100 protein-coding genes and 5 pseudogenes (2 of these 105 only partly in view) are annotated in these 115,343 nt (G+C 59.9%); 48 read left to right on the top strand and 57 right to left on the bottom strand.

From position 1 onward, the window contains the following. On the bottom strand, positions 1-97 hold the start of the coding sequence (locus tag CKW14_RS00550; protein ID WP_095124368.1) for a GPW/gp25 family protein. It extends 248 nt beyond the left edge of the window; the window shows 97 of its 345 coding nt (coding positions 1-97); its start codon is at positions 95-97; the stop codon falls past the left edge of the window. Beyond that, on the bottom strand, positions 94-666 hold the full coding sequence (locus CKW14_RS00555) for a phage baseplate assembly protein V (RefSeq protein ID WP_095124698.1): 573 nt from the start codon (positions 664-666) through the stop codon (positions 94-96). The genes CKW14_RS00550 and CKW14_RS00555 overlap by 4 nt, the downstream gene beginning before the upstream one ends. Positions 667-789: 123 nt before the next feature. Here CKW14_RS00555 and CKW14_RS00560 point away from each other — a divergent pair, with 123 nt between their 5' ends. Continuing rightward, entirely contained in the window at positions 790-2,007 is a 1,218-nt protein-coding gene (locus CKW14_RS00560) for a hypothetical protein (protein ID WP_095124369.1), read from the top strand. On the opposite strand, the gene CKW14_RS00565 is transcribed toward CKW14_RS00560, so the two are convergent. The 12 genes and pseudogenes from CKW14_RS00565 to CKW14_RS00615 form a co-directional block, all read right to left on the bottom strand. After that, a complete protein-coding gene (locus tag CKW14_RS00565) occupies positions 2,004-2,471 on the bottom strand; it encodes a phage virion morphogenesis protein (RefSeq protein ID WP_095124370.1) in 468 nt (155 codons plus the stop codon). The two genes, CKW14_RS00560 and CKW14_RS00565, sit on opposite strands and share 4 nt — an antisense overlap. Then, positions 2,468-2,944 carry a phage tail protein gene (locus tag CKW14_RS00570; protein WP_095124371.1) on the bottom strand — a complete coding sequence of 159 codons (477 nt, stop codon included), beginning with the start codon at positions 2,942-2,944 and terminating at the stop codon, positions 2,468-2,470. The genes CKW14_RS00565 and CKW14_RS00570 overlap by 4 nt, the downstream gene beginning before the upstream one ends. Further along, positions 2,941-3,198: an Rz1-like lysis system protein LysC gene (gene lysC, locus CKW14_RS30085; RefSeq protein WP_218233125.1), complete on the bottom strand. Its 258-nt coding sequence runs from the start codon at positions 3,196-3,198 to the stop codon at positions 2,941-2,943. Before lysC ends, CKW14_RS00570 begins: the two co-directional genes overlap by 4 nt. Beyond that, positions 3,119-3,484, bottom strand: a pseudogene (locus CKW14_RS30125) (LysB family phage lysis regulatory protein); the annotation flags it as partial. The pseudogene CKW14_RS30125 and the gene lysC, both read right to left, overlap by 80 nt. After that, complete coding sequence (locus CKW14_RS00580; protein WP_095124373.1) at positions 3,481-3,687, bottom strand: hypothetical protein; 207 nt, start codon at positions 3,685-3,687, stop codon at positions 3,481-3,483. The gene CKW14_RS00580 and the pseudogene CKW14_RS30125, both read right to left, overlap by 4 nt. Continuing rightward, on the bottom strand, positions 3,684-4,526 hold the full coding sequence (locus CKW14_RS00585) for an N-acetylmuramidase family protein (RefSeq protein WP_095124374.1): 843 nt from the start codon (positions 4,524-4,526) through the stop codon (positions 3,684-3,686). The genes CKW14_RS00580 and CKW14_RS00585 overlap by 4 nt, the downstream gene beginning before the upstream one ends. After that, entirely contained in the window at positions 4,523-4,846 is a 324-nt protein-coding gene (locus CKW14_RS00590; RefSeq protein WP_169843613.1) for a phage holin, lambda family, read from the bottom strand. The genes CKW14_RS00585 and CKW14_RS00590 overlap by 4 nt, the downstream gene beginning before the upstream one ends. 45 nt (positions 4,847-4,891) lie before the next feature. Continuing rightward, on the bottom strand, positions 4,892-5,104 hold the full coding sequence (locus tag CKW14_RS00595) for a tail protein X (RefSeq protein WP_095124375.1): 213 nt from the start codon (positions 5,102-5,104) through the stop codon (positions 4,892-4,894). Next, positions 5,104-5,574 (bottom strand): head completion/stabilization protein, encoded by a 471-nt coding sequence (locus CKW14_RS00600; RefSeq protein WP_095124376.1) that lies wholly within the window; start codon positions 5,572-5,574, stop codon positions 5,104-5,106. Before CKW14_RS00600 ends, CKW14_RS00595 begins: the two co-directional genes overlap by 1 nt. A 104-nt stretch (positions 5,575-5,678) precedes the next feature. Continuing rightward, positions 5,679-6,377, bottom strand: a complete 699-nt coding sequence (locus tag CKW14_RS00605; protein WP_095124377.1) for a terminase endonuclease subunit — start codon at positions 6,375-6,377, stop codon at positions 5,679-5,681. Between the two features lie 11 nt (positions 6,378-6,388). Beyond that, positions 6,389-7,396, bottom strand: coding sequence for a phage major capsid protein, P2 family (locus CKW14_RS00610; RefSeq protein WP_095124378.1), 1,008 nt, complete (start codon positions 7,394-7,396; stop codon positions 6,389-6,391). Between the two features lie 43 nt (positions 7,397-7,439). Beyond that, the gene (locus CKW14_RS00615; protein WP_095124379.1) at positions 7,440-8,270 is read right to left on the bottom strand and encodes a GPO family capsid scaffolding protein; all 831 of its coding nucleotides are present in this window, start codon (positions 8,268-8,270) and stop codon (positions 7,440-7,442) included. A gap of 169 nt (positions 8,271-8,439) precedes the next feature. On the opposite strand from CKW14_RS00615, the gene CKW14_RS00620 reads away from it, so the two are divergent. The 3 genes from CKW14_RS00620 to CKW14_RS00630 all read left to right on the top strand — a co-directional run bounded on the left by CKW14_RS00620 (position 8,440) and on the right by CKW14_RS00630 (position 12,153). Then, positions 8,440-10,197 carry a terminase ATPase subunit family protein gene (locus CKW14_RS00620; RefSeq protein WP_095124700.1) on the top strand — a complete coding sequence of 586 codons (1,758 nt, stop codon included), beginning with the start codon at positions 8,440-8,442 and terminating at the stop codon, positions 10,195-10,197. Positions 10,198-10,208: 11 nt separating this feature from the next. Then, positions 10,209-11,222, top strand: coding sequence for a phage portal protein (locus CKW14_RS00625; RefSeq protein ID WP_176471248.1), 1,014 nt, complete (start codon positions 10,209-10,211; stop codon positions 11,220-11,222). Between the two features lie 88 nt (positions 11,223-11,310). Then, positions 11,311-12,153, top strand: a complete 843-nt coding sequence (locus CKW14_RS00630; RefSeq protein ID WP_095124381.1) for a hypothetical protein — start codon at positions 11,311-11,313, stop codon at positions 12,151-12,153. A gap of 280 nt (positions 12,154-12,433) precedes the next feature. Here the strand turns inward: CKW14_RS00630 and CKW14_RS00635 are convergent, their stop codons facing one another. Continuing rightward, positions 12,434-13,087, bottom strand: coding sequence for a hypothetical protein (locus CKW14_RS00635; RefSeq protein ID WP_371857715.1), 654 nt, complete (start codon positions 13,085-13,087; stop codon positions 12,434-12,436). 1,021 nt (positions 13,088-14,108) lie between these two features. On the opposite strand from CKW14_RS00635, the gene CKW14_RS00640 reads away from it, so the two are divergent. The 4 genes from CKW14_RS00640 to lepB all read left to right on the top strand — a co-directional run bounded on the left by CKW14_RS00640 (position 14,109) and on the right by lepB (position 17,040). Continuing rightward, positions 14,109-14,633, top strand: coding sequence for a hypothetical protein (locus CKW14_RS00640; protein WP_095124383.1), 525 nt, complete (start codon positions 14,109-14,111; stop codon positions 14,631-14,633). A gap of 611 nt (positions 14,634-15,244) precedes the next feature. Then, positions 15,245-15,607 (top strand): DUF6124 family protein, encoded by a 363-nt coding sequence (locus CKW14_RS00645; RefSeq protein ID WP_007915520.1) that lies wholly within the window; start codon positions 15,245-15,247, stop codon positions 15,605-15,607. 147 nt (positions 15,608-15,754) lie between these two features. Then, positions 15,755-16,162, top strand: a complete 408-nt coding sequence (locus tag CKW14_RS00650) for a hypothetical protein (protein WP_095124384.1) — start codon at positions 15,755-15,757, stop codon at positions 16,160-16,162. Between the two features lie 80 nt (positions 16,163-16,242). Then, positions 16,243-17,040, top strand: a complete 798-nt coding sequence (gene lepB / locus CKW14_RS00655; protein WP_095124385.1) for a signal peptidase I — start codon at positions 16,243-16,245, stop codon at positions 17,038-17,040. Positions 17,041-17,084: 44 nt separating this feature from the next. Here the strand turns inward: lepB and CKW14_RS00660 are convergent, their stop codons facing one another. The 3 genes from CKW14_RS00660 to CKW14_RS00670 form a co-directional block, all read right to left on the bottom strand. Next, positions 17,085-18,500: an amino acid permease gene (locus CKW14_RS00660; RefSeq protein ID WP_095124386.1), complete on the bottom strand. Its 1,416-nt coding sequence runs from the start codon at positions 18,498-18,500 to the stop codon at positions 17,085-17,087. A 127-nt stretch (positions 18,501-18,627) separates the two neighbouring features. Then, positions 18,628-19,680, bottom strand: a complete 1,053-nt coding sequence (locus tag CKW14_RS00665; protein ID WP_095124387.1) for an ornithine cyclodeaminase — start codon at positions 19,678-19,680, stop codon at positions 18,628-18,630. A gap of 50 nt (positions 19,681-19,730) precedes the next feature. After that, positions 19,731-20,765, bottom strand: coding sequence for a histone deacetylase family protein (locus tag CKW14_RS00670; protein WP_095124388.1), 1,035 nt, complete (start codon positions 20,763-20,765; stop codon positions 19,731-19,733). A 119-nt stretch (positions 20,766-20,884) separates the two neighbouring features. Here CKW14_RS00670 and CKW14_RS00675 point away from each other — a divergent pair, with 119 nt between their 5' ends. The 5 genes and pseudogenes from CKW14_RS00675 to CKW14_RS00690 all read left to right on the top strand — a co-directional run bounded on the left by CKW14_RS00675 (position 20,885) and on the right by CKW14_RS00690 (position 25,043). After that, positions 20,885-21,385, top strand: a complete 501-nt coding sequence (locus CKW14_RS00675; protein WP_016987646.1) for an Lrp/AsnC family transcriptional regulator — start codon at positions 20,885-20,887, stop codon at positions 21,383-21,385. 413 nt (positions 21,386-21,798) lie between these two features. Next, positions 21,799-22,875: pseudogene (locus CKW14_RS30325) on the top strand (methyl-accepting chemotaxis protein); the annotation flags it as partial. 78 nt (positions 22,876-22,953) lie between these two features. Continuing rightward, positions 22,954-23,733 carry a methyl-accepting chemotaxis protein gene (locus CKW14_RS30330; RefSeq protein WP_371857719.1) on the top strand — a complete coding sequence of 260 codons (780 nt, stop codon included), beginning with the start codon at positions 22,954-22,956 and terminating at the stop codon, positions 23,731-23,733. A 141-nt stretch (positions 23,734-23,874) separates the two neighbouring features. After that, positions 23,875-24,654: an EAL domain-containing protein gene (locus CKW14_RS00685; RefSeq protein ID WP_095124390.1), complete on the top strand. Its 780-nt coding sequence runs from the start codon at positions 23,875-23,877 to the stop codon at positions 24,652-24,654. 176 nt (positions 24,655-24,830) lie between these two features. Further along, positions 24,831-25,043 (top strand): hypothetical protein, encoded by a 213-nt coding sequence (locus tag CKW14_RS00690; RefSeq protein WP_038362448.1) that lies wholly within the window; start codon positions 24,831-24,833, stop codon positions 25,041-25,043. A 3-nt stretch (positions 25,044-25,046) separates the two neighbouring features. Here CKW14_RS00690 and CKW14_RS00695 read toward each other — a convergent pair whose 3' ends face one another. The 7 genes from CKW14_RS00695 to CKW14_RS00725 all read right to left on the bottom strand — a co-directional run bounded on the left by CKW14_RS00695 (position 25,047) and on the right by CKW14_RS00725 (position 31,314). Further along, a complete protein-coding gene (locus CKW14_RS00695) occupies positions 25,047-25,838 on the bottom strand; it encodes a transporter substrate-binding domain-containing protein (protein ID WP_176471233.1) in 792 nt (263 codons plus the stop codon). A gap of 59 nt (positions 25,839-25,897) precedes the next feature. Next, positions 25,898-26,767, bottom strand: a complete 870-nt coding sequence (gene copD / locus CKW14_RS00700; RefSeq protein ID WP_095050548.1) for a copper homeostasis membrane protein CopD — start codon at positions 26,765-26,767, stop codon at positions 25,898-25,900. A gap of 3 nt (positions 26,768-26,770) precedes the next feature. Next, positions 26,771-27,145, bottom strand: a complete 375-nt coding sequence (gene copC / locus CKW14_RS00705) for a copper homeostasis periplasmic binding protein CopC (RefSeq protein WP_095124392.1) — start codon at positions 27,143-27,145, stop codon at positions 26,771-26,773. Between the two features lie 32 nt (positions 27,146-27,177). Beyond that, positions 27,178-28,047, bottom strand: a complete 870-nt coding sequence (locus tag CKW14_RS00710) for a copper resistance protein B (RefSeq protein ID WP_095124701.1) — start codon at positions 28,045-28,047, stop codon at positions 27,178-27,180. A gap of 11 nt (positions 28,048-28,058) precedes the next feature. Then, the gene (locus CKW14_RS00715; protein WP_095124393.1) at positions 28,059-29,756 is read right to left on the bottom strand and encodes a copper resistance system multicopper oxidase; all 1,698 of its coding nucleotides are present in this window, start codon (positions 29,754-29,756) and stop codon (positions 28,059-28,061) included. A 73-nt stretch (positions 29,757-29,829) separates the two neighbouring features. After that, complete coding sequence (locus tag CKW14_RS00720) at positions 29,830-30,795, bottom strand: phospholipase D family protein (RefSeq protein ID WP_095124394.1); 966 nt, start codon at positions 30,793-30,795, stop codon at positions 29,830-29,832. A 48-nt stretch (positions 30,796-30,843) separates the two neighbouring features. Then, on the bottom strand, positions 30,844-31,314 hold the full coding sequence (locus CKW14_RS00725) for a hypothetical protein (RefSeq protein WP_095050551.1): 471 nt from the start codon (positions 31,312-31,314) through the stop codon (positions 30,844-30,846). 165 nt (positions 31,315-31,479) lie between these two features. On the opposite strand from CKW14_RS00725, the gene CKW14_RS00730 reads away from it, so the two are divergent. The 4 genes from CKW14_RS00730 to CKW14_RS00745 all read left to right on the top strand — a co-directional run bounded on the left by CKW14_RS00730 (position 31,480) and on the right by CKW14_RS00745 (position 34,031). Then, on the top strand, positions 31,480-32,145 hold the full coding sequence (locus CKW14_RS00730) for a ribonuclease T2 (RefSeq protein ID WP_095050552.1): 666 nt from the start codon (positions 31,480-31,482) through the stop codon (positions 32,143-32,145). Between the two features lie 135 nt (positions 32,146-32,280). Next, positions 32,281-32,778, top strand: a complete 498-nt coding sequence (locus CKW14_RS00735; RefSeq protein ID WP_095124395.1) for a PAAR domain-containing protein — start codon at positions 32,281-32,283, stop codon at positions 32,776-32,778. Positions 32,779-32,781: 3 nt separating this feature from the next. Next, on the top strand, positions 32,782-33,510 hold the full coding sequence (locus CKW14_RS00740) for an alpha/beta hydrolase (protein WP_095124396.1): 729 nt from the start codon (positions 32,782-32,784) through the stop codon (positions 33,508-33,510). Beyond that, positions 33,510-34,031, top strand: a complete 522-nt coding sequence (locus CKW14_RS00745) for a hypothetical protein (protein WP_095050555.1) — start codon at positions 33,510-33,512, stop codon at positions 34,029-34,031. Before CKW14_RS00740 ends, CKW14_RS00745 begins: the two co-directional genes overlap by 1 nt. Before the next feature lie 16 nt (positions 34,032-34,047). Here the strand turns inward: CKW14_RS00745 and CKW14_RS00750 are convergent, their stop codons facing one another. Then, positions 34,048-34,905 carry a LysR substrate-binding domain-containing protein gene (locus CKW14_RS00750; RefSeq protein WP_095124397.1) on the bottom strand — a complete coding sequence of 286 codons (858 nt, stop codon included), beginning with the start codon at positions 34,903-34,905 and terminating at the stop codon, positions 34,048-34,050. 109 nt (positions 34,906-35,014) lie between these two features. On the opposite strand from CKW14_RS00750, the gene CKW14_RS00755 reads away from it, so the two are divergent. From CKW14_RS00755 to CKW14_RS00765, 3 genes are all read left to right on the top strand, one after another. Further along, positions 35,015-35,719, top strand: coding sequence for a haloacid dehalogenase type II (locus CKW14_RS00755; RefSeq protein ID WP_095124398.1), 705 nt, complete (start codon positions 35,015-35,017; stop codon positions 35,717-35,719). Positions 35,720-35,731: 12 nt separating this feature from the next. Further along, complete coding sequence (locus CKW14_RS00760) at positions 35,732-36,532, top strand: aldolase (RefSeq protein WP_095050558.1); 801 nt, start codon at positions 35,732-35,734, stop codon at positions 36,530-36,532. 149 nt (positions 36,533-36,681) lie between these two features. Further along, positions 36,682-38,253: a diguanylate cyclase gene (locus CKW14_RS00765; protein ID WP_095124399.1), complete on the top strand. Its 1,572-nt coding sequence runs from the start codon at positions 36,682-36,684 to the stop codon at positions 38,251-38,253. A gap of 142 nt (positions 38,254-38,395) precedes the next feature. Here CKW14_RS00765 and CKW14_RS00770 read toward each other — a convergent pair whose 3' ends face one another. Beyond that, positions 38,396-38,695 (bottom strand): hypothetical protein, encoded by a 300-nt coding sequence (locus CKW14_RS00770; RefSeq protein WP_095124400.1) that lies wholly within the window; start codon positions 38,693-38,695, stop codon positions 38,396-38,398. Between the two features lie 186 nt (positions 38,696-38,881). Between CKW14_RS00770 and CKW14_RS00775 the strand changes: the two genes are divergently transcribed. Then, positions 38,882-39,322: a carboxymuconolactone decarboxylase family protein gene (locus CKW14_RS00775; protein ID WP_095124401.1), complete on the top strand. Its 441-nt coding sequence runs from the start codon at positions 38,882-38,884 to the stop codon at positions 39,320-39,322. 129 nt (positions 39,323-39,451) lie between these two features. On the opposite strand, the gene CKW14_RS00780 is transcribed toward CKW14_RS00775, so the two are convergent. From CKW14_RS00780 to CKW14_RS00790, 3 genes are all read right to left on the bottom strand, one after another. Further along, complete coding sequence (locus tag CKW14_RS00780; protein ID WP_095124402.1) at positions 39,452-41,044, bottom strand: DHA2 family efflux MFS transporter permease subunit; 1,593 nt, start codon at positions 41,042-41,044, stop codon at positions 39,452-39,454. After that, positions 41,041-42,150, bottom strand: coding sequence for an HlyD family secretion protein (locus CKW14_RS00785; RefSeq protein ID WP_095124403.1), 1,110 nt, complete (start codon positions 42,148-42,150; stop codon positions 41,041-41,043). Before CKW14_RS00785 ends, CKW14_RS00780 begins: the two co-directional genes overlap by 4 nt. A gap of 96 nt (positions 42,151-42,246) precedes the next feature. Next, the gene (locus CKW14_RS00790) at positions 42,247-43,011 is read right to left on the bottom strand and encodes a helix-turn-helix transcriptional regulator (RefSeq protein ID WP_095050562.1); all 765 of its coding nucleotides are present in this window, start codon (positions 43,009-43,011) and stop codon (positions 42,247-42,249) included. A 98-nt stretch (positions 43,012-43,109) separates the two neighbouring features. On the opposite strand from CKW14_RS00790, the gene CKW14_RS00795 reads away from it, so the two are divergent. From CKW14_RS00795 to CKW14_RS00825, 7 genes are all read left to right on the top strand, one after another. After that, positions 43,110-44,243, top strand: a complete 1,134-nt coding sequence (locus tag CKW14_RS00795; protein WP_095124404.1) for an MFS transporter — start codon at positions 43,110-43,112, stop codon at positions 44,241-44,243. 108 nt (positions 44,244-44,351) lie between these two features. Next, positions 44,352-46,079 (top strand): ShlB/FhaC/HecB family hemolysin secretion/activation protein, encoded by a 1,728-nt coding sequence (locus tag CKW14_RS00800; RefSeq protein ID WP_095124405.1) that lies wholly within the window; start codon positions 44,352-44,354, stop codon positions 46,077-46,079. Positions 46,080-46,176: 97 nt separating this feature from the next. Further along, entirely contained in the window at positions 46,177-50,646 is a 4,470-nt protein-coding gene (locus CKW14_RS00805) for a hemagglutinin repeat-containing protein (protein WP_095124406.1), read from the top strand. Positions 50,647-50,851: 205 nt separating this feature from the next. Beyond that, entirely contained in the window at positions 50,852-51,229 is a 378-nt protein-coding gene (locus CKW14_RS00810; RefSeq protein WP_095124407.1) for a cytochrome c, read from the top strand. 104 nt (positions 51,230-51,333) lie between these two features. After that, positions 51,334-51,825, top strand: coding sequence for a sigma-70 family RNA polymerase sigma factor (locus tag CKW14_RS00815; protein WP_095124408.1), 492 nt, complete (start codon positions 51,334-51,336; stop codon positions 51,823-51,825). 40 nt (positions 51,826-51,865) lie between these two features. Next, positions 51,866-52,849 carry a FecR family protein gene (locus tag CKW14_RS00820; protein WP_095124409.1) on the top strand — a complete coding sequence of 328 codons (984 nt, stop codon included), beginning with the start codon at positions 51,866-51,868 and terminating at the stop codon, positions 52,847-52,849. Between the two features lie 98 nt (positions 52,850-52,947). Next, positions 52,948-55,374 carry a TonB-dependent receptor gene (locus tag CKW14_RS00825; RefSeq protein WP_095124410.1) on the top strand — a complete coding sequence of 809 codons (2,427 nt, stop codon included), beginning with the start codon at positions 52,948-52,950 and terminating at the stop codon, positions 55,372-55,374. An 88-nt stretch (positions 55,375-55,462) separates the two neighbouring features. Here the strand turns inward: CKW14_RS00825 and CKW14_RS00830 are convergent, their stop codons facing one another. Next, positions 55,463-56,614 carry an MFS transporter gene (locus CKW14_RS00830; RefSeq protein ID WP_095124411.1) on the bottom strand — a complete coding sequence of 384 codons (1,152 nt, stop codon included), beginning with the start codon at positions 56,612-56,614 and terminating at the stop codon, positions 55,463-55,465. Between the two features lie 283 nt (positions 56,615-56,897). Between CKW14_RS00830 and CKW14_RS00835 the strand changes: the two genes are divergently transcribed. Beyond that, positions 56,898-57,878 (top strand): hypothetical protein, encoded by a 981-nt coding sequence (locus CKW14_RS00835; RefSeq protein WP_095124412.1) that lies wholly within the window; start codon positions 56,898-56,900, stop codon positions 57,876-57,878. A 264-nt stretch (positions 57,879-58,142) separates the two neighbouring features. Here the strand turns inward: CKW14_RS00835 and codA are convergent, their stop codons facing one another. The 5 genes from codA to CKW14_RS00860 form a co-directional block, all read right to left on the bottom strand. Next, on the bottom strand, positions 58,143-59,390 hold the full coding sequence (gene codA / locus CKW14_RS00840; protein ID WP_095050572.1) for a cytosine deaminase: 1,248 nt from the start codon (positions 59,388-59,390) through the stop codon (positions 58,143-58,145). 14 nt (positions 59,391-59,404) lie between these two features. Next, entirely contained in the window at positions 59,405-60,676 is a 1,272-nt protein-coding gene (gene codB, locus CKW14_RS00845) for a cytosine permease (RefSeq protein WP_095124413.1), read from the bottom strand. A gap of 298 nt (positions 60,677-60,974) precedes the next feature. Then, the gene (locus CKW14_RS00850) at positions 60,975-61,787 is read right to left on the bottom strand and encodes an alpha/beta fold hydrolase (protein ID WP_095050574.1); all 813 of its coding nucleotides are present in this window, start codon (positions 61,785-61,787) and stop codon (positions 60,975-60,977) included. A gap of 200 nt (positions 61,788-61,987) precedes the next feature. After that, complete coding sequence (gene queD / locus CKW14_RS00855) at positions 61,988-62,344, bottom strand: 6-carboxytetrahydropterin synthase QueD (RefSeq protein ID WP_007915588.1); 357 nt, start codon at positions 62,342-62,344, stop codon at positions 61,988-61,990. An 85-nt stretch (positions 62,345-62,429) separates the two neighbouring features. Further along, positions 62,430-63,509: a hypothetical protein gene (locus tag CKW14_RS00860; protein WP_095124414.1), complete on the bottom strand. Its 1,080-nt coding sequence runs from the start codon at positions 63,507-63,509 to the stop codon at positions 62,430-62,432. A gap of 242 nt (positions 63,510-63,751) precedes the next feature. Between CKW14_RS00860 and CKW14_RS00865 the strand changes: the two genes are divergently transcribed. From CKW14_RS00865 to CKW14_RS00880, 4 genes are read left to right on the top strand one after another with little or no spacing between them, the layout of a single operon-like run. Beyond that, positions 63,752-64,060 carry a PepSY domain-containing protein gene (locus CKW14_RS00865; RefSeq protein ID WP_095124415.1) on the top strand — a complete coding sequence of 103 codons (309 nt, stop codon included), beginning with the start codon at positions 63,752-63,754 and terminating at the stop codon, positions 64,058-64,060. Further along, the gene (locus tag CKW14_RS00870) at positions 64,060-64,371 is read left to right on the top strand and encodes a PepSY domain-containing protein (RefSeq protein WP_095050577.1); all 312 of its coding nucleotides are present in this window, start codon (positions 64,060-64,062) and stop codon (positions 64,369-64,371) included. The genes CKW14_RS00865 and CKW14_RS00870 overlap by 1 nt, the downstream gene beginning before the upstream one ends. Positions 64,372-64,374: 3 nt before the next feature. Then, positions 64,375-65,043 carry a response regulator transcription factor gene (locus CKW14_RS00875; RefSeq protein WP_038362523.1) on the top strand — a complete coding sequence of 223 codons (669 nt, stop codon included), beginning with the start codon at positions 64,375-64,377 and terminating at the stop codon, positions 65,041-65,043. Beyond that, positions 65,040-66,353: a sensor histidine kinase gene (locus tag CKW14_RS00880; RefSeq protein WP_095124416.1), complete on the top strand. Its 1,314-nt coding sequence runs from the start codon at positions 65,040-65,042 to the stop codon at positions 66,351-66,353. Before CKW14_RS00875 ends, CKW14_RS00880 begins: the two co-directional genes overlap by 4 nt. 519 nt (positions 66,354-66,872) lie before the next feature. Here CKW14_RS00880 and CKW14_RS30335 read toward each other — a convergent pair. Further along, positions 66,873-67,628 carry a methyl-accepting chemotaxis protein gene (locus CKW14_RS30335; protein ID WP_371857720.1) on the bottom strand — a complete coding sequence of 252 codons (756 nt, stop codon included), beginning with the start codon at positions 67,626-67,628 and terminating at the stop codon, positions 66,873-66,875. A gap of 102 nt (positions 67,629-67,730) precedes the next feature. After that, positions 67,731-69,239: pseudogene (locus tag CKW14_RS30340) on the bottom strand (HAMP domain-containing protein); the annotation flags it as partial. A gap of 166 nt (positions 69,240-69,405) precedes the next feature. Between CKW14_RS30340 and CKW14_RS00895 the strand changes: the two are divergent. The 3 genes and pseudogenes from CKW14_RS00895 to CKW14_RS30350 form a co-directional block, all read left to right on the top strand. Further along, positions 69,406-70,722, top strand: coding sequence for a Na+/H+ antiporter family protein (locus tag CKW14_RS00895; protein ID WP_095050993.1), 1,317 nt, complete (start codon positions 69,406-69,408; stop codon positions 70,720-70,722). A 203-nt stretch (positions 70,723-70,925) separates the two neighbouring features. Beyond that, positions 70,926-71,702: pseudogene (locus tag CKW14_RS30345) on the top strand (cache domain-containing protein); the annotation flags it as partial. Between the two features lie 312 nt (positions 71,703-72,014). After that, positions 72,015-72,608 (top strand): annotated as a pseudogene (locus tag CKW14_RS30350) (methyl-accepting chemotaxis protein); the annotation flags it as partial. Between the two features lie 208 nt (positions 72,609-72,816). On the opposite strand, the gene CKW14_RS00910 reads toward CKW14_RS30350, so the two are convergent. Next, positions 72,817-73,752, bottom strand: coding sequence for a LysR family transcriptional regulator (locus CKW14_RS00910; RefSeq protein ID WP_095124417.1), 936 nt, complete (start codon positions 73,750-73,752; stop codon positions 72,817-72,819). A gap of 113 nt (positions 73,753-73,865) precedes the next feature. On the opposite strand from CKW14_RS00910, the gene CKW14_RS00915 reads away from it, so the two are divergent. The 3 genes from CKW14_RS00915 (at position 73,866) to CKW14_RS00925 (ending at position 76,335) form a co-directional block, all read left to right on the top strand. Continuing rightward, a complete protein-coding gene (locus tag CKW14_RS00915; protein ID WP_095051024.1) occupies positions 73,866-74,351 on the top strand; it encodes a DMT family transporter in 486 nt (161 codons plus the stop codon). A gap of 3 nt (positions 74,352-74,354) precedes the next feature. Further along, positions 74,355-74,807, top strand: a complete 453-nt coding sequence (locus CKW14_RS00920) for a DMT family transporter (RefSeq protein WP_093433867.1) — start codon at positions 74,355-74,357, stop codon at positions 74,805-74,807. 1,363 nt (positions 74,808-76,170) lie between these two features. Beyond that, positions 76,171-76,335 (top strand): metallothionein, encoded by a 165-nt coding sequence (locus CKW14_RS00925; protein ID WP_077573617.1) that lies wholly within the window; start codon positions 76,171-76,173, stop codon positions 76,333-76,335. A 25-nt stretch (positions 76,336-76,360) separates the two neighbouring features. On the opposite strand, the gene CKW14_RS00930 is transcribed toward CKW14_RS00925, so the two are convergent. Continuing rightward, positions 76,361-76,633 carry a hypothetical protein gene (locus CKW14_RS00930; protein WP_095050997.1) on the bottom strand — a complete coding sequence of 91 codons (273 nt, stop codon included), beginning with the start codon at positions 76,631-76,633 and terminating at the stop codon, positions 76,361-76,363. A gap of 39 nt (positions 76,634-76,672) precedes the next feature. Then, positions 76,673-76,900 (bottom strand): DUF6555 family protein, encoded by a 228-nt coding sequence (locus tag CKW14_RS00935; protein ID WP_093433873.1) that lies wholly within the window; start codon positions 76,898-76,900, stop codon positions 76,673-76,675. A 136-nt stretch (positions 76,901-77,036) separates the two neighbouring features. On the opposite strand from CKW14_RS00935, the gene CKW14_RS00940 reads away from it, so the two are divergent. From CKW14_RS00940 to CKW14_RS00950, 3 genes are all read left to right on the top strand, one after another. Beyond that, positions 77,037-77,810, top strand: a complete 774-nt coding sequence (locus CKW14_RS00940) for a helix-turn-helix domain-containing protein (protein WP_095124418.1) — start codon at positions 77,037-77,039, stop codon at positions 77,808-77,810. 236 nt (positions 77,811-78,046) lie between these two features. Further along, positions 78,047-78,220, top strand: coding sequence for a DUF1427 family protein (locus CKW14_RS00945; protein WP_007969534.1), 174 nt, complete (start codon positions 78,047-78,049; stop codon positions 78,218-78,220). A 30-nt stretch (positions 78,221-78,250) separates the two neighbouring features. Next, the gene (locus tag CKW14_RS00950; protein WP_095124419.1) at positions 78,251-79,207 is read left to right on the top strand and encodes a zinc-binding alcohol dehydrogenase family protein; all 957 of its coding nucleotides are present in this window, start codon (positions 78,251-78,253) and stop codon (positions 79,205-79,207) included. 138 nt (positions 79,208-79,345) lie between these two features. Here the strand turns inward: CKW14_RS00950 and CKW14_RS00955 are convergent, their stop codons facing one another. Continuing rightward, positions 79,346-80,368 (bottom strand): purine nucleoside permease, encoded by a 1,023-nt coding sequence (locus tag CKW14_RS00955; protein WP_095124420.1) that lies wholly within the window; start codon positions 80,366-80,368, stop codon positions 79,346-79,348. 15 nt (positions 80,369-80,383) lie between these two features. Next, complete coding sequence (locus CKW14_RS00960; RefSeq protein ID WP_095124421.1) at positions 80,384-81,343, bottom strand: nucleoside-specific channel-forming protein Tsx; 960 nt, start codon at positions 81,341-81,343, stop codon at positions 80,384-80,386. Positions 81,344-81,855: 512 nt separating this feature from the next. Here CKW14_RS00960 and CKW14_RS00965 point away from each other — a divergent pair. The 3 genes from CKW14_RS00965 (at position 81,856) to mnmH (ending at position 94,748) form a co-directional block, all read left to right on the top strand. Further along, positions 81,856-92,379 carry an autotransporter-associated beta strand repeat-containing protein gene (locus CKW14_RS00965; RefSeq protein ID WP_095124422.1) on the top strand — a complete coding sequence of 3,508 codons (10,524 nt, stop codon included), beginning with the start codon at positions 81,856-81,858 and terminating at the stop codon, positions 92,377-92,379. Between the two features lie 231 nt (positions 92,380-92,610). Beyond that, positions 92,611-93,645 (top strand): selenide, water dikinase SelD, encoded by a 1,035-nt coding sequence (gene selD / locus CKW14_RS00970; protein WP_095124423.1) that lies wholly within the window; start codon positions 92,611-92,613, stop codon positions 93,643-93,645. Beyond that, positions 93,645-94,748 (top strand): tRNA 2-selenouridine(34) synthase MnmH, encoded by a 1,104-nt coding sequence (gene mnmH, locus CKW14_RS00975; RefSeq protein ID WP_095124424.1) that lies wholly within the window; start codon positions 93,645-93,647, stop codon positions 94,746-94,748. Before selD ends, mnmH begins: the two co-directional genes overlap by 1 nt. Before the next feature lie 135 nt (positions 94,749-94,883). Here mnmH and CKW14_RS00980 read toward each other — a convergent pair whose 3' ends face one another. Next, the gene (locus CKW14_RS00980) at positions 94,884-95,558 is read right to left on the bottom strand and encodes a hypothetical protein (protein ID WP_007918234.1); all 675 of its coding nucleotides are present in this window, start codon (positions 95,556-95,558) and stop codon (positions 94,884-94,886) included. A 343-nt stretch (positions 95,559-95,901) separates the two neighbouring features. Between CKW14_RS00980 and CKW14_RS00985 the strand changes: the two genes are divergently transcribed. Continuing rightward, a complete protein-coding gene (locus CKW14_RS00985; protein ID WP_095051005.1) occupies positions 95,902-96,600 on the top strand; it encodes a glutathione binding-like protein in 699 nt (232 codons plus the stop codon). Positions 96,601-96,855: 255 nt separating this feature from the next. After that, on the top strand, positions 96,856-97,830 hold the full coding sequence (hemB, locus tag CKW14_RS00990) for a porphobilinogen synthase (protein WP_095051006.1): 975 nt from the start codon (positions 96,856-96,858) through the stop codon (positions 97,828-97,830). Between the two features lie 128 nt (positions 97,831-97,958). On the opposite strand, the gene CKW14_RS00995 is transcribed toward hemB, so the two are convergent. Together CKW14_RS00995 and CKW14_RS01000 are read right to left on the bottom strand one after the other, a co-directional pair. Beyond that, positions 97,959-99,494, bottom strand: coding sequence for an FAD-dependent oxidoreductase (locus CKW14_RS00995; protein ID WP_095124425.1), 1,536 nt, complete (start codon positions 99,492-99,494; stop codon positions 97,959-97,961). A 449-nt stretch (positions 99,495-99,943) separates the two neighbouring features. Further along, entirely contained in the window at positions 99,944-102,148 is a 2,205-nt protein-coding gene (locus tag CKW14_RS01000) for a TonB-dependent siderophore receptor (protein ID WP_095124426.1), read from the bottom strand. Between the two features lie 273 nt (positions 102,149-102,421). Here CKW14_RS01000 and CKW14_RS01005 point away from each other — a divergent pair, with 273 nt between their 5' ends. Further along, entirely contained in the window at positions 102,422-103,513 is a 1,092-nt protein-coding gene (locus CKW14_RS01005) for a DUF1615 domain-containing protein (protein ID WP_095124427.1), read from the top strand. Between the two features lie 70 nt (positions 103,514-103,583). On the opposite strand, the gene CKW14_RS01010 is transcribed toward CKW14_RS01005, so the two are convergent. From CKW14_RS01010 to CKW14_RS01060, 11 genes are all read right to left on the bottom strand, one after another. Continuing rightward, positions 103,584-104,024, bottom strand: a complete 441-nt coding sequence (locus tag CKW14_RS01010) for a phage infection protein (protein ID WP_095124428.1) — start codon at positions 104,022-104,024, stop codon at positions 103,584-103,586. Positions 104,025-104,156: 132 nt separating this feature from the next. Further along, entirely contained in the window at positions 104,157-104,849 is a 693-nt protein-coding gene (locus tag CKW14_RS01015; RefSeq protein ID WP_095051011.1) for an anti-sigma factor domain-containing protein, read from the bottom strand. Next, the gene (locus CKW14_RS01020; RefSeq protein ID WP_095124429.1) at positions 104,846-105,379 is read right to left on the bottom strand and encodes a sigma-70 family RNA polymerase sigma factor; all 534 of its coding nucleotides are present in this window, start codon (positions 105,377-105,379) and stop codon (positions 104,846-104,848) included. Before CKW14_RS01020 ends, CKW14_RS01015 begins: the two co-directional genes overlap by 4 nt. A gap of 163 nt (positions 105,380-105,542) precedes the next feature. After that, positions 105,543-106,064, bottom strand: a complete 522-nt coding sequence (locus CKW14_RS01025) for a DUF3455 domain-containing protein (protein WP_093433916.1) — start codon at positions 106,062-106,064, stop codon at positions 105,543-105,545. A 114-nt stretch (positions 106,065-106,178) separates the two neighbouring features. Further along, a complete protein-coding gene (locus CKW14_RS01030; RefSeq protein ID WP_256579974.1) occupies positions 106,179-107,864 on the bottom strand; it encodes an ABC transporter ATP-binding protein in 1,686 nt (561 codons plus the stop codon). Position 107,865: 1 nt separating this feature from the next. Beyond that, positions 107,866-108,888 (bottom strand): ABC transporter permease, encoded by a 1,023-nt coding sequence (locus CKW14_RS01035; protein ID WP_077573741.1) that lies wholly within the window; start codon positions 108,886-108,888, stop codon positions 107,866-107,868. Beyond that, positions 108,888-109,952: a microcin C ABC transporter permease YejB gene (locus tag CKW14_RS01040; protein ID WP_095124431.1), complete on the bottom strand. Its 1,065-nt coding sequence runs from the start codon at positions 109,950-109,952 to the stop codon at positions 108,888-108,890. Before CKW14_RS01040 ends, CKW14_RS01035 begins: the two co-directional genes overlap by 1 nt. A gap of 1 nt (position 109,953) precedes the next feature. Beyond that, positions 109,954-111,819, bottom strand: coding sequence for an extracellular solute-binding protein (locus CKW14_RS01045; protein WP_095124432.1), 1,866 nt, complete (start codon positions 111,817-111,819; stop codon positions 109,954-109,956). Between the two features lie 149 nt (positions 111,820-111,968). After that, positions 111,969-114,680, bottom strand: coding sequence for a TonB-dependent receptor (locus tag CKW14_RS01050; RefSeq protein WP_176471234.1), 2,712 nt, complete (start codon positions 114,678-114,680; stop codon positions 111,969-111,971). A 208-nt stretch (positions 114,681-114,888) separates the two neighbouring features. After that, complete coding sequence (locus CKW14_RS01055; protein ID WP_093433931.1) at positions 114,889-115,290, bottom strand: biopolymer transporter ExbD; 402 nt, start codon at positions 115,288-115,290, stop codon at positions 114,889-114,891. Then, a protein-coding gene (locus CKW14_RS01060) for a MotA/TolQ/ExbB proton channel family protein (protein WP_371857721.1) crosses the window boundary here: on the bottom strand, positions 115,290-115,343 show its 3' portion. The gene runs 633 nt beyond the window's last position; 54 of the gene's 687 nt are visible here — the last part of the coding sequence; its start codon lies off the right edge, out of view — the gene reads right to left on this strand; it ends in the stop codon at positions 115,290-115,292. The genes CKW14_RS01055 and CKW14_RS01060 overlap by 1 nt, the downstream gene beginning before the upstream one ends.

Here is a 115,343-nt window from a genome sequence, read left to right on the forward strand (position 1 = left end):
GCATGACGCGGGTGCCGATGCGGGTGGTCAGGATGTCGGTGATCGATTGGGCGATGTGTTCGACCAAGCCGAGGGACGCGCCGGTTTCTCGGTTCATTCCGGTTTCCCCGTTTTCGCGCTGCCGGGCATGACATTGCCGTGCAGGTGCTTCACCAGACTGATGCCGGCTGCGATGACATCTTCGGACACGGTGACCATGCCGGTGATGTTCTGGTTACCGGTCTGGGTGTAGTTGCCTTCATGGGTGATCGGGCCGACGATGTGGATGCCGCCCATGCTGATCAGGTTAGTGGTGCCGCCTTCTGCCAGTGTGGCGTTGAGGTGGTGCGCAACACTGTCGTACTCGATGACGGTTCCGTCGCGGTAGGTGCAGCGGTGTAGGCCTTCGCGGTCGCCGTTGGCCGGGACGTTGTCACTGAACAGGCCGGTCAGGACGATACCGTTACCAAGCTGGCCGGATGGGCTGAAGAGGATGACCTGCTCGCCTTCGGTAGGCGGATTCCACTCGCGGTCGGCACCAGCCCGGGGGACGACCCATGGGAGCCAGCCGGTGGTGAGCGTTCCGGTTTTGACCTGCACGCGCGGGGGCTTCATCTGGACGGCAGCGATGGTGCCGAGGCGGATGAGGTTTTCGATCAGGCGGGCGAGGGTGGCTAAGTCGTTCATGGCGCCGATGGTGGCGTCACGCGCGTATGAATTCAGCAATATTGCCGTGTAAGGACTGGGTCTACAGGTTACCGTTTCTAAGCTAAGGTGATGGAACACATCGTTGTATCAAGGAGTGATTTGATGCTTTCCATCCTGCATCCAAGTGTGATGCGTAAAGTTCATGAATTGTCTATCGGCTTGCTCCCAATAACTATCAAGGGAGACTCTATCCCGAAATTGATTGTGAAAACCTCTAAGGAGGCAATCTTAACGGCAAAGGTTAGACAGGGCTTTCTTATATATCTAATACCATACGAGATTCCAGGTGTTCGATCGCTCGCCTTCCTGGCTGCATTTTTTGATGATCAACGTCACCCCTATACGTCAGGCGGCGCGCTCATAAAAGAACTGATGGCTAAGGATTTTTCTTTGTTGTTCCAAGCGCCAATAGTTGATGTTCATTTCTTCGATGAGCTTGGAAGGGAAATGCTGGCATATAGAACCGCATTCCATTCAACTAAGCGACACAAAGATATGTTAAGAGGGGCTGTTGTTCCTTCTATTGAGGGTTTGAATCAAAGCTTGATACTTGATCGTATGACTGAGTGGTTTCGATTAAGCAGCCCAGCAGATGATGCCTCAGCAATCAAGGTGACATTTACAGAGTCCCTTATGCCTGATGACATCATATACTTCGATATGCGCCCTGATGCTCATGACTATCATGGCAGTGCGGGATTTAGTTCGGCTCCTTTAGAGCGTAGTGAACCGGGACCGTTTCAAGAAAAAGAAATTGTCGCTTTGCTTCAGCGTACATTTAAATCTAAAGAAATCTATCTTGCTCCTCTGAGAGTGAATGATAAAGAAGAAGTGGTCGATGTTCTGGTGGTGACTGCTCGTAGCGTGATTCTTATACAGGCTAAAGATAATCAGAATCTTGAAAGTACGTTAAATAAAACCATTGAGAAGAAACGAAATGCAACCAATAAGTCTCTGAAGGGTGGGCTTGGTCAAGTAAGAGGGGCTATTGGTTATTTGAAGAGGACCGTTCCGTTTGTCTTTTTGATAGATGGAAATGAAATTGAGTTGGATTTGACGGGTAAGCGAATATATGCGCTGGTGGTAGTGAGAGAACTTTTTGATGATGATTATGATGAGTATACCCCTCCCATGTTGGAGCTTTACAAGGCGACAGGGGTAGCCTGTATCCCTTTGTCATACACGGAACTGCACCAGTACACTCGCTTTATCGAAGGTGATGAGCATTTTTATGAGGCGTTCAACAAGGTTTTCAGTCATGGGCTGGAAACAGGTATGTTTCCTCGACTTCGGGTGCATCCTCCAGGTACAAAATTCTAACCTTCATGATGAATCAGATGTGCCAACAGTCCGTCGCGGATCAGATCAAGATCCGCTTCGGTAAATCCTAGGAGTTGCCGCTGTTCATATCTTACGTCTGGCGCTCCCCGTTCGGCTCGATCTTTCAATCCATATTGGTGAACCCTAGCGATTCTCGCGATTCTGCCCGTGAATCCTACGCTGATAGTGTTCCCATCGCCTTGGACCTTCAAAAAGCTCGCCGTGCGCAGCTTCTGAAACATCTGCACCTTTCGCTTCACTCGTCCTTGCTTGCCCCGCAGATTACGTTGCTTTCGTGGCGCGTACTTGCTCCCGTCCGGGTTGCGCTGGGCGATGATTCGCAGTTGTTGGCTGCGACGCAGGGCCTGGCCGATGCTGCGGGCCAATTTGTTGCGCGATGCCGGTTCCAGTTGACCCAGTAGGCCGGCGGCCCAATCCTCCAGCGTTTCCAATCGGGTGGTCATTTCGGCAGCACCCACTCACTACCAGTACCCTGCGCGCCAGGTATCCAGTTCGGATCAAGAAAATCCGCAGCCCGTTGCGGCTCGCCGGGATGTCGAATGGTGGTGTTGCCTTGGTCATCCTTGCCCACAACCACACGCTCCGTCAGCGGCAGCGTCAGGCTCATATCCACTTTACTGTTGTCGAGAATGTCGGCCTCGAACTGAATGCCGTCAGCGGCCTTGTTCAGGTTCTCCAGCAGTTCGGACTGATGAACACTCAACCAACCGAGCAGCGGCAGCATGACGCTATCGGGATGGCCGGCGAAGTCGGTAAGGATGACTTGCAGGTCGAAGCTGTATTCGAACGACAACGTCTGCGCGGCGGTGCAGCGGATCTTGCCGTTGTCGATGAAGATCAACAGTCGGTCGGGGTTGTGCTTGAGTTCGGCCACGGTGGCGAGCAGGTGCGCTTTCAGGCTGTCGGGTTTGTTCATGGTCGGGCCTGCTGGTGTTGGTAAACCATGTCCACCTGGCTCGCACAGTCTGCCCACGCGGCCTCGACGCGATCCTGATCGGTGAGCTGATCGCCGTTACTGCGCGGACTGGTCGCCGGCAGCGTACACGGCACCACGGCCGGACAGCCACTGACGATAAGCGTTGGCGCCGGTGAAGGCGGGGCGTTCGCGCAGCCGGCGAGCAGTATCAGGCAAAAGCTGTGCAGCCCAATTGCGTAAGTCGGCGTTTTCACGTTTCAGAGCCTCAATGGTGAGTTTGCGCTTTGCCAGGCCTTGGCGCAGTTGATCCTGTTGCGCGCGCAGGGTGGTCTGGGCGTTGCGTTCCTGTTGCAGGGTGTCGCGCAACGCGTTGGCGTTGGCGAGGTTACGCTCGGCTTGTTCTTGGGCGCGGCTGGCGTCTTGTTCGGCCAGTCGGGTGTCCTTGTTCGCCCCGCTGATGCGCAGCTCCTGGTTCCAGATCAGCAGCCCCAGCGCTGCAAGTAATGCAATGCCGAGCAAGGCCTGCCGCAGGATGCTCACGCCCGGTACCAGCCGAGCTGATTCATGTCGCCGATGTCCATGTGCTGGATCGGGCCACGAATGATGATGACTTTGCGCTGAGGATCTTGGATGCGAAGCGCGTCCCGCAGCTGCACCATGTCTTGCTGATCGCTGTTTTCTGGCACTACCAGCAGATCACCGTCCTGCACATTCAGCCGTTGTACCGCGTCGAAGTCGATCATGCCGCCACCGCCTGCCCGCAACCGCAGTCGTCGTGCCGTTCGTAGGCGCGTTGGAGTTTGATGTCGTACAGGTTTCGCTGGTAGTCCGGTCCGTTGTAGAGCTTGGCGAACTCGGCCCATTTGCGGCCCTTCAGCGCCTTGTGCAGCACCGGATCGGTCTCGATGAAACGGACGAACGCGTCGAATTGCTGCGATTCTCCCGCGCTCATGGCGGCGACAAATTCCTGCACGCTGTTGTAGCCCAGGCGCTGCCAGTGAAAGCCCATGATCTGGAACGCACCCCATGACGCGGATTCCAGTGCGGCGGTGTCGTCGATCAGGCGAGCAGTCGCCAGGCGCTGGTGTTCGGCGCTACCGCCGGCGTAGCCGCCGGATTTCGCATTGACGATGGCCGGGTTGGTTGCGGCCAACTGATCAGCGTGGTGTTTGAGTGCGGCGGGATCATCGCCTTCGTGCCGAACCTTCGCCAGTTGGCGATACATGATGTGCCGTTCGAACAGGATCACCGGTTTGCCGTTATCGAGAAAGCCACTGCCTTTCGATTCAACTTCATTGACCGCGTAGACGCTGGCCAGCGGCACGCCGAGGCGTTCGGCGGCGTTGACCAGGTCGGCGTTCTTCAGCAGTTGCTGGCAGTCGGTGCCGGTGAGCGCGCTCAGTGTTTTGCTCCCGGCAACGCCATCAGCCACCAAACCAACCTTGAGTTGATAGGCGCGCACGGCGTGTTCCGTGGCGTCGCCGTAATCACCATCGACGTTCAGTTTGGCGCCGTGTTGGTTGAGGCTCTTTTGCAGATTGCGCACCGCTTGCGAGCGGTCACCGTGGCGAAGTGTGGTCATAGCTGCTCTACCTTTCGGTTGAAAATCTTCTTGGCGGCAGCGCGAGTGCCCTCGACACCGAGCAGCCCGATGACGCCTCCGAAGAACGGCGCAGTCGAGGCTGGAATCCCCAGCAGTGACAGCCCGTGACTGGCGGACAGAGCGAGGGCGCCGCAAAGGGGAGCTTCGATCACCATCCGGCGCACGGTGCCGCCGCCGTAGATCACTCGAAGGCTCGCAATGACAACGGCCAGCAGGCCGGAGTAGATGGCGGGCCAGTTCTGTTCGAGCCAGGCGGCGAGCCAGGCCCAAGTGTCGGGACGGTCAGGCATGCGTTTCATTCCATGATCCAGAGTGGTTGGGTTCAAGGGCGCGGTGCGGGCAGTTCAGTCCCATAGGTTCACCATCTGCCGTTGCGGGGCGGCGGCTTGGGCTTCTGGCATTTGCACCACGAGGCCTTGCGGCAAGGTCGGGCCGTGGTCGGCAAGCCCGGGGTTGGCTTCGAGAACAGCTTCGGTGACACCGGCGGTGCGGCCGTAGTGACGCCAGCACAGGGCATCGACGGTGTCGTTCTGCTGGGCGCGGATGCTGACGGGCATCAGATCAACTCCACGGTGGTGCGGCCGAGGCCGAGAAAGTCGCGCACGGCCCAGCGCTGGTCACGGCGCAGTTCGTCGATGCTTGGGGTCAGTTCTTCGGCGTTCTGGTTGCCGCTGTTGGTGCTGTCGTAGGAGCGGTAACGCTCGCAAATCTCCGCGCCGGTCGCGGCGTAGATCGCCCGTTGGTAGAGGTGGACGAGTTCAGACTTGTCCTCGATTTGCTCGGCGGGTACGTCTGCGAGAGTGGCGTAGCCTTCGGCCTGTTTGGCGCGGCGCCATGTGGCGAACTCGCGGTTCACGCTGATGGCGGCGGCCATGGTCGCGGTTTCCAGTCGGATCGGCGTGACGCTGGAGTCGATGCGCAAAGTGCCGCGCACGTCGTCAAGGTCGATCGACGGCCAGAAGGGGTCGGTGTTGATATGGCCGCTGGAGGCCGGAGTAGTGCTGCCGCCCGCTACGAATCCGCTCATGAATCTGCGCTCTGTTGTAGGTCGCCGGTGGTCGGGGCTTCACGTTCAGGAGGAGCGGCCTGGCCGATCCGCCCCGAGCCGGCGGGGTGCGTGGGGACGCTCGGTTAGCTGCCAGTGGCAACGAGTTTGTTGAGCAGGCGTTCGGCCCGCTCCAGATCCTTTTTGCCACCGCAGGCGTCGTGCAGGTCGATGGCTTTTTTCAGCAAGTCGATGCCGGCCTGCACCTGACCCGGTTGGCCGGGCTTTTCGTCGGTGATGCCTTCGAGCGTTGCGCGCCCCATGGCGAGGAACAGCTTGGCGCGTGCCTGGTCCGGCATGTCTTCGGCGTCGGTCAATTCGGCGGTGCGGTGCAGGATGGCCAAGTCGAACGGCTCGCCGACCTTCTGCGCCTTGAACGCGGCGGTCGCGACCTCTTCGGCGACGAGGCAGCCAGTGGTGCGTTCGAAGCGATCCGGCATGACCATCTTGTGTTGCAACACGTACTGCGCGACGTCGAGGCCACCGGTGAAGTCGCCGGCGTCGAAGCGCCAGACCATGATGGTGGTCAGCACTTCGTCTTGGGCGCCTTGGCCGGCGTCCAGCACGCCTTGCACGTAGGGGATGTACTCGGGCAGCAGTTGACGTTTGAGTTCGGCCTTGCCCTGGTTCGATTGCACCTGTTTCAGGCGCAGGCGATCTTGCAGCAGCTGGTTGAGCTGATGTTCATAGGCCGTGGCGCCGGCCATGGTTTGGGTCGGTTCAATGGCTGCCGCCTCCTTGGCGGCAGTAACGCGTTGAAAATGACGGCGGCAAGGGTTGGTCATGGTCGTCGCCCTCAGGCCAAGGTGATGTTTTCGGCCATGGCCGCACAGCCAAGGTCTTCGATCACGTAGCTTTCGTTTACCGATTCGAAGTTCTCGATGCGGTCGCGTTTGGCGTTGTCGACGACGGTGCGGCGTCGGGTACCTTCCTGCCAGTAGATCGACAGGTTATCGAGGCGAGTGACCAGTAGGCCGTTAGGCGGGAAGTGCGGTACGCGCACGGCCGGCAGATTGCCCAGGCGTTTCTGGCTGGTCACGATGTCGGCAGCCAGCATTTCAGTCGGTGCCTGCGTTTTGTTGATGATCGGGAAGTACTTGTCTGCCAACAGCTGACGGCCGCAGATGACCACCAGATCGGTGTCTTCCTGATACCACGGGTCAATAAACTCGTTGACCATGCTGACAACCAAGGCGTCGATGTTTTCGAAGTCCTTGCCGGCTCCGATCTCGATCTTGCCACTGCCTGCCACAACTTCGGCCATGACGCGGGCTTCGTTTTCAGTGCGCATCTTTTGCAGCCAACCAATGTTGACGTCCTGCAACAGCGGGTTGGTGGCCGGGTTCGACGTGGCGGCACGGCTGGTGCCGTTCCAGCCGATCATGATCCGGTTGAGTGCCTGGGCTTTAATGATCGCGTCGCGGATACGCGCCTGGAAGTCTTTGAACTTCGCCCACTGATCCAGCTTTTGGTAACGCAGGCCGGTGTCGAAGTTGGTTTGCGTGCAGGTGTACCCGCGATTGTCCAGGCTGCTCGGGTCACGGGGTTCGCGATCCTTCACGGTGGTGTCGGTGGTGCTGGCAATGGTGCCGTCGATACCGATGCCGATTTTCTCGCCGGACTGCTCGGATACACCGTAAATGTTGATCGAGCTGAGGAACGAGCTGGATTCCTGAATGCGGGTTTCCAGCGTTTGGGCAACGCTCGGTGCGGCGGTGAATTTGGTGGTGACGTCGCTCACGCCGTGCAGCTGAGCAAGCTGCTGCAGGTAAGCGTTGAACAGAACTCGTGTGTCGTTACGCATGGTGATCGTCCTTCGTTTTTCGGGGCTTTGGTGGGGCTGACTGTCAGCAGTCGGTCACGACCGAGTTATCGCCGCCGGTAATCGGAGGGCGCGTCTTTTGGTTGTGGTCTTGGGTGGTGGAGAGCTTGGTCTTCAACTCGCTGAAGTCCTTGCTCAATTGATCCAGTCGGGTACTCAGGCCTGCGGAGAATTTCTTCTCTGCGGTCAGTTGGTCCGGCAGGTCCTTGACGTGTTCGGCGACGGCTTCGACGGCATCACTGATCTGGGAAAACTCGCTGTCGTCCTTGGTCTGTTTGCCCTTGAGCAGGTTTTGCACCTTGCTGAAAAGCTGGGCGCCGATGCTGGGCTTTTCCTCGATCTCTTCGAATGTCAGTTCGGTTTCGACCGCCTCGGTGAACATCGAGGTCGCTGAGTAATGGCGATCCTTGAACGGATTGGCTTCGGGTTTTTGAGCGGAGAACGCGAGGACGTCGGTACCCAGGCTGGCAGGCGAGTCGGTCACCGCCAGACCAACGATGTACGCCTCACCCGTATCGGAAAAGCTGTCGTCGATTTCGATGGAGGTGTAAATCTTCTGCTTCGCCTTGTTCATGGCGATCAGTTCAGGCGTCGGCTCGACCTGGGCGAACAGCGCCAGTTTTTTCTGGCCGTTCATGTCCACTTCTTCGGTCTTCACTGCCAGCACGTCGCCGTAGGCCTTGAACGGACTGTCGGGCAGCACGCTGCGGTAATGCTCCAGCCAAATGCGGGCACCATAGGTGGACGGGTTGAAGTTTTTCGCAGCCTGTTCCAGCCAGCTGCGTTTGATGGTGCGCTTGTCTGAGGTAGCGCCCTCGACGGCGACGCGGAACCAGTTGCTGCGAAATTTCTTCATGCCGGGAATCCTCATTGCGTAGGGCGCCTGCTGTTGGCTGAGCAGTGCGTTGCGATGAGGGGCATGGTCGTGACGCGCGCGAGTTGCGGCAATGAGGCGGGACTGTAGGGAAGGGCGGTACAAGAGGCGGCGCTATTGAGTCGCCGGCATGGGCGGCAGCATCGCGGCCATGACTACGACCGCACTGCTGCCCATCGATCCCCGCCGCCAATCCAAGTTCCTCTACTGGATGGGTTGGCGCATCTGCGAGATTGCCGAGGCTACGGGCGAAAAGGAAAAAACGCTACACAGCTGGAAGGCCCGCGACGAGTGGGACCGGGCCGACAACGTCGAGCGTATCGGCGGGGCACTGGAAGCGCGGTTGGTGCAGTTGATCCTCAAGGACAATAAGAGCGGCGGCGACTTCAAAGAGATCGACCTGCTGCACCGGCAGTTGGAGCGCCAAGCGCGGATCCAGCGCTTTCAGGGGGGCGGTACCGAAACCGACCTCAACCCGAACCTTGCCAAGCGCAACGCCGAGCCGAAGAAAAAGGCCGTCAAAAACGAGATTGATGAAGACCAGATCGAGCTGCTGCGCGAGGCCTTCATCGATGGCTGTTTCGATTACCAGAAAGACTGGTACCGGGCTGGCAATCAGCGCACTCGCGTCATCCTCAAAAGCCGCCAAATCGGCGCAACCTACTACTTTGCCCGCGAGGCGTTCATCGATGCGCTGGACACTGGGCGCAACCAAATTTTCCTGTCGGCTTCGAAGAACCAGGCCTACCTGTTCCGGGGCTACATTCAGGCGTTCTGCCGCGAGATTATCGGCGTCGAGCTGACTGGCGATCCCATCGTTTTGCCCAACGGCGCCGAGCTGTTTTTCCTCGGTACGAACGCCCGAACCGCCCAGGGCTACCACGGCAATTTCTACTTCGATGAATTCTTCTGGACGTTCAAGTTCGAGGAGCTGAACAAAGTCGCCTCCGGTATGGCGATGCACAAGAAGTGGCGCAAGACCTACTTTTCCACGCCATCGAGCATGGCTCACGAGGCGTACACCTTCTGGACGGGCGAGCGCTTCAACAAGGGCAAGCCCGCCGCGCAGCATACGAAGGTGGACGTGTCCCACGGCGCGCTCCAGCAGGGCCGGTTCTGTGAGGATCGGTTGTGGCGACAAATCGTCACGATCCTGGACGCGGAGCGGGGCGGTTGCGACCTGTTCGACATTGAGGAGCTGCGCCGCGAGTACAGCCCCGAGGCATTCGCCAACCTGCTGATGTGTGAGTTCGTCGACGACGGAGCGAGCATCTTTCCGCTGACCCTGTTGCAGTCCTGCATGGTGGATAGCTGGGTCGAGTGGGCCGAGGACTACAAGCCCTTCGCCATGCGCCCGTTTGGCGACCGCCAAGTGTGGATTGGCTACGACCCGGCCGAGACGGGCGACTGTTCCGGCATGGTCGTGGTCGCGCCGCCCCTAGTACCGGGTGGCAAGTTTCGCATCCTCGAACGCCACCAATTCCGGGGCATGGACTTCGCCGCGCAGGCCGCGTTTATCAAGAGCGTCTGCGACCGCTACTGGGTGACCTACATCGGCATCGATGTAACCGGTTTAGGCAGCGGCGTGGCCCAGCTGGTGCGCCAGTTCTTCCCGGCGGTGACCACTTTCAGTTACTCGCCCGAAGTCAAAACCCGCCTGGTACTTAAGGCCTACGACGTAATCCACAAGGGCCGGCTCGAATTCGATGCCGGCTGGACCGACATGGCCCAGTCGCTGATGGCGATCCGCAAAACCGTCACCGCTGGCGGACGCCAGTACACCTACACCGCCGGCCGCAATGACAACACCGGCCACGCCGACCTGGCCTGGGCACTCTTTCACGCATTGCACCACGAACCGCTTGAGGGGCAGACCACTGCCAACACCGGGCGCATGGAGATTTACTGATGACCGAACAAATGGCCAACCAGACGCTATTGCCCGCGACCACACCCGCCGCCGGCGCTGGTACTCAGGTATTTTCTTTCGGCGAGCCGACGCCGGTGCTGGGTGGACGAGAGGTTTTCGATTACCTGGAGTGCTGGTTCAACGGGCGGTGGTATGAGCCGCCGCTTTCGTTGGATGGGCTGGCTCGGTCGGTGGGGGCGAGCGTGCATTTGCATTCGGGGTTGATGTTCAAGCGCAACCTGTTGAGCAAGACGTTTATCCCGCATCCGCTGTTGTCGCGGGCTTCGTTTGAGCAGTTTGCGTTGGATTTTTTGTGCCTGGGTAATGGCTATTTTGAGGGGCTGCGTTCGCGGTTGGGTGGGGTGCGCAAGCTTGAAACCCCCTTGGCCAAGTACATGCGTGCTGGGCCGGATGGGCAGTTCTACCAGGTGCGGGGGTGGAAGGATGAACACGCGTTTGAGCCGGACAGCATTTTTCACCTGCGTGAGGCGGATCTGCATCAGGAAATTTATGGGCTGCCGGAGTGGATCAGTGCTTTGCAGTCGGCGTTGCTGAACGAGTCGGCGACGCTCTTTCGGCGCAAGTACTACGAGAACGGCAGTCATGCCGGGTTCATCCTTTACATGACTGATGCGGCGCAGACCGAGGCGGACATCGATGCGTTGCGCAAGGCGTTGAAGGAATCGAAGGGGCCGGGAAATTTTCGGAATTTGTTCGTCTACTCGCCGACCGGCAAGAAGGACGGGATCCAGCTGATCCCCGTCAGCGAGGTGTCAGCGAAGGATGAATTTAACTCGATCAAGAATCAGACGCGGGATGACGTGTTGGCAAGCCTGCGCATTCCACCGCAGCTGATGGGCATCGTTCCGCAGAACGCGGGCGGGTTCGGATCGATTCGGGAGGCAGCCCAGATCTACGCGGCCAATGAGCTGGAGCCGATTCAGACGCGAATGACCCAACTAAATGACTGGATAGGTGAGGATGTTATGAGGTTTAAAACATATGAGATAGGGAAGGACGTGTAACCTCTTTAGCTCCTATGAATGAAAAATCACATTCCTCTCTGACCGTGAGTAATAATACGGTGATAGTTTTCAGACGGGAGTTGTCTTTATGGTTTTTCCTTTGGTGATTGGGTCAATTTTAGGAGGCTTCGCAGTTTTTTTTATATTCCTCTGCGTGTTTGCTTTTTCGCCTGAATTTTCACAATTGATTAGCCCCTTGGTGATTGCAGTGCTCAAGGATGTAGGTGGCCCCGTAGCGGCTGGTTTCGGAGGCGCCATGGCGGGTGCTGGGTGCTCCTATTTTCTACAGCAAAGAACTGAAAAAGCAAATGAAGTGAAATTAGACTTTAGTGTGGTCCACAGATCAGTAATTCACCTCACGGCACAATTAAATGACCTGTTCTCAATAAAAAAATACAACATTTATCCAGTGCGAGATAGCAAGATTAGATTCTTGGAAATATCTAAAATTGCAATTAGTCCAAGTGTCACTGAACGAGTTGATCCTCGTATTATTGATATCGCGTTGTCTGTAGGTGATACAGTTACCATTGACACTATATATCTTGCGGAGGCGAGATACAGAGCTTGCTTTGAGAATTTTTCAAATCGCAATCTTGTCCTAGACGAGTATAGAGCTACTTTGAAGGCCGCAGGGGTTGGTAAGTCAGGACAGCACACACTATGTGAAGCTTTTTCAGTAGTTGGTGAGGGGCAATTAATTGCGCTGCATAACGTGACAGAGCAAATGATTGAGGTTTTAGATGAGACCCTTCAGAGTCTTATTGAGTCGTTGGCTAGGGTGTCGGGTATTCTAGATAAAAAATATAAAGGTACTGGTAACCTATCACTTAAAATGAATACTTCTAGTGGTGCGGAATATCTAGAAAAAATGCCGTCACCTTTTTTTAGTATTGAGAGTCTTAGGGAGTGTTTGAATAGGTGTGAATAGATTTTGGCGGGCAAAACTTTCGCAGGGTTTATTAACTCTTCCACTTAAGTTCTGATTTCTCTCACTTGTGCTAAGCCAACCTGATTATGTCGGCGTGGAGAAAATCGGTCTCCTGGTGGAAGAGTGCGGTTGTGTGATAGGAGTAGCGCTGTAACATCATAGTGTTGCTAGCCGGTTGCGTCGGTCAGGGTAGTCGGTATGCGTAGCGCCGTAATGAAGTGCCAGATACCGCTGTATTGATAGAGCCATCCGTACATCGCCAGATCCTCGCGCTGAGCTATCAGCGCAGGCCCGCCGGCAATGGCTTGACTACAAAGCCTTTTCCGGTACAGGTTTCGCAATCATCGCGTTCGCTGAAGCGATCAAGGCAATCGGGACATGTGGAGAACGTTGCCGACTCGATGAAAGGGCGCAGTCTTTCGAATGCGCGTAAGTTCCGCTCTTCTTGAGCAACCTGTGCCGCATCAACCAAAGCACGATACGCGTCCGGGTCGTCCAAGGGCTTGCAGTCAACGCCGCCAATGATCCGATCAGTTTCAATCAACTGGTACTGTCGTCCATTCATTTCCAAAATCAATCCCGCAATTTTCCCAATCTTCCTGGAAAGCCCTAAGGTTAGCCGCACGCCGTCCGTGTCGGAGTAGACCTTCCCGTCATATGCAAAAGAGGCGCCGCGTGGTTCGTCAGTAGCGAAGTTGAAAATCGAGCGGCTGATTGTGCCCAGCAGTTTGCCGTTGGTGACCTGTACAACCTTGTAGGTCGATGCGCCACGGTAATGGTCTGGTGAGTTCTGCAGCTCCTCGACGGCGTGCCAGTACGCGGCATCAGCAATCTCGTTCATTTCGAACTGTTCAAGCTGATCGATCAGCCCCTCGGCAAGCAACGCTGCTGCCATTTCATGGAGTGTTTCCCGCTGCGCCTCGGGGTTTTGCATTCGGAAGTCCTTATCGTCGAGGGTTAAACGCCATCGCTGCATCCTGAGAGTTTTCGCCTGTCCGAAATTCATTTGAACCAATCACTGTACAGATGCTGTATGTCTGTACAGTAATCTGCTGGATAGATTGGTGCGAGCGTGGGGCGACGAGCTGTCAAAAAAGATCGGGGAGTTGACGTGCTACTCGGTGTCAGTGAAGTGCTACACGCACCTGGCGCGCGCCGTCGTCCCCCCACCTCGCCTGCGGGCTAAATGGGTCTTTTTTTCCGCAGACCTGCATCTGGCCGCGCGCCCCCACGGCCGGGTGCAGTAGTGATGGATTCGAGGGCCAGAAAGCCTGCGGATCCCTGCGAAGGGTGGGCCGTCTGACAGGGCAGATCCGGCGGACTTGGGAGGTCGGTAGAAGAATCCATCCGATGTCTGTTTTTCAGGAACAGCATCGGAAAAAAGTAATGTGGTAATTCGAATATCGGAACACCGGCGAAAGCCCCGGATTCATTGGCTTTGCTGGCTTACCTCAAAAAGTGATTTTGAGTAATGAGAAAGGTAATATGACGGTAAGTGACTGATTTGTAAGGGATACATAAAAATAAATATTACTTCCTTAAAAGGTAATTACCTTACCCCTACATTACTCATAAATTACTTTATGCCGATCCTTTGCAGCCCAGTGAAATCAAGGCTCTCAGCCAGATCGACCATTCGGCTTACCCAAATTACCTTTTTCCGATGCCTTTCCCGAAAAAGGGAATCACCCTATAAGCCGGTACAGCCGATGACCGCGCTACTCACTGACGCAGATGATGAACGGACACTCTTAGGCAGGTCGTTTTTGCCCGTGCGAAAGCGTTTGTAGGAAGTGCTGGGGATTGGAGCGACAGGCTCTCCACATGCAGATGCCTGGCGTTATGTTGGCTATGTGCAGGCTAGAGTTGGTAGTTAGTCGAGGTCAGGCTATACGTTTGGCAGTGTGCCCAGATATCGTGGTACTAACATTATTTCTCTAAAACGGAAAATCGCGATGGCTCTGGCTTCCGTAGCACCGTACGCGTTCAATACCAACGAATTATTGACGCTTGGGCTTGCCGCATATGCGGCCGTGGTTTCCACCTTCGTTCTAGGCTGGGACGCTTACAAGTGGCTAGCTTCTGGAGCGAAGATAGATATGTCCGCTACGACTGGGGTGAGGATCTACGGCGGTCCAGTTGAGGACCCGAATACATACATCTCCATAACAGCGTGGAATGTCGGAGACCAACCCACGACCATCACAAATTTGGGAGGTATGTATTTTGATTCTTGGTGGCGGGCATACGTTACGCGCCGGAGGCCGTCCGAGACCTTCATAATCAACCAACCATCGCAAGCTCAACGTATCCCGTATCGCTTTGAAGTCGGAGATCAATGGATCGGCTTAGCTGATCAGTCCGATTACATCGCGCAGAAGGCGACGGGAGGGTATCTGTTTTTTATCCTCTTCACAGCAAAGGGTGGCCGGGGTCATAGAGTTCGCGTGAAACTTCGGGAGAACAAGTCCGCTGAATGAAGCGTGCCGGTTGGTAACCACCGTGCAACCTAACGATTTGCACATCCCGTTCGCAGGGACTGGTAAGCCCGGTGGTACAAAAGTGGTACAGCATTTTTTAGGTTGCGCTGTAAGCCAAGCGCTGCGGGCGCTGTAGATTCAGTGATTCCAATCCATCATCGCAACGACAGACAGCACTTGAAAAAGAACGCAATGCTTCCTGCAATTGGCGGCTGTTTTTGGTTCGATCACTAAATTCGTCGAACTTGTTCTAAACGCAGAAATCTGGATGTGTTTAAACGTAGTCTGTTTTTGCAGTCCTTAGCCTACACCACCTTGCGCCTCCCCCTACACCTAAGACAGAATCCGCCGGCTTGTGCGTCTAGCTCGCGGGTTCTATCGTTCCTGAGTCACTGAAAACCAGTGATCGGGTTTGGTAGACCCGCAGCATTGATGCATCGCGTCACTTCATGCAGTCGCATTCTTGCGTCTGGATTATGGTGGCCATGCTCAGGGCTTCTTCGGAAGCGCCGGTTCCAGTGCTCCGGTCTACCAACCTGTGTATGGTCACCACCCTTCGTTTGGTAGCGAGAGTGGATGGCTCCCATTTTGTAAGTGCTGGAGTTCCATCTATGTTTAAAGTAACGCCCAACCCACCAGAAACCGACCCCGCATCCCCCTACGATTCCCTCAACCCCAAAAAACTCCACGAAGCCGCCGAGCGCGCGCTCGATCACTACCTCCTTCCCGCCGGCCACATCATGGCCAGCGTCAACGAACCCGAGCGCATGTACCTCGCCAACCCCAAGTACGACTCGGAATCCCTGCTGGCCAATGCCAGTGAAACGCTGAGTTCCGCCTCGGAAATGCTCAACAACTTCGCCGCAGCACTTGACCCCTCGCACCGCAAAACCGCGCTCGGCATCGCGCAGGTGGTGATGTTGGGGGAGTTGGCGGTGAATCAGGCGTTGGATAACGTTGAGGTGAAGGCGTAAATCAGTTCCCTTTGTGGTGAACGGCTCAGCCGTTGCCACGGAGGGGCTGTTCGCACTGGGCAAAGCAGCCGAGATGAGGGCGGGGAAATGGACAGGGTGATGGCCATTTAGTAGCATTCCGCGCCTTTACTCAGGAGTCGCCGCACCATGGAAGCTACATCGTCCCGAGCTTGGTACAACACACGTCCCGCCGTTGTCTTCATGGCCGTTTTTTATTGCTTTGTCGTATTGATTCAGGCCGGTCTGTGGGTGGCTCATGACGGGTTTCAGCAAGCGCGGGAAGGGGATATTTCGTTCCTGATGTTGTTGAACGTCTGCGTGGTGGCATTGTTGATGTTTGTCGGCGGCTTGCTGTTGCTGGCGAGAAAGAAGATCAGTTCGCTGTGCTTTATGCTCGCGTTGATTCTGGGAATTGCCTTTTCTCTGTCGCAGATGAACAGCGGTTCGGTTGTGCATCTGCTGACTCTGCCGATGTTCAAAGAATATGCACTGGTGTTTGGTATCTGGGTGTACAGCCTGCAGTTGCGTACGACGGGTTATTTTTCCGCTAAATAACCCCTCTGCATTGCCCGTAGCGCCCTGTTGGCTGAATAGGCCGGGCGCTTGATTTTCAGCCATTTACGTGAAGAGAATTTATGTCTGCTCCTGATAAGCCAAAGCTGCCGTTGCAAGCATTCGTGATGTCGTGCCTGGTGGCCGGCTGGGGTCTGGTGTATGCCGGTCAGGTGAAGTGGGCGGTGCGTGTTGCCGCTTTACTTTATCTGGGTGTGATTTTACTCGGTGTCTGCGGGGTGCCTGCCACGCCGGTGGGCCTTTATGTCTTCGCTACCTTTATCGTCCTGGTGAAACTCGGCTCAGCCACGGCAGCAGCGATATCGGTGCGCAAAAACGACCGTCCGGTGAACAGCCCCAGCACCCGCTTCCACGTGTTTTACGTGGTGGCGCTGGTCATCCTCACGCTGATTCTTTTGGGGCCATTGCGAGGCCCGACGCTGGGGTTCAAGACTTACTTCATCCCCTCTGGCTCGATGGTTCCGACCCTTTCGATCGGTGACTATATCGTCACCAAAATGCGCATCGACGCGCTGCAAGTGGGCGATATTGTGACTTATCGCTACAACGGCACGGAGGCGGTCAAACGTGTGGCGGCGGTGGGTGGCGATACCTTGTCGATTGTTGACGGTAAGGTCATTCGCAACGGCGAAAACATGGGGCTGTTCTTTGCGCCGCCAGATCGCGTGAAGGATCCTCGTTATCTGCAAACGCCGCAGACGGTGGTCGAGAAAGATCATGTTTATCTGCTCGGTGATAACCGCGACAGCAGTAACGACAGCCGCTTTATGGGCCAGGTCGCACTCGAAGACATTACCGGTAAAGTCACCGGAATCTGGTACTCATCCGATCGATCGAGGATTGGCACAGCCTTTCAGTGAAAACAAAAGCCGTCACCTTAAGGTGACGGCTTTCGCTTGCAGATCTAGCCAAACTGACTCGCCGACTCAACCGCAGATTTAGGCCTCCTCAACCGCGTCAACTGGTAAGCAATCGCCAACCAGACAAACCACCCCGGCATCACCATCAAGGCAATGCGCGTGTCAGGCCGCAACGCCAGCAGACACAGCACAAACCCCAAAAATGCCAACGAGAACCAAGCCATCGGCACGCCGCCGGGCATCTTGTAAGTCGACTTCGCATGCAGATCCGGACGTTTTTTTCGGTAGGCAATGTAAGACGCAAGGATGGTCGACCAGGTGAAGATCACCAGAATCGCCGACACGGTAGAGACGATGGTGAACGCGGTCATGACTTCCGGCACGATGAACAGCACCAGCACGCCGACCAGCATCAATAGCGTGGTAAACGCCAGACTCAGCAGCGGCACGCTGTTGCTCGACAGTCGGCGGAATAGGCCGGGGGCGTTGTCCTGATTGGCCAGTCCGAACAGCATGCGGCTCGATGAAAACACGCCGCTGTTGGCCGAGGAGGCCGCTGAGGTCAGGACCACGAAGTTGACGATACCGGCCGCTGCGGGAAATCCGGCGACGAGGAACAGTTCGACAAAAGGGCTCTTGACCGGGGAAACCTGTTGCCACGAGGTCACGGCAATAATGCAGGTCAGCGCGAGGACGTAGAACAGGATGATCCGCAGCGGAATCGAGTTGATTGCCTTGGGCAGAGTCCTCTCCGGCGAGCGGGTTTCGGCGGCAGCGGTGCCGATCAGCTCGGTGCCGGCGAAGGAGAAGATCGCCATTTGAAATCCGGCGAAGAAGCCGAACAAGCCGTTAGGGAACGCCGCTTGTTTGTCCACCAGGTGACTCAGGGACGCGGTGACGCCGCTGGGCGAGACGAACGAGCTGGCGATCAGCACGGTGCTGACGCCGATCAGGGTCACGACGGCAATGATCTTGATGATCGCGAACCAGAATTCGACTTCACCGAACAGCCTGACCGTCAGCACGTTGAGTGCGAACAGGGTTGCCAGCATGCCGATGGCGGGTATCCACGCCGGGACGTCGGGGAACCAGTACTGGAAGAAGCCGCCGACCACGACGGCGTCGCCGATCACCGCCACGCTCCAGCTCAGCCAGTACGACCAGCCCAGGAAGAACGCCGCGCGCGGGCCGAGGTAGGCGCCGGCGAAGTCGGCGAAGGTTTTGAAGTTGAGGTTGGACAGGAGCATTTCGCCCATGGCGCGCATGACGAAAAACACGAACAGGCCGATGATCATGTAGATGAGGATGATCGACGTCCCGGAGAGGGCGATGATTTTCCCGGAGCCCATGAACAGGCCGGTCCCGATGGCACCGCCCATGGCCATTAACTGGATGTGACGATTGCTGAGCGTGCGCTGCAGCGCGGGCTGTTCAGGCAGCCCGGAAGGGGTCGATTTCATTGCAAAACCTCTTGATTTTATGTTTTTGAGTTTTGGCAGAAAGTGGGTGTTGAGCGTTCTTGTTAGAGGTGCAGCGGCTGATCACAAGGTGAATCGCCCCCTGTGGCTTGGGGGCGGCTGTTAGTGATCAACTGACGGTGCGCAGACGCGAGGTTTTGGCCGGTTGCGGATCGAGCAGTTGGAAGAGGTTTTTGATGTTGGCCGGCGTCGGCACGAGGTGGATGCGCTGGCCGATTTGCTGTGCCTGCGCCAGGTCTTTCAGGTAGCGCAGAGAGGAAAAGTCTTCCAGGGCAAAACCCACCGAGTCGAACACCGTCACCTGAGTAGCGTTTTCGCGTCCGGCGATCTCGCCCTGCACAATCCGGAAAAATTCGATCACCGGGGAGTCGGCTGCCAGTTGCTGAATGTCGCCCTCAATGCGCGTTTGCGGTTCGAACTCGACGATGACCCGGGCGTTGCGCAGGATGTCGGCGTGCAGTTCGGTTTTACCCGGGCAGTCACCGCCGACCGCGTTGATGTGCATGCCGGGTTCGATCATCTCCGGCGTCAGAATGGTTGCGTAGGCTTTGTCGGCGGTGACCGTGGTGACGATGTCCGCGCCCTTGACCGCGTCCTTCACGGAGTTGGCCAGAATCACGTCGATGTCCGGGAATGCGGCGAGGTTGTGCTTCAGTTTGACGGAGGCGTCGTGATCGATATCGAAAATGCGGATTTCGTTGATGCCCAACATTTCATGAAAGGCCAGCGCCTGAAATTCACTTTGCGCACCGTTGCCGATCAGGGCCATCGAGGTCGCACCCGGGCGAGCCAGCGATTTCGCCACCAGCGCGGAAGTTGCTGCGGTGCGCACGGCGGTGGTCAAGGTCAGTTCGCTGAGTAACGTCGGATAGCCACTCTGCACATCAGCCAGAAGCCCGAAGGCCATGACCGTGAGCAAATTCTGCTGACCGTTGTTCGGGTGGCCGTTGACGTATTTGAACGAGTACTGCTGGCCGTCGTCGGTGGGCATCAACTCGATCACGCCGTCTGCCGAGTGATTGGCCGTGCGCGGTGATTTATCAAACTGTGCCCAGCGTGCGTAGTCCGCTTCGATGTAGCCGGCCATTTCGCGAATGGCGCGGCGGATACCGACTTGAGTGAACAGGCGTGCAGCATCATCGACATCTATAAAAAGCGTCATGGTCTTATTCTCCGATCCAGTCATTGAAAGGTTGTAGAGCGCGGGCTGGTTCAGCTGCGTTTGCTCTCGAAACCGTGCAGCACGTTCACTGCATTGATGCCGATCTCATCGACCATGTAGCCGCCCTCCATGACGAACAGGGTCGGGCAGCCGACGCTGGCGATCAGTTCACCGATGCCAATGAAGTCATCACTTTCCAGCAGGAAGTGGCTGATGGGGTCGTCCTTGAACGTGTCGACACCGAGGGAAATCACCAGCACTTCAGGGGCGAACTGCTGAAGCTTTTTGCAGGCGTGGAGCAGGGCGTTGCGATAGCTCTCCCATGTGGTGTTTTTCGGCAGGGGATAGTTGAGGTTGTAACCCTCGCCGACACCCGCGCCGACTTCGTGGCTGTAGCCCGAGAAGTACGGATAGGACACCGCCGGTTCGCCGTGCAACGAGACGAACATGACGTCGCTGCGCTGGTAAAAAATGTTCTGGGTGCCGTTGCCGTGGTGGAAGTCGACGTCGAGCACCGCGACGCGTTTGGCGCCTTGGGTGATGGCTTGTTGCGCGGCAATGGCGGCGTTGTTGAGGTAGCAATAACCGCCCATGTATTCGCGCGCGGCGTGATGGCCGGGCGGACGACACAGGGCGAAGGCACTGTCGTGGCCTTCATCAAGCAGGGCCAGGCCAGTGAGGGCAATATCGGCGCTGGTTTTCACCGCTCGCCAAGTCGTCGCGGTAATCGGTGAGCCGGCATCCATGGCAAAGAAACCCAGCTTGCCATCGATGAACGTCGGCACCTCTTCGCCGGCCAGATCGCGCACCGGCCATACCAGCGGCAAGGCATCGTGAGTGCGACCGGTTGCGCGCCATTCGCTCCAGGCATTTTCCAGAAAACTGACGTAGCGCTCGCTGTGCGCGTTGACGTAGCACGAGCGATCAAACGCGCGCGGTTCGACGATCTGCCCGAGGCCGACCTGTTTGACTCGGTTATGCACGGTGTCGGCGCGACTCGGTTGCTCGAAAGAAGGTTTGAGCACGCCGTCTTTCAATTCGGTGCCGTGGTGCAAACGGTGGGAATCACTGAAAACTGTAAACATTCTGCGCATCCGTTATTGTTAGCCAGTGCAAATATTCTGTTCCGGCTTGGCTGCGCTTTCTTTGCTTTGTGTTCGTTATTAAGTCGATTATTCGGGCGTTTTTACTCAGGAATGGCGTCATGCAGAAAAAAATATCCAAACGTATCAGCCTCGACGAGACCGACCTGGCGATTCTTGAGTTATTGCAGGAGGACGCCAGTATTTCCAACGCTGAACTTAGCGAGCGGCTGTCGCTGAGCCTTACGCCGTGCTGGCGACGGCGCAAGCGCATGGAGGAGGCCGGGGTCATCAAGGGCTATCAGGCCAACCTTGATCGGCGAATGCTCGGGCTGGATATCATGGCGTTCGTGCACATTCGTTTTTCCACCCACGCCGACCACGCGCCGGACGCCTTCGAGGCGGTGATTGCGCAATTGCCGCAGGTGGTGGCCTGCCACAAGATCACCGGCGATGCCGATTATGTGTTGCAGGTGTTGGCGGAGGATCTTGATAGCTACAGCGATTTCATCGAGCAGGTGCTCAGGCGTCAGGTGGGGATTGCCTCGATTCAGTCGAGTCTGGCGTTGCGCGAGGTCAAGACTGGGAGCCGGATTGCGATTCCCAAGCCAGCAAGGGACTGAGTCGGCAGGCGCCTGAATCAGCATTTTCAGCCTGGTTTTGCGCCAGTAGCGATGTGCCATAAATCATGATGGCAATGCGTCATCACGCGGCTCAAAAAGTTCAACGATTGTACAAAAATATAAAGTTGTACAAGTTTTCGCAAAATTACTAGCATCCCTCCAGACACCTTTGCTGAAACGATAAATCCAGCGTGCAGACCCTCTGTTTGCGACGTGACGGGTTTGTCTGCCGATGCTCGCGTCGGGTTTCTTCTCGACGCCTCAACAGCATCCGCATTTTGCATTTCCGGGACAGCTGGAGCGTCCCGTATTACGCCTTGGATGACGACCCCCGAATGTCTGGACGGTGACAGTGGTTACCGGAGATCAATTTTTTGTGCCTGGCGTTTCGCGTCAGGGCGTTGAGGCTGAATATGGCAGTAGCATCGAATTTCCTGGGTGACATCAAAGTTTCCCGCAAGTTGGGAACCGGCTTCGGCATTCTTCTGCTGGCCGTTTTGGCGGTTGCCTTCATTGGCTATAACAGCAACAGCGTGCTGGTTGATCGCTTGAGTACGACGCGTCTGATCGGCACGTTGAATGACGCGACGCAAGATATGCGTCTGTCTGAGAAACAGTACGAAGCCGCGGCTGACGCAGTGTTCGCCGAGTCCTATAACGCGCAGTTGAATGTCTTGCAGGGCCTGGTGAGCAAGGCGCTGGACACCTTGACCCGCGCTGAGAACCAGCAAGCCCTGAAGGCTTTGCAAGCCACGATTGTTGCCTACGACCAGAAGGTCAAACGGCTGATCGCTGCTGATCAGTCGACCACTGATGCTCTGAAACCGCTGACTGCGCTGTCGGACAAGTACGCGCAAACTTTTGCCGGCATGCTTGAAACCACCACGACCAATGCGCTGGCGTCTGCCGATGGCGAACGCGTTCGGGATCTGCGCACGCTGGCCGACTTGCGCAATGGCATGACCACGTTTCGCCTGATGTTGCGTCGTTACATTGCGGTGCCTAACGACGCGAACAAAAAACTGATGATGGAAACCATCGATACCTTCTTGAGTGATATCACCAAGGCGCGTAGCAACTTGCCGGCGACCCTGTCGAGTCAACTGGAAGATGCGCATGCCGGGATGCGTCGTTATCGCGAAGTATTGGTGGAAGTGGCCGGGCTGTTCGAGCAGAAACAGAACATGCGCGACCAGGTCGACCAGGAAAGCAAGGCGATGGACAAGATCATGAATGGCCTGATGGACACCCAGCAGCGCCTGGCGCGTGAAGATCAGCACTCAGCCTTTGTTCAGATCGCCGTATTGACCGTGTTGGCGCTGGTGATCGGGCTGTTTGCTTCGGTGGTCATCTCGCGCCAGATCACTGCACCGCTGGCGCTGACGGTTGAACTGGCTCGACGGATTGCCAAGGGCGATCTGACGGTACAGGCCAAATCAAACCGCAAAGACGAGTTGGGCGATCTGCAAAATGCGATGCAGGACATGGCGCAAAACCTGAACACACTGGTGCAAGGTATCGGCAATGGCGTGACGCATATTTCCACTTCTGCGGAAAAGCTCTCGGCCATGAGCGAGCAGACCAGCGCTGGCGTGCGTCAGCAAAAAAGCGAAGTGGATCAAGTCGCCACGGCGATGCACGAAATGGCCTCGACCGTGCAGGAAGTTGCGCGTAACACCACCGATGCCTCCGCTGCCGCGACCCTGGCCGATCAACAGGCGCGCCACGGCAGTACGGTGGTGAAGCAGGCGACGTTGCAGATCAGTGAACTCGCGGTGGCCATTGAAGAGTTGGGCGGCGCGATGAACGTGCTGTCTCAGGACAGTGAGCAGATCGGCAAAGTGATCGATGTCATCAAAGCCGTCGCCGAGCAGACCAATCTGCTCGCGTTGAACGCCGCAATCGAAGCCGCGCGGGCGGGAGAACAGGGGCGTGGGTTCGCCGTGGTGGCAGACGAAGTGCGCTCGCTGGCTCAACGCACGCAGGACTCGACCAAGGAAATCGAAGCGCTGATCGTCACCCTGCAACAAGGCGCGCAAGCGGCCTCGACACTGATGGCCTCCAGCCGCGAGCGCACCCTCGATACGGTGGTGTTGGCGCAGAAGGCCGAGCTGGCAATCACCGAGATCAACCAGTCCATCGGTACGATCCAGGAGATGAGCCTGCAAATCTCGGCCGCTGCCGAGCAGCAAAGTGCCGTGGCCGACGAAATCAATCGCAGCATCGTCAGCGTACGGGATGTGGCTGACCAGTCGGCGGTTGCCAGTGAGGAGAGTGCGGCTGCGACGGTCGAGTTGGCGTCACTGGGGCAGGACCTGCAGCGAATGACCGCGCATTTCCGCACCTGATCATTTGTATGTAGAGCACGCGGCGCCTTCAAATATTCAGGCGCCGTCGGGCTGCAGTTGTCGCCTGGTTTGCAGATGAGTCAGTCCTGCGGCTGTTTATTAACCGCCATGGAAGGTTACAACCCGTTATCAGAGGGTGTCATGACCGACTTTCCAAAATCATTCGCGTCTGCCGGAGGCTGCCAGGGCTGTAAGAGCAACGGCATGCCGGACATGGATTTTGCCTTCGCCTTTCAGCCCATTGTGGATCTGCGCGATCAAACGACGTTTGCCCACGAAGCGTTGGTTCGAGGCGTGAAGGGTGAAGGTGCCTTGTCTGTCCTGGAGCAGGTGGACGATCAAAACCGTTATCGATTCGATCAACTGTGTCGTGTGCGGGCGATTTCCACGGCGGCTGAGTTAGGGATGACGCAGTACCTGTCGATCAATTTTTTGCCGAATGCCGTTTACCGTCCAGAGATGTGTATTCGCAGCACGCTGGAAGCGGCGCGCACTTACGGCTTTCCGCTGGAGCGGCTGATCTTCGAAGCCGTGGAAGGCGAGCACGTTGAAAGCAACAAGCATTTGATGACTATCTTGCGTGAGTATCGCGAGTTTGGTTTCAAGACGGCGATCGACGACTTTGGCGCAGGCTATTCCGGCCTTAACTTGTTGGCGGATTTTCAACCGGACTTGATCAAGCTGGATATGGCGCTGATCCGCAATATTCACCGTGACCGAGTGCGCCAGATCATCGTGCGTAACGTGGTGAACATGTGCAGAGAGTTGGGCGTGGAGGTGATCGCCGAAGGCATAGAAGATGCCGAGGAACGAGATTTTCTCGCCGATTGCGGTATTTACTTGATGCAGGGTTACTGGTTCGCCAGGCCTGCCTTCAAATCATTGGCGCAGATCCCGACGAGTGCGTGGCTGAAGAGCTGATCGCTTTCAGCTCGCACTGATCCGCTCGATAACTTGGCTCAGCGCCGGACGTTTGTTGAGCCATTCAGCGTTGGTAATCTCCCTGGCGATGAGCAAAGTTTCATCTTGCCGGGTTCGGCGCAGGCCTAGGATGTTCAGACAAGATCGTCGCTGTTCATCCCGAGGGGAATCGTGCCATGCGCCTGAATGTCGTCAAAGTGCTGTTGATTGCTGCTGCAGTATCGGTGTTGAGTGCCTGTTCCGGCGCGGGTGGTTTGACCACCACCCGTTGTTTCTCCAGCGACTGTCAGTCGCCGGAGGGGCGCAACGCCAATACGTTGAAGTTCGGTGGCAACAGTATCGGCAGCAGTCTCAATCAGTACAGCTCCGGCATGCTGCATGACGATTAAGGATTACTGCGCGGCGGGTACGGCAATCCATTCGCTTAGCGTTTGCTGATATTTGCCGGTGACTTTGCTCAAGTGCAGCCACTGATCGACATACAGTTTCCAGCTGATGTCATCGCGCGGCAGCAGATAGGCCTTCTCGCCATATTGCATGTACTGATGCGGATTCACCGCGCACAACCCCGGTTTGAGTTTCTGCTGATACAGCGCTTCCGAGGCGTCGGTGATCATTACGTCGGCCTGGTTGTCGAGCAGTTGCTGGAAGATCGTCACATTGTCGTGCAGGGCCAGTTGCGCTTTGGGCAGGAAGGCGTGGACGAAGGCTTCGTTGGTGCCACCGGCAGGTTCGACCAGACGCACGTTGGGCTGGTTGATCTGCTCGATCGTCTGGTACTTGCTGACATCGGCGCAGCGCACCAGCGGGATCTTGCCGTCGGTGTCGAGGGTGTTGCTGAAGTAGGCTTTTTTCTGCCGTTCGAGCGTCACCGAGATGCCGCCCATGCCGATGTCGCATTTACCGGCCTGCATGTCCGGCATCAGGGTTTTCCAGCTGGTTTGCACCCATTGGACTTTGACCCCGAGGCTGTCGGCCAGCGAGCGGGCCATGGCGATGTCGATGCCTTCGAAATCGCCGTCGGGGCGTTTGAAAGTGTAGGGCTTGTAGTCGCCGGTGGTGCAGACGCGCAACTGGCCTTGTTGCTGGATGCTGTCGAGGTGCGAAGCGCTTGGTTCGGCGTGGGCGCCGGCGGCCACGGTCAGCAGGCCGCAGAGGATCATAGTGCTTTTTAGGGTTGTCATTGCGATCGGGGCTTCTGAGAAGGACGGTGGCCCAGTGTAGTGAAAGGCTTTCCCGGGTGTCACCCTGCTTCCGGGCTTAACGTGCCTAGCCACGCCACCAGCGCCACGATCAGCAATGCGATTGCCAGTTCAACGACAACGCTGCGTTTTAGCGCATTTGCCGCGATGACATATTGTCCATTGCGCAACGCTTGCGCCAACGCCGGACCAAGATGAAAGCGGTTCAACGCCGCCAACACCAACATCCCGGCAAACAGTAAAACCTTGATCGCGAGCAGCATCCCGTAAGTGCCGAGCAAGATTTCGTCCAGTCTCGCACCGACGATGAACAGGTAATTCACCACGCCGGTAATCGACAGCGTCAGCACAATCACTGCACCGATCCACTCAAAACGCCGAACCGCAAACGCCAGCGAACGAATGCGAGCTTCATCGACCGACCCCCGCGCCATCAACACCAGCGCCAGCATCGCACCCAGCCACGCGCCCGCCGCGAGCAGGTGCAGAATGTCGCTGAGAAAATGCCAGAACCGCAGTATTCCTTCGTCCATCGCCCCGTGTCCGCTCCAGGCCAAAGAGGCGAGGGCGATGGCGCCAGCCATCGATGCGAGCCACGCGCCCGGCCTGATCAACACCACGATCAGCGCGATAATCCGCACTGCCCACGCCAGCCCGACATCGGTTTCCAGCAGCATCATTTGCAGATGTGGCCACAGCGCCGCGAGCGCTGTTTCGCCACTCATGGCGCGGGTCATCAGCATCAATCCTGCCACTGACAACAACGCCCCGATCAATGCCATCCCGCGCAGCATCGGCCGAAACCGCAGCAGCGTCCCAGCACTGTACAGCGCAAACAACGCCAGCCCGAACAACAGCAGCAAATCCACATACAACGCAAACCGCAGCACGATGTTGATCAGTTCAGCCATTGCTCACTTCACTTTGAACGTGACGTTGCCGGTGATCGGGTGCGTATCGGAAGACACTGCGCGCCATTGGACTTGGTAGGTGCCGGCGGGCAGCGGCGCGAGCGGGGTGATCAGCATGCTTTTCGGATCGCTGCCGGCGCTGACTTTGGCTTTCATTGGCATCGGCGAATGGGCCATGCCGGGCATTTCGGTCATGACCAGTTTGGCGCCGGAGAATTTTGTCAGCAGGTTCTCGGAAAAATGCAGTTCGATCTTGCCGGGCGCGGCGCCGTCGGCACCTTCGGCGGGAGTCGACGAGAGCAGTTTCGGGTGGGCTTGAGCGAGGCTGCTGAGGAGCAAGCCGCTGGCGAGTACAAGGGTGATTTTCAAGGTGCGCATGCAAGACCTCTGGAGTGTTTTTTAATGGAAATTCAGAACCACATCCGCACGCCAAGCACGAGGCGCGCTTCGCTGCGCTTCTCGCCTTCTTCGCGGGCGTAATCGGCGGTGTTGCCGTAGGTGCGGTTCCACGTCACGCCGATGTACGGCGCAAATTCGCGGCGGATTTCATAACGCAAACGCAGGCCGGCTTCAGTGTTGGCAAGCCCGGAACCGATACCCCATTGCGCATCGTTTTTGCCGTAGATGTTGAGTTCAGCGGTGGGCTGCAGGATCAGGCGGTTGGTCAGCAGAATGTCGTAGTCACCCTCGAACCGCAGCGCGCTCTTGCCACCTTCACCGATAAACGCAGTGGCCTCGGCTTCGAAGTTGTACAGCGCCATGCCCTGCACACCGAATGCAGCCCAAGTCTGCGGCGCGCCGGGTTTGAAGTCCTGACGCACGCCGCTGACCACGTCCCACCACGGCGAAATCGCATGGCCCCAGAGTGCTTGAATCTCTGCGTCTTCGGTCTTGCCGTTGCTGCGCTCGCCTTCGGAGCGCAGCCACAGACGATCGATGTCGCCACCGATCCAGCCGGACAGATCCCAGGCCAACGCGCTGCCGTCATCGGCGTCCTGCCATTCGAGTTTGTCGGCGAGGAAGTACGTGTTGATCGCGCTGTCGTGGACTTTATGGCCGCCGGGGCTGGTAAATACGGCGGCGCGGTCGGCGTCGGTCAACTGCGGGATCGGCGTGCGACTTTCCGTCGGGGCGGCGGGCTGCATCCTGCCGTCGTCCATGCTTTGCATCGCGGAATGATCCATGCCGGACATCTGGCTGTGATCCATGCCCGGCATGTCGCCGGCGGCCATCGCCGAGCTGCCGACCAGCAGCAAAGAAAACGCGGTGAGTCGAGTCATCAGCGGCCCCTTCATGCTTCCACCCGCACTTCGCGGAACATGCCCGTTTCCATGTGGTACAGGAGATGGCAGTGATAGGCCCAGCGACCGAGTGCGTCGGCGGTGACGCGGTAGGTGCGGCGCGTGCCGGGCGGCATGTCGATGGTGTGTTTGCGCACCTGGAAGTCGCCGTTTTCGTCTTCCAGATCGCTCCACATGCCGTGCAGGTGAATCGGGTGGGTCATCATCGTGTCGTTGACCAGCAACAGGCGGATGCGCTCGCCGTACTTCAGCCGCAAGGGCTTGGCGTCGGAGAACTTGATGCCGTTGTACGACCAGGCGAATTTCTCCATGTGCCCGGTCAGGTGCAGTTCGATTGTGCGGCTCGGGTCGCGGCCATCCGGGTCTTCGAAGGTGCTGCGCAGGTCGGCGTAGGTCAGCACGCGACGGCCGTTGTTGCGCAGGCCGAGGCCGGGGTCGTTGAGTTTGGGCGCGGTGGTCATGGCTTGCATGTCGACCAGAGGATTGTTTTTTTCGCTGTCAGGATGGGATTGCATCGGGCCCATCGCCGAGTGATCCATGGTGCTCATGTCCATCGAGCCGTGATCCATGCCGCCCATGCCCATGTCGTCGATGGTCACCAGTGGGCGCGGGTCCAGACCCGGTACGGGCGCAGATAACCCGGCGCGAGTGGCGAGCGTGCCACGGGCATAACCGCTGCGATCCATGGCCTGGGCAAACAGGGTGTATGCCTCGGCGTCCGGCTCGACGATGACGTCGTAAGTCTCGGCCACGGCGATGCGCAGTTCATCGACGCTGATCGGTCTGACGTGCAAGCCGTCCGCCGCGACCAGGGTCATTTTCAGTCCGGGAACGCGCACGTCGAAGTAGGTCATGGCCGAGCCGTTGATCAGGCGCAGACGCAGTTTTTCCCCGGGGCGGAACAGGCCGGTCCAGTTCGAATCGGGCGCGTGGCCATTCATCAGGAAGGTGTAGGTGGTGCCACTGACGTCGGCAATGTCGGTGGGATTCATGTTCATTTCCGCCCACATCTTGCGATCGGCCACGGTGGCGCCCCAGCCTTTTTCGCTGACGTCCTCGATGAAATCGCCGACGGTGCGCTTGTGGAAGTTGTAGTAATCGGATTGTTTTTTCAGGGTTTTCAGCAGACTGGCCGGATCTTCGTCGGTCCAGTCGCTAAGCATCACCACGAACTCGCGGTCGTACTGGAACGGCTCAGGGTCTTTGGCGTCGATCACCAGCGGGCCGTAAACGCCGGCCTGTTCCTGCAACCCGGAATGGCTGTGATACCAGTAGGTGCCGTTCTGCCGCACCTTGAATTGATAGACGTACACGCCACCTGGTTCGATGCCGTGAAAGCTCAGGCCCGGCACGCCGTCCATGTTCGCCGGCAGCAGAATGCCGTGCCAGTGAATCGAGGTGCTGGCGCTGAGCCGGTTGCGCACCCGCAGCGTCACGGTGTCGCCTTCGCGCCAGCGCAGCAAAGGGCCGGGCAGGCTGCCGTTGATGGTCATCGCCGTGCGTGGGCTGCCAGTGAAGTTGACCGGGGTTTCGCCGATGAACAGCTCGAAGTTGCTGCCGCTCAGTTCATGCAGTTGACCGGGCGCATTGAGCGCCCAGACCGGCGTGCGCCACAGGCCCAGGCCACCGAGCAGACTGCTGGCGGCGAGGCCTTTGACGAAGGTGCGTCGTGATGGGTTGGAAGGCATGTGCTGGAAATCCCCGTTTAACTCATGACGGGGAGGCTAACCAGCGCCAGCTTTCAGTTGGCTGAGGCGGGGATTACAGTTTTGACAGGTTTAACGCGGCAAACGTCCCGAGATCCATGCACATTCCACCCTCGGACTTCCAGTTGGCAGTGCTCGCTTTGGCTTTGTGTAACAGCGGTAGCCATTCGTGCAGCGCTCCCAGGTTGTTTTTGTAGCCCGGGATATGACTGGCGCTCACATACTGCATGAACTCGGCTTGCCCGGTAGCCGAGTAGAAGACTGGCTCATTGGCGCCGTCCTCTTCTGCAAAGCAGAACTGCTCGCCATCGTGATAGAAGCTGATGAAGTGTGCATGCTGCGGGATATCGCTCCAGCTCTCCCAGCCAAATGCCGGTTGCCCTTGTTCCGTCGACTTCTGCGCCAGAGCCTTTTTGCCTTTGGTGGACATATCGTGAATGTCGATAGTGACAAACCAGCGTTCCGAGCCGAAAGCTTCAGGGTTTTTCAGGGCCGCCGCGATCAGCGAGTCTGGCTGTGTGTCTTGCGCCTGCCGGAATTTTTGCCGGGCTGTCCAGGCCGCTTCGATTTGTTTGAAGTAGGCACTGTCGACATCGATGGCATCCGACTCAGACCAGCGTTCAGCGAACCAGCGTTTTGCGTCCTGTATCGCTACGGTATCGTCCGTCAGGATGCCGAGTTCAATCCAGTGATTGGCTGCTTGACCTTCAATGCCCAAGCCATTGGCTGACGCGTTGGCGCTTCCCACGATCATTTCGTTTTCGCCAATGTAAGCCTTGGCATGGAGTCGAGGGAGGCTGCGAATGTTCGCTGGATGCAGTTGGAGCAGTTGCCTGACCACTGCGGGGTTGGTCGCCCCTGCAGACAAGTCGAGGAGAATGCGGACGTCTCCACGGCGTTGATCCAGACCCAGTTCCGTTATGGCGCGCTCGCCCCAAAAGGCGACGGCAATGTCCAATGAACCTTTGACTTCGCGCGCCCATTGAGCGAGTTGTTGCTGGTTTTGAATCAGTCGTGTCATCAGTACAACTCTAAGAGGTTAATAGAAGGTCTGCCGGGGCTGTCGATCCTAGAGGCCAAGCCCTTCCTGCACGACCTGCAGCAAGTTGTTTTCGGTCAGGGCGATGGCATCCAATTCCTGCCCGGTTTCGACGGTTTGCAACCACCAGTGGCTTTCGTGGTGTTCATCGACGGTTCGCAACAGATAAGTGTTTCTTTCCGGCAGGGTAATCTGCACCCGCCCGGCGCCATCCTCGGTAAACCGCGCAATGGGATCGAATGTCAGGCTTCGATCATTGGCCTCGATCACCAGTTGATCAATTGCGTAGTCATGCGCCTCACCATCCGGTGAAGTTTCGCAAACATGCGTAGGATTTCGCCGAATCTTCAGTCCTACTTCGGTGACGGGCTGCAACCACGCCTCAATGCGGTGGTACAAGTCATACACCTGAGCAGGCCAGCAATCGATTTCCAGTGCCGCATCCGCGTGGGTATGCCGGGTTTGCTTGAGTTTGGCGGCGAGTTCGTCTGCTTTACTCATTTTGGTTCCCTAGGTTTGGTGGCTGCCTGTTAATCGTAGACCTTTCAAAGGCGTACGGCTTTGCCTTGCGTCATGCGCTTGCAACACAAGCGTGGCGAAATCAGCGCTGGCCAAGTCGGTCAGGATCGAAAACCATGGACGCAGGCGTCCCAAAGGAGTGGGTATATGAAAAAGCTGTTTACAATTTTGGCGGTGATTGCGCTGACGGCCGGTAGCATCGGTTTGAGTTCGGCGCGCCAATCACAGTCCAGCAAGGCCCAGGCAGAATCGGTGGCGGGGGTGTTTGATTACTACCTGCTGGCGCTGTCCTGGTCGCCAACCTTCTGTTTGACGCACAAAGACGACTCACAGTGCACGGGCAAGGGCTATGGGTTCGTGCTGCACGGTTTGTGGCCGCAATACGCCAAGGGTGGCTGGCCGCAATCCTGTCCGCCGTTGACCACCTTGAATGCGGCGGAAACCAGCAAAGGCCTGACACTTTTCCCGACCAAAAAACTGCTCGACCACGAATGGTCCAAACACGGCACTTGCAGCGGCCTCGGCGCAATGGGTTATCTCGATGAATCGGACAAAGCCGTTGGCGCGGTGAAAATCCCGCAGGAACTGCAACCGTTCAGCTCCTCGTATTACTTCGAGGCGCAGGAAATCGCTGACCTGTTCCGTAAGGCCAACCCGGGGATTCCGGCGGATGGCATCGCGGTCATTTGCAGCGGCCCGGAACTGTCGGAAGTGCGCGTGTGCATGGGCAAGGATCTGCAGTTCGGTGCGTGTGGCAAGGGTGTGAAAACCCAGTGCCGCGCGGGGGATATTCGGGTGCCGCCGGCGCGCTAAGCTGAGCGGTTTCCACGTATCAAAAAGGCGCCCGATCGGGCGCCTTTTTTGGTCTGAAGGTTTGAAGCCCCCGGCGAAGTCCCGCATGCTTGCGCCCCCGAAAGGATGACCTCGTTACATTGCAAGGAGCTGTTCATGAGCGGAAAACCCGCCGCCCGCGTCACCGATCCAACCGCCTGCCCATTGCCGGGACATGGCACCCATCCCATTGTCAGTGGCTCCCCGAATGTGAATTTCGACGGCTTGGCGGCTGCGCGGATGACTGACAAATCCGCCTGCGGCAGCCCGATTACCGGTGCTGTTGCGTCGACGGTGTTCATCAATGGTTTGAACGCCGCGACACTGGACAGCACCGGTGGTCACGGCAATGTCGTCATCGGCGGCTCCGGCACGGTCATCATCGGTGACACGGTGACTGCGGCGCCCTTCAGTGGCTTGTTGCCGATGCCGGTGCATTTCACTGACAGGTTGAAACTGGTCAATGACGTAACCGGTGAGCCCATGCCTGATCATCCTTACGTTATTCAGCGCGCTGACGGACGTCTGGAACATGGGGTGTCTGACGCCAACGGATTTACTCACCAAGTCAGCTCGCACCTGCCTGAAACCATCAAGTTGTTTTTGGAGGAGTGAGGCATGGCTGCTGAAACGATAACGTGCGCGAAGGGCAACAATTACAAGCTTCACAAGGAACATGCGCTGACGGACAAGAAGGATGTCAGTGACAAGCCTGTGCCGGTGGAGAGTACCAAGGCGATTGTGGTTTTTATCGGAGGTGCGGGAGATAAGGAGAGTTATTATTTTTCTGGGCCTTATGAAAACATCCAGGATGCACGACGTGCATTTGATAGGCGCACTGAGACATTAAAGGGAGAAGGAAAATATAAATCGGAATGGTTGGGTTACAACGAAGTCAGAGGAAAGCAGGACATTCAACGGCACGTGCTAAGCCTTATTCCGTATAAAAGCTGTCCCGTCTATATCGTGGGCCATAGCCTCGGCGGCTGGAATGGTGCGCACCTGTCCAGAATAATGTCGGATTGGGGTTACAGGGTTCAGATGCTGATCACCCTGGATCCTGTGGGTGAAGGGGCTCTGGTTTGGCTGGGCTCAGACATTTATCGCGAACGTCCCGCGCCAGTTTCGGTTGATTGGATCAATATCAAGGCAACACCTTCCAAGAGAGACCCATCAGACGGAGTCGCGGACTTCGGGGAAAAATGGATTATCTCCTGCGGACCGTCACTTAACGTAAATGTCGACACGAATCATGCTAACGCTCTGGGATTGCTAAACGCCCCAATCGCTGATGGTAAGTCTGCAAGTGACTTGCTGTTTGACTCAATCATGAAGGAGTTTTCGTGATGTTCAGGTTTTTCCTTTGCGTGGTTCTCGCTGTCTGTTCGGGATGTGCAAAGGACCATTTACAGCCTCCGGCAAATTTGAGTTATGTGTCCGTAGATAGGTCGAGTCCCCTTTTATATGTCATCAAATATCAATCCGATGTGGATGTTTTGAACCTGTTTGGCCGAGGCGAAAGGCAAGGGATGGCTTCGGGGACATTGAGATGCGCGTTAGCGGATGACCACGATTTTTCGGTTGGCAAAGCTATTCAGTTTTCTGCAGTGGGGCTGGTAGATTCTGATGTGCGCGAAAACGGCAACTCCAAATTCTCCTTTTCGACCAGTACATTTATCACTGAAACCTCCAGCAACCGAAGTACGGAGAGGGATCTGTCAGCGGCAGAACTGAACCAACTCCTCTCCAACAAACAACAAATCCCCTGCAAAGTCGTCGTCACCGCCTACGGCTACAAACCCTACTACTCAAACACCATGAACATTCCCGTCGCGGACCTCCTACGGGAAATCAACAAACCCCAATGATAAAAACGGGGGGATTTCAGGCAAATCCCCCCGCATCCACCCCCAACTCCCCACGCAAAAACTCCACCAGACCGCGCTGCAACCCGCTCAACACACCGTCCCGACTAACCAACGCCAACTCCGTCGACGCCAGTTCCGGCAGATCCGTACACACCTGATGCTCAGGCAACACCGCCGACACTGGCAGCACTGACACCCCCAACCCTGAGGCCACTGCCGCTTGAATCCCGGTCAGGCTGTGGCTGCCGAACGCCACACGCCACGGTCGCTGGGCAACATCGAGCAAACGAATGGCGCGCTGCCGATACAGGCAGCCCTGCGGAAACAACGCCAACGGCAACACGCCAGTGGACGAATCAAACTCCGCACCTTTGACCCACACCAGCCGCTCCGGCCAGGTCGCCCACGCCGGGCCGCTGTCGGGTTCGCGTTTGATCAGGGCGATGTCGATGTCGCCGGCATCGAGGCGCTGGCGCAGATCGAGGCTCATGCCGCTGAGGGTTTCCAGCCGTGCTTGCGGATGGCTGCGGGTGAAGCCGGCAAGGATCAGCGCCATGCGCCGCGCGTCGAAGTCTTCCGGCATGCCGATACGCAGGATTTCCAGGTCGAGGTCGCTGGCCAGCGCCTCGCTGGCTTCAGCGGACAGCGCCAGCAAACGCCGCGCATAGTGGATCAGCAGTTCGCCGTGTTCGGTGACGGCGACATTCAGCCCGGTACGGTCGCGCAGCAGCAAAGCGTGGCCGACCAGCTCTTCGAGTTTGCGCACCTGCTGGCTGACCGTCGATTGGGTGCGGTGCACGCGATCGGCGGCGCGGGTGAAGCTGCCTTCGTCGACCACGCAGACAAAGGTTTTCAGCAGTTCCAGATCCAGCATGGCAGTGCTCTCGATAGTGGTTATTCAACTGACGATTGGCTATTTATTTAATTTCACACTATCACCGGGCGCTCTTAAGCTGAAGTCCTCACTCCGGAGGATTCGACCAATGACACTCATCCACACACCGCGCCCGCAGTGGCTGACCTTCGATTGCTACGGCACGTTGATTCAATGGGACGAAGGCCTCAAAGCCGTCGTCGGGGAAATTCTCAGCGAGAAGGGCGAGCATCAGATCGATGTCGGGCAGCTGATCGACGTCTATGACCGCCACGAACATCGCCTCGAACAGACCCCGCCGCACCGTTCGTTCCGCGAGCTAAGCACCCTCGGCCTGCAATTGGCCCTGGAAGAATTGGGCCTGCCCAGCCTGCCCGAAGACAGCCAGCGTCTGGCCGCCGCGATCCCGAAAATGCCGCCGTTTGCCGAGGTGATCGAGACCCTGCGTGAATTGAAAACCATGGGTTTCAAACTGTGCATCGTCTCCAACACCGACGACGACATCATTGCCGGCAACGTCGCGCAACTCGACGGCTACATCGACCGGGTGATCACCGCGCAACAGGCCGGTGCCTACAAGCCGGCGCCACGGCTCTTCGACTACGCTCATGAGCAATTGGGCGTCAGCCGCGCAGCGGTGGTGCACATCTGCGCGAGCCCCATGCTCGACCACACGGCGGCGCGGGACATGGGTTTTCGTTGTGTATGGATCGATCGCGGTACCGGTCGCCAGTTGCTGCCGGACTATCGCCCCGACGCCATCCTCAACCGCCTCGATCAAGTGTTGCCGCTGTTCAAATCCCTCGGTTGGTAACGGAGAAACGTCATGGCTCACACCCTGGCCGCCAGTGCGCAGGCTGCACGTTTGACAGCGCTGAACCTCGACACAGAAGCGATCATCACCGCACGCACCGAGCTGGCGGCATGCTTTCAATTGGCCGCGTTGCATGGCCTGGAGGAGGGCATCTGCAATCATTTTTCGGCGATGGTGCCGGGGCATGACGATCTGTTTCTGGTCAATCCCTATGGCTATGCCTTCGCCGAAGTCACCGCGCAGAATCTGCTGGTTTGCGACTTCGACGGCAATGTGGTTGAAGGCGAAGGCCATCCGGAAGCCACGGCGTTCTATATCCACGCGCGCCTGCACAAACAACTGCCGCGAGTGAAAGTCGCGTTCCACACCCACATGCCTCACGCCACGGCGTTGTGCCTGCTGCAAGGGCCGCCGCTTTTGTGGCTGGGGCAGACCGCGCTGAAGTTCTATGGGCGCACGGCGGTAGACGAGGATTACAACGGTCTGGCGCTGGACGCGTCAGAAGGCGACCGCATCGCCAGTGTCATGGGCGATGCTGACATTCTGTTCCTGAAAAACCACGGTGTGATCGTTGCCGCGCCGACCATCGCCGAAGCCTGGGACGACCTCTATTACCTGGAGCGCGCCGCGCAGGTGCAGCTGCTGGCGATGGCCACGCAACGGGAGCTGAAACCGGTGCCCCACGCCATTGCACAGCGGGCTTATGAGCAGATGCGTGAGGGCGATGCGCAAAGTGCGCGGGCGCATCTGCACAGTGCGATGCGGCGCCTGGCCCTTCATAACAGACTAACCCTAAAGAGGCATCGAAAATAAATCTGCGAACAGCGATCATCCAAATTCGCTGCGCGCCGATATACCTGGGCGGGAGCGGGGCGTTTGCCCCGTAGATTCCGGTGGGCTACGCTCACAAACATAAGGGTTTCCCTGCTGGCGCCCTTGTCGTACCTGCCCAGGACTTGCTTTTGCCTATCCCCATTCACGATCCACATCAGGCCCCCGGAGGCACCCTTAAACGCCTGCCGCTACGCAAAGCGGCTGTGCTGTTTATCGTTGCGGTGGGGTTGTGCTTGTCCGGTTTGCTGTACCTGCAACTGGAGCAGTCGCGACGCCAGGATCTGGCGGTGGCAAAAGTCGCGTCGAGCAACCTGACCCGGGCGATGGCCCAGCAGGCCGAGGACACCTTCCTGGCTGCCGATCTGGTGATGACGAGCCTGGTCGACTGGATTCAGGAGGACGGTTACGGCGCCGCGCAGAAGCCGCGTCTGCAGAGAACCTTCGCCCGGCGCGTGCAGCAACTCGATCAGCTGCACGGCATGTTCCTGTTCGATCGTGATGGGCAGTGGGTGATTACCTCGTTTACTGATCTGCCCCGTGGCAATGGCGTGGCGGACCGCGAGTATTTCAAATTCCACCAACAGAACGCTTCGACGCTGGCGCACATCGGCCCGGCGATTCGCAGCCGCGAGAACGGCGAGTGGATCATCCCGATTTCCAAACGCGTCAATGATCACGCCGGCAATTTTCAGGGTGTGTTGCTGGCCGGGATCAAGATGTCGTACTTCGACCGCTTCTTCGAAAGCTTCAGCCTCGATGACCAAGGCATCATGTTTCTTGGCTTGAGCGACGGCACTTTGCTTGCCCGCCGTCCGTTTGATGAGAGCCTGATTGGCACGTCGCTGGCGCAAGGACGGATTTATCGCACGTTGCTGCCCGAGGCGGCGGCCGGCACGGCGATGATCAATTCGGTGGTCGATGGTGTTGTGCGTTTGTACGGTTATCGACGCTTGTCGGCGTATCCGTTGGTGGTGTCGTCTGCGACCTCGCGCGACACGATTCTCAAGGGCTGGTACGAGCGTGCGTTCCAGTCGAGTGTGATTGTCGCGCTGGTGATTCTCGGCGTCGGCCTGTTTGGCTGGGTGTTCATTCACCAAGTGCGCGACGGCGAACGGATCGAAAAAAACCTGCGCAAGGCCCAGCGCGCACTGGAGCAGATTGCGACCCACGACAGCCTGACCGGATTGGCCAATCGACGTTTGTTCGAGCGTTCGCTGGAGATCGAATTTGCCCGGGGCGCGCGGCAGGTCAGTCCGGTCAGCCTGATCATGCTCGATATCGATTTCTTCAAACGCTACAACGACGCCTATGGCCACGTCGCCGGGGATCACTGTCTGACCCAGGTTGCTCAGGTGCTGCGGGCGTGCTGTCAGCGCAAATCCGATCTGGCAGTACGTTACGGTGGCGAGGAGTTTGCGGTGCTGTTGCCGGACACCGACATCAACGGCGCGCTAGCAATTGCCGGGCAGGTTCGGCGCAGCGTGATCGACAAGCACATCACCCATAGCGGCTCGCCGACCGGTTATCTGACGGTGAGTCTGGGCTGCTATTCATTTATCCCGAGCGGCAATGACAGCCTGGAAGTGTTTATCCAACGCGCCGATGCGGCGCTGTATCAGGCGAAAAATGCCGGGCGCAATCGCGCAGCGGTGTTATCGCTGGATAGCGGCCTGGCCGAATTGATGCGCTCCGATCGCTGAACTACACGTTTTACCCTGTAGGAGTGAGCCTGCTCGCGATGCCGGTGTGTCAGCAAACAGTTGCATAACTGACAAATCGCCATCGCGAGCAGGCTCACTCCTACATTGGATAGCGTACTTATTTGGGATGGCTCTTGTTCGTTCAGCCGCCAGTGCCACCGCCCGCACCGCCAGTGCCGCCGCCGGCCGAACCTGTGCCGCCGCCAGCCCCCGAGCCCGAACCGCTCGCGCCACCATTGGTGCCAGTCCCGGATCCCACACCCGAAGAACCGCTACCACCGGAAGGCGCTCCCGGCGTGTTGTCTGGCGGCGTGGTGGTGCTGGTCGGTCCGCCGGATTTGGTGCCGGTAGCGTCAGCGCCGTCGTTGACGGCGAAGCTCGCGGTCGATGCCGTGGCCAGCAACCCGGCGAGTAATAACGAAGTGAGTTTGCGCGTGATCATGATCCGTCTCCATAAAGGGTCTGTACCTGATATTGGTCTGACGCGCAGAACCCTTGGTGCCGGGTGGCTGACGAGTGGTCAACAGCGAAACCTAGTGGCCTCCTGATCTTCGGCAATATTGGCTATTTGTCGAACCGGGTGTGAGGGCTAACGTAGCCACACATTCACTTGCTACCCGGAGCTACCATGCAACCTCGTGCCGATTTCTACACCGCGTCCCCAGACGCCTTGAAAGCGATGATGGCTTTGGAAACGGCGGTGTCCAAACTGCCGCTGGAAAAGACCCTGATCGAGTTGGTCAAGCTGCGCGCTTCGCAAATCAACGGCTGCGCGTTCTGCATCGATATGCATACCACCGATGCGATCAAGGGCGGCGAAACCCCGCGCCGTTTGTTCGCGGTCACCGCTTGGCGTGAAGCGCCGTTCTTCAGCGACCGCGAACGTGCCGCGCTGCTGTGGACCGAATCGCTGACCCAACTGAGCCTGACCCACGCACCGGACGAAGATTACGACGTGGTTGCAGCGCAATTCACGCCGAAAGAAATGGTCGACCTGACCGTGGCAATCAGCACCATCAACAGTTGGAATCGTCTGGCGGTGGGCTTCCGCAAAATCCCACAGGCTTAAGCTGCCCACAATCCTCTGTAGGAGCTGCCGAAGGCTGCGATCTTTCGACTTTGCTTTTAAAAGACAAGATCAAAAGATCGCAGCCTTCGGCAGCTCCTACAGGGGCCGGGGAAACTTCAGAAAGCTGGATCAATGCCCATCCGCACTCGGCGCCGCCGGTGGCTTCACCTTGCGCATCAAGGGCACCATCGCCGTGGCGATAACGAAGCACACGCCGATCATCAGAAAGGTGTCGCCGTAGGTTTGCGTCTGCGCCTCGCGGTAGGTCAGCAGCCACAACTGGCGCAGGCTGGCGGTGACACCGACGTCGCCGCTCTGGCCCAGACTCGCGAGGTTGCCGCCGACCTGCGTCAGCCACTGATTCATCGCTTCATTGCTGCTGTTCAAGTGTTCGGCCAACCGCGTGAAGTGCAGGTTGGTGCGGTCATTGAGAATCGTCGCGCACGCCGCAATACCAATCGCCCCGCCCAGATTGCGCATCAGGTTGAACAAACCCGAAGCATGCTTCAAACGGGAGGGCGCCAACCCACCCAAAGTCAACGTCACCGCCGGCGGCACCGCCAGTTGCTGGGCGATCCCGCGCAACGCTTGCGGCAGCATCAATTGCCCCGCACCCCAGTCGTGGGTGATCGGGCTGAATTCCCACATCGACACCGCGAACAACCCCAGACCGATCATCATGACCCAGCGCAGGTCCATGCGATTGGCCAGAAAGGCATACAGCGGAATCGCCATGATCTGGAACACGCCGGTGGAGAAAACCGCTAGACCAATGTCCAGCGCGCTGTAGCCGCGTACCCGGCCGAGGAACAGCGGCGTCAGGTAAATCGTCGCGAACAGGCCGATGCCGGTGACAAACGAAAAGAAGCAGCCGAGGGCGAAATTGCGATCCTTCAAGGCGCGCAGATCAACGATCGGATTGGCCACGTGCAAGGTCCGGCCGATGAAGGCCAATCCCGCGAGGCCGCTGATCCACGCCGTGGTCAGAATGGTCTGGTCGCTGAACCAGTTCCAGCGCGGGCCTTCTTCGAGGGTGTATTCCAGGCAGCCGAGAAACAGCGCGAGGAACACCATGCTCAGGTAGTCCGCGCCTTTGAGCAGGGACAATTCCGGCTGGTCGATTTTCACCAGCATCGGTACCGCTACAGCGACGAAAATCCCCGGCACCAGGTTGATGTAGAACAACCAGTGCCACGAAGAAATATCAGTGATCCAGCCACCGATTACCGGTCCCAAGGTCGGTGCCAATGACGCAACGGCGCCGATGGTTGCTGCAGCGATCACCCGCTGTTTGCCGGTGAAGAAAAAGAACGCCGTGGTGAACACCAGCGGAATCATCGAGCCGCCGAGAAAACCTTGCAGCGCCCGAAAGGCAATCATGCTCTGGATGTTCCAGGCGACGCCGCAGAGCAGGCTGGCGAGGGTGAAGCCGACCGCCGAAGCGCAGAACAACCAGCGCGTGGAGAACACGCGCGACAGCCAGCCCGACAGCGGAATCACGATGATTTCGGCGATCAGGTAACTGGTCTGCACCCACGCGGTTTCATCGGTACCGGCGGACAGCCCACCGCCGATATCGCGCAGCGACGCCGAGACGATCTGGATATCCAGCAGCGCAATGAACATGCCGATGCACATGGTCGCGAAGGCGAATACCTTGGTCGCGGTCGCCATGTCCGCCGCGTTGAATGGCTGCGCCGGGGCGGTGAGGGTGGTGCTCATGGCGCGACGGCCACGGCGCTGGTTTCCGGTTGCGCACGGGTGTCGACTTCTGCCGTTACCGAGAGGCCCGGACGCAAGTGACCGAGCACGCCGTCAGCCGGGTCGAGGAGGATCCGCACCGGCACCCGCTGGACGATTTTGGTGAAGTTGCCGGTGGCGTTTTCCGGCGGCAGCACGCTGAACTGCGAGCCGGTCGCGGGGGCGAGGCTGTCGAGGCGACCGTTGAATTCCTGGCCGGAGAGCACGTCGGCACGGATGCTTACGCGCTGCCCGGGTTTCATCCGCGCCAATTGGTCTTCCTTGAAGTTGGCATCGACCCACAAGCCGCTGGCCGGCACCACTGACAACTGCTGTGAACCGGCCTGCGCATAGGCGCCAACCCGTGCGCGGCGATTGCCGATCACCCCATCGAACGGTGCGCGCAGTTCGGTGTAGCCGAGGTTCAGTTGCGCCAGATCACGTTCGGCCCGGGCTTGTTGAAGGGCGGCGCGGGCCTGTTGTTTCTGGGTGTCGATCACCGCCAGTTGGCGTTGCGCGGCGAGCAGTTCGGCCTGGGCGCGGGCACTGAGGGCTTGCGCTGTTTTGAAGGTCGCGTCGGCGCGTTGTGCGCTTTCCACCGACACCGCATTGGTCGTCACCAGGCGTTTGTAGCGCGCGTTGTCATCCCGCGAGCGTGCGGTTTCTGCGCCAGCGGCGTCGATGCCGGCGCGGGCCTGACCGATCACCGCTTGTTGCAGTTGTTCGGTGGCGTCGAGGTTGGCCAGCAGTGCTTCTTCGGCGGCAACGGCGCCTTCGGCCTTGGCGAGGTTGGCGCGATAGTCGCGGGCGTCGAGGCGGATCAGCACATCGCCGGCCTTGACGTGCTGATTGTCGCTGACCAGCACTTCGTCGATGTAACCGGCGACTTTCGGGCCGATCACCGTGACGTCGCCACCAATATAGGCATCGTCGGTTTCTTCAAGAAAACGCCCCGCGCCCCACCAGTGCATGGCGTAAATACCGGCGAAAATCAGCGCGAGCAATCCTGCGCCCGGAAGCAAAACGCGTTTAAGCAGGGGCGGCTTGGTCTTTACCACAACAGGTTCGAGGGTGGGCATGCTGGTCATGGCGGATTACCTGCGTAAGCGGATCGTTATTACGGCTGTAATATGACGTAGGTAATATTTAGTGGCAAATTATTTCTGGTGCCAATCGTCAGTTGTTCACTTGAGCCAGTGGCCCGGTGTGCTGCCGGTCATGGTTTTGAAGAAGGCGATGAAAGCGCTGTCGCTGGCAAAACCCGATTCGAACGCGCAGTAACTCAGGCTGCGCCCGGTGGCGAGCAATTCCATCGCGCGCATCAAGCGCCACTGCTGGCGCCATTGCTGATAACTCATGCCGGTTTCGCGCTGGAAGATTCGCCCGATGGTGCGGCTGCTGGCGCCGACCTGCTGCTCCAGTACTTGCAACTCTGGAGGCAGACGTTCAGGCGTTTTCAACAGTGGTGCCAGGCGCTTGTCCTGAGGTAACGGCAGCAGCATCGGTTGCTGCGCCGCTTCAGCGATTTCGCTCAGACACAGGCCGAGCAGGTGGGAGAGTTTGCCCTGCTGCCAATCGCTGGCGAAATCCGCCAGCGCCATCGGTTCCAGCACCGCACGCAACAACGGGCTGACTTCAATCACGCAGACTTGCTGCGGCAATGCGCTGCACAGCTCGGGGATCAAGTAGATGGAGCGGTAGTCGACGCTCTGTTGCATCACCGCGCGATGGCTAACACCCGGTGGAATCCACGCCGCCCGCGACGGCGGCAGCAGGCACAGTTGCTGCGCCAGGGTAATTCGCGTGCAGCCTTGGCGCGTGTACAGCAGTTGCCCGCGTTGATGGCGGTGCAAGCCGGAGTCGTGATCGCTCAAAGTCGAGGCTATGCCAATCACCGGTGCCTGAAAGCGATCTGCGTCAAACGTTGCGTGGGCATCAAGCCAGGCCATGGGTTGTCCGATTTTAGCGATTAGTTGGCAGGGTTCGGATAATACGTCACTCACCGATTCTTAAACTCCTCGGCGGTTTATGCGAGGAGTGATGAAGAATGAACAACAGACATTTTCTGTGGCTGGCGATTGCGTTGCTGATGTTTCCGCAGATCGCGCAAACCCTGTACAGCCCGGCGCTCGGTGATATCGGGCGGGTGTTTAACGTTGGCCCGCAAGCCGCCGCGCAGACGTTGTCGGTGTATTTCCTCGCGTTTGCCGTCGGGGTGGTGGTGTGGGGGCGTTTATGTGATCGCATCGGTCGGCGCCCGGCGATGCTCGCAGGCCTGGCAATCTATGCGATTGCCACGCTTTTAGGCCTGCGGGTCGGCAGTTTCAACGGCTTGTTACTGGCGCAGATGTTGGCGGCCTTCGGTGCGGCGGTGGGTTCGGTGGTCACGCAGACCGTGTTGCGCGACCGCTTTAAAGGCGCCGAACTGGCGCAGGTGTTTTCCTTGGTGGGCATCGCGCTGGCGGCCAGCCCGGCGCTCGGCTTGTTCAGCGGCGCCAGTCTGGTTCAGGTTTTCGGTTATCGCGGTGTGCTTGGCGCGTTGCTGTTGCTGGCAACGCTGTTGTGGCTGTGGAGCTGGTACACCCTGGCGGAAACCCGGACAGCGCCAACCGGCCATGTCGGTTTGTTCGAAACCCTCGGGCGCATGTTGCATGACCCAGGAATCTGGCGCTCGGCGCTGTGGATCGCCTCGTTCAACGTGGCGTTGTTCAGTTATTACAGCCTCGCTCCGTTCATGTTTCAGCGGTTGGGCGTCAGTGCCAGCGCTTTCGGTTACAGCGGCGTGATCCTCGCGCTGGGCTCAGGTTTTGGCGCATGGCTGAACCGGCGCTTATTGACGGTCGGGTTCAAGGCATTGCAGTTGATTCGCCTCGCGGCTGGCATCGCCTTGCTTGGTGGTGTGGGCGTGTGGTCGCTGCAGGGCAGTGTCGCGTTCGTGCTGCCGATGCTGCTGGTGGTGTTGGCGTTTGGCCTGGCGATCCCGAACATTCTCGGTTCGGCCCTGGCCGATTACGCTGATCGATTGGGCACTGCCGGGGCGTTGTTGGGCTTGATGTATTACCTGCTGATCGGCGCCGGGCTGATGCTCGCCGGCTGGTTTCAGGCCCTCGGGGAAACCCTGATAACGTGCAGCGCCGTGGCCTTGCTGCTGACAATAAAGCCAGGCAAAGCAATTGTTTAAGAAATGTAAGCGCTGTAGGAAGCGTCTTGCTTTTGTGTGGGATGGCTCCGACTATCACGATCATTGATGACATGGCATTACGCCATTTGATGATCGCAAGGAAGTTGCGTGCCGTTTCCGTTTCGCGCTGTTTTTCGCCGTGGTTCCCCGCTTTGCCCGCTGCTGTCGGCCTTTGTGTTGAGTGTCTGTGCCTCCTCGATTGAAGCCGCCGAACCTGTAGCGCCGGGCCAGGAAGTGCTGCGCCAGCAGCAACAGCAACAGCGCGATCTGCAACAACTGCAACTTGAGCAAAGAAAGCGGCAACTGGAACGCGGCGCGTTCGGCCCGGCGCCGGTCACCCCGGCGATCCCGCCAACCGTCACCGCCGATGAACGTTGCTGGCCGTTGAGCGGTGCGCGCATCGGCGGCGTCACGCTGATCGACAGCGACAAACTCAACGCGCAGATCAAACCGCTGCTGGCGCCGTGCATGGGCGTCGGCCAGATCAATCATCTGCTGGCGACCATCACCGCGATCTACGTCGACAAGGGCTATATCGCCAGCCGCCCGTATTTGGTCAGTGCACCGGCAGCGGGGCAGTCGCTGGATATCCGAATTGACGAAGGTTACATCGAGTCCATCGAACTGGCCGATCAGAGCCTGCCGGTGTCGCTCGGGGGCGCGTTTCCAAACATGCTCGGCGAGCCGCTGAATCTGCGCGATCTGGAGCAGGGCCTCGATCAACTCAATCGCCTGCGCTCGATCGATCTCACCGCCGACATCGCCCCCGGCAGCCAGCCCGGCGCCTCGCGGATCATCCTGCGGTCGCGCACCGCCGCGCATTCGCGCTGGGCCTTGAACGCGGGGTTCGACAACCTCGGCAGCGCCAGCACTGGACGTGATCGCGACACCGTCAGCCTGAGCCTCGACAGCCCACTGCAACTCAACGACTTGTTAAGTCTCAGCGCCAGCGACACCCTCAATCAGGGTGACCGCTACAGCCGCAATGCCAGCCTGTATTACGCGATCCCCTACGGCTACTGGACCTACAGCGTGTTCGCGAGCCACGCCGAATATCGTGCGCCGTTCAAACTGCCGAGCGTGACCTTTCACAGCACTGGCATCACCGATCAGGTCAGCCTGCGCGCCGACCGTGTGTTGTGGCGCGACCAGAGTCGTCAGCTCAGCGCCAACCTGCAACTGGCGCACAAGGATGTCGACAGCTACTTGCAAGACGTTCGCCTCGGTATTCAAAGCCCGACCCTGACCGTCGCCGAAGCCGGGCTCAATCTGTTCTGGCTCGACCGCGCGGTGTGGAACCTTGACGTCAATTACGCCCAAGGCCTGCACTGGTTTGGCGCCGACGATGACTCACAACATCAGATCAACAACCTGCCCAAGGCGCAGTTTCGCAAATACCGCGCCGGCCTCAGTCAGTGGCGCAATGGTCAGCTTGGCGCGCAGGCCTGGCAGTGGCAGAGCCAGTTCAACGTGCAATACAGCCCGGACCCGTTGCCAGCCATCGAACAATTGCTCGGCACCGACGACTCGGCGGTGCGCGGCTATCGGGTCAGCAGTGCCTCCGGCGCCAGCGGCGCGATCTGGCGCAACACCTTGCGCCTGCCACTGCGCAGTGAATGGTCGCTGCAGATCACCCCGCGTGTGGGCCTCGACCACGGCTGGATCAAGGCCGATCACGGCGCGCAGGGCCAACGCCTGAGTGGTGCCAGTGTCGGCCTGAATCTGGGCTGGAAGAACCTGCAAGTGGACGTCGATTACCAGCGCGCCCTCAACACCCCGAACGGTCTGCAGCACGAGCCTGAAACCTGGCTGATGCGGGTGGGCCTGCAAATCTGAACAACGCAGTGAATAAACAGCCGTCGGATCTGAGCGCGTCAGCCACGGCCAAGACTAAACGCGCGACGTGATGCCGTACTCACATGGAGACGTTTTTATGCCAGCACACACCTTTGCATTTCATCTTTCCCCTCGGGGCAAATTGCGCTGGGCGATTGCCAGCCTGTTCTTCGCCGTGCACCTGCCCAGCGCGATGGCCGGCGGCGTCGTGGTCGCACCGGGGCCCGGCGGCACCGCGCAATTGCAGACCCAGGGCGGTGTGCCCATCGTCAACATCGTCGCGCCCAACGGTTCGGGCCTGTCGCATAACCAGTTCCTCGACTACAACGTCGACCGCCAAGGCCTGGTGCTGAACAACGCCTTGCAGGCCGGGCAATCGCAACTGGCCGGGCAACTGGCGGCCAACCCGCAACTGCAAGGGCAGGCGGCGAGCGTGATCCTCAACGAAGTGATCAGCCGCAATCCTTCCGCCATCAATGGCGCGCAGGAAATCTTCGGCCGGCCCGCCGATTATGTGCTGGCCAACCCTAACGGCATCTCGGTCAATGGCGGTAGTTTCATCAATACGCCGAATGCCAATCTGGTGGTCGGTCGCCCGGAATTGAACGACGGCAAACTGCAAAGTCTGAACAGCCGCGATGCCAGCGGTCAGTTGCAGATTCAGGGCGGTGGCCTGCGCAACGGCGAGGGCTCGATCAACCTGATCGCGCCGCGTATCGACAGTCAGGGCGCGATCACTGCGCGTGATCAATTGAACCTCACGGTGGGACGCAATCAGGTGGATTACGCCAGCGGTCAGGTGAAAGCCGTGGATCCGGCGGGCAACACGTCTGATCAACGCATCGACGCCAGCCTGTTCGGCGCGATGCAGGCCGGTCGCATCAATATTGTCAGCACCGCCGAAGGCGCGGGCGTGCGGGTGGGCGCGGTACAAGTCGCCGGGCGTGACGGCGTGCAGATTCGTTCGGCCGGTGACTTGAGTGTCAGCGGTGAAGCCGTGGCCAACAGCCTCGACGTGACCCGCGCCGGTATCCGCAGTAGTCAGGGCGACGTCGGCTTGCACAGCAGCAAGGATCTGACGTTGGCCGCTGCTGATGTCAGCGCTCGCGACGTCACCGTCGAGGCGAAACGCAACCTGACTTTGTCCACGGTCGAAAGCCGCAAGCTTCAGGAAAAGCGTGAAAACTGGAACAACAGCACCATCGGCATCACCTGGGAAACCTACGACCGTACCCAGACCGATAGCGAATCCCGTCAGCACGGCAGCCAGATCATTGCCAGCCGCGACGCCAAACTTGCCTCCGGCAAAGACACCGAACTGAAAGCCGCCAAAGTCGAAGCGGCGAACAATCTCGATGTACGAAGCGGCGGCGACTTGCGCCTGACCGCCGCCACTGAAAGCCACACGCAAACCGATAAAGGCAACCACCGCAAACACCTGTGGAAAGCCGACTGGAACAGCAGCAGCGAAGAACAGCGCAGCGTCACCAGCCAGTTGAAGGCTGGCAATATCGCCCTGCAAACCGCCGCGCTGTTGCGCTCCGAAGGCGCTGAGTTGAGCAGCGCCGGCGACCTGCAACTGGCCGGCAAACAAGTGGAAATCGCCACCGCCACACGGACTAATCGCAGCAGCGACAATCGCTATTCGGGTGATTTGGTCGGCGGTGGTTTCTTCGGCAAGACCGGCGATGCCGACAAGGGCAAGACCCAGCATCAGGGCAGCAAAATCAACGCCACCGGCAAACTGATCGTCAAGGCTGACGACGTGCGCATCAGCGGCAGCCAGGTGCGTGGCGGCACCGACGCCAGCGTGATTAGCGACAAGGGTTCGCTGGTGATCGATGGTGTGCAGGACACCTCGCACAGCAACAACCACGACAAGGACAGCAAGTTCTTCGGCATCACCAAGGACGAGTCGCGGCAGAACAGCCAGGACAGCAGCACCGTGCGCAGTGAACTGGTGTCCGACAGCAACCTCGAGCTCAAGAGCGCCAAGGACATCGAGGTGGCTGGCTCGACGGTCAAGGCTGACGGTGCGCTGACAGCCGACGCGGCAGGCGACGTCAATGTGCATTCCGCGCAGAACACTCACGACAGCAGCGACACCACGCAAACCCGTGGCTTCGATGCGTACGCCAAAGAGCAAACGCCAGAGCAGTATCGCGCCGGGATTCATTACGAGGACAAACAGCAAACGGTTACTCGCAACGACGTCACCCAGCAGGGCTCCAGCCTCAGCGGCGGCAGTGTGCAGGTGAAGGCGGGCGGTGACGTGACGCTCAAAGGCGCGCAAGTGAAATCCACTGCTGGCGATACCACGCTGAGCGGCAAAAACGTCTCGTTGCTCGCGGAAGCAGACAGCCATAAAACTTCGACCGATACCTCCAGCACCGGCGGTGGTTTCTACTACACCGGCGGCCTCGACCGTGCCGGCAGTGGCGTCGATTTCGCCCACAGCACTGCGCAGGATTCGACCAGCAAAACCACCGCACAGACCACGAGTGTGCAGAGCAGCGGTGGCCTGACCATCAATGCCGACAAACTCGCCACTGAAGGTTCGCAACTCAAGGCTGGCAACGGTCTGAATGTTGCCGCCAACGAGATCGACAATCGCGCGGCCAGCAACAGCGAAAGCAGCACGCACAATGACAGCAATTGGTCGGCGGACATCGGCGCCAACGTCGAGTACAAGGACATCGCCCGGCCGATCGCAGGCGCGGTCAAGGACGTGCTCAACGGCAAGGTGCCGGACAAGGACGCACTGGTCAAACTCGGTCAGCCGAATGTCGGTATCGACGTTGCGGTCGGTCACGGCAACGCCAGCAAAACCGAGCAGAGCAGCAACGCCGTGGTCAGCCGTTTTGACGGCGGCACTGTCGATGTGAAAACCACTGGCAGGCTGCATGACCAGGGCACGCAATACAACGCCAGCGCCGGCCAAGTGAACATCAGCGCTGACAAACTGCTTGCCGACGTTGCGAGCAACACGCACAACAGCAGCGCTAACGCGGTGGATGCCAAGGTCGACGTGCGCGTCTACACCAAGACCGGTGAAGACGTGAACGTCGCTGGCAGCGGCGCGGGTGGCAGCAGTGCGTCGAGCAAGGACAGTTCCACCGCCGTCGTCGGCGCTTATGCCGGCAGCCAGGGTGTGAACATCAAGATCGGCGGTGATGCGCAGTTCGAAGGCAGCCGTTTCGACGGCGGGCAGGGCGGTGTGAGCATCAACACCGGCGGTGATCTGGCGCTGAATCAGGCCAACGACCGCCAGAGCAACAATGACAGCAGCCTGCGCGGCAATGGCTCGCTGACGGTCGGCACCTTGCCGGGCACCGATGGCACCAACGTCGACCTCGGCGCCGGTTTCCAGCTCGATCACACCGGCAAGCAAAGCACTGATACCCAGGCTCACGTTGCGAGCATCAGCGGCAACGGTCCGGTGCAGTTGAGCAGCGGCGGCAATCAGCTGCAGCAAGGCACGAAAATCGACAGCGCTGGCGCCATCGATCTGCACGCCGACGGCAAACTTGATCTGCAAGCAGCCACCGACACCCACACCGCCAGCGGCAGTAATCTCGGCGGTGGTTTGAAGGGCGGCGGCAGCAAAACCAGCAGCGAGAAGAGTCGTGATCAGGGCGGCAATCTGAGCGGCAATTTCAATATCGGTCGGGTCCACGAGCAGTCGCAGACCCTCACCGGTGGCCAACTCAACAGCCAGAACGGCATCGTCTTGAGCGGTGATTCGATTCACCTGCAAGGCACGCAAGTCAGCGCACCGACCGTCAGCATCGACGCGCAGAAGGGCGGCTATGTGCAGGAATCGGCGCAGTCCACCGACCACCGCAATAACTGGAATGTCGCGCTCAACGCCGGCGGCAACCTGAGCAGCAAAACCCCGACCGCCGCAGATGAGAAGGCCAGCAGCGATCACGGTTTCAATGCTGGGGCGAAAGTCGGTGTGGATTACTTGCAAGGCAGCACCCAGCAGAACAGCCAGATCAAGGCTGACAGCGTGGTGTTGAACAGCGCCGCTGATGCACAGCTGGCGGGTGCGCGGATCGACGCGAAAACTGTCAGCGGCAAGGTCGCGGGTGATTTGACCGTCGAGAGCCGTCAAGACTCGAGCAACCACGCCAAGGTCGATGTCGATCTGGGCCTGACCGCGAAGAAAAATCCACCGAGCGAAAAAGAGAAGCTCGCCGGCACCGACTACAAGCCGACGCTGAACGCGCAGGGGGAATATGCGCACAAGAACAGCGTGGCGCAGGCGTCCGGGATCAGTGCCAGCCAAGGCGTGAACCTCGCAGTTGGCGGCGCGACACAACTGACCGGCGCGCGGATTTCGGCGACGCAAGGGAAGGTCGATCTGGGTGGTTCGAAGGTCAGCAGTGCTGATCTGAGCAACCGCGATTATGACGTGAAGGCAGGCCTGGATCTGCCGCATAAAGCTGAGGAAAACGCACCGAAGGTTTCCCTGGAAAACGGCAACCTGAAAGTCGGGCCGGTTACCCTTAGCGGGCATCTGGACACCCAGACCCTGCAAGCCGGGATCGACGAAAAAGGCTGACTCACTGGCCAGTGATGGATGCACTTGAACCCGCATCCACCACCAAACCCTGTGGGAGCGAGCCTGCTCGCGAAAGCGTCCATCCAGTCAATGCAATGAGTGACTTATGTACCGCCTTCGCGAGCAGACTCGCTCCCACTTTGGTTTTGCGCCGGGCGTTAAAACTCGACTATCTTGCGCCTCTTAAATGCCATGGAGGCAAACAATGAAAATAGCATCCGCCGTTTTACTCGGGACTTTGCTGATCACTCAAACATCCGTGTCCTTCGCGGATAACAGCAACGGCAAAAATCTCTATTCGCAGCGCTGCGCTGTGTGCCACGGCGCCGATATAAAGGGCACCGGGCCATTGGCGCATAAAAGCAATCCGCCCACACCTGACCTGACAACCTCCGCGTTCAAAAAACGCCTGAATGAATACCCGGGCGTGATTGTGTCGTCGATCATCCTTCGCCCGAACGGCAACCTGATACCGAAAACGTTGCAGGAGAACGGCGTAAAGATACCGCCGCATGCCTGGAGCGTTAAGGATCTGCGCGATCTGCATGAGTACATGAGTGGGGTGATTTCGATAAAACGCTGAGCTGCACAGGTGACCCGGACGGTCGGTCGAGGAATCCATTGCTTCGCCTTAATAGGAAGCATTACTATTCATGCCCCTTTCCTCAGCACGCCGCCAAAACCCCCATGCGTCCCCGCAGACCCGGCTTTTTCGAGCACTACGAAGAGTTGATCGGCACCTGGACTCGTCGCCTGCGCAATCGCGCGCAGGCCGAGGATCTGGCGCACGACACCTTTGTGCGGGTGCTTGAGTCGGATTCGGCGGCGGTGCAGCAGCCACGGGCGTATTTGCACCAGACCGCGCGCAATATCGCGGTCGACGGTTATCGGCGTGAGGATCGGCGCGGCGCTATGGAGTCGCAGGACATCGATCACAGTGAGTCGTCAATCGGCGACCCTGAGCATTACATGCATGCGATCCAGCTGGCCGATTCCATCGAACGGGCGCTCAGCGAGTTGCCGGTCAATTGCCGGAAGATTTTTGTCTGGCAGAAGATCGAAGGCCTGACCCAGGCCGAAATCGCCGAACGCCTGGGGCTGTCCAAGAACATGGTCGAAAAGTATATGATCCGCACCCTTCGGCATCTGCGTGATCGCCTCGACGGATTGCAGTCATGAACCGCCGCAGTTTTTCATCCCCAGCCCAACAGGACATTCCATGATGGATATTCGTGATTGCGCGTGCGGGCAAACAACGGTGCGCGATGACGCGGCTCGCTGGTTTGTGCGTTTGCAGGAGCCGGCCGTCAGTGCCGACGAGCAGCAGCGCTTTGACGCCTGGCTGAATGAACATCCGCAGCACCGTGACGAATTTCAGTTGCTGCAGGGCTTGTGGTCGGCGGCCGATCTGCTCCCGGCGCCACGCCTCAAAGCCCTCGCTGAAACCCCGCCGAACCGTCGCCAACGCCGTCCGTTGTTGCGTTATGCCGTGGCTGCGAGTGTGCTGGCGGTGGCGCTCGGGCTGGGCTTGTTCAGTGGCTTGAATCATCCGGGCGGCTACCGCGCCGAGTTCGCCACGGCGTTGGGCGAGCGCAAACATGTGGCACTGCCGGACGGTTCGGTGATCGATTTGAACAGCCGCAGCCGCTTGCAGGTGCGCTTTGAACAGGATCGGCGGCTGATCGAGTTAAGTGAAGGTGAGGCGATGTTCAGCGTCGCGCACGACACTTCGCGACCGTTCGTGGTCGAGGCCGGCAGCGGCAAGGTCACGGTCACCGGCACGCGTTTTGATGTGCGCCGCGACGTCACGCAAACCCGCGTGGCGGTTGAGCAGGGCACAGTGAAAGTGCAGGGGCGTGATGCGCCGCACAATCAATTCATCAACCTGACCGCCGGCCTCGGCACCTCTGTCGATGCACACGGTAAAGTCGCCGCCGCCTACTCGGTCAATCCAGCAGAACTGACGGCATGGCGCAGCGGCAAACTGGTGTTCAACAACGCCAGCCTCAGCGAAGTCGCGGCCGAAGTGTCGCGCTATCGTGAGAAGCCGTTGACCGTGACCAACCCGGCCGTGGCCAGTCTGCGGCTGACCAGCGTGTTCAAATCCGACAACACCGATGCCTTGCTCAAAGCCTTGCCGAGCATCCTGCCGGTGGCCGTTCGCACCCTTGCCGATGGCAGTCAGGAAATAATCTCAAAATAAAATTCAGGTTTTTTTCGAGTTCAGCGTCTTCCTGTACAACTGCAACTGGTTTGCATTAACAGCCGCACACTCTTGCGATTCACAGGACTACGTACGACGTGAAGAACACCCCTGCCAACAACAAAAAATCCCCTTGGCTGCCGCTGGCTCTTGCGCTGGCGGTCAGCGCTGGCATGCCGCTGGCGTTCGCCGGTGAAGCCATTCATATCCGTGCGCAGCCACTGGGCCAGGCCCTGAGCGAACTGGGCCAGCAGACATCGCTGCAAGTGTTTTTCAGCCCGGATCTGGTCGCCGGCAAACAGGCCCCGGCGGTCGATGGTGATATCTCCCCGGAGCAGGCGCTGCGCCAATTGCTGCAGGGCAGTGGTCTGGATTATCAGATCAACGAAGGTTCGGTGACGCTGTCGCCTGCCGCAACCTCCACCGCCAGCAACGGCCCGTTGGAACTGGGCGTGACCGACATCAAAGTGGTCGGTGACTGGCTAGGCGATGCCAACGCCGCCGTGGTGCAGAACCACCCCGGCGCGCGCACGGTGATCCGCCGCGAAGCGATGGTTGAACAGGGCGCAATGAACGTCAGTGACGTGCTCAAGCGTGTGCCGGGCGTGCAGGTGCAGGACTCCAACGGCACCGGCGGCAGTGACATTTCCCTCAATGTCGGCGTGCGCGGTCTGACTTCGCGTCTGTCGCCGCGCTCCACCGTGCTGATCGATGGCGTGCCGGCGGCGTTTGCCCCATACGGCCAGCCGCAACTGTCTATGGCGCCGATTTCCTCGGGCAATCTTGACAGCATCGACGTGGTACGCGGCGCCGGTTCGGTGCGTTATGGGCCGCAAAACGTCGGCGGCGTGATCAACTTCGTCACCCGGGCGATCCCGGAAAAAGCCACCGGTGAAATCGGCACCACCCTGGAAACCACCCAGTACGGTGGCTGGAAACACATCGACACCGCGTTCCTCGGCGGCACCGCCGACAATGGCATGGGCGTGGCGTTGCTGTATTCCGGCGTCAACGGTAACGGTTACCGCGAGCGCAACAACGGCAACGACATCGACGACGTGCTGCTCAAGACTCATTGGGCGCCGACCGATCAGGACGACTTCAGCCTCAACTTTCACTACTACGACGCTACGGCCGACATGCCCGGCGGTCTGACGCAGAAGCAGTACGACGCCAAACCGTACGACTCGGTGCGTGATTACGACCAGTTCACCGGTCGGCGCAAAGACGTGTCGTTCAAGTGGATCCGCCAGATCGACGAACGCACCCAAGCGGAAATCCTCACCTATTACACCGACAGTTTCCGTGGCAGCACCATCGCCGCCCGCGACCAGAAAACCCTCAGCTCCTATCCGCGCTCCTACTACACCCTGGGTATCGAGCCACGGGTGTCGCGGGTCTTCGATGTCGGCCCGACCACGCAGGAAGTCAGCGTCGGTTATCGCTACCTGAAAGAGGCGATGCACGAATCGTCGAGCCGTGTGGCGCTGGTCAACAACCAGCCGGTGCTCACGCCGACCTCCGACGGCCATGTGTTCCAGGACCGCACGGGCGGCACCGAGGTCAATTCGGTCTACCTCGACAACAAGATCGACGTCGGCAACTGGACCATCACCCCGGGCATTCGCTTCGAACACATCAGCACCGACTGGCATGACCGCGCCGTGCTCGACACGGCCGGTAAACCGGTGCAGGCGAAAAACCGCAGCATCGAGAGCAACGAACCGTTGCCGGCGCTGAGCGTGATGTATCACCTGTCGGACGCCTGGAAACTGTTCGCCAACTACGAAACTTCGTTCGGCAGCCTGCAGTATTTCCAGCTCGGCCAGGGTGGTTCGGGGGATCAGACCGCCAACGGTCTGGAGCCGGAAAAGGCCAAGACCTACGAAATCGGCACGCGCTACAACGACGATGTGTGGGGCGGGGAAGTGACGCTGTTCTACATCGACTTCGATGACGAGCTGCAATACATCAGCAACGATGTCGGCTGGACGAATCTCGGCGCGACCAAGCACCAGGGCCTTGAAGCGTCGGTGCATTACGACATGGCGGCGCTCGATCCACGTCTAGACGGTTTGACCGCCAACGCTGGTTTCACCTACACCCGTGCGACCTACGAAGGTGAGATTCCGGGCTTCAAGGGCCGTGATCTGCCGTTCTATTCGCGGCAGGTGGCGACCGTCGGGTTGCGTTACGACATCAACCGCTGGACCTACAACATCGACGGTTTCGCTCAGTCGAAACAGCGCTCGCCGGGCACCGGTGTCAACGCCGACGGCAGTTTCAACGGCAACTACATCACCGATGGCACGGCAGATGGGCAATATGGCGACATCCCGGGTTACGTGACCTGGAACGTGCGTGGGGGTTATGACTTCGGGCCGCAGGTGTCGAATTTGAAACTGGGCGCCGGGGTGAAGAACGTCTTCGACAAGCAGTACTTCACCCGTTCCAGCGACAACAACTCGGGGATGTATGTCGGCGCGCCGCGCACGTTCTTTGTGCAGGCCAGTGTCGGCTTCTAAAGCATAAGATCAAAAGATCGCAGCCTGCGGCAGCTCCTACATTGGAATGCGTTCCTGTAGGAGCTGCCGCAGGCTGCGATCTTTTGCTTCAGACTTTCAGGACTTTGCCGCCGATGGCCACTGCCACCAACAACACCGCCATCAAGCCAAAGGCAAGGCTCAAACTGCTGGCATGGGCGACAAAGCCGATCACCGCCGGCCCCGCCAGAATCCCTGCATAACCCAGCGTGGTAATGGCCGGCACCGCGATGCTTTCCGGCATCACCGTCTGCTTGCCCACTGCCGTGTACAGCACTGGCACGATGTTCGAGCAACCAGCGCCGACCAACGCGTAACCGACCAGCGCCGCTTCCCAGCTTGGCGCGAATGTCGCCAGAAACAGGCCTGCCGCTGCCAACAGACCACCAAACAAAATGATCCGCGTTGCACCGACAATCCGCACAATCCGGTCACCCATCAAACGTCCGGCGGTCATGGTCAATGCAAACGCCGCATAACCCAGCCCTGCGTACGCCGTGTCGATCCCGCGTTCCTGCGCCAGAAACACCGCACTCCAGTCCAGCGCCGCGCCTTCAGTCAGGAACACGATGAAGCACATCCCGCCGATAAACAGCACGATGCCATGAGGGATGGCGAATGCCGGTCCGGAACTTTCACTGCCGTAGGGCAGCATGTGCGGCACGCATTTGAACAATGCCGCGATCAGCACGACAACCACCACCAGCATCGCGGCCAGTGGCGTTAAACCCAGGCCGAGCAAGGCACTGACACCCGCTGCGCCGACAATCCCGCCCAGACTGAACAAACCGTGGAAGCCCGACATCATGTTCTTGCCGCTGGCGCGCTCGACGATCACCGCTTGCAGGTTCACCGTCGAATCCACCGTGCCGAGGCCGGCGCCGAACATGAACAGCGTGGCGATCAACGCCGGTATCGACGACACCGTAGCCAGCAACGGCAGCGCCGCGCAGATCAACAAGGTGCCGCCGGTAGCGACGCGCCGACAGCCGAAGCGCGTGGCCAGAATCCCCGCCAGCGGCATCGCCAGAATCGAACCGACGCCAAGGCACAACAGCAACAACCCCAACGTGCCTTCATCCAGTCCGGCGCGGGCCTTGGCGTACGGCACCAAGGGCGCCCACGCGGCGATGCCGAGCCCGGCGATGAAAAAGGCGATGCGCGTGGACATCTGTTGCAGGCGTCCGGGGACGAAAGTGTCTTGGGGGTTGAGGCTGGTCATATCGATCCTTGGCAAAAAACTTCGCGTCCCCGAAGGACAGTGATTCAGCGACGAGGTTCGATCGCCGGCCATTCGGGGAAGTACAGACAACATCCTACCCTGTGGGAACAGAGACTCACCAATAAGCGGTCATGGACATCCCCCTGTGGGAGCGAGCCTGCTCGCGAAGGCGCAGTGTCAGCTGAAAAATATATCGACTGACACACTGCATTCGCGAGCAGGCTCGCTCCCACAAGGGATTGCGTTTTACAGTGGCCTTCTTCGGCGACAGGGGCAAACACTGATGACGCAATTCTACGATGCACGCGGCAATATCTATGGCGTGATCTCGCCCACCGAATTACGCGAGGCGGGCATCGATTTGCCATCCGGCGCCACCGAATGCGCCTCGTCGCGTCAGTCCTGGAGCGCGGCTGCAATCAAACTCTGCTGTGACTGGCCCGAAGGCCAGCGCCCGGCGAACAGCAAATCCCACCGCAGCGACGGCCTGCTGATCGGACCGTTCCAGACGTCGCCGCCATTCGACGTGCTGATCGTCAACACCGACGGCACCCTCGCCGAGCGCAGTGGCAACGGCCTGACGATTTTCTCGCAGGCGCTGACCGAGCAAGGCTTGATGCCGGAGGAGGGTGCGTTGGTGCGCGTGCATCACGACAAGGGTGGCGCGGTGGAGACTTCGGTGAAACCGGCTGAAGTCGAAGGCGTTCGAGGTTTCTGGCTTGATCTCGGCCAACCGCGATTCGGGCCGGATGCCGTGGGCGCGCAGGTGGTTGAGAGCCTTCAGTTCAACGGTCGGGACGTGAGCCACGTCGCGCCCTTGGCACAACTTGATTGCGAGTGGGCGCACAGCCAGTTCGTGCGCATCGGCAACCCGCATTGCGTAACCCTGCTCGCCGACGAAGCGGCGTTGCCGAGCAACGAGCCGATGCGTGAATCCCCCCTGAGCGAAGGGTTGACTGCAATCGCCTACGCCATGCCCACCGGTGGCGGTGATCCGTGCCCGGCGGGCGTCAATCTGCAATGGGCGGTGCTGGAGTCGCCGCAGCGAATCCTCGCCCGGGTGTTCGAGCGTGGCGAAGGGCCGACGGCTTCATCCGGGACCAGCGCCAGTGCGGTGGCTTGCGCGGCGTGGCGAGTGGGTTGGGTCGCGGCGGGAGAAGTGCAAGTGGTCATGCCCGGTGGCACGGCGCCGATTTTGCTGGAAGAGGCGGACGGAGAATTAGTGCGGGTCAGATTGTTTGGTACGGCGCGGCTGATGGGCTGAATTCAAAACCGCCATCGCTGGCAAGCCAGACTCCCACAGGGTTTTGTGGTGAACACAAATAGTATGTTCAAACACATAACCCTGTAGGAGTGAGCCTGCTCGCGATAGCGGAAATACATTCAACATAATATCGCCTGATACACCGCTATCGCGAGCAGGCTCACTCCTACAGTGGATAGTGGCTGTACTCAGTTTTGTGTTCAGCATCAAACCCTGTGGGAGTCTGGCTTGCCAGCGATGGGGCCATCGGCCTCAACACAAGTCTCAGCTCAGCGCGGTACTGAATTCCACCACCGGCATCTGCCGCTTCATCAACACCTTGCCGCCACGAATCGAATACAACGGCAGCCCCTGACTACGAATTACCTCGTAATCGCTGTCCGCCGACAGAATCAGCAGATTCGCCGGACGCCCCTGTTCCAGGCCGTAACGCTCACCCAAGTGCATGGCTTTGGCGCTGTTGTCGGTGACCAGATCCAGCGCACTTTGCAGGTTGCGGTAACCGAGCATGTGGCAAATATGCAGCCCCGCCTCAAGCACTCGCAGAATGTTGCCGTTGCCCAGCGGATACCACGGGTCGACGATGGAATCCTGACCGAAACACACGTTCATGCCGGCTTCGAGCAGCTCATTCACGCGGGTCACGCCACGGCGTTTGGGAAAGTTGTCGAAGCGCCCTTGCAGGTGAATGCTCTCGGTCGGGCAGGAGACAAAACTGATCCCGGAGTGGCCGAGTAAACGGAACAGTTTGGCGCAGTAGGCGTTGTCGTAGGAACCCATCGCCGTGGTGTGGCTAGCGGTGACCAGCGCGCCCATGTCGCGGCTGCGCGCTTCTTCGGCGAGCACTTCGAGGAAGCGCGAATGCGGGTCGTCGGTCTCGTCGCAATGCACGTCGACCAGGCAACCGGTGCGCTCGGCCAGGTCCATCAGGAACTTCACCGAACTCACGCCCTGATCGCGGGTGTATTCGAAATGCGGAATCCCGCCGACCACGTCGGCGCCCATGCGAATCGCCTCTTCCATCAGCTCGCGGCCATTGCGGAACGACTCGATGCCTTCCTGCGGGAACGCGACGATTTGCAGGTCGATAAGGTGACGGCTCTCCTCGCGCACTTCGAGCATGGCTTTGAGCGCGGTGAGTTGCGGGTCGGTGACGTCGACGTGGGTGCGCACGTGCTGGATGCCGTGGGCGGCCAGGGCCTGAATGGTTTTCTTCGCGCGGGTCTTGGTGTCTTCTTCGGTGATGGTGACCTTGCGCTCGCCCCAGCACTCGATGCCTTCGAACAATGTGCCGCTCATGTTCCAGCGCGGCTCGCCAGCGGTCAGCGTGGCGTCGAGGTGAATGTGCGGTTCGACGAAGGGCGGCACCACCAGATTGCCGCCGGCATCGAGGTCATCCGGGCCAAGGGTCGGCGCTTCGGTCTGCCGGGCGATGCTGCGGATCAGACCGTCTTCAAGGTGCAATTCGTGCAAACCTTCCTGGTTGCGCAAACGGGCGTTGATGATGTGCATCAGGCGAGTCCTTTTTATAAGTCTTGTAGTGGCGCGGTCGCGCTGCGAGCGCCGAGTACGCCGGTGACGATGACATACGTTAGCGCGGCAGCAGCGATCCCTACCAGCGGCGCGACCCACGGCGAGCTGAACGCGGCGACGGTGCCGACCGCATAGGCCCCGAGTCCCGGCCAGTTGAACGCCGGTAACCGTGCGTCGGCCAGGCGCGGATAACGCCCGCGCCAACGGAAGAAGAAGTCCGCCATGATCACCCCGCCAATCGGTGGAATCACCGTGCCGAGCAGAATCAGGTAAGGCACCAGCATGTCGTACATGCCCAGCAGTGCGAGCAGAGTGCCGATCACCGCACCGGCGAGGGTCACGGTTTTACGTCGGCCGGTGCGCAGCAGATTGCAACCAGCGACGGCGAAGTTGTAGATGGTATTGTCCTGGGTGCTCCAGATGTTCAGCAACAACATGGCCATCGCGGCCATGGCGAAACCTTGTAACAGCAGCACTTCAACCACGTCGGGTTGTTGGTAGACGATGGCGCCATACGCACCGATCAGCACCATTAGGCCATTGCCGATGAAGAATCCGATCAGGCTGGCCAGCACCGCCACCCGCGCCGAGCGCGAGAAGCGTGTCCAGTTGGTCGCCTGCGTGGCGCCGCTGACGAAGGTGCCGAACACCAGAGTAATCGCCGTCGACCAGTCCAGCGAACCTGTCGGGACGACGCTGAGCAAACCTTCGAAACCGCCGACTTTCACCGTCGCCACCCACATCGACAGCATCAGTAGCAACATCATCGCCGGCACCGCGATGTAAGACAGAATCTCCAGTCCGCGATAACCGACGTAGGCCGTGGCGCAGAACAGCAGACCGAACAGGACCATCAGGCCGAGCACCGTACTTTCGTCGAGATTGAAATATTTACCGATCACCACGGCAGCCGTCGCCGTGCCCCAGGCGTACCAGCCGATCTGGGTGAAACCGAGGATCAGGTCGCTGAGCTTGCTGCCAACTTCGCCGAAGCAGAAGCGCCCCATCAGCACTGAGTTGAGGCCGCTTTTGAAGGCGATGTAACCCAGGCCCGCCGCATACAAACCGAGTAACAAATTGCCGACGACGATCACCGCCATCATCTCGGCGAAACTGAACGCCACGCCGAGCTTGCCGCCGGCAAACATGGTCGCGGTGAAAAATGTGAAACCGAGCAGCACCATCGCCGTCGAGGCCAGGCCTTTGCGTGCATGCATGGGGACTTCGCTGAGGGGGTAATCGTTGCCGGGATCGTTCTGCGTCATGGGGCGGTCCTTGCTGGAGTGGAGGAGACGCGGGGGAGGGTTGCAGTGGTCGTGCCAAATGCCGGATGGCGCGGGTTATGTATAGACGAGTCGCGTCGGCAAGCGCGAAAACAGTGCACCTGAATACACCGGAGCCCCAATGTAGGAGCTGCCGAAGGCTGCGATCTTTTGATCTTGTTTTTGATCGTTCCCAAGCTCTGCGTGGGAATGCTGCCCGGGACGCTCCGCGCCCCACTTCAAAGCCGAACGCGGAGCGTCCGTTGAGGCATTCCCACGCAGAGCGTGGGAACGATCAAGGTCAGAGGAAGCGCAGCAGGGCGGCGACGATGGCTTCGGGGGCGTCTTCCTGGACGAGGTGTCCGGCGTTGGCAATCGGGTGGAATCGTGACCCCGGGATCATTTGATGTAACGCGCGGCCACGCTCGATGGGAATCCACTGATCCTGCTCGCCCCAGAGAATCTGTACCGGGCAGCGGATCGTTGGATACAGGCTTTCTGCTTCTCGGGTATAGCGCTCATCCATCTGCGCAATCTGCCGATAGAACGCCGCTTGCCCCGGATCGCCAAGCCACGGCTGCACATAGGGTGCGAGTTCGTCGTCGGGGATATCCCGGTGAATCGCCCCGCGAATATAGGTCGGCACGATGGCGCGCTGAATGTAGTCGGGGATGCCACTAAACGCCGCTTCATGCTGACGCACATGCTGCACGAATGGCGAACCCCATGGTGTCAGCGCGACCGGATCAATCAGGGTCAGGCTGCGGTAATCCCTGCCGTTTAGCAGATGTGCGCGCAGCACGGTGGCGCCGCCGAAGTCGTGGGCGACGACGTCAGGGCGTTGCAGATTCCAGTGATCGAGCAGTTGCGTCAGCAGGTGATTTTGCACACCGAGGGAGACATCGGCGTCCGGTTGCTCGGAGCGCCCGTAGCCCAGCAGATCGAAGTAATGCACCCGATGCGTGGCGAAAAAGTGCGGTGCGATCCGATGCCACACGTATGACGAAAACGGCGTGCCATGCACGAACACCAGCGGCGGGCCATCGCCGCGCACGGCATAGCGGACCTGTCGGCCGTTGAAGTCAAAGACCTGATCCAGCAGCCAGTCTGTCATGGGCCTGTCCTCTTGGCGGGTGGGAGCCAAAAAGCATAGGCGTAAAAAAACAGCCGTGAAGGCTGTTCTCTGGCAAATCACTGTTTCCTTGTGGGAGCGAGCCTGCTCGCGAAAGCGGTGTGTCAGTCGATATCAATGTCGGCTGACACACCGCTTTCGCAAGCAGGCTCGCTCCCACAGGAGTATCTGGGTTTCAGAAGTTACTCACCGCGATAGATGCAACCGCTGGTGCAGGTCTCGTGAATACGGATCGCGCTCAGTTCCGGCAGCAACGGCTTCATTTCATTCCAGATGAATTTGGCCAGTACTTCGCTGGTCGGGTTTTCCAGACCGGGAATGTCGTTCAGGTAGTTGTGATCGAGACGCTCGTACAGCGGCTTGAAGATCGCCTTGATTTCAGAGAAGTCGCGGATCCAGCCGGTGTGCGGATCGAGGTCGCCGCTGAGGTGAAGCGCCACTTTGAACGAGTGACCGTGCAGACGCCCGCACTTGTGGCCGTCCGGGACGTGCGGCAGGCGGTGGGCGGATTCGAAAGTAAATTCCTTGAAGATTTCCACAGTATTTTCGGCTCTGTTCAGATGGCGTTCGCCGCAGCGATTCGGGCAGGCGGCGAGTTTATCAGCTTGTGTTTGACCGTGCTGACTAAAGGGTCAGCAAGCGCTCGGCGAGGCGACCATTGGCAGTCAGTTCAAGAAATTCATCGCCCAAGCGGCGGCTCTCGTCCATCGCTGCGTGCCAGTATTTCTGCCGGCTCGCTGCATCGCCCATAAAGCGCTTGAAGTCGTTGCGGTCAGGCAATTTGCCGTAGGGCAGGCGCGCCAGATATTCCTTCGACGGCGCGAGCAGCAGCACGTCCTGCAAGCGCTCCACCGAGGCCTTGCGCCACGGCAGGGTCTTGTCGAACCAGCCCGGAATGACCCGGTCGGTGAAGTGCGGATAGAGCACGATGCCGTCACCGCTGTAGGGCAGGTCGAGGTGATAATCGAGCAGACCACCATCGCGGAAAGTGCCAGCACCGGCGCCCGGCAAATCCCGTACACCTTCCATGACCATCGGGATCGAACCCGAGGCGAGCAAGGCCTGACGCAGGTTGCTGGCATTCAGGGCGACGAAGCGCGACGGGAAGTCGTTCAGCGCATTCACCGGCGGGGCCAGGCGTGGGTCGTGGATGATCAAGCGTTCGAAGTGTCGCGACAGGCGCGCGCGGCCGCGCAAGTTGTCGGCGATCACCGAACCCAGCGCCAGACCCAGGCGACCGCGATGGTCATCAGCCAGGCGCCCCTGACTTTTCACCACCATGATGTTCAGGCGGTAATGCGCGTTGTCGAGGATGCTCGCGTCGCGGCCGTCGAGCAGGTCATGGAGCATGCGCTGCGAGCTCTGACTGATCTCGGCCATGGTCACGCCTTTGTTGAAGTTCTGCTCGGCGTACAGATGGCCGAGACGCCGGAGGCCCTCGGCGGCGTCCGGCAGGCAGGCACTGGCGAAGCGCCAGGAACCGACCGAGGCGCCGATCAGCGAACGCTCGCGCGGCGCGCTGGGCAGCCATTCACCGAACAGCGCCAGATCCAGCCCCTGAATCCCCAACGCCTTCGGCCCACCGGCAGCGCCGGGCAGGGTGCCGACGTCGGCGGCATTCAAGCCTTGGGCACGAATGCGCGCCATGGCGCGTGGGCCGGCTTTGAGGGTGAGGGCGGGGAATTTGATGTGGATGGCGGTCATACCGGTCTCGATCGTTAGCAAGCGAACAATTATAAGCACATGTTACAAAATCCTGTAGGAGCTGCCGAAGGCTGCGATCTTTTGATTTTGTTTTGAAAAGACAAGATCAAAAGATCGCAGCCTTCGGCAGCTCCTACGCGGGGATATGTATTGAGCTGGAGCAATGATGGCAATTCAGTTTCAGTTAAGTTCATCCCGCTAAGGTGCCCACCGTATGCAACACATAAAAATATGGAGACACCATGAAAACCCTGACTGCCCTGTCCATTGCCTCGATTATCGGTTTCACTGCCAGCCTTGCCCATGCCCGCGATCTCGGCCCTGACGAAGCCCTGCGTCTGCGCGACGCTGGTACTATCGTCTCCTTCGAGAAGCTCAACGCCACCGCGTTGGACAAACACCCGGGTTCGACGATCACTGAAACCGAGCTGGAAGAAGAGTACGGCAAGTACAGCTACCAGATCGAAATGCGCGATCCGCAGGGCGTCGATTGGGATCTGGAATTAGACGCGGTGACTGGGCAGGTTCTCAAGGATCATCAGGATAAGTAATGAAGGTTAATGTTCGCGCCACCAGCCGTACGGCATTGGCGCTGGTGATTTTCTGCTCGGCCGCGATGGCGCGTGACCTCGATCAGGACGAAGCCCTGAGTCTGCGTGAGAAGGGCGTGATCCTGCCGCTGGAGCAAGTGCTGCAGCAGGCGCTGGATCGCTATCCCGGCGCAAAACTGCTGGAAGTCGAGCTGGAAGAAAAACACGACGTCTATATTTATGAAGTCGAGTTGCTGACCGTCGAAGGTGTCGCCCGTGAGCTGCACTTGAAGGCCGATACCGGCGAACTTGTGAAAGACAAGGAAGATTGATCGATGCGTTTGCTTTTGGTGGAAGACCACGTACCGCTGGCCGACGAATTGCTCGCCAGCCTGCAACGACAAGGTTACGCGGTCGATTGGCTGGCGGACGGTCGTGATGCGTTGTATCAGGGCAGTAGCGAGCCCTATGACCTGATCATTCTCGACCTCGGCCTGCCGGGTGTGCCGGGGCTTGAGGTGTTGGCGCAGTGGCGCGCCGGCGGTCTGGCGATTCCGGTATTGATTCTCACCGCGCGTGATTCCTGGGCCGAGCGCATCGAAGGTCTGAAGGCCGGCGCCGATGATTACCTGACCAAACCGTTCCACCCCGAAGAGCTGCAGTTGCGCATTCAATCGCTGCTGCGCCGCTCCAAAGGCCAGGCCAATCAGCCGACATTGCAGGCGGCCGGTCTGCATCTGGACGAGGGTCGGCAATGCGTGGTGCGCGACGGCGCCGATATTCAACTGACCGCCGCCGAGTTCCGTCTGCTGCGTTATTTCATGCTGCACCCGGAGCAGATTCTCTCCAAAAGCCATCTCGCCGAACACCTCTACGACGGTGAAACCGAGCGTGATTCCAACGTCCTCGAAGTGCACGTCAACCACCTGCGGCGCAAGCTCGGCAAAAGCGTGATCGAAACCCGTCGCGGCCAGGGTTACCTGTTCGGCGGGCAGGCTTCGTGAGGTCGATCCAGCGCCGCTTGAGCCTGGGTTTGATCAGCGTGATGGTGGTCGTCGGTGTGGTGGTGGCGCAAACCAGTCTGTGGTTGTTCGAAGTGGGTTTGCAGCGCTACCTCGAAGCCGGCCTGCGCAACGACAGCGAGAGCCTATTGGTGGCGCTGGTCCGTGGCCCACAAGGGCTGCAACTGGATGAAAGACATCTGTCCCCGGCCTACCAGCGGCCGTTTTCCGGGCACTACTTCCGTATCGATTTTGCCGACAGCCACTGGCGTTCACGCTCGTTGTGGGATCAGGACCTGCCGCTGCTCGACCATCCCGGGTTGCACAGCAATCTGCAACTGGGGCCGGACGGTCAGCAGTTGCTGGTGCTGCGCTCGGATTATCGGCGCCTGGGCCAGTCGATTTCGATCAGCGTCGCGCAGGATTACACCCCCGTGCGCGAGAGCTTTCAGCGCATGCGCCAGATCGGCCTCGGCCTTGGTCTGGCGGCATTGTTACTGATTCTGTTCTTGCAGCGATTGACCGTGCGCCGCGCGCTGAAACCGCTGGAAAGGGCTCGTGAGCAGATCGCGCAATTGCAGCAGGGCCAGCGTTCGCAACTCGATGATCAGGTGCCGGTGGAACTGGAACCGCTGGTGGCGCAGATCAACCATTTGCTCGCGCACACTGAAGACAGCCTCAAGCGTTCACGCAATGCCTTGGGCAATCTCGGGCATGCATTGAAAACGCCTTTGGCGGTGTTGTTGAGCCTGGTCGCCAGTGAAAAACTCGATGCGCATCCCGAGTTGCGCAAGGTGCTCAAGGAACAGCTGGAGCAGGTGCAGCAACGGCTCAATCGCGAGTTGAACCGTGCGCGGCTGTCCGGTGATGCACTGCCGGGGGCGCTGTTTGATTGCGATGCGGAGCTGCCGGGGTTGTTGGCGACGTTGAATATGATTCATGGCGAGCATTTGGCGCTGAGTTATGTCGCGCCAGCGGGGTTGCAACTGCCGTGGGATCGCGAGGATTTGCTCGAACTGTTGGGGAATCTTCTGGATAACGCCTGCAAGTGGGCGGACGCCGAGGTGCGTCTGAGTGTGATTGAACGTACGGATGGATTCGCCCTGAGCGTGGAAGATGACGGCCCGGGGATTCCCGAGGAACAGCGCGCTCAGGTATTCAGTCGCGGTACGCGGCTGGATGAGCAGACCCACGGGCATGGGTTGGGGCTGGGGATTGTGCGCGACATCGTCGATACGTGGGGCGGGTTGCTGGTGTTGGGCGAGAGTGAGTGGGGCGGGTTGAAAGTGGTGATCGAGTTGCCTCGGCGGTGAGCCTCTAAAAGCCCCTCACCCTAACCCTCTCCCAGAGGGAGAGGGGACTGACCGAGGTGTTTGTTCGAGGTACACCGACGTGAGATACCGAGCCGAACTCAGGTTCCGAAAGCCTTCCCTGGACCGGAGATATCGAGTCGAACTCAGGTTTTGAAAGCCTTCCCGGGACCGGAGATATCGGGTCGAACTCAGGTTTTGAAAGCCTTCCCGGGACCGGAGATATCGAGTCGAACTCAGGTTTTGAAAGCCTTCCCTGGACCGGAGATATCGGGTCGAACTCAGGTTTTGAAAGCCTTCCCTGGACCGGAGATATCGGGTCGAACTCAGGTTTTGAAAGCCTTCCTGGGACCGGAGATATCGAGTCGAACTCAGGTTTTGAAAGCCTTCCGTGATCTGAAATACCGAGCCGAACTCAGGTTTTGAATGACATGAAGATCGGCTCCCTTTCCCCCTCGCCCCCCTTGGGGGGAGAGGGCTGGGGTGAGGGGGGAATCCCACTGACACCCCACAACCTGCGAATCAAACGCGAAACTGATCCATCAAACTCTGCTGCTGATTCGCCAGGCTATTGAGCGACTGGCTCACCCGCGCCGACTCATTCGCCTGCCCGGACAACGACTCTGTCACATCGCGGATCGTCGCCACGTTGTTATTGATCTCTTCCGCCACCGCACTTTGCTCTTCAGCGGCGCTGGCGATCTGCAGGTTCATGTCGCTGATCACCGTCACCGCATCGCCGATCTGACGCAGCGCAGTCACCGCCTGGCCGACTTGTTCGACACTGCCCTGAGCCTGACGGTGGCTGTTGCCCATCGAACCGACTACATCCTGCGTGCCGGTTTGCAGTTGCTCGATCACCTGACGGGTTTCTTCCACCGACTCTTGCGTGCGGCGGGCGAGGTTGCGGACTTCATCGGCGACCACGGCAAAACCACGTCCGGCTTCACCAGCACGCGCCGCTTCGATCGCGGCGTTGAGCGCGAGCAGGTTGGTCTGCTCGGCGATGGCGCGAATGGTTTCCAGCACCGCGCCGATCTTCTCGCTATTGGCCGCCAGCCCTTCGACTTGCACCATCGCCGCACTCATGTCGGCAGCGAGGGTGTCGATGCTCGCCGTGGTGCGATCGATCACGGTCAGGCCCTGACGGGTAGCGCGATCAGCATCCTTGGCCGCCTCGGCAGCTTGTGCCGCGCTACGGGCGACGTCTTGTGCAGTGGCGCTCATCTCGTGGGACGCGGTGGCGACCTGATCGACCTGACGGTATTGCTGTTCCATGCCAGCACTAGTCTGAGTGGCGATGGCCGAGGACTGGTCGGCGGTGTTGCGCGCATCCTGCACCGAGCGTTTCACCTCGGCGATGATCGGCTGCAACTTGTCGAGGAACTTGTTGAACCAACCGGCCAACTGACCGAGTTCGTCCTTTTTGTCGTAGGCCAGACGGCGGGTCAGATCGCCTTCGCCGCTGGCGATGTCTTCCAGCATGTGCGCCACGCCGAGGATCGGCTTGGTCACGCTGCGCGCCATCAGCCACACCAGCAGCAGGCCGATCAACGCCGCCAGCACGCCAAGGCTCAGTTCGATCAACGTGCCGGAATTATTGCTCGCGTCCAGCTGTTGCTTGAGCGCTTCGGCGCGGCTGACCAGAACTTTTTCCGGTACATCCAGCAGCACGCCCCACGAAGGGCCGCCGGGAATCGGCTGGAACGGCGACAGCACTTTCAACTGGCCGTTGCTGTGCAGGCTGCTGACGCTGGTGCTGGAAGCCAGTTTGCTCAGCAGTTCGGCGCCGCTGATCTTGTCGACGGCATCCAGACGCTGGCTGAGTTTGCCGGCATCCCGGCTGTAACCGGCGAGGAGGCCGGCGGGGCTGATAATGCTCACGGCGGTCTGGCCGTCATAGAGCTTTTTGCTCGCGGCCTGACTGATCGCTTGCAGGCTGTTGAGGTTGATGTCGACCGACAGCGAGGCGATGACTTTGCCGTTGACCATCAGCGGGAAGACGATGCTGGTCATCAGCACGTTTTGCCCGTCGATCACGTAGAAGTACGGTTCGATTACACACGGCTTGAGTGTGGCGCGCGGGCAGGTGAACCAGGCGTTGGCCGCTTGACCGCTGGGGCCGGTGCTGGTGTCGGCCATGTCGCTTTCCGGCAGGGCCATGGAGGTGACTTTGCCCGGGGTCGGTTGCGACCAGTACAGGGCGAAACGGCCCTTGTCGTTGCTGCCGAGTTCAGCCTGACCGGCAAACAGTTCGTCCTTACCGTCCAGCGCGTTGGCTTCGAATACCAGCGACAGGCCGAGCAGGTCCGGGTTGGCTTGCAGCGCGGATTTGACCTGACGGGTCATGTCTTCACGCAGGTCGAAGGCATCGAGGAAACGCTTCTCGGCCTGCTCGCGCAGAAACAGTACCTGCCGCGAGAAGCCGTGACCGTACTGATAGGCGTCCATGAACTGCTGGCGAATGCCGGCCGCCTGCACTTCCCCTTGCGATTCGATGCGCGCTTGCGCCGACTCGGTGAGCATTTCCATGCTCGAAGCTTTCACCAGTTCAGAACTGTGCTCCATGCGATACAGCGAAAGACCTACCAACAGGGTCACGATACCGGCCAGGCAGAGGCCGGCGAGCAGGGTGATTTTCCATTGGATGGAAAGTTGTCTGAGCGACATGGAGACGTCCTTATTCGATAAATATCTGAGACTTTGCACTGTAACGGCCGCGTTTCGGCTTTCTTTATCCTTGAAACACAATATGACCAATTGCCGCATGCGGAGGCTGGAAACCCTGTTCTTGATCGTTCCCACGCGCAGCAAAGGAATGCAGCCCGGGACGCGCCGCGTCCCAAAGCGGACGCAGAGCGTCCAGTGAGGCGTTCCCACGCAGAGCATGGGAACGATCACTGGAGGCGGTGTTGGCTTTGACAAGGGAAGTTCGCTGCGGCACAGTGCGCGCCCTTCTAATAAGACCCTCTTTGCAAATCCGCCGGTATTCCGTTGGCGGACTCATCCTGTCTGGCGATGTGTTTTCCATCGCAGTGTTTTTCGAGGAAGTGAAATGAACGCAGTCATAGCGGCAGTCGGCATCATGCTGATCCTCAGCCTGTCCCGCGTGCACGTAGTGATCGCCTTGATCGTCGGCGCGCTGGTCGGCGGCCTGACCGGTGGTCTGGGCATCGACGCCACGCTCAAGGCGTTCAACAGCGGCCTGGGCGGCGGCGCGACCGTGGCGTTGTCCTACGCCTTGCTCGGCGCTTTCGCCGTGGCGATTGCCAAGTCCGGCCTGGCTCATGCGCTGGCCGATAAGGCGCTGGCAATGGTCGATCGCCAGCACTCGACCGGCGGTGGCAGCGTCAAATGGCTGCTGATTGGCCTGTTGTGGGTAGTGGCGATTGCCTCGCAGAACATTCTGCCGATCCACATTGCGTTCATTCCGCTCTTGGTGCCGCCGCTGCTCTATGTGCTGACCAAGCTGCAACTCGACCGCCGCTTGATCGCCTGTGTCATGACATTCGGTTTGATCACGCCGTACATGTTCCTGCCAGTGGGCTTCGGCAACATCTTCCTCAATGAAATCCTGCTGGCCAACGTTGCCCGTAGCGGTGTCGACATCAGCGGTATCAATGTCACCCACGCCATGGGCATTCCGGCGCTGGGCATGGTCTTCGGCCTGGCGATGGCGTTCATCACCTATCGCAAGCGGCGCGTATACGACCTGGCGAAGATCGAGCAGGTCGAGCAAGTGGCGGTGCAGTACAACCCGCTGAGCCTGATGATTGCCGGTGTGGCGATTGCTGCTGCGTTCATCGTGCAACTGCTGCTGGACTCGATGATTATCGGGGCGCTGGTCGGTTTCCTGATCTTCTCGGTGTCGGGCATTGTGAAATGGCGCGAGACCGATGACCTCTTCACCGAGGGCATGAAGATGATGGCGATGATCGGCTTCATCATGATCGCCGCCTCCGGGTTTGCCGAGGTGATGAAGGCCACTGGCGAAGTGCAGACGCTGGTTGAATCCTCGGCATCGTGGATCAATCACAGCAAGGGCATCGGTGCACTATTGATGCTGCTGGTCGGGTTGCTGGTGACCATGGGCATCGGTTCGTCGTTTTCCACAGTGCCGATTCTGGCGGCGATTTTCGTACCGCTGTGCGTGCAACTGGGCTTCAGCCCGATCGCCATTGTCTGCATCGTCGGCACCGCCGGTGCTTTGGGCGACGCCGGTTCGCCAGCGTCGGATTCGACCCTCGGCCCGACCTCCGGCCTGAACATCGACGGCCAGCATCACCACATCTGGGACACCGTCGTGCCAACGTTCCTGCACTACAACCTGCCGTTGCTGGCGTTCGGCTGGGTGGCCGCGATGGTCCTCTGAACCCTCTCCGGTGATCGTTCCCACGCTCTGCGTGGGAATGCCTCTTGTGACGCTCTGCGTCACGTTGTTGGACGCGGAGCGTCCGGGGCTGCATTCCCACGCAGAGCGTGGGAACGATCCTCATACCGAAGCTCAACTTTTGCTTGCGCGTGCCGTTAAAGCCTTTAACCACGCCAATAAAACCAAAAGAGTGAGCCCCCACAATGCGCCTGAGCCTCAAGGCTAAAGTCCTCTCCCTCGCCGTTCTCCCGGTGTTGCTCTTTGCCCTGGTCATCAGCCTGACCACGCTGTTCATCCTCCAGGAACAGGCGCACAAAGAGGTCGAACAGACCCGCGAGCGCCTGCTCGGCGATGCCAAAGCCACTCTGCAAAGCTACGTCGCCGTGGCCATGACCACGATCAAACCGCTGTACGACGCGGCCGCGCCGGGTGACGTTGAGGCGCGGGCGCAGGCGATCAAACTGCTCTCGGGCATTCGCTACGGCAAGGACGGCTACTTCTTCGGCTACGACTCCGAGACCGTGCGCCTGTTCAAAGCCAACGACCCCGAAGGCGTGGGCAAAAGCTTCAAGGACAACCGCGACCCGAATGGCGTTTACGTCAATCTCGGGTTGGTGAAAGTGGCGAAGGACGGCACCCACTATCTGCAATACAGCTCGCCACTGCCGGGCAACGCCAACGTGCTGGTGCCAAAGCTCGGTTACACCGAATACCTGGCGAAGTGGGACATGGCCGTCGGTACGTCGGTCAACCTCGACGGCATCGAAGCGCAAGTGGCACTGGTCGAAGCGCAGGTGCAGGAACGTATGCAAGGCGTGGTGCTGAGCATCGTCGGCGTCGCGGTGGTGGTGCTGTTGGTGATCGCGGCGGCAGGGATGCTGCTGGCCAATACCATTTTGCGTCCGTTGACCCTGATGAAAGCCAACCTCGACGACATTGCAGCGGGTGAGGGCGACCTTACGCGTCGCTTGAACATCACCAGCCAGGATGAACTTGGCGAACTGGCGGGCTCGTTCAACCGTTTCGTCGACAAGATTCATGGTCTGGTGCGGCAGATCACCGAGATGACCACGCAACTGACCGGTCTGGTGACGCAAGTGTCCGATCAGGCCCAGCGTTCGGATCAGGCGATGGAGCGTCAGCGCCACGAGACCGATCAGGTTGCCACGGCGATCAACGAGATGTCTGCCGCCGCGCAGGAAGTGGCCAAAAGCGCACAGAACGCCGCCGTCGCCGCTCAGCAGACCGACGAAGAAGGCCAGAGCGCCAAACGCGTGGTGGCTGGCAGCATCAAGCAGATCCATGCGCTGGTCGATGACATCCGCAGCAGCGGCGTGTCGCTCGACAGCCTGCAGCAAGACGTGACGTCGATTGTCGGCGTGCTCGGGGTGATTCGTTCGATCGCCGAGCAGACCAACCTGCTGGCGCTCAACGCCGCGATTGAAGCGGCGCGGGCCGGTGAGGCTGGGCGTGGTTTTGCCGTGGTGGCGGATGAGGTGCGGGCATTGGCCAGTCGCACGCAGATCAGCACGCAGGAAATTCAGGGGATGATCGATCGTTTGCAGGCGGGTACGCAGCAAGCGGTTGAAGCCATGCGTCGTTCCAGTGAGGCGGGTGACGGCACCTCACAGCAGGCCAATCAGGCCGGTGCTTCGCTCGACGCGATGGCATCGTTGATTGCGACGATCAACTCGATGAACGCGCAGATTGCCAGTGCGGCGGAAGAGCAGACGGCGGTGGCGGAGGAGATCAACCGCAGCGTGCATCAGATTGCGGTGGCGGTGGACAGCGTGGCCGATGAGACGCAGTTGGGTGCGCAGACTTCGCGTAGTTTGGCGGAGCTGGGGCAGCGCCTGGGCAAACTGGTCGGGCAGTTCCGGATCTGACAGCCTGAAAAGCCCCTCACCCTAACCCTCTCCCGGAGGGAGAGGGGACTGATTGGGGGATGCTATGGAACTACGCCGACCTGAAACAGCTTTACTGAATCCATAATCGACTGAATCTTTCCGGTCGATGGATGACGCGAGACACCTCGGTCAGTCCCCTCTCCCTCCGGGAGAGGGCTAGGGTGAGGGGCTTTTGATCTTCAAAGACTCAAGGTCGATCCCAATAGGGCACTTCACCAAAACATTCGACAAAGAAATCAATCACCGTCCGCACCTTCACCGACAACCTGCGGCTCCCCGGCCACAACACCGCAATCTGCTGCGGCTCCAGGCTGTTCGACACCTGATAGTCCCGCAGCACCGGCACCAGCGTGCCGTCGCGCACTGCTTCGCCAATCAGCCATGACGGAAACATCACCAGCCCCAGGCCTTGTTCGGCGGCTTGGGTGAGGGTGTCGGCGTGGTTGCCGGTGATCGGGCCTTTCACCGAGTACGGCGTCCAGTCTTCGCCATCGCGGCGGAAAAACCAGCGCTGCTGGCCGGCCGCGCCTTTGTAGGCGAGGCAATGGTGTTGCGCCAGATCTTCAGGTTTCTGCGGCGTGCCGTGGCGCTTGAGATACGCCGGGCTGGCCGCGACCTGAAAGCGATGCGGCGCGAGAATCCGTGCCTGCATGCTTGAGTCGTGCAGCGGGCCGATGCGAAACAGCAGGTCAGCGCCTTCCTGCAACGGGTCGACGTAATGGTCGGTCTGCTGGATATCCAGTTGCAGCTTCGGATAACGCGCGCACAACTTCCCCAACCACGGCGTCAGATGCCGCTGACCGAATACTACCGGGGCGTTGATGCGCACCAGGCCGGTGGGTTCGCTTTGCTGTTCCTGCAGCGCCTGTTCGGCTTCCTCCAGTTGCACCAGCATCAGCCGCGCATGGTGACCGAGCATGCGCCCGGCTTCGGTTGGCGTCACCGCTCGGGTGTGGCGATAGAGCAATTGCTGATTGAGCGCCTGCTCCATCAACTGGATCTGCCGGGAGATCGAGGAGGGTGCCACGCCTTCCCGACGGGCGACTTCGGAAAAGCTGCCGTGATCGAGCACCGCCACAAACAGCCTTAGCGCTTTGAATCCGAGTTCGTTTAGCCCGTGCATCATTTGTCCTGCTATGCGAGTTACGCAAAAGTGTTGTCCGGATGCTCCCATTTATCGCACAGCTTCGCCAGCCGATAATCCGCGCCATCGTTTACTTGAGTGGAATGTTGTTTATGCAGACGTTGGATGAGGTGAGCGTCAGCGCACCGGCGACGAAATCAGGGTTGCGCTTGTTGCTGCTGCCGCTGGTGATTCTCGCGGGCATGGGCTTGTCGGTGGAGGCGGGGTTGCTCGGTCCTTTGGGCGTGCAGGTCGGGCATCTGTGGGCGACCTTGAGCATCTTTGGTGTCGGCTCGGCGATTCTGTTTTTACTGCTGTTGTTCGCCGGTCCGCAAAAAGGCCCGGCACTAACGGATCTGCCGCGTTGGCAGTTGATTGGTGGTTTTCTGGGGCCGATGTATGTGGTGGTGCTGACGTTGGCCACGCCGCATATCGGTATCGCCATGACCATGATCGCGATTCTGTCCGGGCAGGTCGGCAAGAGTGTGTTGATCGACCATTTCGGCTGGTTCGGCGCGACGCGCAAGAAGGTCAATGCTGAGCGCTGGCTGGCGTTGGGGTTGATTGTGGCGGCACTTGTTTTGATTGCGCGGGGGTGAGTGATGAGTCTGGTTATTTTGTTGGCGGTGGTGGTGTTGGCCGGTGCGGTGTTGAGTGTGCAGGCGGCGATCAATGGGCGTTTGGGTGAGAGCGTCGGGGTGTTGCGCAGTAGTTTGCTGACGTTCGTTGTGGGTGCGGTGTCGACCGGGTTGTTGATTTTGTTTTTTGAGCCGGCGCATGCGGTGAGTCTTTTGGATGTGCCGAAGTGGCAGTTGACCGGGGCGCTGTTTGGTGTGGTCTACATGATGGTGATGGTCGGGGCGGTGCCGGTGGTGGGGACGGCTGTGGCGACGGTGGCTGTGATTGTCGGGCAGTTGGGCATGGGGATGTTGATTGATAATTTTGGCTGGCTGGGGAATCCGGCGATTGAGCTTTCTTCCAGTCGGATTTTGGCGATGGGGTGTTTGGGGTTGGCTTTGGTGTTTATGTATCGGAGTTCGCGTCAGGCTGGGTGACCTGGGTTGGGTACATATCCGTTGCTGCGGTAACGGCTGCTTAGGGTTTCGCCCTTACGGCGACTCACTTTTTTTACAAACGCCTAAAAAAAGTAAGCAAAAAAACGCTTGCTCCTACGTGCGGCCCACTCGCTGGGGCTCGGGGTTCCTTCGCTGCGGGATCGATCCGGGCGCAGCGTCTCCGGTTTGCTTCGCTGCACCTACTCCCGCTGTGTTTGGCTGCGCCAAACGGTCGCTGCGCTCCCACGCCCGGATCAATCCCTCCACTCAGCCTTCCGACGTCGCTTTACAGATCAAAAGCTGCAGCCGAGCTAACGCTCATCCTGTTGAGTGGTGAGGAGCAACAGCGTGTTCGGCTTTGATTCTGTGGTGGGGCTGCCCCTCACCCCAGCCCTCTCCCGAGGGAGAGGGAGCCGATTTGTGGGCTTTTCAAAATCTGAGTTCAACGCGGTATCGCAAGTCGGCGTAGCTCGCTCAATCATCTCGATCAGTCCTCTCTCCTTCAGGGAGAGGGAGCCGATTTGTGGGCTTTTCAAAATCTGAGTTCAACGCGGTATCGCAAGTCGGCGTAGCTCGCTCAATCATCTCGATCAGTCCTCTCTCCTTCAGGGAGAGGGAGCCGATTTGTGGGCTTTTCAAAATCTGAGTTCAACGCGGTATCGCAAGTCGGCGTAGCTCGCTCAATCATCTCGATCAGTCCTCTCTCCTTCAGGGATAGGGGGCTGATTTGTGAGCCTTTCAGAATCTGAGTTCAACGCGGTATCGCAAGTCGGCGTAGCTCTCTCAAATACCTCAGTTAGTCCCTCTTTTTCTTTGAGGGTGATGGGCCGATTTGTTTGCTTTTCAGAGCCTGAGTTCAGCGGGGTATCGCACGTCGGCGTAGCTCTCCCAAACACCTCAATCAGTCCCCTCTCCCTCTGGGAGAGGGCTAGGGTGAGGGGCTCTTGATCTAGCTTTTGATCTTGTTTCGGCTTTTGATCTTTTGCCCCATCGGCAGGCCGAGCGGAGGTGTTCATCCGGGGGTAGGCGCGCAGCGCCGTGCGGCGAAGCCGCACACATCGAAAGGAGGTGCAGCGAAGCAAACCGTAGGCGATGCCCCCGGATGGACACCGTAGCGAGGGAACACTGAGCCTCAGCGAAGTGCCGTACGCCAGGGGCAAAGCCTTTTGCTTACTTTTCGGCGTCTGGAAAAGTGAGTCGCTGTAAGAGCGAAACCGCCAGCGGCAACACCCGCAGCAACGGATATGCCCCCAATCCCAATCCCAAACAAAATCAAAAGATCGCAGCCTGCCGCAGATCCTACACTGGGTGTTAGGGCTTGCCCTTCAAGCCCCAGACAACCCCCACCCAAGGAGTCTGTCCCATGCCCGATAGAAAATGCGACTGCCCCAACTGCAAATGCACGATCAAGGAAGGCGATCATGCCTACGCCGTCCACGGCAAACACTATTGCTGTGAAGCCTGCGCTCACCACCACAAGAGTGGCGAAGAGTGTTCAACCAAGGGCTGTAAATGCGCCCACGGATGACGAACGACGCATAAAAAAGTGGAGCCTAATCAGGCTCCACTTCCAGTTTCAGACTTTCATCGTCCATCCGTTCGGTATGCCGCACCGTGCCCTGCAGCCTTCGCCCCTCAACCCTGACCACGACGGTTTTCGCTTGATCAAGGTCTTCCGGCAGCGGTGCCGGCACTCGCAACGCGAAGCGAAACGGATCATCTACGACCGCCTCCAGCCCAACGCGGCAGTCCACACTTTTGGTGATACGCCCGAACAACGTATCAAGGCCATAGTCCAGATGTGCCGGGCTGTTGATGTTGGTCATGGTGCATTCCCCCGAATGATGCCGATCACCAGGCTGAGCTTAGCTGGTCGGTCGCCACACGACGTTTTCCACGCCGAATTTTTCTGCCATCGGCTTGCTGGTCTTCTGCACCTTCTCACGGCCAAAGCGCGGGATGCGACCGACGCCGGCGTCGCAGCTCGCCCAGTGCCACGCCTCGACATTGTCCATCTTGTCCGAGCGGATAATGAAGGACTTGGGCGTGCCGTGGAGGGTGTATTCGATGACATAGAGTTTTGCGTTGTTCATAAAGCCCGTATTCCTCCCTGTAGTATTAGAGGGATCGCGGCGCACCGGGAAAATTCATTCGGATTGTCCGACGGTCTCTATCGTTGGCGACGCCGTGGCGCACTGGTTACCATGGTTTCCCCGCCAACCCCAATGAATGCTCGCCATGGCCCTTGCCGCACCGCCCGATCTCAGCGATACCGATGTGCCCGTGCAACCGCTCGCACGCACGTATCCGCGCGGCTTGTTTATCGAGCCGCATGAGCATGTCTGGGGTCAGTTGCTGTATGCGATGAGCGGGGTGATGTGGGTCGAGACCCCGCACGAAGCGCTGGTGGTGCCGCCGCAGCGCGCGGTGTGGTTGCCGCCGGGGGTGCCGCACGGGATTCGGGTGGTGTCGGATTTGCAGATGCGCAATATCTACCTGCGTCCGGCGCTGGCGGCGACGCTGGACACGACGGTGCAGGTGATCGAGGTCGGTGGTTTGTTGCGCGAGTTGATTGTCGGGCTGGTGGAGCAGGGCGACAGCGGTGAACCGGCCTACTACGAGGCGTTGGTCGGGCTGGCCTTGCTGGAACTGAAACGCGCTAGGCGTTCACAGTTGAAGATCCCGATGCCGGATGATTCCGATCGGCGTTTGATGAACCTGTGCCAAGCGGTAATGGCAGCGCCGTCGCTGGAGATTCCGTTCGAGCAGCACGCGGCAAATGCCGGGGCCAGCGTGCGCACGCTGGCGCGGTTGTTCAAGGACAGCCTCGGCATGGGCTTCGCCGAGTGGCGGCGGCAGGTACAACTGGCGACGGCGGTGGCGGAGTTGATTCAGGGCGTGGCGGTGAGTGTGATTGCCCGGGAGCTCGGCTATTCACCCAGTAGCTTCAGCGACATGTTTCGTCGCGAACTGGGCGTCGCCCCTTCGCAATTCACTCTGTAACGACGCTATATCCTGAACCTACACAGAACCTTGTGGGAGCTGGCTTGCCAGCGATAGCGGTGTGTCAGCCGATGAGGATGTCGGATGTACAGGCCTCATCGCTGGCAAGCCAGCTCCCACAGGGTTTTGTGGTGACTGTGGTTGGTTTGTCCGAAATTCAGAAGTCCTTGGCCGATGCCAACCTCGCCGACTCCCTAAACTTTGCCCATTCCTTTCCACGGGCGGAGTTCCTCCCCATGAATTACCTGATTTCGCTAGCCATCGGTCTGGGCGTCGGTCTGTTGTACGGCGCGCTGGATTTCCGTTCTCCGGCGCCACCGGCTATCGCGCTGGTCGGTTTACTCGGCATGTTGGCCGGTGAGCAGTTGTGGCCGATGGGCCGGCAACTGGTCGCGGGCTGGCTGTCCTGAAATCCCTCTTTTCCTTCGGTGGATGTCCCCATGAAAGCACTGCAATTCGATAAAACCGGCGATCTGTCTGCCCTGCGTTACGTCGAGGTGCCGACCCCGGTACCCGGCGCTGACGAAGTGCTGGTGCAGATCAAGGCTGCCGGGCTGAATCCCAGCGATGTGAAAAACGTCCTGGGTCGTTTCCCCTATACCACGCTGCCACGGATTCCCGGTCGGGATTTTGCCGGTGTCGTTGTCGAAGGCCCGCAGGCCTTGATCGGTCAGGAAGTCTGGGGCACTGGTCGTGAGCTGGGCTTTTTTGCCGACGGCTCCCATGCGCAGTTCGTCAAACTGCCGGCCAATGGTGTGGCGCACAAACCTTCGCATCTGAGTTTCACCCAAGCCGCCAGCCTCGGCGTGCCGTACACGACGGCGTGGGATGCTTTGGAACGCAGTCTGGTAACGGCTGAAACACGTTTGCTGGTGATCGGTGGCGGTGCGGTGGCCACCGCTGCTTTGGCGCTGGCGAAAGTGCGCGGCGCGCAGTTGCTCGCGGCGGCGCGGCGCCCGGAGCAGGTGGCGGAGTTGCAGGCGCAGGGTTATCAGACGATTCAGCTGGATAAACCCGAAGACCTCGGTGCGCAAGTCAATGCGGTGTATCGCGGCGGCGCCGATGTGATCTTCGACACCACCGGTTTCTGGTTGCCAGCGTCGGTGGCGGCATTGGCCACCTTCGGCCGGATCGCGATCATCGCCGCGCCGGTGGACGGGCATGTGCAACTGCCGGCACTGGCGCTGTATCGCAAGGGCGGTTCGGTGGTCGGGATCAATTCGTTGTTGTATGGCGTTGAAGCGTGTGCGGCGATGCTCGAGCAGTTCGGGCGGTTCTTTGATGAAGGGTTGTTGCCGTTGCCGCAAGGGTTGGTCGAGGCGCCGTTGGCCGAAGGCCTGGCGCGCTACGCCGACGTCAATCAGGGCAGCGGTGACAAGATCATCCTTATCCCCTGATACACCTTAGATCTCCTTGACACCTAGCAAACTGTGGGAGCTGGCTTGCCAGCGATAGCGTCAGTTCAGGCAACTTCTTCTTTGCCTGTTCCGCCGCCATCGCTGGCAAGCCAGCTCCCACAGGGATTTTCGGTGTTCTTAAGAGGCGGGGACGCCGTTTTCCCACGCCGACCAGTTTTTCAGTATGTCCTGCACCAGCGGATTCCCCGCGCGATAGAGGTTTTCCAGCGCCGGTACGAAGCCGCCCTGATCGGCGTACTTGAGCAGGTTGTCCACTTCACTGCCGCCCGGCTCAGGACGGTCAAAGTCGGAGCCGGCACGCACCACAGCCAGACGTTGCACGTCGACCAGACCTTCACGGCTTGCACGCAGCAAGGCCTCATAGGTCGAGTTGTCTTCCTGCTGCGTCGTGCAGTATTCGCCCTTGTTATCGGTCAACAACTTGGTCCAGACCTCGGCCCGTTCGCTCAGGCGCGTGCCGGAGAACCAGGTGTTGCCGGCCAGTGTGTCGCAACGGGTCACCACCGGTGGTTGATTGGCCGGGGCCGACGGGTATTTCAGGCGCCACGCGGCGGATTCCTTGCTTTCGCTCAGCTCAACCTTGTGGCTCAGGGCGAACGCCTTGGCCTGCAGTTTCGGGTTGAGTTCAAAGACTTCGGTCTTGTAGTCCAACGGTGGTTTTTCGTTCGGGCCTTTGGTGTTGATGCCCAGGTAGCCGGTCGGCCAACTCGACGGCGCATCGCGCGAATCGATCTCCCATTGCGTGCCGAACTCCACCAGATAATGCGCCCACGCGGCGGTGCCGATAGTCCCGTGTTTCGGGCTGACGCCGGCGATACCGGCGATCAGGAAGTAACTTTTGCGCAGGTCGAATTTCGGCGACAGCGCCAACGCCAATGTCGAGGCGGCGGCGTTGGTCTGGCCCATGCCGGTGGTCAGCAGGCACACCTGCTGGGTGTTGCAGCGGATGCTCGGGTACTCGGCGGACAGGCCCGGCACGCGGATTTCCTGCTTCAGCTCCAGGCGATCGATCCAATGCTGCGCCTCGGGGGCGAACATGGTGATCAGCACGACTTTCGGTTGCATCGGTGCTTCGGCGGCCCACGCGGTGGAGGAGAGCACGGCCGCACCGGCCAGGGTCAAACGCATCATTGCTTGCATGGAAAACTCCTTGATTCAGAACTGATAACCGACGCCGGCGTAGTAACCCCAGCCGTTGGAACGCGCGCGGAAATTACCGTCGCCAAAATTCAGCTCGCTACCGTCTTCCCAGTTGCCGCCGTTGTGGAAGTAACGGCCGACCAGGGTGAAGCGCAAGTGCGTGAACGAGTAGAGCAGGACGTTGGTCGCCACCGTCGCATTGGCGGTGCGCGCGGGGTTGTCCTTATGGATGTCCGAGCCGAAATCGAAGTTGGTGAAGCCGATGTAGGTCAATGAGGCGCCGTTGCTGAATTTATCGATCGGCACGATGTACTTGAGCTGTGCACGGTAGCCGTCCCAGGAATATTCGTTGCTCGCGCCGTAGTTTTCCCACTGATAGCGACCGTAGAGGTTGGCCGACAGATTGACCCGCGAATGGGTGTCGATGTCGGTGCCGAAACCGCTGTAGAGGGTGTTGGCGCGGTTCTCTTTGCGGCTGCCGTGGTCATAGATCCAGTCGAACGCCACATACCATTCCTTGAACGGGCCGATGGCCAGGCTGCGGCCGGCGAGGTAGTCGATGGAAATGCGCGGTTCGTGCTCCATAAACACTGGTGAGCCGTGATCCCACACGCCTTTGTCGTGGCTGTTGCCGATGTTGAAGATCTTCGGAATGTCGATGTAGCCGTACAACTCGAACGGGCCTTTGCGGCCGAAGTACTCGTATTCCAGATAGATATCGTCGGCCGGTTGCGGGCCGAAGCTGATGTCTTTGCTGCCGATCAGCATCAGGTCCTGGTTGTACCAGTCCGACAGATAGGCGCCTTTTTTTGGCGGGCTGGCTTCGGGGCTGAGGGCTTCGCCCTGGGCGGATTCTTCGACTGGCGCCGGTTGCGCCAGAACGCTGTGGCTGAGAAGTCCGGTAACGCCGGTCAGTAGCAGGGAAACAGCGAGCGTGCGCGCAAACGGTGCGCGAAAAGGGCATGCGATGGGCATTCAAAGTCCTTTTTTTGCGGATCGAGGCCCGTGTTCCGTGGGCTTGTACGGTTTTGTTACGAAAACGTTGGTATTGACGTTACGCAAACGTTTGCACAAGGCGTACCAGTTTTCTCAATGCTCTGAAATATCGATGAATTCGCAAATTTAACTGACGGACTGATCAGGTATGCCTGCTCACCGCAAAACCCCTGTAGGAGTGAGCCTGCTCGCGATAGCGGTTTATCAATAAAACGTGGGCTGACTGACACACCGCCATCGCGAGCAGGCTCACTCCTACAGGTTCTGCGACAGGCTGAAGGCCCATGGATACGGGCTGAAACGCTGATTCCAGACCCCTCTAGTATTAAAGTATTAACACCATTTAATCCGTGCCCCATTGCCGGGCGTCTACTAGCGTTGTCCCCAGTAACGCGGTTTTGTGATGACCGTCGCAGTCTTGATTCGCGTGTGGAATAAGCACGGTTCTGCGCGCCCTCAAGGAAGAAATTGGCCACGACAAGGAGTAGCCCGTGGAAGCAAGGTTTGGTGTCGCCCTCGTTTCGCGTTTTTCCCCTCTTTCCCTTGCTGTGCATTTGAGCGTCGCCGGGCTGCTGTTCGGCGGCGTCAGCGCACCTGCGCTGGCCACGTGTTCCACGGCAGGTTCCACTGTGACCTGCACCGGCGTGCCGAGTCTGCCGCTGTTCCTCAACAACTTCTCCAGTGCCACCAGCGGTTTGACGGTCAACGTCAACAGCGGCGCGCAGATGAACGCGACCCTCGGCGGCCATGTGATGGACCTGACCGGGGTAAACATCTCCCTGAACAACTCCGGCACCCTCGACCCGGCGCTACTGGGCCTGGTCTCGGTGTTGAGTGGCGGCGCATTCATTGGCACCGGTGCGACCAGTACGGTCAGTGTGCTCAACAATGCCAGCGGGATCATTCGCGGCACGGGCATGTTGCTCGGGCTCAACCTGACCAGCATCGACGGCCTCGGGATTGCGGTGAACAACGCCGCTGCCGGCACCACTAGCATCACCAACAACGGCACCATCACGTCGACCGGTTTGTCGGTCGGCGGCATCACCCTCGCCGACACCCCGGTGGTCGGCGTCTACGGCGGTTCGCAGGTCAACATGACCAACAGCAGCACCGGTGTGATCAACGGCCGGATCGCGTTCGAAACGTCGGCGGCGGGCAATACCTTCACCAACGCCGGTGCGATTACCGGCGGTGTGTCGATGGGCGCGGCGAGCACCAACACCTTCACTGCGGTGACCGGCTCCAGCGTCAACGTCGGTGACGGTGTACAGATCAGCGTCGGCCTCGGCGGTTTGATCGGCATCAACCTGACCTTCGCCCCGACCGGTACGGTGGATGGCGGTGCGGGCGGCACCAACAGCCTGATCCTGCAAAACCCGGCTGGCGTCGGCGGCGGTATCACCGGGACTGGAACGGCATCGAGCGCCACCTACATCAACTTCAACAACCTGACCCTCAACAGCGGTACCTGGACCTTGCAGGGGCCATTGGTCAGTGGCGCGACCACGCTCAACGGCGGTATCGCGAATTTCAACAACAACGCCACCTTCGGCAGCGGTGTGCTCACCTCCAACGGCGGGGTTCTGCAGGCCAGCAACGCCGGGTTGAACATCAGCAATCTGATCTCCCTCGGCGCTGGCGGCGTGACGGTGCAAGGCGGCAACGCCACCACCCTGAGCGGGGTGATTTCCGGCAGCGGCGGTTTCACCAAGGCCGGTACCGGACAACTTAACCTCAGCGCCGCCAACACCTATCTGGGCAACACCACGCTCAATGGCGGCACGGTGCAACTGGGCAACAATCAGGCGTTCAGCACCGGCACGCTCAATGTGACCGGCGCGACAACGCTGAGCGCACCGGGCACCATCAGCCTGGCCAATGCCATCAGCCTCGGTGGAACCTTGACGGCCGGCGGCACCGGCGCACTGACCCTCGGCGGCTTGATCAGCGGCAGCAGTGGCTTGACCAAAACCGGCAGCGGCAGCCTGACTGTCAGCGGCGTCAACACCGGGTTCACCGGTACCACCACCCTCAGCGCCGGCAGCCTGCTGGTGACCAACAACAACTCGCTGGGCAGCGGTGCGCTGAACACTGCCGCCGGCACCAGTCTGGACAGCACCACCAACGTTACGCTGGCCAATAACATCGGCATGACCGGTGCGCTCAACGTGCTCGGCAGCAATGCCCTGACCCTTGGCGGCGTATTGTCCGGCACCGGCGGCATCACCAAATCCGGCAGTGCCAGCCTGACGTTGACCGGCAACAACAGCAACAGCGGCAACACGCTGCTCAATGCCGGTAGCCTGTTGGTGGGCAGCAACACCGCGCTGGGCACGGGCGCACTGAATACCGCCGCCGGGACCACGCTGGATGCGACGGCGGCGGTGACGTTGGCCAACGCCGTCGCAGTGACCGGGGCGCTGACCCTTGGCGGCACGCAGGCATTGGGCCTGAGTGGCGTCGTCAGCGGTGCGGGTAACCTGATCAAGAACGGCACCGCCAACCTGAGCCTCAGCGGCAACAACACGTTCTCCGGCGGCACCGCGCTCAACGCCGGCACGCTGATTGTCGGCTCCAACACCGCGCTGGGCACCGGGGCTTTGACCACGGCAGCCGGTACCACGCTGGACGCCAGCACCGCCGTTGCGTTGACTAACGCCGTTTCGCTCGGCGGCAACCTGAACGTCGGCGGCAGCGCCAACCTGACCCTCGGCGGCATCGTCAGCGGCAGCGGCGGGCTGACCAAAAACGGCGCGGCCAACCTGATTCTCAATGGCGCCAACACCTTCCTCGGGGCGGTCGCGTTGAACGCGGGCACGATCACCGCGGGCGCCAACGCGGCGCTCGGCAGCGGCAACATCACCGTCGGCGGCGTGGCCACCCTTGACAGCAATTCCGCTGTGACACTCAACAACGCGGTCATTCTCAACAACAGCCTGGGCATTGGCGGCAGCAACGCGCTGACCCTCGGCGGGGTGATCAGCGGCGCCAGCCAACTGGTGAAAAACGGCGCGGCCAATCTCACGCTCAGCGGCGTCAACACCTACAGCGGCGGCACCACGCTGAATGCCGGCAGCCTGACGGTCGGTAACGGCGCCGCACTGGGCACCGGCGGCTTGTCGGTGGAAGGTGCGGGCACGCTCAACAGCAGTTCGGCCGTGACCCTGAACAACAACGTGATTCTCAACGCCAACCTCACCGCCGGCGGCGCCAACGCGCTGACCCTCGGCGGGGTGATCAGTGGCGGCAATGGTTTGATCAAGACCGGCGCATCCAGCCTGACCCTCAACGGCATCAACACTTACACCGGCACCACGGCGCTGAATGCCGGTTCACTGATTGTCGGTTCCAGCACCGCCCTCGGGACCGGCACACTGAACGCCTCAAACGGCACCTCGCTGGATGCCAGCACCGCCGCGACCCTGGCCAACAACGTCAACCTCGCCGGCACTCTGACCCTGGGTGGCTCCAATGCGCTGACCCTCGGCGGCGTGGTCGCCGGTATCGGAGGACTGACCAAGAACGGCGCTGCCGACCTGACCCTCAACGGCGCCAACACTTATTTTGGCAACACCGCGTTGAACACCGGCAAACTGACCGTCGGCAGCAACACCGCGCTGGGTTCCGGTACGTTGAACGCGGCGGCCAACACCACGCTGGACGCCAACACGGCCGTCAGCCTGAACAATGCCGTGGCACTCGCTGGTGCCTTGAACATCGGCGGCACGGCGAATATGACCCTGACCGGTCTGGTCAGCGGCGTTGGCAGTCTGGTGAAAGACGGCGCGGCCAATCTGATTCTCAACGCCGCCAACAACTACGCCGGCGGCACCACGCTGAACGCCGGCACCTTGACCGTCGGCAACAGCTCGGCACTGGGTTCCGGTGCGCTGACCGTCGCGGGCGCCGCGACGCTGGACAGCAACTCGCCGCTGGTCAGCCTCAACAACGCGGTCGCGCTGAATGCGGCGCTGACCGTGGGCGGTACGCAGAACCTGACCCTCGGCGGCGTGACCAGCGGCACCGGCCAGTTGATCAAGGACGGCGCGGCCAACCTGACCCTCAATGGCAATAACACGTTCAGCGGCGGCACCACGCTCAATGCCGGTACGCTGACCCTGGGCAATGCCAACGGTCTGGGCAGCGGCGCATTAATCGTCGGTGGCGCGGCAACGCTGGATAACAGCGCTTCGTTTGGCATTGGTAACGCGGTTACTTTGAACGCTGGGCTGACCGTGGCCGGCAATAACGATTTGAGCTTGAACGGCATCATCGACGGCGCCGGCAGCCTGACCAAAAATGGTTTGTCTGACCTGACTCTGGCCGGCAACAACACCTTCACCGGTGCGCTGAATATCGTGTCCGGTAGCGTCACCACGCTCAACACCAATGCGCTGGGCAGCACTTCCGGGGTCAACATCAGCGCCGGCGCCGGGTTGAATCTGGGCAGTGACGCCAGCCTCGGCGCACTGACCGGCAGCGGCAGTGTGCAACTGACCGGCAGCAACACCCTGACCGTCGGCGGCGGCAACGTCACCAGCACCTTTGACGGCGATCTCAGCGGCAGCGGCGGCTTGGTCAAAGTCGGCACTGGCACGCTGAACCTCACCGGGATCAACGGCATCACCGGCAACACCGCGATCAATGGCGGCACCGTTGATCTCAGCGGCTCGCTGGGTAGTGCTCAACTCAACGTCAATACCGGCGGCACCCTGACCGGTACCGGCTCGGCGCTCGGTGCGGTAAACATCAACAACGGTGGGCATCTCGCGTTGTCGTCGGGCAACACCTTGTCGGCGAGTGCTCTGACTCTCGGCGCCGGCAGCAACGTTGATGTGGCACTGGGCACACCGTCGACCGCGTCGCTGATGAACGTCGGCGGCAACCTCACCCTCGACGGCAATCTCAATGTCACCGACGCCGGCGGCTTTGGCGTTGGTGTGTATCGCCTGTTCAACTACACCGGCAGCCTGACCAACCTCGGTCTGGACGTGGCCAGCGTGCCGGTCGGCTACGGCCTCGGCGATCTGCTGGTGCAAACCGGCGTGGCCAATCAGATCAACATTCAAGTCTCCGCGCCGAACAGCAACATCCGTTACTGGGACGGCAGCCAGACCATTGCCAACGGTGTGGTCGATGGCGGCAGCGGCACGTGGAATGCGGTCGGGACCAACTGGACCGATGCCAACGGCCTGGTCAACCAGCCGTGGGCCGGCGACTTCGCGGTGTTCCAGGGCAGCGCCGGCACTGTGACGGTGAACGGCACGCAAGCGTTCACCGGCATGCAATTCCTCACCGATGGCTACAACGTGGTTAACGGTGCGGCGGGGCAACTCACGGCGGTCAACGGCACCGGCGGCACCACTTCGTTGCGCGTCGATCCGGGCGTGACGGCGACCATCAATGCCAATATCGATGGCAGCGGCATCCTCAATAAACTCGATGCAGGCACCTTGGTGCTCAACGGCGCCAACACTTACAGCGGCGGCACGCAACTGGATGGCGGCAAGATTATCGTCGGCAGCAACACCGCACTCGGCACCGGAACGTTGACGGCGAATGCCGGTACGCAACTGGACAGCAACGCGGCGGTGACACTGGCTAACGCGGCGACGCTCAACGGCAACCTCACCGTGGTCGGCAGCAATGCGTTGACCCTCAACGGCGTGATTGGCGGCACCGGTGGCTTGATCAAAACCGGCACGGCCAATCTGACCCTCGGCGGCAATAACGCTTTCCTCGGCCCGGTGGCGCTGAATGCCGGCGGACTGATTCTGGCGTCGAACTCAGCGCTCGGCTCCGGCACGTTGAACGCGGCGGGCGGTACGACGCTGGATGCCAGCACGGCGGTTTCGGTAAACAACGCGGTCAACCTGGCCGGCAATCTCGGCATCGGCGGCACGGCGGATCTGACCTTGGCCGGTACGGTCAACGGCGCCGGCAGCCTGAGCAAAAACGGCGCGGCCAACCTGACCCTCAGCGGCAACAACAACTTCCTCGGCGGCACCACCCTGAACGCCGGCACCCTGACCGCCGGCAGCAACTCGGCACTGGGCCTGGGCAACCTGACCGTGGCGGGCGCCTCGGCGCTGGACAGCAACAGCGCGCTGAGCCTGGGCAACAACGTTGTGCTCAATGCCAATCTGAGCAACACCGGCAGCAACAATCTGACCCTCGCGGGTGTGGTCAGCGGCGCGGGTGGCTTGATCAAGGACGGCGCGTCGAACCTGACACTCAACGGCATCAACACCTTCACCGGCGGTACCACGCTGAATGCCGGCACGCTGACCCTTGGTACAGGCGCGTCGCTGGGCAGTGGCGCGCTGACCGTGGCCGGCGCTTCCACCCTCGACAACTCCGCGCCACTGGTGCTGGCCAACAACCTCAACGTCAACGCGAATCTGGCCCTGGCCGGCAACAACAACCTGACCCTTGGCGGTGTGATTGCCGGCGCCGGCACGTTGAGCAAAAACGGTCTGGCCGACGTCACGCTGAGTGGCAACAACACCTTCAGCGGCACGTTCGATGTGGCGTCCGGCAGCCTGACCACACTGAGTGGCGCAGCGCTGGGCAACAACGCTACGGTCAATCTCGCGGGTGGCGCGGCGCTGAATCTCGGTGCTTCGGGCAGCCTCGCCAGCCTTACCGGCAGCGGCACTGCGCTGATCGGTACGGGCAATACGTTGAGCCTTGGCGGCAACAACGTCAGCAGCACTTTCGCCGGCATCCTCAGCGGTGACGGCAGCCTGAGCAAACTCGGCAGCGGCACCCTGACCCTCAGCGGCATCAGCGATCTGACCGGCGACACCAGCGTCAACGCCGGCACCTTGCAGGTCAACGGCTCGCTGGCCAGCGGCAACGTGTTGGTCAACAACGGTGGCACCCTCGGCGGCAGCGGCACCTTGACCGGTGCCGTGACGGTGGCCGATGGCGGTCATCTGGCGGGCGTCACCGGCAGTACGCTGAACGTGAGTTCGCTGGTGTTCAACGGCAACTCAAACTTCGACGTCGGACTTGGCACACCGGTGTCCGGTGGCGGCAATGCGCTGGTCAGCGTTGGCGGCAACCTGACCCTCGACGGCACCCTCAATGTCAGCGACATCGGCGGTTTCGGCAGCGGTGTGTATCGCCTGATCGACTACACCGGCGGCCTGACCGACAACGGCATGCTCTTCGGCACGTTGCCGGGTAGCGTCAGCCCGGGCGATCTGCAACTGCAAACCGCGCTGGCCAATCAGATCAACCTGCTGGTCACCGCACCGGGCGTCACCGTGCAGTTCTGGGACGGCAATCAACTGGTGGCCAACGGTTCGGTCGAAGGCGGCAGCGGCACCTGGGGCACCGGCACCACCAACTGGACCGACGTCAACGGCACTACCAACCAGGCCTGGACCAACAGCTTCGCGGTGTTCCAGGGTGCGGCCGGCACGGTGACCGTCAACGGCGCGCAAACCATTACCGGCCTGCAGTTCGTCACCGATGGCTACAGCTTGGTGAATGGCACGGCGGGCTCGCTGAATCTGGTCAACGGTTCACTGGGCAATGCCACGGTGCGGGTTGACCCGAACGCCACGGCAACCATCGGTGTCGCGCTCAACGGCAGCGGCACGCTGGGCAAATACGACAGCGGTACGCTGGTGCTCAACGCGGCCAACGGCTACACCGGCGGCACGGCGCTCAATGGCGGCAAAATCGTGGTTGGCAACAACGCGGCGCTCGGCACTGGTGTGTTGACCGCTGCTGACGGCACGGCGCTGGACAGCAACGCGGCCGTCAGTCTGGGCAACGACGTGGTCGTCAATGGTGGTTTGACCGTTGCCGGCTCCAACGCCTTGACCCTCGACGGCGTGGTCAGCGGCAGCGGCAGCCTGATCAAGGCCGGCGCATCGAGCCTGACCCTCAACGGCAGCAACACTTTCAGTGGCGGCACTCAACTCGCCGGCGGCACGCTGGTTCTTGGCAACAACAGTGCGATCAGCAGCGCTGCGCTCAATGTGATCGGCAATGGCACCCTCGATAGCACTTCAGCGCTGCAACTGGCCAATGCCATCAACCTTGGCGCTCAACTGACCCTGGCCGGTAATCAGAACACCACATTGATCGGTGCGGTGACCGGCACCGGCAGTCTGCTGAAAAACGGTAGCGGCGATCTCGTTCTCAGTGGAGCTAACACTTACAGCGGTGGCACCACGCTGAACGGCGGCACGACGCGCGGTGACACCAGCAGCCTGCAAGGTGCGATCGTCAACAACGCGACCCTGACCTTCGAGCAAAACGCCGATGGCAGCTACACCGGCAATCTCACCGGCGCCGGTACGCTGAACAAAACCGGGGCTGGAGAGTTGCTGCTGACTGGCAACAACACCTTCACCGGCAACACCTCGGTGCAGGCTGGCAACCTGATCGTCAACGGCGTGCTCAACAGCGCCAATGTCGACGTTGCCAGCGGTGCGGGCATCGGCGGCGGTGGCCAGTTTGGGGGTGCCGTGCAACTGGCCAGCGGTGCGACGCTGCTGGGTGGCGGTACGGCAACGCCGTTGTCAGTCGGTTCGCTGGCCCTGTCGTCGGGGACCAATCTGGACTTCAGCCTCGGCTCGGCGGCCAGTTCGACCACGGTGGTCAATGTCGCCGGCAACCTGACCCTCGACGGTACGTTGAACATCAGCAACGCCGGCGGTTTCGGCACTGGGGTTTATCAACTGTTCAGCTATGGCGGCAGCCTGATCGACAACGGTCTGGTCTACGGTAGCCTGCCGGTGTCGGCGGCCAACCTGACCCTGCAAACCGCCATCGCCAATCAGATCAACCTGCTGGTGCAAGGCACCCCGGGTGAGGTGCAGTTCTGGAACGGTGGCACCACCAATCCGGACGGCAGCATCGGTGGCGGCAGCGGTGTGTGGGGGCCGGACACCAACTGGACCGATCCGAGTGGTACTCAGGCGCTGGCTTCAAATGGTCAGTTCGCGGTGTTCGGCGGTCAGGCAGGTACGGTTACGGTGCAGGGCAATCAGAACTTCACCGGCCTGCAATTCCTCTCCGGCGGCTACAGCCTGGTTCCAGGGGCTGGAGGTACGCTGACTCCGGTCAACGGCACGGACGGCAGCCTTGCACCGGTGCGGGTCAATGCCGGAGGGAGCGCAGAAATCTCCGCGCCGCTGGTGGGCACTGGCGGCATCGAGAAGCTTGATTCCGGCACGCTGGTATTGAGCGGCGCCAACACCTACAGCGGTGGCACCACGGTCAGCGGCGGTACGCTGGTCGGTAACACCACCAGCCTGCAGGGCAATATCCTCAACAACGCATCGCTGCTCTTCTTGCAGAACTTCAATGGTCAGTTCAATGGATCGCTGCGCGGACTTGGCGCGATGCTCAAACGCGGTACCGGCACCTTGCTGTTGACCGGTGATAATCCGTTCAGCGGCACAGTCGCGGTCGATCAAGGCGTGCTGCAAGTCGGCAGCCGTGCGGCGCGCGCTTCGTTGGGTGGGCAAGTCACCGTGGCCAACGGCGCCGGCCTGAGCGGTAATGGCAGCGTCGGCTCGGTGGTCAACCATGGCGTTGTCGCCTCGGGCTCCGAAGCAGGAACCCTGAGCGTGGCCGGTAACCTGACCAATGCGAGCGACGGGGTGCTGGCGCTGACCGTCAGTTCGCCAACCGCGACACCGCTGGCCGTCGGTGGCACCGCAACCTTGGGCGGCGCTTTGCAAGTGAATTCGCTGGCACCGTTCACCGGCAACACCACTTATTCGCTGATCACGGCGGGCGGTGGCGTGAATGGCACCTTCAGCGCTGCGGACCTGCCGCAATACGCGTTCCTCAACACAGCACTGGTGTATGACGCCAACGCGGTGAACCTGATGGTCAGCCGCAATGGCAATTCGTTCGCCGATGTCGCCGCCACTGGTAACCAGTTCCGCACCGCCACCGCGTTGTCGAACAACGGCCCGGCCGGTGCGGCGTTGCAGAACGAGATCGTCAACCTCAGTGTTGCCGGTGCGCGCAATGCCTTCGACAGTCTGTCCGGTGAGATCCACGCCAGCACCGCCAGTGCCATCCTTGAGGATTCGCGTTATGTGCGTGACGCAGTCAACGATCGCATGCGCCAACCGTCATGCAGCGCGGCGGATGATCCACGCCGTGCTCTGGCGCCAAGTGACAACCAATTGAGTAGCAACGGTTGCCACGGCGAAATGGTTGGCTGGGCGCGGGCTCTTGGTGCGTGGGGTGAGTCGGATGGCGACAGCAACGCGGCGAAACTCGACCGTAACCTCAGCGGCTTCATGCTCGGCACCGACAAGCAACTCGATGACCAGTGGCGCGTGGGCATGGCCGCCGGTTACACCCGCAGCGATCTCGATGCGCATGATCGTCGCTCGGATGCCACCGTTGAAAGCTACCATCTGGCGGCGTACCTCAATTCGCAGTTCGATGCACTCGCAGTGCGCCTCGGCGCGGCGTACAGCTGGCACGACATCGAGACCAAACGCAACGTCAGCGTCGGCAGCTACAACGACCGTCTGAAAGCCAACTACGACGCGCGCAGTGCGCAGGTGTTCGGTGAAGTCGGTTACACGATTGACGCCGGCGGCATTGCCCTTGAGCCGTTCGCCGGGCTGGCCTACGTCAACTACGACACCGACAAGGCCAAGGAGAAAGGCGGAGCAGGGCGCCTGGAGGCCGATGCCGATCAGGACATCACCTTCTCGACCCTCGGCGTGCGCGCCGGCAAAGTCATCACCCTGGCCAACGGCGGGCAATTCACCCCGCGTGCGGCGCTCGGCTGGCGACATGCCTTCGGCGACATCAAACCTGACGCCGACCTGACCTTCATCGACGGCGGCGCCTCGTTCAGCACCCAGGGCGTGCCGATCGCCAAGGACAGCGCCATCGTCGAAGCGGGTGTCGACTTCCAGATCAGCCCGACCGGCAAACTCGGCGTCGGCTACTCGGGTCAACTGTCGAACGACAGCAACGACCATGCGATGACCATCAGCTTCAGCCTGGGCTTCTGATTTAGGGGCGAAGCACTTTTAGCCGCCCGTAAGGGCGGTTTTTTTTGCCTTGTCTCAAGCTGCTCGTTCCCACGCTCTGCGTGGTAACGCCTCTAGGGACGCTCCGCGTTCCGGCTCCGTGAAGGGACGCGGAGCGTCCCGGGCTGCATTCCCACGCGGAGCGTTGGAACGATCGGATAGACCCGGCGTGCTCTGCTAGAATCGGCCCCATCAACAGCCTGAGACTCCCCCATGAGCGAGCCGATTCGTCTGACCCAATACAGCCACGGCGCCGGTTGCGGCTGCAAGATTTCCCCGCAGGTGCTGGAAGTGATTCTGGCCGGCAGCGGTGCGCAGAACCTTGATCCGAAACTGTGGGTCGGCAACGCCTCGCGCGATGACGCGGCGGTCTACGAGATCGATGCCGAGCGCGGTGTGGTCTCGACCACGGACTTTTTCATGCCGATCGTCGATGACCCGTTCGACTTCGGCCGCATCGCCGCGACCAATGCGATCAGCGACATCTACGCGATGGGCGGTGATCCGCTGATGGCCATCGCGATTCTCGGCTGGCCGGTCAATGTGCTGGCGCCGGAAGTGGCGCGTGAAGTGATTCGCGGCGGCCGTGCCGTGTGCGACGCGGCGGGCATTCCACTGGCAGGCGGGCATTCGATCGATGCGCCAGAGCCGATCTTCGGCCTCGCCGTCACCGGTCTGGTCGAGAAGCGCCATATGAAGCGCAACGACACCGCCACCGCCGGTTGCCTGTTGTACCTGACCAAACCGCTAGGCATCGGCATCCTCACCACCGCCGAGAAGAAGGGCAAGTTGCGCCCGGCCGACGTCGGCGTGGCCCGCGACTGGATGTGCACCCTGAACAAACCCGGCAGTCGCTTCGGCAAACTCGCCGGCGTTACAGCGATGACCGACGTTACCGGTTTCGGCCTGCTCGGGCATCTGGTGGAAATGGCCGATGGCAGCCAGCTCACCGCGCGCATCGCCTATGACCGTGTGCCGCGTCTGGACAGCGTCGAGTATTACCTCGATCAAGGTTGTGTCCCCGGCGGTACGCTGCGCAACTTCGACAGCTATGCGAGTAAGGTGGGCCGCGTGCAGGAACTGCACAAACGCGTGCTCTGCGACCCGCAAACCAGTGGCGGTCTGCTGATCGCGGTGACGCCGCAAGGCAATGAAGAATTCCTCGCTGTTGCCGCCGAACTGGGTCTGAACCTTGCGCCAATCGGCGAACTGGTTGAGCGACAGACGAACGCAGTCGAGGTGATTTGATGCTCCGCGACTGCACTGACTACCGAGACATTTTTCTCAACGACCGGCCGTTGATGGACGCCCGCGCACCGGTCGAATTTCACAAGGGCGCGTTCCCCGGCGTGATCAATCTGCCGCTGATGAACGACGTTGAACGGCAGAAGATCGGTACCTGCTACAAGCAACACGGCCAGCAGGCCGCCATCGAGCTGGGCCATCAACTGGTGTCGGGCGCGGTGAAGGCCGAGCGCATCCAGGCCTGGGCCGATTTTGCCCGCGCCCATCCTGACGGTTATCTGTATTGTTTTCGTGGCGGCCTGCGCTCGCAGATCACCCAGCAATGGCTGCGTGACGAGGCCGGCATCGACTATCCGCGCATCGGCGGTGGTTACAAAGCGATGCGCAACTTCCTTATCGACACCCTTGAGCAGGCCATCACACAGTGTGATTTCGTCCTGCTCGGCGGCATGACCGGCACTGGCAAGACCGAAGTGCTGGTGCAGTTGCGCAATGGCCTGGACCTGGAAGGGCACGCCAATCATCGTGGCTCAAGCTTCGGCAAACGCGCCACCGGACAGCCGTCGAACATCGATTTTGAAAACCGCCTGGCCATCGACATTCTCAAGAAACGCGACGCGGGGTTTGCGCAGTTCGTGCTGGAGGACGAGAGCCGGGTGGTCGGCAGTTGCGCCTTGCCGCTGCCGCTGTATCAGGGCATGCAGCAGTACCCGATGGTCTGGCTGGAAGACAGTTTTGACGATCGCGTGGAGCGGATTCTGCGTGATTACGTGGTGGATCTGTCTGCGGAATTTACGGCTGTGCACGGTGAAGAGGGCTTCACGTTGTTTTCTGAACGCTTGCTGGAAAGCCTCAACAATGTGCAAAAACGCCTCGGCGGCGAGCGTCATCGGCGAATGCTGTTGTTGATGGAAGAGGCGTTGATCGAGCAGGGGCGGAGTGGGGCGGTGGACTTGCATCGCGGCTGGATCGAAGGGTTGCTGCGTGAGTATTACGACCCGATGTATGTGTTTCAGCGCGAGAAGAAGGGCGGGCGGATCGAGTTTGCCGGGGAGCGTGGGGCGGTGCTTGAGTATCTGCGTGAGCGGGTGAATCAGAAGGATTGATAGTGCTTTTGCTGGCCTCATCGCTGGCAAGCCAGCTCCCACAGTTATTGCGGATGTACATGGATTTTGTGTACACCCTAGAACCCTGTGGGAGCTGGCTTGCCAGCGATGGGGCCGGTTCAGACAGAAGATGACTCAGGTCGGGCAGGTTTCCTTGCCATGATCCAGCCCCTGCTTGTAGCTGTGGCTCTGCAGACTGGCCTTGCCGTTGTGCCAGGTCAGGGTCAGTACATACAGCGAGTCAAAATCGTTGCCCGCCCAGTCCTCGGTGATGTTCTGTTTTTCGCCGACCGCTTTGCCCGCCACCTTGTTGATCAGCTCTGGCAGATAGCCGTGGGACCAGGCGGTGTAGATCGTCGAGTTGTGATACTTGTCTTCCAGCAGTTCGCGGGCCAGATCGCTGGTGTCGTTGGCCGAGAACTCGATGTTCACCGGCAGGCCGAGCTTGATCGCGGCGGGGCTGATGGTCATCAGCGGGCGAATGTAGCTGTAGGAATTATCCAGCTCACCTTCTTCGACATTGCGCGTTGGGTTGGCGGCAAACACGTAATCGGCCTTGCCGAATTTCTCCGGCAGCAGCGTCGACAGGTCGATGGCGCGGTTCAGGCCCTGACAGTTGAGCTGGCCGAGGCCACCTTCGGGTTTCTCCGCATGGCGCAGGAACACCAGCGTCTGGGTACCGTCCACCGGTTGCGCGCGGCTTTCGCTGGACTCCAGCGACAGGAACAGCGCACTGACGGCCAGCAGGGAAGGCAGGGCCACATATGCGCGGTGTTTGAAACGTTTGGCGAATCGCATAAGGATCGTCATGAAATAAAAGGTTCTTCAACAAATTCGGTTAAGGCTGACAAACCTTTACACCGCGGGCTCCCAGCACCGGGTGTTTTCCCTGTCTTGAACGGCTTCCTCTGCAACAAAGGCATAGCTCAGAGTCCCCTGAGGGCCGATTGGTTCGATCGTCCGAGTGCGCAGCACTCTAACGGCTACGTTCAGCGGCCTGGTGGCAGGTTAGCGACAGGATGTTACGGGTTCATGTAGGCGCTGGCGCAGGCTGTGATCTTTTTGCAGGCTGCAAAGGCTCAAGATCAAAAGATCGCTGCCTGCGCAGCGCCTACATTATGATCAGGCTTTAATTTGTGACTGGATGCTTCCCATGACCGATCTGTCCGCGTTCCCGATCACCCAGAAATGGCCGGCGCAGTACCCTGACTGGATTCAGCTCTATTCCTTGCCGACGCCCAATGGTGTCAAAGTCTCGATCATGCTCGAAGAGATCGGCCTGCCGTACGAACCGCACAAGGTCGCTTTCGACAGCAATGATCAATTGTCTGCCGAGTTCCTTTCGCTGAACCCGAACAACAAGATCCCGGCGATCCTGGATCCGCATGGCCCCGAAGATCAGCCACTGGCGCTGTTCGAATCCGGTGCGATCCTGATTTATCTGGCCGACAAAAGCGGCCAGTTGCTCGCGCAGGAAGGTGCGCAGCGCTACGAAACCATCCAGTGGCTGATGTTCCAGATGGGCGGCATCGGTCCAATGTTCGGCCAGCTCGGTTTCTTCAACAAATTCGCTGGCAAGGATTACGAGGACAAGCGCCCGCGTGATCGTTACGTCGATGAAAGCAAGCGTCTGCTCAAGGTGCTCGACGGCCGGCTCGAGGGTCGTGACTGGATCATGGGCGAGCGTTACACCATTGCCGATATCGCCACGTTTCCGTGGGTGCGTAACCTGATTGGGTTTTATGAGGCCGGTGATCTGGTCGGCATCAGCAACTTCCCGAATGTCACCCGCGTACTGGGGCGATTCCTCGCCCGCCCAGCGGTCATTCGCGGCCTGACCATCCCCTCATGATTTTCGGGCTATACACATAACCTTGTGGGAGCTGGCTTGCCAGCGATGACGCCGGTACAGTCGACATCTATGTTGACTGAACCACCGCCATCGCTGGCAAGCCAGCTCCCACAGGGATTTACAGTGTTCTGAAAGATTGTTACCCGCCCGGTAATGCACTCTTGATTGATCCAGGTTTGTACCGCGCGCCCCGCAAGGCATAAGCTTCGCCCCCTACGACTTTCGTCTCATCTGCCGTTTTCAGGAAAGGCCCCCATGTCCAGTCAGTTCCCCGAAGCACGTCCCCGCCGTCTGCGCCGCAATGCGAGCCTGCGCAGCCTGTTCCAGGAAACCGAATTCAGCCTGAACGATCTGGTCCTGCCGATTTTCGTTGAAGAAGAAATCGATGACTTCGTGCCGATCAAGAGCATGCCCGGGGTGATGCGCATTCCCGAGCGCAAACTGGCCAGCGAAATCGAGCGTTATGCCCGTGCTGGCGTCAAGTCGGTGATGACCTTCGGCGTGTCGCATCATCTGGACAGCAACGGCAGCGATACCTGGCGCGAGAATGGTCTGGTCTCGCGCATGTCGCGCATCGCCAAGGACGCTGTGCCGGAGATGATCGTGATGTCCGACACCTGCTTCTGCGAATACACCGATCACGGCCACTGCGGCGTGATGCACAACCATGAAGTCGACAACGACCAGACCCTGATCAACCTCGGCAAACAAGCTGTGGCGGCGGCCCGCGCTGGTGCCGACGTGATCGCGCCGTCAGCAGCGATGGATGGACAAGTGCGGGCGATTCGTCAGGCGCTGGATGCCGCCGGTTTCACCCAGATTCCGATCATGGCCTATTCGACCAAGTTCGCCTCGGCACTCTACGGCCCGTTCCGCGAGGCCGGTGGCAGTGCGCTGAAAGGCGACCGCAAAAGCTATCAGATGAACCCGATGAACCGCCGCGAAGCCCTGCGCGAATCGCTGCTCGACGAGCAGGAAGGCGCCGATGCGCTGATGGTCAAACCGGCCGGCGCTTACCTCGACATCATCCGCGACATTCGTGAAGCCTCGAACCTGCCGCTGGCGGCGTATCAGGTCAGTGGCGAGTACGCGATGATCAAGTTCGGCGCGCAGGCCGGGGCAATTGATGAGGATCGCGTGGTGCGAGAGAGTCTGGGCGCGATCAAGCGTGCGGGTGCTGATTTGATCTTTACTTACTTTGCGATGGATCTGGCCCTGGCCGGGATCTAAAGACCAACGCACAACCCTGTGGGAGCTGGCTTGCCAGCGATAGCGTCAGCACAGTCAAAATCAATCTTGACTGATCCACCGCTATCGCTGGCAAGCCAGCTCCCACAGGTTCTTGTGGTTTCCTTGGGTCAGAGGCAGGCAAAGAACGGGCGGATGCCGTGATCGCGGAAGTAGCGTTCAATCACTTTCGGATCCGCGCTGCTTTCGGCAATCGCCACATAAGTATCCGGGCGCAGCAGATAAAAACCGTTGCGCCCTAATCCTGCCGCGTCAAACGCCGGGCGCCAGTCGAACACATGCAGCGGTAAATGGTGTTCATTGCACCAGGCGATCATTTCGTCGCTGGTGTCGCCGTACACGTGCACCTGCCAGCATGGTTGCCTTAGCGGTTCGTAATTATCCCCCTCACCATCATGCGCCCACGGCAAGCGATCGCCGCCATGCACGTGGCCGGCGGCGCCCTGGCTCAGCGGCATGCCGCGATAGTTGAGGGTGACTTGTGACACGGTGCGAAAAAGGAACTCGCGACTGGCCTCGAACGAAGCCATTTTCGGGATCAGAAACGGTGCCACACGCATGCGTAGCAGATCGGCCATGCGTCCTTCGGCAGTGACAAAACTGAAGACTTTGTCGGTGGTCGACACCAGTCGGCGGGCGAAGGCAATGCGTTCGGTTTCGTAGCTGTCGAGCAGGCTTGGTTCGGCGCCACCGCTGAGCACAGCGGCGAGTTTCCACGCCAGATTGATCGCGTCGCCAATGCCGGTGTTCATGCCCTGACCGCCCGCCGGGCTGTGCACATGCGCGGCATCGCCGAGCAGAAACGCACGACCGCTGCGAAAATGCTCGGCCACGCGGTGATGCACGCGGTAGGTCGAGAACCAGTGCACGTCTTCGATATGCACTTTCAGATGTTCGATGGCACGGCTGCTGACGTCGGAGAATTCCAGGCTTTCGGCGCGATCCGCGCGCTCATCACGCACCGTGCCGATCAGACGGGCACGGCCTTCGCCGGCCAGGGGAAACACGGCGAGGAAGTCCGCCTCATCCAGATCCAGGTGCAACTCGCCGTTCATAGCCGGGCCGCTGGCCTTGACGTCGGCGACGTAGAAAATCTGCTGATAGGTGCCGCCGGGAAAACCGGTGTCGAGGGTTTTGCGCACCACTGAGCGGGCGCCATCACATCCCGCCAGATAACAGGCCTGGCAGATTTCCTGCTCGCCATCGGGCAGGCGCAAGTGCGCGGTGAGGCCGTCGCCGGTTTCCTCGAAGCTTTCCAGGGTGGTATCGCGTTCGACCGTGACCCCATAGTCTTCAAGACGCTCGATCAGCAGCCGTTCGTGTTGATCCTGCGGGAAGATTTCGACGAATGCGTAGGGTGTCAGGCCTTCGCCGATGCGGTTCAGTGGCAACTGCGCGACCGGTTTACCGTTGACCCAGAAATTCGCCGCCGCCACCCGATGGCCGTTGCGCACCACGGTGTCGGCGAGGTCCAGTTGCCGGTACAACTCGAGGGTGCGCGCCTGCACCGCCAGCGCTCGCGACGTGGTACCGGGCGCGGAGGCCTTGTCGATGATCCGCACGCGCACGCCCAGTTTGCTCAGCCACAGGGCCAGCACCAGCCCGGTGGGGCCGGCGCCGATGATCAGAACGTCGCTGCGGTTCATGGGCCTGTCCTCCGTTTGCTGTGCAGCAAGTATGGATCAGCAGGAGCGGGTGGCCAGTTGATCGGCCAGACGGAAGACGGCCCCGCAGCGGTGAGGCTGTGGGGCCTTTTTTGGGTGTTCGGCGGGAAGGTATTCGCGGTAGTGAAATTTACCCCCTCACCCCAGCCCTCTCCCCCAGGGGGGCGAGGGGGAAAGGGAGCCGATTTGTATGCTTTTCAAAACCTGAGTTCGACTCGATGGCACACGTCGACGTAACTCGAAAGAACACCACATCAGTCCCCTCTCCTTTGAAAGGCGAGGGGGAAAGGGAGCCGATTTGTGTGTTTTTTAAGACTTGAGTTCGACTCGATATTTCAGGTCGGTGTAACTTGCAAGAACACCACGGTCAGTCCCCTCTCCCTCTGGGAGAGGGTTAGGCGGGCGGCGTTCCGATGAGGGGCTTTTCAGCCTTAGAAATCAATAGTCCCGGACAACTTCGCCACCCGCGGCTCACCCTGAGTCAGATACCCCCCCTGAGCCGATTCCCAATACTTCTTGTTCGCCAGATTTTCCACGCCCAGACGCACGGTCACGTCCTTCTCCGACACCTTGAACGCATAACGCGCCCCCGCATCGAAGCGGTTCCAGGTCGGCAGGCTGAGGTTGTTCGCCGCATCTGCATACTGGCCGCCAGTGCGCAGCATCCGCGCATTCAGCGCCACGCCTTGCAGACCCGGCACGTCCCAATCCGCACCGGCGTTGAACTGGAAGGTCGGCACACCGATCGCACGGTTGCCGTCGTTGGCGCCATTGAGGGTGTTCTTCAGTTCGGTGTCCATCAGGGTCAGACCGCTGATCAGGCGCAGACCATTGATCGGTTCGCCGAACACGTTCATTTCCACGCCTTTGTTGATCTGCTCGCCTTCACGCACGTAGGTGCAGGTAGTCGCACTGTCGATTTCGCAGTAACCATCGCTCGGCTGCTCGATGCGATAAACACCGAGGCTGGCGCCGTAAGTGCCCATGTCGACTTTCACCCCGACTTCGGTCTGCTTGGAACGCGCGGGTGCATAGACTTCGTTGCCGTTGGTCACACGGAATCCGCCAGAACTGGTCGGCGAAGTCGGGCCCTGGGCCAGGCCTTCGATGTGGTTGGCGTAGAACGACACATGGTCCCACGGCTTGAACACCACGCCGTAGACGGGTGTGGTGATCGATTCGTCGTAGCTCGACTTGCGACCGCCGCTGCCCCAACTGGCGTAGTTGTAGCCTTGCACCACCAGTTGCTGGCGACGCAGGCCGGCGGTGACCAGCAGGCGATCATCGAAGAAACCGAGGGTGTCAGAGAGTGCGATGCTGCGGTTGAAGGTCTTGCCGACGATGCCGGGATCATTCAAGTCGCCGCCGGCAAAGTTGCCCACCGGCGACGGCGTTTGCACCGGGTGGTAGATGTTGTTGGCGTATTGGGTCAGGTCAAAATCATAGGCGCTGCGCTGCTCGGCCCAGATGCCGGTCAGGCCGAAGTTGAGCTTGTGGCTGACCGACCCGGTGTTGAATTTACCGTTGAGGCCGGCCATCACGCTGGTGTTGTCTTCGTCGTGCGGAATGAACGAGCCGGTGGTGAACGACGCGCCGTTGTTACCGACCAGCGTGGTCGAGTTGTAGCGCCCGACTTCGCGGGTGTGCTTGGCGCCGCCAGCGGCGTAGGCAGTCCAGTTGTCGTTCAGGTCGTACTCGGCGCGAAGCATGCCGAAGGTGTCTTCGATGTCGGTGTAGCCCCACTTCGGCGCGTAGTTGGTGTCGGCCGAGGGCGCGTCTGGAATGTGCGTGGCAGTGCCGAGGTTGACCGAGTTACGACCACCGTTGACGCGTTCTTTCTGGTAGGCGAAGTCGCCGGAGAGGCGCAGGGCGTCGCCGCGATAATCGAGGCCGATGGCAAACAGTTTCGAGCGCTGGTTCTCGTGGTCGATACCGGTGTCGCCTTCGCGCTGGGACAGGTTGATCCGGGCGCCGAAGCGGTTGTCTTCACCGAAACGCTGGCCGATGTCGAAGTGATGACCGATACGGCCTTCGCTGTTGATGTCGGTGGTGTAACGACGCAGCGGCACATCGCCGGCGCGCTTCGGTTGCAAGTTGACGCCGCCGCCGATGCCGGAGCCGGTCGGGGTCACGCCGTTGATAAAGGCGTTCGGGCCTTTGAAAACTTCCACGCGCTCCAGGGCATCGGTGGAAATGATCTGCCGGGGCAGCACGCCGTACAGGCCGTTATAGGAAATGTCGTCGCCGTTCAGTGGCAAGCCACGGATCATGAAGACCTGCGCCTGGTTGCCGTAACCGGACGCCTGACGTACCGAGGAATCGTTGAGCAGCACGTCGGCGACGTCTTCGGCCTGCTGATCCTGAATCAATTGTTCGGTGTAGGACGCGGCGCTGAACGGCACGTCCATCATGTCCTGATTGCCGAGCACGCCGAGTTGACCACCACGGGCGACCTGACCACCCGCGTAAACCGGGGGCAGGGCGTTGGGCGTCGGGGCTTGGGCGTTGACGTTGACGTCGTCCAGCACCAGCGCTTTGGTATCGCCTTCTGCGGCTTGGGCGGTGATGGTCAGGGAACACAGCAGGGCGAGAAGCGTCGGGCGAAACGGGACGGCGAGTCGAGCTGGAACGGGCATGTAGATACCTGGAGGCGCACGGCCGGTGAGAAAAATAAGGGCGGCGCGGGAACTCCTTGCGCAAATGCGACTCCAGGCGCAAATGATAGGTTTTCTCAGTAACGTTTTGCAATCAGTTTGTCATCACCCTCTCAAAACACACATCACCTGTAGGAGCTGCCGCAGGCTGCGATCTTTTGATCTTGTTTTTTAAAATCAAAAGATCGCAGCCTGCGGCAGCTCCTACACGGATTGTGTATGGTGGTTTGGGCTTAACGGACTGGATAAAGCTTCATGCACAACTTTCAATTACCGATCACCCTCGCCGTACTGCTGGTGCTCGCCGGTTGCGCGGGGCAACGCAGTACCGAGCCGGTGCCCCGTGCGCCTGCTGAAGTGAAGGCCGAGATCGTGCGGCTGATGCCGGCCAAGACTGCCGATCGCCAAGGCTGGGCCACCGATATCTACGCCGCGTTTGCCGCGCAGAACATCAGCCCGACCACGCAAAATCTGTGTTCGGTGCTGGCCGTCGCCGAGCAGGAATCGACCTTCCAGGCCGACCCCACGGTGCCAGGCCTGGGCAAAATCGCTCGCGACGAAATCGACCGTCGCGCTGCCAAAGTGCACATCCCCAGCTTGTTGGTCAGCGGCGCGCTGCAAGTGCGCTCAACCAACGGCAGGACCTACAGCGAACGCTTGAATACGGCGCGCAGTGAGAAAGAACTCAGTGGTATTTTCGACGACTTCATCGGCCGGGTGCCGATGGGCCGTACGCTGTTCGGCGGTTTTAACCCGGTGCACACCGGCGGGCCGATGCAGGTCAGCATCGAATTTGCCGAACAGCACGCCAAGGATTATCCGTATCCGGTTGACGGCACGATCCGCCGTGAAGTGTTCAGCCGCCGTGGTGGCATGTATTTCGGCATCGCACATTTGCTCGGTTATCCGGTGAGTTATCGCGAGCCGCTGTATCGGTTTGCCGATTTCAACGCCGGTTGGTACGCCAGTCGCAATGCCGCGTTTCAGAATGCGGTGAGCCGCGCTTCGGGCATCCCGCTGGCGCTCGATGGCGACCTGATCCGCTACGACTCGATCATGCCCGGCGGCACGGAACTGGCGGTGCGCACCCTCGGCAAGTCGCTGGGCATGCGCAACCCGACGATTCGCGACCAATTGGAGAAGGGCAAAACCCTGGAGTTCGAAGAGACCAAGCTCTATCAGCGAGTGTTCGAACTGGCGGAGCAAGCGGAGGGGAAAAAGCTGCCGCGCGCGGTGTTGCCGGGGATCGTGCTGCAGAGCCCGAAGATCACCCGCAAACTCACCACAGCTTGGTTCGCCAAGCGCGTGGACGAGCGCTACAAGCGCTGCATGGCCAAGGCCGGATAAATCAGGCAGACATAAAAAACCCGGCCAAGGGAGCCGGGTTTCTCTGGGTTGTTGCGCTTACAGCCAATCATCAGGCAACGCGGCGTTCGATCAGACGATCCGAACCACCTTCAGCGACGCGACGTTCGATCAGACGATCCGAACCACCTTCGGCAACGCGACGTTCGATCAGACGATCCGAACCACCTTCAGCGACGCGACGTTCGATGAGACGATCCGAGCCACCTTCAGCAACGCGACGTTCGATCAGACGATCCGAACCACCTTCGGCAACGCGACGTTCGATCAGACGATCCGAACCACCTTCAGCGACGCGACGTTCCAGCAGACGATCAGCGCCACCTTCAGCAACGCGACGTTCGATCAGACGATCCGAACCACCTTCAGCCACACGGCTTTCGATCAGTTTGTCCGAGCCGCCTTCGGCGATCATGGTGTGGGCCGGGGTAGCGGCGAAAGCGTTGATAGCGAAGACCGAGAAAGCGATGCCGAGAAGAGTTTGGCGTTTCATGATGGTGTGCTCCGGGGTGTTGTTGGTTGGTATGGAGCAGATGTTACGCCCGGGATTTTTTATGAGAACTTCATTGCCGTGATGGTGAACATCGATGCCGATGATGGTTGCCGGAACCCGCAGATCAGAGCCTCACAGCACCTTCACCGCACGCCCGATCGCCTGAATCGGCCCGGTCGGTTTGCCGATCGGCGAGCCATTGGCGCCCTCAAGTGTCAGCTCGAATAGCTGATTGGGTTGCAGCGGCGGTAACTTGTCCAGCGGCACCGACAAGGCCTGCCCGGGTTTGACCAGCCCCAGCGAAACCGGCCCCTGCCAGCCGTCAGCCTTGGTCCAGAATTCCAGAGCCTTGTCGGCTGGTACCTCAACCACGCCGAGCGGAATCAGTTGAATTTCATGCGAATTGCTCGCCTGAATCACCCAGCCCGGCGCCTTGTCCTGCGGCGCGACCAGCACCACCAGATAACTCGGTTTTGGCGTGGTCTGAGTCAGCAGGATCGAACCCAGTAGCAACGTCGCGGCCAGTCCGGCTGCACTCAAACCGCGCCAGAGAGGCAGTAGATTCCACCATGAGGTCGATGACGCTTTTGGCGCGAGTCGTTCAAGGCTGCGTTCGATCCGTGACCACAACTGCGCCGAAGGTTGTTGTGAGGGTGCAAGGTCAGTCAACTCCAGCAGACGCCGCTCCCAGGCGTCCACCGCTGCACGCAGTTCGGGATCCTTCGGCAAACGCCGTTGCACCTCGCTGCGCTGTTCGAACGATAGCGTGCCGAGCACATATTCGCCGGCCAGTTCATCCCGTTCTTGCGCTGATTCGCTGGTCATCCCATGCACTCCCGCAAGGCATTGAGGCTGCGCTTGATCCACGCTTTGACGGTGCCCAGCGGCGTGTCGAGGCGCGCGGCAATTTGCGCGTGGCTGTAGCCGTCGACGTAAGCATGCAGGACGCAACTGCGCCGTTGTGGCTCCAGCTGTTCAAGGCAATGGTAGATGCGCGCCGAATGCGCGTGGGCGTCGAAGCTGGCATCGTCCGCAGCGGTTTCGTGGGCCTCGCTGAACGGCGTTTCCCGGCCGTGATCACGCAGCAGATTCAGCGCCAGATGCCGGGTCACGCTGAACATCCAGCCACGCGCCGAACCGCGCGCCGGGTCAAACCCCGCCGCGCCGTTCCAGATCTTGATGAAGGCCTCATGAACAATGTCCTCCGCCAGCGCCGTATCGCGCACCAGGCGCTTGGCCACGCCGAGCAGACGCGGGCCTTCCTGCACATACAAATCGCGCAGGGCCGCACGCTCGCCACGGGCACAGGCAGCGAGATGGGCTTCGTAATCGAAAACGGATTCGGCTAAAGGCATGTCGTGCAATCTAGCTCACATTCCGTAAACATCCAGAACACATAATTCCCCTTGTAGGAGTGAGCCTGCTCGCGATAGCGGTGTATCAGCAGCATATTCTTCACTGATACACCGCTATCGCGAGCAGGCTCACTCCTACAGGGGATTTGTGGTGTTCCGGAGATCAGTTCGCCGCCCAGAAAATGTAATCAGCCTGGTACTTCACCACTTCCTGCTTGCCCTTGTTCGCCGTCGTGCATTCACTGCCCGGTGCCACGCCGCCCTTGAGCGCGACACGCTGGATGTAACTCACGCCGCTCATCGCGCCTTTACCCTCGGCGGGGTTGGCCTTGACCAGTTGATAGGGCAGGTTGCCCGGAGTCGACGGCGCCACGGCCAGTTGCGTGCCGGTGACTTTCGAACCGTCCTTGGCCTGCCAGGTCGCTGGCGGGCCGAAGTAGGTGCCGACCTGCTTGCCGCTGCGATCATTGAGCACCGCTTTCGGACCGACAAACGTCCACTCGGTCTGCCCGGCCGCGTTGGGCTTGTCGCGGCACTCGTAGGTGATCTCGCCGACGCCGGTGGTTTCCATCGCAATCTTGTGGCCGTCCGGCACTTTGATCGCGTCGGGGTAACTGCTTTGGGCGAAGGTTGTCGAGGACAGGGCGAGCAAACCGGTGAGGCCAATCAGCTGGGTGATGTTCATCAGTGTTATCTCCGAAAAGGGTAGACCGCTGACAGCCGAAGAGGGCTGTTACAGGGACTACCCGTGACGGAGGCGTTTGGATGCAGTGCCTGAAAAATATTTTTTGGATCACTTCTATACCTGTGGGAGCTGGCTTGCCAGCGATAGCGGTGGGTCAGCGAAGGGGATGTCGACTGACCCGGCGCCATCGCTGGCAAGCCAGCTCCCACAGGGTTTTGTGTCGGGCTTGAGGCCGGAGGCGTTCAAGAGCTCTTGGGTGTAGGGGTGTTTGGGTGCGGCGAAAATCTCGCGTGAAGAACCCTGCTCAACCACCTTGCCATCCTTGATCACCATCAAGTCATGCGCCAGCGCATGTACCACCGCCAGATCATGGCTGATGAACAAATAGGTCAGCCCATGCCTGATCTGCAATTGCCGCAACAACTCCACCACCTGTTTCTGCACCGTGCGATCCAGCGCCGAGGTCGGCTCATCGAGCAGAATAAGCGCCGGCTCCAGCACCAGTGCGCGGGCGATGGAGATGCGCTGGCGCTGGCCACCGGAAAACTCGTGGGGATAACGATGGCGGCTCTGCGGATCGAGACCGACTTCCTCCAGCACCCGGATCACCGCCGCTTCCCGCTCAGCCTCAGTGCCGATACCGTGAGTCAGCAAGCCTTCGGCAATAATCTGCTGCACTGACATCCGTGGGCTGAGGCTGCCGAACGGGTCCTGGAACACCACTTGAATCTGCCGCCGCAACGGCCGCATCAAACGTTGATTGAGCAAGCTCAGTTGCTTGTTACCAAAACGGATATTGCCCTCGGACTCGACCAACCGCAGGATCGCCTGACCCAGCGTCGATTTACCCGAACCCGACTCACCGACAATCCCCAAAGTCTTGCCGCGTTGCAGGGTGAAACTCACGCCGTCCACGGCTTTGATGTAATCCTGCTGGCGACTGAACAACGCCTTGGGCAATGGAAACCACACCTTCAAATCATCGACTTCGAGCAGGTTGTGGTCGTACTCACTGGGCACCGGCGCACCGCTCGGTTCGGCCTCGATCAACAACCGACTGTAAGGATGCTGCGGCGCGCGAAACAGCGCCTCGCAATCCGCCTGCTCGACGATTTCACCATGGCGCATCACGCATACCCGTTGCGCGATGCGCCGTACCAGATTGAGGTCGTGACTGATCAGCAACAGCGACATGCCGAGGCGTTGCTGCAACTCGATCAACAACTCAAGAATCTTCTGCTGCACCGTGACGTCGAGCGCCGTGGTCGGCTCGTCAGCGATCAACAATTCCGGCTCATTCGCCAGCGCCATCGCAATCATCACCCGTTGCCGTTGACCACCGGAAAGTTGATGCGGATAGGCTTTCAAGCGCTGCAACGGCTGGCGAATGCCGACCAGTTCCAACAGCTCCAACGTCCGTTCACGGGCAGCGCGGCCCTTGAGGCCTTTGTGAATCTCCAGTACTTCGCTGATTTGCTTTTCCACCGTGTGCAGCGGGTTCAGCGAGGTCATCGGCTCCTGGAAAATCATCGCAATGCGGTTGCCGCGCAAGCCGCGCATCTGCTGCTCGCTGGCGTGCAATAAGTCCACGCCGTTGTAGCGGATCGCGCCGCTGCTGCTGACGTTCTTGCCCGGCAACAAACGCAGGATCGAATGCGCGGTCACCGACTTGCCTGAGCCGGACTCTCCGACCAGTGCCAGGCACTCGCCGCGGCGGATATCCAGGTTCAAACCGTGCACCACTTCTTGTCCGGCGAATGCGACGCGCAGATCGCGAATTTCAATCAGGTTGTCGTTCATCTCAGCTCCGGGGATCGAATGCATCACGGCAAGCCTCACCAATAAAAACCAACAAAGACAAAATCAGCGCCAAGGCAAAAAACGCCGTCAACCCCAGCCACGGCGCTTGCAGATTGCGCTTGGCCTGACCGATCAACTCGCCCAGCGACGCAGTGCCGGCCGGCATGCCAAAGCCGAGAAAATCCAACGCGGTCAGCGTGGCGATGGCGCCGGTCAGGATAAACGGCAGGTAGGTGAGGGTGGAGGTCATCGCGTTGGGCAGGATGTGCCGGCACATCAGCTCGTTGTCGGTCAGGCCCAGCGCTCGCGCGGCTTTGACGTATTCCAGATTGCGTCCACGCAGAAACTCGGCGCGCACCACGTCGACCAGTGCCAGCCAGGAAAACAGCGCCATGATCCCCAGCAACCACCAGAAACTCGGCGAGACGAACCCGGACAAAATGATCAGCAGGTACAGCACCGGCAACCCCGACCAGATCTCCAGCACCCGTTGCCCGAGCAAGTCGACCCAGCCACCGTAATAACCCTGCAACGCCCCGGCAACGATGCCGATCAACGCACTGATGCCGGTGAGAATCAGTGCAAACAGAATCGATATTCGCGTGCCGAAAATCACCCGCGCCAACACATCCCGCGCCTGATCATCGGTGCCCAGCCAGTTGCTCGATGACGGCGGACTCGGCGCCGGTTCGCTGAGGTCGTAATTGACCGTGTCGTAACTGAACGGGATCGGCGGAAACAGCATCCAGCCGCCCTGATCCTCAATCAGCTTGTGTACGTAACTGCTGGCGTAATCCGGCTGAAACGGCAGCTCGCCGCCGAAATCGGTTTCCAAGTAATCGCTGAGGATCGGGAAGTAAAAAGCGTCGTGATAACGGATCACCAACGGCTTGTCGTTGGCGATCAACTCACCGCCCAGACAAATCAGGCACAAACCGATAAACAGCCACAGCGACCAGCGTCCACGGCGGTTGGCCTTAAACTGAGCCACGCGACGCTGACCAAGAGGGGAGAGAGTGAACATCAGGCAGTCCTCGCCGAGAAGTCGATGCGCGGGTCGAGCAGGGTGTAGCAAAGGTCGCCGATCAGCTTGATCAACAGGCCGAACAGGGTGAACAGGAACAACGCACCGAACACCACTGGGTAATCCCGCGACACCGCCGCTTCGTAACTCATGCGCCCGAGGCCGTCGAGGTTGAAGATGGTTTCGATCAGCAGGGAGCCGGCGAAAAACACCTCGATCAGTGCTGACGGCACTCCGGCCACCACCAACAACATGGCGTTGCGAAACACGTGGCCATAGAGCACGCGACGCTCAGTCAGACCCTTGGCCCGCGCGGTGATCACGTACTGGCGGCTGATTTCGTTGAGGAAGCTGTTCTTGGTCAGGATCGTCAACGTGGCGAAGCCGCCAATCACCAGCGCCGTCACCGGCAACACCAGGTGCCAGAGGTAGTCGCCGACCTTGCCCATCGTGCTGAGGCTGTCGAAGTTATCCGAGACCAGCCCCTGCACCGGAAACCAGTTGACGTAGCTGCCACCGGCAAACACCACGATCAACAGAATCGCGAACAGGAACGCCGGCATCGCGTAGCCGATGATGATCGCCGTGCTGCTCCAGACATCAAACGCGCTGCCGTTCTTGATCGCTTTGCGAATGCCCAGCGGAATGGAAATCAGGTAAGTGATCAACGTCGCCCATAGACCCAGCGACAGCGACACCGGCAACTTCTGCACGATCAGATCAGTAACCTTGGCGCCGCGAAAAAAACTGCTACCCAGATCCAGCTGCGCGTAGTTTTTCAGCATCAACCACAGGCGTTCGTGCATCGGCTTGTCGAAGCCGTAATGGTGTTTGATCTCCTCGATCAACGCCGGATCGAGGCCACGGCTGCTGCGGCCCGCGCCGCCAACTGCAGCGACCTCGCCACCGCCGCCCATGCTGTGCCCGCCGAACCCTTGCAAGCGGGCGATGGCTTGCTCCACCGGCCCACCTGGAGCGGCCTGCACAATCAGAAAATTCACCACCAGAATGCACAGCAGCGTGGGGATGATCAGCAGCAAACGTCGACTCAGATAACGCAGCATGTCACTGGCCCCCCGCGAGTTGAGAGTGCATCTGCTGGGTGGTCAGCGCCTTGGCCGCTACCTCCCACCAGGTGTTGAGGCCTTCGTCATACGCCGGTTGCACGGGTGGCATGCCGAAGCGGTTTTGATACACCGTCGGTGTGCCTTTGGAGTAGTAGTTGGGAATCATGTAGTAACCCCATTGCAGCACCCGATCGAGGGCGCGGGCGTAATGCACCATGGCTTCGCGGCTGTTGGCCTGGACCAGTCCGTCAATCAGTTGATCGACCGCCGGATTGGCCAGCACCATCGAGTTCGAACTGCCGACTTGCGTGGCGCTTTGCGAGGCGTACAGGCTGTACAACTCGCGGCCGGGAGAGACGATCGGATCGCCGCTGCGCGGGAAAGCGACGACGATCATGTCGTAGTCGCGGGCGTTGAGGCGGTTGATGTATTGCGCCGAATCGATCCGGCGCAGATTGAGCGTAATGCCGATCTGCGCGAGGGTGCGTTTGAACGGCAGCAACATGCGATCGAAGCCGCCCTGACCGTCGAGGAAAGTGAACTCCAGCGGCTCACCCGCAGCGTTGACCAGACGATTGTGTTGCGGCGTCCAGCCGGCCTCGGCGAGCAGCTTCAGCGCTTGCAGTTGTTTGTCGCGGATGTAGCCACTGCCATCGGTTTTCGGTGCCTGGTACACCGTGGTGAAAACCTCGTCGGGAATCTGCCCACGCAGCGGTTCGAGGATCTTCAATTCTTCGGCGTCGGGCAGGGCGGTGGCGGCCATTTCGCTTTTTGGCCAGAAGCTGTTCTGGCGCACGTAGAAGCCGCGCATCATCTGTTTGTTGGTCCACTCGAAATCCCACAGCAGGCTGATCGCCTGACGCACGCGGCGATCCTTGAAGAACGGGTTCTGCAGGTTGAACACGAAGCCCTGAGCGGCGGTGGGTTTGTCCGGGGCGAGGATCGACTGTTGCAAACGACCGTCGCGCAATGCCGGGCTGTCATAGCCGACCACATAACCGGACGAGGAGAACTCGCGGTTGTAGTCGAACGCGCCGGCCTGCAGCAGTTGCCGGGCGACGTCGGTGTCACCGTAGAAATTCACCGTGAGCGTGTCGAAGTTGTACATGCCGCGACTGACCGGCAAGTCCTTGCCCCACCAGTCCGGATCACGTTCGAAACTGATACTGCGCCCGGCGTCGACCTTGCTCACCCGGTACGGGCCGCTGCCCAGTGGTGGCTCGAAACCGCCGCCATTGGCGAAGTCGCGGGTTTTCCACCAGTGTTCGGGGACCACGCGCATCGTCGCCAGATCCAGTGCGAGGGTGCGGTTGAGGTTGTTCTTGAAGGTGAAGCGCACCTGTCGTGGGCCTTCGATCAGCACGTCCTGCACATCGGCGTATTGCTGGCGATAACTCAGGCTGCCCTTGGTCATCAACAGGTTGAAGGTGTAGCGCACGTCTTCAGCGGTGATCGGCGTGCCGTCGGCGAAGCGTGCTTGTGGATTGAGGGTGAAGCGCACCCAGAGTCCATCGGGGTCGCGCTCGATCTGCTGCGCGACCAGTGCATAAACGGTGTACGGCTCGTCCAGCGAACGAAACGCCAATGGCGAATACACCCAGTCGTTGACCTGCACCACGGAAATGCCCTGATCGGCATACGGGCTGATGTAGTTGTATTGGCCGATCTCCATCGACGCACGGCTGAGCGAACCACCCTTGGGCGCGTTGGGATCGACGAAATCAAAGTGCTGGAAGTTCGCCGGATACTTCGGCGCTTCGCCGTACACCGTCAGCGCATAACTGCCAGCGGCCAGCGCCGAGGTGCCGGTGCATAACAGCGCACTGCCCAAAAGCAGGCCAGCCATGTTGCGCAAAAAACTCATGAAGTCACCCTCAAAATCCCTGAAGAAACCCGGCCCCCATGTGGGAGCTGGCTTGCCAGCGATAGCGGTATGTCAGTGAAGTAAATGTCGACTGATACAACGCCATCGCTGGCAAGCCAGCTCCCACAGGGTTTTATGGTGCTCGTTCTTTAGAAGTGGTACGTCATGCGCGCAAACAAAGTACGGCCCAGCGGGTCGGTGTAGCGCGGGTCATAGCCGCTCTGGAAGTTGTAGGCCTGGTTGGAAAACGGCGGGTTGCGGTCGAACACATTCTTCATCCCGGCATCGACATCCAGCACCTTGTTGAAGGTGTAACCGGCCGACAGATCCCAGACCGAATACGACGCCACGCGCGCGTGGGTGTCGCGGTCGTAGTCGTTGTAACCCGTGGTGAAACGGTTGGTCAGTGCTGCCCGCGCCGCGCCGAAGGTCCAGCTGCCGGTGAGGTTGTGCTTCCAGCGTGCGATCACGCCGTCACCCTGAAAGTCGCCGACCTTGTCGGTAAACGGGCCTTTGATGGTGCTCTGGAAGTCGTACTCGTCAACATAAGTGCCTTGCAGCCCCAGACCGAACTGACCGTACGGCGTGTTCGGGAAGCGATAGTCCAGCGACACATCGACACCGTTGGTTTCGACGATGCCGAGGTTGGCGTTGCCGGTGACGATGTAGTTGAGCGTGCCATCGGCGTTGCGCACGAAGCGATCCGGGTAAGAGCCGGCCTGATCAAACACGGTGGATTCCGGGAACGGCTGGATCTGGTTGGAGATGTGGATCCACCAGAAATCCAGACCTACCGAGAGGTTGTTGATCGGCTGATACACGAAGCCGAGGGTCACGTTACGCGCCTTCTCCGGGGCCAGGTCTTCGTTGCCGCCAATCTGATTGAGGAACTGCTGACCGCAATCGCGGCCGCCGTTGCCGCCTGGTTGCACTACGCCGCCGGTACACAGCACCGGGTCGTTGTAGTAGCCCTGGGTGAAGGTGATGCTGCGCGGCGAATACAACTCATACAGCGACGGCGCACGGAAGCCTTCGCTGTAGGCGCCACGTACCACCAGCTCTTTCAACGGCTGATAACGGAACGAATATTTCGGGTTGGTGGTGCTGCCGAAGTCGCTGTATTTGTCGTGACGCACGGCGGCGGACAGTTCGAGGCTGTCGAGCACCGGCACGTTGATTTCCGCGTAGGCGGCTTTCACGCTGCGGTCGCCTTCGACGCTGCCGGCCGGGTCGATGCCGAGGCTCTGGATGTCGCCGGCGAACGACTCGAAATCCTGATGGAATTTCTCTTTGCGGTACTCGCCACCCAGGGCCAGACCGGACGGACCTGCGCCGAACCAGTCGCCGATTTCACGACTGATACGACCATCGAAACCGGCTACACGGCCCACAGCAGTGGAGTAGGCACCGTGGTAGGCCGCGTTGTCGATGTACTGCTGACCGGCGGCGGACTGCGGGCCGAACGGGTTGAGCAAACCACTGGCCAGACCATTGATCATCGCCTGGTCGCTGACAAAGCCATTGGTGACGCTGGAGACGATTTTGTTCTGGTTGTACGAGGCGCCGACGTTGTAATCCCAGCCGGCGACCAGACCATCGAAACTGAGCAGGAAGCGCTGGCTGGTGTTCTGGTCTTTCGATTCACGCGGGCCGGCAGCGGTTTCACGCCAGTTGACGTCCACCGGTTGGGTCGGGTCGAGGGCGAAATCGGTTGGCGCCGGGGTGATGCCGTTGCCGGGATAGTAGGGCGACGAGGAATCGAGGCTCAGACCGGTCAACGGCGCAGGGCCGATCGCCGTGGCGTTGTTGTTGCGCGACCAGAAGTATTCGAGATTGACGTTGTGATCGTCGCCGAGCTTGCCAGTGGTTTTGCCGAAGAACGAGGTCTTCTCGGTTTGCGGCACCAGGTCGATGTATTCGCGGGTGCTGAAGCGGCACAAACCGTCGCGGGCGATCAGGTTGGGGCCGTTGCAATTGCTGTTGGCCAACGGGTTGGTGGCGTTGCCATTCTGACTGTAGTTGCCGGGGAACGCGGTGCCGGAGGTCTGATCGAGGCCGCGACCGGGGGCGTAGTCGGTGGCGAAGGAGCGGTCGTTGGCGTCGAGGTTCTGCTGCTTGTTGTAGTTGAACACGCCGAGGACGTTGAAACGGTCTTCTTCCAGATCGCCGTAGCCCCAACTGGCGCTCATGTCTTTGGTTGCACCGCCGCCGCTGTGGGTCGGGGTTTCGCCGCCGAGGGTCAACTGGCCGTCGGTCAGGGATTTCTTGGTGATGAAGTTGATCACACCGCCGATGGCGTCGGTGCCGTACAGGGCCGAGGCGCCGTCGCGCAGCACTTCCACACGTTCGATGGCGGCAAACGGGATCATGTTCAGATCCACCGCGCCGCCGGCCGAGTTGGTCCCCGACAAGGCGTTGTTGGCCAGGCGTCGACCGTTGAGCAGCACCAGCGTCTTGTTTGCGCCGATGCCGCGCATGTCGGCGAATGAGGCGCCGCCAGTGGCTGCGCCCACGGAGCCTGCGCTGTTGTTGATCGACTGGCTACCGGTGATGCGCTGCACCAGTTCGGCGGTGGTGGTCACGCCCTGTTTGCGCAGCTCATCGGCCTTGAGAATGGTGATCGGCACCGCCGTTTCCGCATCGACCCGGCGAATCGCCGAACCGGTCACTTCCACCCGTTGCAGTTGCGTGGTCGGCGCAACCACCGCCGCAGCTGCCGGGACGTTAGCGTTGTCGTCCTCGGCCGCCTGCACAGTCCCGGCGCCCATCCCCATGGCCACCAGATACAACGGAACAAAACGGTGGCGAGAAATCGTTGCCACCAATGGTTTGAGCGTGAAGCGTGGAGTGTTCATCAGCATGGTTATTTCCGACTTTTTAGACGTTATCGAATTGGCCTTGTGAGCCCCTCATTGCTCCGCTATCGGTGATACCGCGTGCGGAAAACCACTTTCTTCAAGCAAGCCGATCCCCTCCGAAGACGCGTGGCGTTTTTTCGGTCGGCCGTTTACGACGGGATTCGGTCAGCGGTGCCGGACGCGTGTTTTCAGTACGCGGCCGGCACCGCACTCAGTGGGTGGTCATCACCGATATTTTGGTAATGCCCGAGCGTTCGATAGACGCCATGGCCTTGGCCACCTGGCCGTAATTGACGGCGGAGTCGGCCTGCAACTGCACGCGCACTTCGCTGTCCTTGGCCTTGACCTCTTTGAGGCTGGCTTCCAGTGATTCCGGGGCCAGCTCGGTCTTGGCCAGATAGAACTTGCCGTCCTGATCGACGCTGACCACCACCGGATCCTTCTTCTCGGCGGGGGCGACGGCGTCGGTTTTCGGCAGGTTGACCTTGATCGCGTTGGTCATCAGCGGTGCGGTGACGATGAACACCACCAGCAGCACGAGCATCACGTCGACCAGTGGCGTGACGTTCATTTCGCTGAGCACTTCATCGCTGTCTTGAGTGGAAAAGGACATCAGCTGGCCTCCCGCACGGCGGCCGTGGTTTTGCTGGCGATGGCCTGACGGCT

Origin of the sequence: Pseudomonas sp. Irchel s3a12 (assembly GCF_900187485.1) — a bacterium.
Taxonomy (GTDB): domain Bacteria; phylum Pseudomonadota; class Gammaproteobacteria; order Pseudomonadales; family Pseudomonadaceae; genus Aquipseudomonas; species Aquipseudomonas neuropathica.

Coding starts and splice junctions, on each gene's coding strand:
- CKW14_RS00555 (WP_095124698.1), bottom strand. CDS start 666: ATGAACGACTTAGCCACCCTCGCCCGCCTGATCGAAAACCTCATCCGC.
- CKW14_RS00560 (WP_095124369.1), top strand. CDS start 790: ATGCTTTCCATCCTGCATCCAAGTGTGATGCGTAAAGTTCATGAATTG.
- CKW14_RS00565 (WP_095124370.1), bottom strand. CDS start 2,471: ATGACCACCCGATTGGAAACGCTGGAGGATTGGGCCGCCGGCCTACTG.
- CKW14_RS00570 (WP_095124371.1), bottom strand. CDS start 2,944: ATGAACAAACCCGACAGCCTGAAAGCGCACCTGCTCGCCACCGTGGCC.
- CKW14_RS00580 (WP_095124373.1), bottom strand. CDS start 3,687: ATGATCGACTTCGACGCGGTACAACGGCTGAATGTGCAGGACGGTGAT.
- CKW14_RS00585 (WP_095124374.1), bottom strand. CDS start 4,526: ATGACCACACTTCGCCACGGTGACCGCTCGCAAGCGGTGCGCAATCTG.
- CKW14_RS00590 (WP_169843613.1), bottom strand. CDS start 4,846: ATGAAACGCATGCCTGACCGTCCCGACACTTGGGCCTGGCTCGCCGCC.
- CKW14_RS00595 (WP_095124375.1), bottom strand. CDS start 5,104: ATGCCCGTCAGCATCCGCGCCCAGCAGAACGACACCGTCGATGCCCTG.
- CKW14_RS00600 (WP_095124376.1), bottom strand. CDS start 5,574: ATGAGCGGATTCGTAGCGGGCGGCAGCACTACTCCGGCCTCCAGCGGC.
- CKW14_RS00605 (WP_095124377.1), bottom strand. CDS start 6,377: ATGACCAACCCTTGCCGCCGTCATTTTCAACGCGTTACTGCCGCCAAG.
- CKW14_RS00610 (WP_095124378.1), bottom strand. CDS start 7,396: ATGCGTAACGACACACGAGTTCTGTTCAACGCTTACCTGCAGCAGCTT.
- CKW14_RS00615 (WP_095124379.1), bottom strand. CDS start 8,270: ATGAAGAAATTTCGCAGCAACTGGTTCCGCGTCGCCGTCGAGGGCGCT.
- CKW14_RS00620 (WP_095124700.1), top strand. CDS start 8,440: ATGACTACGACCGCACTGCTGCCCATCGATCCCCGCCGCCAATCCAAG.
- CKW14_RS00625 (WP_176471248.1), top strand. CDS start 10,209: ATGGCCAACCAGACGCTATTGCCCGCGACCACACCCGCCGCCGGCGCT.
- CKW14_RS00630 (WP_095124381.1), top strand. CDS start 11,311: ATGGTTTTTCCTTTGGTGATTGGGTCAATTTTAGGAGGCTTCGCAGTT.
- CKW14_RS00635 (WP_371857715.1), bottom strand. CDS start 13,087: ATGCAAAACCCCGAGGCGCAGCGGGAAACACTCCATGAAATGGCAGCA.
- CKW14_RS00640 (WP_095124383.1), top strand. CDS start 14,109: ATGGCTCTGGCTTCCGTAGCACCGTACGCGTTCAATACCAACGAATTA.
- CKW14_RS00645 (WP_007915520.1), top strand. CDS start 15,245: ATGTTTAAAGTAACGCCCAACCCACCAGAAACCGACCCCGCATCCCCC.
- CKW14_RS00650 (WP_095124384.1), top strand. CDS start 15,755: ATGGAAGCTACATCGTCCCGAGCTTGGTACAACACACGTCCCGCCGTT.
- lepB (WP_095124385.1), top strand. CDS start 16,243: ATGTCTGCTCCTGATAAGCCAAAGCTGCCGTTGCAAGCATTCGTGATG.
- CKW14_RS00660 (WP_095124386.1), bottom strand. CDS start 18,500: ATGAAATCGACCCCTTCCGGGCTGCCTGAACAGCCCGCGCTGCAGCGC.
- CKW14_RS00665 (WP_095124387.1), bottom strand. CDS start 19,680: ATGACGCTTTTTATAGATGTCGATGATGCTGCACGCCTGTTCACTCAA.
- CKW14_RS00670 (WP_095124388.1), bottom strand. CDS start 20,765: ATGTTTACAGTTTTCAGTGATTCCCACCGTTTGCACCACGGCACCGAA.
- CKW14_RS00675 (WP_016987646.1), top strand. CDS start 20,885: ATGCAGAAAAAAATATCCAAACGTATCAGCCTCGACGAGACCGACCTG.
- CKW14_RS30330 (WP_371857719.1), top strand. CDS start 22,954: ATGAGCGAGCAGACCAGCGCTGGCGTGCGTCAGCAAAAAAGCGAAGTG.
- CKW14_RS00685 (WP_095124390.1), top strand. CDS start 23,875: ATGACCGACTTTCCAAAATCATTCGCGTCTGCCGGAGGCTGCCAGGGC.
- CKW14_RS00690 (WP_038362448.1), top strand. CDS start 24,831: ATGCGCCTGAATGTCGTCAAAGTGCTGTTGATTGCTGCTGCAGTATCG.
- CKW14_RS00695 (WP_176471233.1), bottom strand. CDS start 25,838: ATGACAACCCTAAAAAGCACTATGATCCTCTGCGGCCTGCTGACCGTG.
- copD (WP_095050548.1), bottom strand. CDS start 26,767: ATGGCTGAACTGATCAACATCGTGCTGCGGTTTGCGTTGTATGTGGAT.
- copC (WP_095124392.1), bottom strand. CDS start 27,145: ATGCGCACCTTGAAAATCACCCTTGTACTCGCCAGCGGCTTGCTCCTC.
- CKW14_RS00710 (WP_095124701.1), bottom strand. CDS start 28,047: ATGACTCGACTCACCGCGTTTTCTTTGCTGCTGGTCGGCAGCTCGGCG.
- CKW14_RS00715 (WP_095124393.1), bottom strand. CDS start 29,756: ATGCCTTCCAACCCATCACGACGCACCTTCGTCAAAGGCCTCGCCGCC.
- CKW14_RS00720 (WP_095124394.1), bottom strand. CDS start 30,795: ATGACACGACTGATTCAAAACCAGCAACAACTCGCTCAATGGGCGCGC.
- CKW14_RS00725 (WP_095050551.1), bottom strand. CDS start 31,314: ATGAGTAAAGCAGACGAACTCGCCGCCAAACTCAAGCAAACCCGGCAT.
- CKW14_RS00730 (WP_095050552.1), top strand. CDS start 31,480: ATGAAAAAGCTGTTTACAATTTTGGCGGTGATTGCGCTGACGGCCGGT.
- CKW14_RS00735 (WP_095124395.1), top strand. CDS start 32,281: ATGAGCGGAAAACCCGCCGCCCGCGTCACCGATCCAACCGCCTGCCCA.
- CKW14_RS00740 (WP_095124396.1), top strand. CDS start 32,782: ATGGCTGCTGAAACGATAACGTGCGCGAAGGGCAACAATTACAAGCTT.
- CKW14_RS00745 (WP_095050555.1), top strand. CDS start 33,510: ATGTTCAGGTTTTTCCTTTGCGTGGTTCTCGCTGTCTGTTCGGGATGT.
- CKW14_RS00750 (WP_095124397.1), bottom strand. CDS start 34,905: ATGCTGGATCTGGAACTGCTGAAAACCTTTGTCTGCGTGGTCGACGAA.
- CKW14_RS00755 (WP_095124398.1), top strand. CDS start 35,015: ATGACACTCATCCACACACCGCGCCCGCAGTGGCTGACCTTCGATTGC.
- CKW14_RS00760 (WP_095050558.1), top strand. CDS start 35,732: ATGGCTCACACCCTGGCCGCCAGTGCGCAGGCTGCACGTTTGACAGCG.
- CKW14_RS00770 (WP_095124400.1), bottom strand. CDS start 38,695: ATGATCACGCGCAAACTCACTTCGTTATTACTCGCCGGGTTGCTGGCC.
- CKW14_RS00775 (WP_095124401.1), top strand. CDS start 38,882: ATGCAACCTCGTGCCGATTTCTACACCGCGTCCCCAGACGCCTTGAAA.
- CKW14_RS00780 (WP_095124402.1), bottom strand. CDS start 41,044: ATGAGCACCACCCTCACCGCCCCGGCGCAGCCATTCAACGCGGCGGAC.
- CKW14_RS00785 (WP_095124403.1), bottom strand. CDS start 42,150: ATGACCAGCATGCCCACCCTCGAACCTGTTGTGGTAAAGACCAAGCCG.
- CKW14_RS00790 (WP_095050562.1), bottom strand. CDS start 43,011: ATGGCCTGGCTTGATGCCCACGCAACGTTTGACGCAGATCGCTTTCAG.
- CKW14_RS00795 (WP_095124404.1), top strand. CDS start 43,110: ATGAACAACAGACATTTTCTGTGGCTGGCGATTGCGTTGCTGATGTTT.
- CKW14_RS00805 (WP_095124406.1), top strand. CDS start 46,177: ATGCCAGCACACACCTTTGCATTTCATCTTTCCCCTCGGGGCAAATTG.
- CKW14_RS00810 (WP_095124407.1), top strand. CDS start 50,852: ATGAAAATAGCATCCGCCGTTTTACTCGGGACTTTGCTGATCACTCAA.
- CKW14_RS00815 (WP_095124408.1), top strand. CDS start 51,334: ATGCGTCCCCGCAGACCCGGCTTTTTCGAGCACTACGAAGAGTTGATC.
- CKW14_RS00820 (WP_095124409.1), top strand. CDS start 51,866: ATGATGGATATTCGTGATTGCGCGTGCGGGCAAACAACGGTGCGCGAT.
- CKW14_RS00830 (WP_095124411.1), bottom strand. CDS start 56,614: ATGACCAGCCTCAACCCCCAAGACACTTTCGTCCCCGGACGCCTGCAA.
- CKW14_RS00835 (WP_095124412.1), top strand. CDS start 56,898: ATGACGCAATTCTACGATGCACGCGGCAATATCTATGGCGTGATCTCG.
- codA (WP_095050572.1), bottom strand. CDS start 59,390: ATGCACATCATCAACGCCCGTTTGCGCAACCAGGAAGGTTTGCACGAA.
- codB (WP_095124413.1), bottom strand. CDS start 60,676: ATGACGCAGAACGATCCCGGCAACGATTACCCCCTCAGCGAAGTCCCC.
- CKW14_RS00850 (WP_095050574.1), bottom strand. CDS start 61,787: ATGACAGACTGGCTGCTGGATCAGGTCTTTGACTTCAACGGCCGACAG.
- CKW14_RS00860 (WP_095124414.1), bottom strand. CDS start 63,509: ATGACCGCCATCCACATCAAATTCCCCGCCCTCACCCTCAAAGCCGGC.
- CKW14_RS00865 (WP_095124415.1), top strand. CDS start 63,752: ATGAAAACCCTGACTGCCCTGTCCATTGCCTCGATTATCGGTTTCACT.
- CKW14_RS00870 (WP_095050577.1), top strand. CDS start 64,060: ATGAAGGTTAATGTTCGCGCCACCAGCCGTACGGCATTGGCGCTGGTG.
- CKW14_RS00875 (WP_038362523.1), top strand. CDS start 64,375: ATGCGTTTGCTTTTGGTGGAAGACCACGTACCGCTGGCCGACGAATTG.
- CKW14_RS30335 (WP_371857720.1), bottom strand. CDS start 67,628: ATGGAACAGCAATACCGTCAGGTCGATCAGGTCGCCACCGCGTCCCAC.
- CKW14_RS00895 (WP_095050993.1), top strand. CDS start 69,406: ATGAACGCAGTCATAGCGGCAGTCGGCATCATGCTGATCCTCAGCCTG.
- CKW14_RS00910 (WP_095124417.1), bottom strand. CDS start 73,752: ATGCACGGGCTAAACGAACTCGGATTCAAAGCGCTAAGGCTGTTTGTG.
- CKW14_RS00915 (WP_095051024.1), top strand. CDS start 73,866: ATGCAGACGTTGGATGAGGTGAGCGTCAGCGCACCGGCGACGAAATCA.
- CKW14_RS00920 (WP_093433867.1), top strand. CDS start 74,355: ATGAGTCTGGTTATTTTGTTGGCGGTGGTGGTGTTGGCCGGTGCGGTG.
- CKW14_RS00925 (WP_077573617.1), top strand. CDS start 76,171: ATGCCCGATAGAAAATGCGACTGCCCCAACTGCAAATGCACGATCAAG.
- CKW14_RS00930 (WP_095050997.1), bottom strand. CDS start 76,633: ATGACCAACATCAACAGCCCGGCACATCTGGACTATGGCCTTGATACG.
- CKW14_RS00935 (WP_093433873.1), bottom strand. CDS start 76,900: ATGAACAACGCAAAACTCTATGTCATCGAATACACCCTCCACGGCACG.
- CKW14_RS00940 (WP_095124418.1), top strand. CDS start 77,037: ATGCTCGCCATGGCCCTTGCCGCACCGCCCGATCTCAGCGATACCGAT.
- CKW14_RS00945 (WP_007969534.1), top strand. CDS start 78,047: ATGAATTACCTGATTTCGCTAGCCATCGGTCTGGGCGTCGGTCTGTTG.
- CKW14_RS00950 (WP_095124419.1), top strand. CDS start 78,251: ATGAAAGCACTGCAATTCGATAAAACCGGCGATCTGTCTGCCCTGCGT.
- CKW14_RS00955 (WP_095124420.1), bottom strand. CDS start 80,368: ATGCAAGCAATGATGCGTTTGACCCTGGCCGGTGCGGCCGTGCTCTCC.
- CKW14_RS00960 (WP_095124421.1), bottom strand. CDS start 81,343: ATGCCCATCGCATGCCCTTTTCGCGCACCGTTTGCGCGCACGCTCGCT.
- selD (WP_095124423.1), top strand. CDS start 92,611: ATGAGCGAGCCGATTCGTCTGACCCAATACAGCCACGGCGCCGGTTGC.
- mnmH (WP_095124424.1), top strand. CDS start 93,645: ATGCTCCGCGACTGCACTGACTACCGAGACATTTTTCTCAACGACCGG.
- CKW14_RS00980 (WP_007918234.1), bottom strand. CDS start 95,558: ATGACGATCCTTATGCGATTCGCCAAACGTTTCAAACACCGCGCATAT.
- CKW14_RS00985 (WP_095051005.1), top strand. CDS start 95,902: ATGACCGATCTGTCCGCGTTCCCGATCACCCAGAAATGGCCGGCGCAG.
- hemB (WP_095051006.1), top strand. CDS start 96,856: ATGTCCAGTCAGTTCCCCGAAGCACGTCCCCGCCGTCTGCGCCGCAAT.
- CKW14_RS00995 (WP_095124425.1), bottom strand. CDS start 99,494: ATGAACCGCAGCGACGTTCTGATCATCGGCGCCGGCCCCACCGGGCTG.
- CKW14_RS01000 (WP_095124426.1), bottom strand. CDS start 102,148: ATGCCCGTTCCAGCTCGACTCGCCGTCCCGTTTCGCCCGACGCTTCTC.
- CKW14_RS01005 (WP_095124427.1), top strand. CDS start 102,422: ATGCACAACTTTCAATTACCGATCACCCTCGCCGTACTGCTGGTGCTC.
- CKW14_RS01010 (WP_095124428.1), bottom strand. CDS start 104,024: ATGAAACGCCAAACTCTTCTCGGCATCGCTTTCTCGGTCTTCGCTATC.
- CKW14_RS01015 (WP_095051011.1), bottom strand. CDS start 104,849: ATGACCAGCGAATCAGCGCAAGAACGGGATGAACTGGCCGGCGAATAT.
- CKW14_RS01020 (WP_095124429.1), bottom strand. CDS start 105,379: ATGCCTTTAGCCGAATCCGTTTTCGATTACGAAGCCCATCTCGCTGCC.
- CKW14_RS01025 (WP_093433916.1), bottom strand. CDS start 106,064: ATGAACATCACCCAGCTGATTGGCCTCACCGGTTTGCTCGCCCTGTCC.
- CKW14_RS01030 (WP_256579974.1), bottom strand. CDS start 107,864: ATGAACGACAACCTGATTGAAATTCGCGATCTGCGCGTCGCATTCGCC.
- CKW14_RS01035 (WP_077573741.1), bottom strand. CDS start 108,888: ATGTTCACTCTCTCCCCTCTTGGTCAGCGTCGCGTGGCTCAGTTTAAG.
- CKW14_RS01040 (WP_095124431.1), bottom strand. CDS start 109,952: ATGCTGCGTTATCTGAGTCGACGTTTGCTGCTGATCATCCCCACGCTG.
- CKW14_RS01045 (WP_095124432.1), bottom strand. CDS start 111,819: ATGAGTTTTTTGCGCAACATGGCTGGCCTGCTTTTGGGCAGTGCGCTG.
- CKW14_RS01050 (WP_176471234.1), bottom strand. CDS start 114,680: ATGCTGATGAACACTCCACGCTTCACGCTCAAACCATTGGTGGCAACG.
- CKW14_RS01055 (WP_093433931.1), bottom strand. CDS start 115,290: ATGTCCTTTTCCACTCAAGACAGCGATGAAGTGCTCAGCGAAATGAAC.